Genomic DNA, 111358 nt, shown 5'->3' on the forward strand with positions numbered 1-111358 from the left:
TCTCGACATCGAAGAGGCCTGCTTTGGAGGACAGACCGCCCCAGTGCCCGACCGCGGCCGTTACGCCATCGCCACGCCTAGGCTTGCGGCCTGTTGCACTTCGCAGGCCAATCACTGGCTCGCCCTTGCTGGCCGACGCGAACATGGTGTGGACGTTCAGCGCGTCTCCGGCATATCCCATCCGCGAGACGGCATCGAACTCGCTGTCACCCTCGCGCACTCCCGAAACAATCCTCCACATTGCCAATGAGCTGCGTGTCGCAGCCCATTCGAACGCGGCGATCTGATCGGCATCGATGGTGACGGCAACGCCATTTTCAGGATGCATCAGGACCTGGGTCACGTCCCGCAGCCTGCCGGAAGCGCCGACTGCTCGCTGGAACGCCTGCACGTGGACCGCGGGAACGAAAAAGGCCGTTTCGGGAGCTTCGTCCTCGAGCGGTTCGAGATACTTCCAGCCTACCAGCCCCACGGTGTCGCCCGCCTTTATTCCAGCGTCGCCAAGACGATCGGAAAAGCGGGGAAAACGGGAACGGTCCTGCGATGAGGCTCAATGTCTGGGCCAGAAGCACGCTGATCCCGGGCAGGCGCGCGAGCGGAGCGTAGCTCTCGCACTCGTTACCCGTCATGAGCACGCGCTTGCCGTTCGGACCAAGCAGGAGGAAGGCTTCCTCGAAGCGCGGCTCGAAACCCGTCAGGAAGACGATGTTGCCGAAATGCTCCCGGTCCGCATAAACCGCCAGCCAGCCGCATCCCGCCTTATCGTAGGCGGTGCGGGCGCGAGCATATACGTCTCAAGGGGATGTCCGGCTTGTCGCCGAGGGAACCGAAGTCCGGCAGCCGAACGGATGTGAGAGAAATGGTCATTTGGCGTCCCTCTGTTTGCGCCGGTGCAAGGGTGCGAAGCTTCCTGAACTCGGTTGCGATCACGGTGTCGTCCGTGATCCTCCCGCTTCCGGCGGGCGCGATTTCTGGCTAACCGCTCGCCTATATGCGCGGGGCCGGCGGACGGATAGTCTACTTCTTCCTGCTGACGGCCGTGCTCGTTCCAGATCGTGCAAATACCCTTTTTCTTTCCTGATCAGGGCCGTCGGTCTTGACTGAAACCACGCAACCCAACTGAGGAGAAGAAACATGCGGCAAGCGCTGATCGTGTGGGGCGGCTGGGATGGACACGAGCCGGAAGAAGGTGCGCGCGTCGTCAAGGCGATGCTCGAAGAGGAAGGCTTCGGCGTGCGCGTCGAAACCACGACTGCCGTATTCGCCGACCCCGCGATCGCCCATTTGAGCCTGATCGTCCCGATCTACACGATGGCCAAGCTTGCGAAGGACGAGGAGCTCAACCTGACAAAGGCGGTCGAGGGCGGCGTCGGTCTTGGCGGCTATCACGGCGGCATGTGCGACGCGTTTCGCGAAGCCACGGAGTATCAGTTCATGTGCGGCGGTCAGTGGGTGGCTCATCCGGGCAACATCATCGACTACCAGGTCGACATCGCCAGGCGCGACGATCCCATCATGAACGGCATCGACGATTTCTCGTACCGCTCCGAGCAGTATTACATGCATGTGGATCCCTCGAACGAGGTGCTGGCGACCACCACCTTCTCCGGCGAGCACGCGTCCTGGATCGAAGGCGTGGTCATGCCGGTGGTCTGGAAGCGCCGGCACGGCAAGGGAAGGGTGTTCTATTCGGCGCTCGGACATGTCGCCAAGGAATTCGCGGTGCCGCAGATGAGAATGATATTTCGTCGCGGCCTGCTGTGGGCGGCGCGCTGAGAGCCCCGACGATCGGCTTTGTTGCGTGTCCGACCATCTCAATAGCGGATGGCGACTGATGCCCCATTTTGGGCGGACTCATACGCCGCGACAACGATGGCGAGCGCGGCTTTCCCATCCAATGCCGAGCTTGGGGCGTCGCTTACATCAAGCAAATAGTCCACGAATGCCGACGCCACGGCGTGATGGAAACCTCCGGCTACGAACCGTGGGACGACGTCGAGGGTTTCCCAGCCGACCGCGTCGTTTCGCGCAAGCCTGAGATAGTTTGGGCCGGACAGGTTGCGAGACGCGAGATCGACTCCGGCGAGGAGGACGGTCGCCTTCGTTCCGTAGACTTCCACCGAGTCGTAGCCAGCGGCGAACGACCAGCTCGTTGCCACTTCGGCCAACAGCCCGTTTTCCCATCGCAACATGGCAATCGCGGCATCCTCGACGGCAAGATCCCTAGGAAATGAGATGTTCGCCTGGACCGTCTGTGGGTTGCCGAACAGCCAGCGCAGAAAATCGACCGCATGCACGCCCTCGTCGATCAGGGTGCCGCCGCCGCTGAGTTCCGGCCTGGTCCACCAGCCATTCGTGAACGCAGCGTCTCGCCCGTGGTTGTGGCCGTGTCTGATGCGCACGAGCCGGATTTCGCCGAGTTCGCCCGATTGGATGAGGTCTCGGATCCTGATGCTTGCCGGGTCGAGACGTTTTGGGAAGCTTTGCATGAACTTGATGCCGCGATCGCGAACGGCAGCCTCGATCGCAACAGCGTCGTCCATGCTTGCCGCCAGCGGCTTCTCGCATAGAACCGCGTGTCCGCGCCGCGCCGCCGCCTCGATGAGGGGCCGGTGCCGGGCCGTCTCGGAGCAGATGGCGACGGCATCGACCGACGCCAGAAGCCGGTCGATGTCGTCGAACTGCTGCATCGCAAAGCAGGTCGCAGCGGTCTGCCGACGCGATGCTTCGTCGTCCCAGACGCCGGCCAGCGAAACGCGCGGGTCCGCCGCAAAGGCTTCGGACCAGAAGTTGGCGTGATAATGCGCGAAGCTCAGGATGCCGATGCGCAGGGACATCGCTCAATCGGTGTCCGGTTGGGACGGGCGCTGCCGCGCCAGCGTCCGCGGGCTTGGCCCGCGCATGTAATGCAGCTCCGGCCGGTACGACCCGCGCGAGCCGAAGTATTTGCGGACCAGCCCCGTCAGCGAGGTTCGCGAAAGCGCCGCATTCCCGCCGCGGGCTGAAGCGGCGGCCGCAGCAGCGTCTCGAACCGGACGCGCGGGCCTGCTCCGTTGGCGGGTCGGACCGCGGTCGTCGATACGCGTCCGGGACTGCGCGTCGAACACGTGCGCCGTATCGGCGATGGGAGCGATGCGGATGGTCTCGCCCGGGCGGGCATGGACGCGTTCCTTGAGCACGCAGGTGACCTGCTGCGTCCCAAAGCACAGCACGATCAGGCTCTCGGCGCCTGTCGGCTCCACCGTGACCACCACCGCTTCCAGCCCGGACTCGCTGCGCTCGATATGCTCGGGCCGGATGCCGTAGATCACGCGCCGCCCCTTGGGCAGGTCTTTGCAATTGCCCACGGGAAGGGCCACGCCGTCATCGGTGACGAGCCCGTCCTTGCCGATGGTCCCTTCGATCATGTTCATGGCCGGCGACCCGATGAAGCCGGCGACGAACACGTTTGCCGGGAAATCGTAGAGATCGAGCGGTTGGCCGATTTGTTCGAGCACGCCGTCGCGCATCACGACGATCGTGTCGGCCATCGTCATCGCCTCCACCTGATCGTGCGTGACGTAGACGGTCGTGGTTCCCAGACGCTGATGCAGGGCCTTGATCTCGGAACGCATCTGGACCCGCAGCTTGGCGTCGAGATTGGACAGCGGTTCGTCGAAGAGGAAGACCTGCGGGTCGCGCACGATCGCGCGGCCCATCGCGACACGTTGCCGCTGGCCGCCCGACAGCTGTTTGGGGAGCCGCTTCAGGAGCGGCTTGAGGTCGAGAATGTCGGCTGCGCGCGCCACCCGGCCTTCGATCTCGGCCTTGTCCCTGCCGGCGAGTTTCAGCGCAAAGCCCATATTGTCGGCGACGCTCATATGCGGATAGAGCGCATAGCTCTGGAAGACCATGGCAACGTCGCGGTCCTTGGGCGCGACCGTGTTGACCAGCCGGCCGCCAATGCGGATCTCGCCGTCGCTGATGCTCTCGAGCCCGGCGATCATCCGCAGCAGCGTCGATTTTCCGCACCCGGACGGGCCGACGAGAACGACGAACTGGCCGTCATCGATCTCGAAGTCCACGCCATGGATGACCGCGACCGGGCCGAATGTTTTCTTGACGTCGCGAATAGTCACAGGGGCCATCTCAGTTCTCCGGATGCTGTTGGGGCAGCGTTGCCGCCGCATTGCCTTCAATGGAAACAAGGACGCGGTAGGACCGCCGTTCGCCCGGCTTGAGAACCGCTTCTGCGGGCGATGAGCCGTCGGTGGGGCGCCCGCTTGTACAGGGTTCGATCGACAGGACGCCGACGCCAGGCCTGAGATCATGCCAGAGCTGGAGATGGCCCAGCGCGTCCGTATCGAACTCGAAGCGCACCGCAAGCCCGCCGGGCGCGCGAACGACACACATGGCCGTGGGGCCGGAGGCCGGCCAGCTCCGAGCCGTGACCAGGCCCTTCTCCGCATCGGGGAGCTCGATCGGACCGATGAGCCGCCGCCCGTCCAGTTCGACCGTGCTTCCCGTCATTATCGCGGGGTAGCCGAGATTGAAGTGGTAGAGCATCGGTTGCTTCGTATCGGTTGCGCCGACATTCTCGACGGTATCGCGAATGAGGATGGCCGCGCCGCCGATCGGCGCTTCGATCCGCCGGTGGAGCCGCAACGCCTCGCCGCCATAGCGCGCCTGCGTGATCTCGCCTTCGCAATGGAGAAACGGCGCGGCCGCCTGCCAGGACTCGCCGTAGGCCTTGATGGCTGCCGGCGAGAAAGGCAGCCGCCCGTGCTGCGGCTCGCCATTGCGGGCGAGGCGAATGTGATTGAGCCCACAGGTGACGAGGAACCCGCTGAAACCACGGTTGAAGCCCCGGCCGTCTTCACTGTCGGGGTCGAGCAATGTCGGAGCCACGAAGCCGGCCGGGCTTTGCCAGCTCATGGGAACACCTTGCCAGGACAGCAGGCCGATATCCATCGAGCGATCGGCCAGCACCGAAAAATCGAGGCCGGCGCCCGTCGAGAACGCGAGCGCCCGCACGCCGCGTTCGGCGCCGTCGTCGAAGACGATGCGCCGGACGCTTGCCACCTGCCGCAAGTCGCCGACCAGCGGCCGCAACGCCGCGGCGCTCCACTCGGTCATTGGGCCGGTTCCGCCGCCCGCTCGCCCGCTGACGACAAGTCGAGCCGCGCGAAGGCCTCCGGCGGCGCGTCATTGGCTTTCATGAGATCGACCATCATGCCGATCAGCCGCGCTTCCTGCGCCGCGTCCGTTACCGGCCTGGTCTGGCCGGGATCGGTCTCGAGATCGTAGAGCCGCGTGTCGGATTCCAGCAAGGCGCCCGGTCCGTAGTTCAGATACATCGGCGAGCGCTCGAGCACCGGCACCTTGAGCAGCTTGGCGCCCTTGGTGAACGGAAATGGTTCCGCAAGCCGCGCATCCGACAGTTCCTCCGGCGAGAACGGCGCGAAGATATGCGTCGGCATCAGCGTGTACTGGTAGATCTCCTGACGGGCCAAATCGGCCGGGAAGCGATGGTAGGTGTAGCGTCCATCGGCGACGTTCACCGCTCCGCCGAAATAGCCGAACAGGGCGCCGTCCCGGCGGCGTTCGTTGTTCTTCATCGACAGCAGCGAATAGCCCTCGCTCTCGGGCGGCGCTTCGGCGCCGAACAGATCGAGGAAGGTTGGCGCAAGGTCGATCGATTGCGTCAGCGAAGTGGTCCGCAGCCCGGCTCTCGATGTGTTTCGTGGATCGTGGATGAAGAGCGGGATGTGCGCGACCTCCTCGTAGAGGTTCATGCGGTTCTTCGCCCAGAAATCGTGCTCGCCAAGCAGGAACCCGTGGTCGCTTGTCACGACGAGCGCCGTGTCCTTCCACAGGTCATGCCTGTCGAAGCAGTCAAGCAATTGCCCAAGCAGGTGGTCGCACATCGCCACGACCGCGTAGTAGTTGGCGCGCAATTCCTCGCACTCTTCCGGCAGTTCGTCGACGCGCCCATAGCGGGGCCAATCGCGGATCGAGCCCTTCCATCCCGTGTCGAAGGGCTCCTTGAAGCGGGATGGCGCATGGAACGGCTCGTGCGGGTCGAAGGTCTCGATCTGCAGGAGCCAGTTGTCGGCGTCGCGATTGCGGTCGAGGAAGTCGAACCCGTGCGCGAAGCACTGGACGGAGGGGAAATCCTTTTCCTCCCGGATGAACTCGCGGTTGACGATGTTCTGCGAAAAGTATTTGCGGCGTTCGGTGGTGAACTGCCTGGCGTGATACATCTCGCGCAGGCGCTCCCAATGAGGCTGCACCATCGCCTTCCACGGATCGCCCTCCTGTCCGCGGACGAACTCGTAGGAATCGTAGCGGTTGTGGTAAGTCGCGCCACCATCTTCCCAATAGTGGAAGTGGTCGGTGACCAGATGGCTGTAGATGCCCTTCCGGTGCAGAAGCTCGGGAAACGCGTTGTCGAAAGGCTCCAGCGGTCCCCAACTGCGATGCAGGAAGGTGAGGCGCCCGGTCAGCATATCGCGTCGCGCCGGCATGCAGGGAAGGCTGCCGACATAGTGGTTGTCATAAGTCACCGTCCGTGCGGCCAGCCGGTCGAAGTTCGGAGTCGGGACCCGCTTTCCCTGGTAGGGCGCCAGGACATGGCGATTGAGCGAGTCGAACAGGACGAACACGGCTTTCATGGCAAACTCACTTTCATGGCAGACTCTGGGAATGCAGGCTGGACTGTCTGGTGCTCACTTGACCGCGCCCTGTGTCAGCCCCTTCACGATGTAGCGCTGGGCGATGAGCAGGAGGAGGAGGGCAGGCAGGATCGACAGCGCGGCGCTCGCGGCCATCTGAGTGTAGAGGATCTCGAAATCCTGCGCGAACTTGGCGATGGCGACCGGCACGGTTGCCGTCTGTTTCATGGTGAGCGTCAAGGCTACGGCGAACTCGTTCCAGGAAAAGACGAATGTCAGGACCGCCGTCGCGGCGAGGCCCGGTGCGATGATCGGCAGCACGACGTGGCGCAACAGGACCGGCGTCGACGCGCCGTCGAGCAATGCCGCCTCTTCCAGCTCTTTGGGAACGTCCCTCACAAAAACGCTCATCAGCCAGATCGCCATCGGCAGATTGAGGGTCGTGTGCGCCAGGATCAGCCCGGTGAAAGTATTGTCGAGGCCGACCGTGCGCGCCATCGTGTACCAGGCGCTGGCAAGTGCGACCGGCGGGATCATGTGGAAGATCAGCGTCCATGCCAGGAAGATGTTTGGTATCCAGCGCGGCCAGCGCATCCGATGCAGCGACCAGGCAGCGAGTGTCGCGACAACCAGGCACAGGACCGTGCTGGTGACGCCGACGATCAGCGAGTTCCGATAGTTTACCAGGAAGTCAGAGGTCTTCGAGAACAGGACCTCTGTGAAATTGAAGAACACGGGTTTGAAGAAGACATCGCCCATCAGCAGTGAGATCTGCGTCCGGAACCCGGCCGCAACCGTCCAGATCACGGGCAGCACGATGAGCAGCGCAAAGCCGATCAGCACGGCGTGCACCAGGGCGGAACGGAATCTCTGGACAGCAACGGAACTCATGCGGCGGCATCCGAGCGCTTGCGGGCCGAGAGCGCCACGACCAGCAGAAGGGAAACGATGAAGATCACCGCGACCGACATGGCGGAGCCGTAACCGATGCGGTCTTCGGTGAAGAAGCGCTGGTAGAGCGTGAAGCTGACGACCTCGGTCGACGTCCCCGGGCCACCGCTGGTCAGCAGGTAGACTTCGTCGAAGACCTTGAAGGCGAGCACCAGCCGAAAGGCGAAGGTCACGATGAGCGTCGGGACCAGAAGCGGCAGCGTGACGAAGCGGAATTCCTGCCAGGACGTCGCCCCGTCGATGCGTGCCGCTTCGAACACGTCTTGCGGAAGCGATTCGATGCCGGCCAGAAACAACAGGAAGCAGAACGGCGTCCAGTGCCAGATGTCGACCAGCACCACCGACAGCAGCGCCGTCTCGCTGGCTCCCAGCCAATCGTGCGGAGCGATGCCGATCAGTCCCAGCGTCTGGTTGACCAGGCCGAAATCGAAGTTGAGCATGAGCTTCCAGATGGCGCCGATGACGATGCCGGGAATCAGGATGGGCAGGATGAAGATCGCGCGATAGAGGACGCGTCCGCGCGTGACCTTGCTGCACAGGAGCGCCAGCAGCAGGCCGAGCACCATCTGGCCGGAGACGGCCGAGAGCGCGAAGACGAAGGTGTTTGACAGGCCGGCGCGGAACAAGGCGTCGGAGGGAAGCGCCGCGTAGTGCGTGAGGCCGGCACTGCTTCGGACCGCTTGTCCGCCCGACCACAGGATGTCCTGAAAGCTGCTCATAAAGAGATTGACTAGCGGCAGGGCGGTCAGCAGCACCATGAGCCCCAGCGCGGGCGAGAAGGTCAGCCATCGCCAGAGCCGGTCGTCTCCAAGCGCCACGGCGCTGGCACGCGATGCCGGCCCGGAGGCTGCCTGGGAGGGAAGCGATGTTATGCTCATGACAAGGGACCTGCGAACCCTAATGCATTTCGCCCAAAAATGCGTAGCGGATTTGGGACAGCAACATGCATAAAAACAAAGACTTAAAGCGCGTCGGCTGAACCTGTTTCGACGCGACGCGCTCTAGCGCAACGACTCCAGTTCGCCGGTCTTGTATTTGTATTTCTCCATCACCGCGTGGATGTCGTCGGCCATGCCGTTCAAGGCATCCACCGGCGTAATTTCACCGGCGACAGCGCGGTTGAGCCCAAGCTCCAGGACCGCGATGACTTCACTGGCTTCCGGGAACTGGTAGATGTTCACCGCATGCGGCAGCGATTCCGCCAGCGGCCTCATCCAGCGGTAGCGGCGCTCCTCGGCAATCGGCTCCTTGTAGACCGCGGCATGGGTCGGAATGCCCCCGGCTTCCGCGGTGGCCAGCTGTGCCTCCTTCGTCTGGAACCAGCGGAGGAATTCCAATGCGGCGCGCTTGCGATCGTCGGGCACATTGTGCGCGACGCCAGCCAGCCAGTGTCCCAGTCCTGGCGCGGTCGGAAGGCCCGGCAATGACGGGGTGGGCGCGAACTCGACCTTGTCGACGACGGCGGACTTGTTCGGGTCGTCCATCTGCGACCAGGCCGCGATGACCATCATGATGTGCGCGGCGCTGCCGGTGACCATGGCCTGGATCACCTCCGCCTGGTCGCTTGCCGCCGTCTTCGGATGGCCGGCTTCCTTGGCCAGGCGAACATAGTACTCCAGCGCCTCGCGGCCTTCGGCACTGTTCAGCGTGACGGAGTAGTCGCCGGAGGACTGGTCCTTGAAGATGCCGCCGCCGTGACCGTAGAGATAGGGATAGAAGTCGTAGGCGACCGTGTGCGGCCCGCGTGCGCCACGCTGCACGATGCCGTAGCGCTCCGGCGGATTGTGGAGCGTACGTGCATTGGCCTCGAGCTCGGCGAACGTCTTCGGCGCCGACAGCCCCGCTTCCTGATAGAGATCGCCGCGATAGTAGAGCAGCGGAATGAGTGGCGACACCGGAACCGACATCAGCTTCCCGTCCGACGTGACCGTTTTCTTGTCCGCGTTGTAGAAAACGGTGTCGCCGAGTGTGTACACGTCCGGATCGAGCTTAAAGCCTGGATCGATGTCGGTCAGGGGCGAGACGAATCCGCCGGCATACATCTCGGTGAACCATCCCGAGTTCATGATCAGGATGTCGTACTGACCCTGTGCCGCCCGGACAGAGTTGCGTTGCTTCTCGAGCGAACCGGCAAACGGGTTCACGTCGAGTTCGACGGTGTTGCCGGTTTCGGATTCATAGAGTTCGACCGTCTTGCGGAAACTCTCGAACCAGGGCGACTGGTTGATTACGATCGTGATCGGCGCGACGGTCTGCGCCCAGAGCGGCCGGATCATGCTTGCCGTCGCGGCTGCGCCGATCCCCACAAGCGCCGTGCGTCGGTTGATTGCGAACTTCGTCATCGGTTCCTCCCTTGGACGGCCTCCACCGTCGGCAGCAAGATGGTCACAAAAGAAGCATTCCGACAAATGAATAGATCGACCAGAATCATGCCATTTTGGCATGGCTCGATTTGCTTTCTGTTTGAGCATCGGATCTTCCCAAACCGGTTTCCATTTTTGGGTCCGATGCTCTAGTTGGTCGGCTCGCGCGCACAAATCTCGATCAGCTCGTCGATGATTGCTTCCGCCGCGGGGGACAGCCATGAGTCCTTGCGCGTGATGATGCCGGCACTGCGCATGGCCGCCACCTCGGGAACATCGAGGATGACGACACCGGTCGCTTCGGGGGTCTTCAGCGTGGTCGTCACCGTGAAGGTCAGCGCATCGGAAAAGCGCACCATCTGCAGAAGGAAAGCCATCGATTTGGTCTCGACGACGGCATTTGGCGGCGCGAGATCCTTGGAAATGAAGACAGACCGGAATCTCTGGTGCGCGCGTGTCGCTTCCGGCGGCATGGCCCATGGGAATCGGAGCAGGTCGGGCAGCGAGAGCTTGGTCCGGCCTTGCAGTTCGTGACCGGCCCGGCAACAGACACATAGGCGATCGGATGTAAGCGGGCGCAGCTTGAGGTCGCGCACTTCGTCCTTGGGAGGAAGCTCGGCGATCACCATGTCCAGCTCGCCGCGACGCAAGGCGCGCAGCAGCGCATCGTCATAGCCACCCTCGATGTTGACCTTGATCGAAGGGTTCTTGCCGGTGGCGATGGCCACGGCGCGCGGCAGGTGGCGACGCAGCCAGGCGGGGCCGGCGCCGATCAGCACGGTGCCGTATTTGCCGCCGCGCAGGCTCTCGATCTCGTTTTTCGCGTCACCGAATTGGACGCGGATCGCTTCGGCATGACGCAGCAGGCTTTGGCCGTAAGGGGTGAGGTCGACGCCGCGCGGCATTCGTTCAAACAACGAAACGCCGAGTTCCAGCTCCAATGAGCGGATCGTCTTTGTCAGCGTCGGTTGTGATACGCCGAGTTTTGCGGCGGCGACGGTTACGCTCTTGTGGGCCGCAACCGTCAGAAAATACTCCAGTTGTCGGATGTTCAACGAACTCACCTACGAGCCAGGGGACCGGTTCATCATCCCTGATCGATGCATGTCGCTCAAGCAGGTCATTCGATGCGCGGAAACCTGGAAACAAAAAACCCGCCTCGGCGGGCGGGTCCCCACGGGCGGATCATTGGCGCAAATCAGCACCGTGAATAAATTCCTAGCATAGCTGCCGTCACCTGTCAAGTTGAAACCACCCACAGTTGCAGGGCAATCGCTTCGCTGAGGCGACTGCCTTGCCGGAGCGAACGCGCCGTCGCATCACCGAGCCATGCGGCGCAGGGCCAGGGCAACGACACTGGTGCCCACTGCCAGAAGCGGCAGCCAGGCCTGCGGATCGCCCATGGCATGGAGCGTCAGGCCGCTGAGCAGCAGCCACAGCAGCGGGATCGGAAACAGCAGCGGCGTAAGGCCGCCGCTCGCTGCAAGCAGCACGCCGAGTGCTGCGATCGCCGTTGGGTCCGGTGCGATGCCAAAGACCTCGGCGCTGGCCCATGGCCGCCCGAAGAGCGGCGGGAGGAGGGGGTAGACGACGAGACCGGCGGCCATGATCAACAGCCCGAGCCGTCCCGCCATGTCTTGCCGGTCGAAGGCGAGGCCGCCGCGTGCGGCACAGCCTATCGCCAGCAGCAGCGCCTGCAGGCCGAAGGCCGGCGCGACATAGGCGATCGCCCAGTTGATCGCGGCATAGCGGCTCCACAGGAACGACCAGCCGACGAAGGCAAAGAGCGCGGCGAGGATGAGCGCAACCCAGAGGCCATGGCGACGCGGCCGCCGCAGCGCGAGCAGGACAATAGTAAGGCCGGCGGCGAGCGCCAGGAGATGCAGCGGCCAGAAGTTGGCATTGTGCAACTCGAACATGCGCCAGTAGACGCGCGGCGAGAAGAGCAGGAAATCCTCCAGCCGGTAAGTCCACCATTCCGACATCTAAACAGGTTCCGCAAAAGTGTCCCACGGTTTTGCGACAAGAACCTGCGACAAACAACAGAGCAGGTTCCGCAAAAGTGTCCCACGGTTTTGCGACAAGAACCTGCGACAAACAACAGGATCTAAGCAGGCATTCGTGGGCCAGCCCATGAATGCCTGCTTAGAGGTCCCGGACGTAAGCCGCCATCCGCTCGCGCAGGGTCGCGTCGGGGAGGGGACCGGTCGCGGCCGTCACGTTCTCGCGCACATGGTCGACGCGGGTGGTGGCGGGGATGGCGACGGTGACGGCAGGGTGCGAAAGGATGAACTTCAAAATGAACTGCGCCCAGGTTCCGGCACCGATCTCGGCCGCCCAGTCCGGAAGCGTCTCGCCTTCGAGCCGCTGCGTCAGCGCGCCTTGCCGAAACGGCCGGTTGGCGATGACGGCCATGCCGCGCTCTGCCGCGAGCGGCAGCAGCCGCTGCTCCGCTTCGCGGTCGACGACGTTGTAGGTGAGCTGCACGAAATCGAGCGGATGCGCGCGCATAATTTGTTCGAACAGGTCGTGCCGCCGTCCTTCGGACGTCGTGATGCCGACATAGCGGATGCGCCCGTCCGCCTTCATGGCGAACAGGGTTTCGAGATGCGTCTCCCAGGCGACGAGGTTATGGACCTGCACGAGGTCGAAGCGCGGTACGCCCCAGAAGCGGCGCGACCGCTCGATCTGCTCGGGTCCGTCGGAGGAGGTCCAGACCTTCTCGGCGGAAAACAGCGCTTCAGGCCTGCCGAGTTTCTCGAGGCCATAGCCGATCACCGGCTGCGAGGAGCCGTACATGGGCGAGGAATCGATCATGCGGCCGCCTGCCTCGAAGAAGGCGGCGATCACGTCGGCGCATTCGTCGCGCAGCACCGGGTCGTCGCCGACATTGAAGGTGATCCAGGTGCCCAGCCCCACGGCGGGGAGCATCTCTCCCGAGGAGGGCACTGCCCGCATCGCCGGCGCAGGCGGCGCACCGGGCGCGGCTTCCGGCAACACGAAAGCCGCTGCGGAAGCAGCGGCGGCCTTCACGAACGTCCTGCGGGTGATGATCATCGTGCGCCATCCCTGTATTCCCGACGCCTTGTACCCGGTCACAAGAATGGTTCCGGGCGATCGGCCTTAGGCCGATCAGGGCCGATGCTCTAGCGACTGTTCGGAATATAGAACGTCTGCCTGAAATAGGAACGAAACGCCTCCATGGCAGAGGTGAACTGGGCATTGCGCCGCCAGGCCAGGCCGACGTCCATTGCCGGGATCGGATCGCTGGGGACCAGCGTTTCGATCCGCTTGCCTTCCAGCGACCATGGCCGCAGGACCATGTCCGAGAGAATTGCGACGCCTTGCCCGTTGGCAACCATCGAACGCACCGCTTCGACGGACGATGTGCGCAGCGTGACGGATGGCTGATAGGGCGTCTTGCTCCAATATTTGAGCGAGGTGTGCGCCGCCTCGTCGACGGTCAGCATGATGTAGGGCTCTTGCGAGATATCCTTCAGGCCGACGGATTCCTTTTGCAGGAGATGATGCTTGGCAGCGACCCAGAGCCGGCGCCGCGAGCCCAGCAGCGTTTCGGTCGAGAGGTCCGGATTGAGCACGTTCGAGGTGAGCAGGACGGCGATGTCATACCGGTTGGACAGAAGACCCTCCTCGATCGCCTCGCGGTTGAGCTCGAACAGCTGGATGTCGAGCTTCGGAAAATTGCGCCTCAGCTTCTCCAGGTGGTTGGGCAGGAAATAGCCGATCACCGTATAGGTCGCGGCGACGGTGAGGCTGCCCTCCAGATCATTGGCCGGCACGTTCAAGCTGGTCGCTTCCTGCACCTTGTTCAGGATGTCGTAGGCGTGGAACAGGAACTGGCGCCCCGCCGCGGTCAGTTCCATGCCTTGGGGAGAGCGGACGAACAGGTCGGCGCCGATCACGCGTTCCAGCTCCTTGATCGCCGTCGTGATCGCCGACTGCGAAATGGCGAGGTCGACCGCCGCTTGCGAAATCTGGCCCTGCTCGGCGGTGGAGACGAAGTAGCGGATTTGGCGCAGGCTGATCGACATCGGGCGAAGCCTTCTGTTTCTCTGATGTTAACAGCCCTTATTTTCTGAAAATACGATACACGCAACTTGTTTGTGCAGCCGCTGCTTTTTTTGATCGCACAGCACGCCCGCGCCTCTGGCGGTATTCGGCGCTTTCCCTTCCAGCGGGCATCCGAAATAGGTATCTGAAAATCAGAATGTCAAATTCTGAGAATAGAATTTTTCAATGCTGCGTTTCCGCGTTAACGTTCGGAAAACAAGAAGACGGGAACCGCGCTGTCGTTCAGCGCCTGGATTGCAAAGGGAGCAACGTGCCGGTCACGATTGTCGACATCAATTGCGATATGGGTGAGGCGTTCGGCCAATGGCGGCTGAGCGAGACCGACGACGCCAGGCTGATGGAGCTGATCAGCTCCGCCAACATCGCGGCCGGTTTCCACGCCGGCGATCCCAATCTGATGGATGCCACGGTACGGCTTGCGACCCAGCACGGCGTCGGCATCGGGGTGCATCCGGGCTACCGGGATCTGCAAGGCTTCGGCCGCCGCAAGATCAACGGCAATGACGACGAGATCATCAACGACATCGTCTACCAGATCGGCGCGCTGCGCGAATTCGCGCGCCGACACGGCGCCAATCTGCAGCACGTCAAGCCGCACGGCGCGCTCTACATGGAACTCGCCGCCAACGAGGCGCTGTCGCGATCCTTCGTCAAGCTGATGCGCACCGTGGCGCCCAACGCCTTCGTCTTCTGCATGGGGATGTCGGAGACCTATCGGATCGCCACCGAGGCCGGTCAGCCGGTCATCAGGGAGTTCTATGCCGACCGGGACTACGACCGCTCCGGCTCGATCGTGTTCACGCGCCATGTCGGCAAGCTCGACCCGGCCGCAACCGCCGACAAGGTTGTGCGCGCCTGTCTCGAGGGCAAGGTCCGCACCGTCGACGGCGCCGATATCGACATCGACTTCGAGTCGATCTGCTTCCATTCCGATACGCCGGGCTGCCTGGAAATCGCCGGCGCCATGCGTTCCGCCCTGGTCGCGAACGGGATCAGGATCGCGCCGGTGTCGGAAGTGCCCACACAACAGGCCCAAGCCGCGAGGGGATCAAGATGAGCAAAGCCGAAATCAGGTCGCCGCTGCCTGGCATGTTCTACCGCAGGCCGTCGCCCGACAGCGCGCCGTTCAAGAACGATGGCGACGCCGTGTCCGCGGCCGACGTGATCGGCATCGTCGAGGTGATGAAGTCGTTCCATGAAGTGACGGCCGGCGTCGACGGCAAGGCAATCCGCTTTCTCGTCGACGACGCCGACGCGGTGATGGCCGGCCAGGCGCTTGCCGAGGTCGAGGCATGACCATCCATTCCGTCCTGATAGCCAATCGGGGCGAGATCGCGGTGCGGATCATCCGCGCCGCGAAGGCCCTGGGGCTGCGGACCGTGCAGGTGCACAGCCAGGCCGATGCCGGCTCGCTGGCGGTGAAGCTCGCCGACGAGGCGATCGACATAGGGCCGGCCGCGGCGAAGAAATCCTACCTCGACATCCAGGCGGTGCTTGCGGCGGCAAAGGCGGCGAAGGTCGATGCCATCCATCCCGGCTACGGCTTCCTGTCGGAGAATGCCGACTTCGCCGAAGCGGTGGTTGCAGCGGGAATGAAGTTTGTCGGGCCCGATGCTGCGGCGATCCGGCTGCTCGGCGACAAGGTCGCGGCGCGCCAGGTCGCGGCCAGGGCCGGCGTGCCGACGGTGCCCGGTAGCAACGGGCGCGTGTCTGACCTCACTGAGGCGGCGGTGATCGTCTCGCGGATCGGCTTTCCGGTGATGATCAAGGCGGCGGCCGGCGGCGGCGGCAGGGGCATCCGCATCGCCCACAGCCTCGAGGAATTCGAGCGTCATTTCCCGCAGGCCTCGGCGGAGGCAGCGGCGGCTTTCGGCGATGGCGGCCTCTACATCGAGAAGGTGATCGAGAAGGCACGTCATATCGAGGTGCAGATCCTCGGCGACGGCACGAATTTCGTTCATTGCTACGAGCGCGAATGCTCGCTGCAACGGCGCCGGCAGAAGGTCTGGGAGGAAGCCCCGGCCGTCGGATTGCCGGCCGACGTCCGCAAGCGCCTGTGTGACAGCGCCGTCGCCCTGGCGCGCTCGGTCGGCTATAGCGGCGCCGGTACGGTGGAGTATCTCTACGACGACGCCAGCCGCGATTTCTATTTCATCGAGGTCAACACCCGCATCCAGGTCGAGCATCCGGTGACGGAGATGATCACCGGGCTCGATCTCGTGCAGGAGATGCTGCGCATCGCCGGCGGTCAGCCCTTGTCGGTCAGGCAGGAAGATGTCGCAATTGCAGGCCACGCCATCGAGTGCCGGATCAATGCCGAAGATCCGCACAGGGGTTTCATGCCCGGTCCGGGCACGGTGGAGACGCTTGCCGTGCCGGAAGGCGAGGGCATCCGCTTCGACACCATGCTCTTTGCCGGCTACACGGTGCCGCCGTTCTACGATTCGCTGCTGGGAAAGCTGATCGTGCATGGCGCCGATCGCGCGGCCTGCCTGGCAAAGCTGCGCACGGCACTGGCCGGCCTCGGCATATCAGGCATTCCGACGACCGTGCCGCTGCATCAGGCGCTCGCCGCCGATGCCGACGTGGCGGCCGGGCGCTTCCACACGCGTTTTCTCGAGAACTGGCTGGAAACGAAATTCGCCGCCCCGCCAAGCGGCACGAGAGAGGTGGCCTGATGCAAAACCGCTATTCATTCGGAGGCGACGAGCATCTCTTCGTTGAGTGCGACGAGAGCATGTCGCTGGAGGCGTTTTTCAAGAGCCTGTCGATGACCAACGCCGTGCGCGACAGCCAGATCAAGGGGGTGACCGAGATCTGCCCGGCAAACGCCTCGTTCCAGATCAAGTTCAATCCCGACATCATCCGGCCCGACGACATGCTGCGCGAAGTGCAGGCGATTGAAAGCGCGGCCAGCAGAACCGATCCGGTGATCGCCACGAGGATCATCGAAATCCCGGTGTTCTACCAGGATCCCTGGACGCACGAGACGCTGATGCGGTTTCGCGAGCGGCACCAGGATCCGAAGGCCACCGATCTCGAATACGCCGCCCGGATCAACAACTATTCGACGGTCGACGACTTCATCGCCGCCCATGCCGGGTCGCCATGGTTCGTGTCGATGGTCGGCTTCGTCGCCGGTCTGCCTTTCATGTACCAGATGGTCGACCGGCCGCGGCAGATCCAGGTGCCGAAATACCTCCGGCCGCGCACCGATACGCCCAAGCTCACCATCGGTTATGGCGGCTGCTTTTCCTGCATCTATTCGGTGCGCGGAGCCGGCGGCTACCAGATGTTCGGCATCACGCCGATGCCGATCTTCGATCCGGAGCAGAAGACCAGCTACCTCCGCGACTTCATGGTGTTCTTCCGTCCGGGCGACATCGTCAAGTTCAAGCCGATCGGGCGCGAAGAATACGACCATACGGTCGAGGACGTCGCCGCCGGCCGGTTCGCCCCGGCAATCAGCGACGTCACGTTCGACCTGCGCGAATTCCAGAAGGACATCGACGGCTACAACGCCAGGCTGGAGGGCATGATCAATGGCCGTTAAGGTACTCAATCCGGGGCTTTCGACCACGGTTCAGGATCTCGGCCGTCCGGGCTACTTTCATCTCGGCATCCCGATCGGCGGCGCCATGGACCGGCTGGCGCTGCGCGCCGCCAATCTGCTCGTCGGCAATGACGAGGGCGCGGCCGGCCTCGAGGCGGTGTTTATCGGACCACATCTCGACTTCACCCGCGACGCGCTGGTCGCGGTGACCGGGGCCGACATGCCGATCAAGCTCGACGGCGAGGAAAAGCCGTCCTGGACCGCGCTGAAGGTCAGGGCAGGCCAGGTGCTGAGCTTCGGTTTCCTCAAGACCGGCGCGCGCATCTACATCGCGATCTCCGGCGGCATCGACGTGCCGCTCGCACTTGGCAGCCGCTCGACCTATCCGATCGGCGCGCTGGGCGGCTTCAAGGGCCGCGCCATCGCCAAGGGCGACGAGTTGCCGGTCGGCAGCGCCGCTGCCGGCAAGGAAGGGCGCAGCGTCCCGGAAGCACTGCGGCGGCGACCAGGCATGCCTGCCGAACTGCGCGTCTTGCCGGGACTCTACTGGCACCGCGCCACCGAGGAGTCGCACCGGAACTTCTTCGACGACCAGTGGAAGGTGGCGCCAGAGGCCGACCGCATGGGCTACCGCTTCCGCGGCGGCCGTCCGTTGCAATTCGTCGAGCGCGACCAGCCCTTCGGCGCCGGGTCAGACCCATCGAACATCGTCGACAGCTGCTATCCCTACGGCTCGATCCAGGTGCCGGGCGGCACCGAGCCGATCATCCTGCACCGCGACGCGGTCTCTGGCGGCGGCTACTTCATGGTCGGCACGGTCGTTTCGGCCGACATGGACCTGATCGGCCAGCTGCAGCCGAACACGCCGACATCTTTCGTCAAGGTCGACATGGACGGCGCGCAGAAAGCCCGTGCCGACCGGGCAGCATTGCTCGACAGGATCAGGAGCGTTTTCGCCTGACGCCTGGGGCGACTGACATTTTTGGGTAAGTGCGGCCAAACCGTCCGGAAGACGGCGGCCGATAACAAGAAAGGGGAATGGCATGAGAAATCTCAGAAAAATGATGCTTGCGACGGCGGCAACCCTAGTTGCCGGGGCTGCCTACGCCGCCGACTGGTATCCCTACGACGCCGCCAAGATCGAGCCGGCGTTTGCCGCCGACGGCAAATCGGTCGATGTCACCTACGAGCCGCTCGACAAGGCGACGAAGCCCTGGAACATCTGCGTCTCGTTCCCGCACATGAAGGACGCCTATTGGCTCGGCGTCGACTACGGCGTTGCGGAGGAGGCCAAGCGGCTCGGGGTCAAGATGAACCTGTCGGAGGCCGGCGGCTACACCGAGCTCGACAAGCAGATTTCGCAGATCGAGGATTGCGTTGCCAGCGGCGCCAATGCGGTCGTCATCGGCGCGATTTCCGCCGACGGCCTCAACAACCTCGTCTCGGAAGTCCGCAAGAAGGACATTCCGGTGATCGACGTCATCAACGGCATCTCGTCGCCGGATGTTTCGGCGAAGTCACTGGTCTCGTTCTACACGATGGGTTCGGAGGCCGGCGCCTATCTCGCCAAGAAGCATCCGGCTGGCAGCGAAGAGGTGGTGGTGGGCTGGTTCCCCGGGCCGGCGGGCGCCGGTTGGGTGAGCGCGGCGAACGAAGGCTTCCTCGCCGCCGTCAAGGGTTCGGCGGTCAAGGTGCTGGAGCCCAAGTTCGGCGACACCGGCAAGGAGGTTCAGCTTAAGCTTGTCGAGGACGCGCTGCAGGCGAATCCAAACATCCGCTACATCGCCGGCACCGCGGTGACGGCGGAGGCCGCGCAGGGCATCATTCGCGAACGCGGCCTGCAAGGTCAGGTCGACCTGCTCTCGTTCTACATGACGCCCGGCGTCTATGAGGGCATCAAGCGCGGCTTCATCCTCGCTGCGCCGGCCGACTCGATGGTCATCCAGGGCCGCATTGCCGTGGACCAGGCCGTGCGCATCCTGGAAGGCAAGGATTACGTCAAGCATGTCGGCCCGAAGATATTCGTTGTGGATCCGTCCAACATCAACGACGTTTCGCCGACGAACATCCTGCCGCCGGATGGCTACAAGCCGGTCTTCAACGTGAACTGATCGCGACGTCTCGGCCCGGTCCCGCCAGGCAAGGCGGGACAGGACCGACCTTTTTGTTTGAGCATCGGATTTTCCCAAAACCGGTTCCACCCCGGGTCAGGCCCGAGGGCAGGCTTTGGGTCCGATGCTCAGGACCCAGGCCGGCAAATAATGGACGACACAAACCCACCGCTCGTGGAGATGACCCGGATCTCGAAGGAGTTTCCCGGCGTCAAGGCGCTCGACGGCGTCGATTTCACGCTTCAGCGCGGCGAGGTTCATGTGCTGTTCGGCGAGAACGGCGCGGGAAAGTCGACGCTGATCTCGATCCTCTCCGGCCTCTTCCGGCCGACCTCCGGTTCGCTGCGCATCGATGGCGCAGAGGTCGACCTCCGCTCCGTGCACGACGCCGCCAAACATGGCATCGGCACGGTTTTCCAGGAATTCTCGCTGATCCCGACATTGCGTGTTTTCGAGAACGTCTATCTCGGCCGCGAGATCAAGCGCGGTCCTTTGACCGACCGGCGCGCAATGGTCGAAGGCGCGCGCACGCTGTTTCGGGATCTCGGCTTCGAGATCGACATCCGCCGGCGCGTCTCCACCCTGTCGCGCGCCGAGCAACAGATGGTGGAGATCGCCAAGGTGTTCCTGGCCAAGGCGCAGGTCCTGATCCTCGACGAGCCGACCGCCTCGCTCACCGAAAAGGAAACGCGCAAGCTCTTCGCCTTCATCGCCAAGGCGAAGGCCGACGGCGTCGGCATCATCTACATTTCGCATCGCATCCAGGAATTCCGCGAGATCGCCGACAATATCAGCGTGCTTCGCGACGGCCGGCTGATCGGCACGGTGTCGGCGCGCGACACGTCGGAGAAGGCGCTGGTCGAACTGATGACCGGCCGGGCGATCGACCAGATCTATCCCGAGATCGGCCGCCAGGCGGACGGCCGGACGCTGATGACGCTGCGGCAGATGCATGGCGCCGGCTTCCACGGCGTCGATATCGACGTGCGTGCCGGCGAGGTCCTGGGCATTGCCGGCCTGGTCGGAAGCGGCAAGTCGCGGATCTGGCGCAGCGTGCTTGGACTGCAGCCGATCCGGTCAGGCACGGTCACGCTGAACGGGCGCGACGTGACCCATGCGGCGACAAGGCATATGCTGCGTGGCGGCGTCTATTACCTGCCGCCGGACCGCAAGAGCGAGGGCCTGCAACTGGCGGCAACGGCGCGCGAGAACATCAAGCTCAGCCTGCTCGGCCGGGCCGACATGGCGGGCGGCTTCGGCTTCGTTGCGCCGCGTCGCATCAAGGCGCTGGCCGACAAGATCGGCGAACGCGTCGGCATCGCCTCAGGCCATATTGGCCGGATCGTCTCGAAGCTTTCGGGCGGCAACCAGCAGAAGGTGCTGTTCGGCAAGGGATTTGGTGAGGAGCGGGACATCTACATCTTCGATGAGCCGACGGTCGGCGTCGACATGGGCACGCGCGCCGCGCTCTACCGGCTGATCAAGGAGATCGCCGAAGCCGGCAAGGCGGTGGTGGTGATCTCCTCCGACCTGCCGGAGGTGATGAACCTTGCGCACCGGCTGCTGGTCTTCTCGAAGGGCAGGGTGTCGGCCGAACTCACCGGCGCCGAGATCGCGGAGGAGAATGTCCTGAAACATTTCTTTGCGGAGACGGGGATCCAATCATGACCATCCAGAGCAGCCGAACCGGGGATAGAGAGGCGCCGCGGGGCCCCGCCATCCTGTTGGCAGCGATAAAGTCGGTGTTCCTCCGCGTCGGGGTGCTGCCGTTCTTCCTCGTCGTTTCGCTGATCGTCTTCTCGCTGATCTCGAACCAGTTCCTGTCGATCCAGAACCTGACCAACGTCGCCAGGCAATCGGTCTATCTGGTCCTCGTCTCGCTGGGCCAGATGCTGGTTCTCATCACGGGAGGCTTCGACCTGTCGGTCGGCACGGCAATCGCCATGACTTCGGTCGTGTCGGCGCTGGCGATGGTGGCGCTGGCGCCGCTGATGCCTGATATGATCTGGCTGGCGATCCTGCTTGGCGCCGGCGCCGGTCTGGGCGCCGCGCTGCTGATCGGCTGCCTGAACGGGCTCGGCATCGCCCAGTTCGATGTCTCGCCGTTCATCATGACGCTTGGCGTGCAGTCAGTCGGCGCGGGGATCGCGCTGTTCCTGACCGGCGGCGTTCCCGTGGCCGGTTTGCCCTATGATTTCGGCAATTTCTTCGGCTTTGGGCGGGTGTTTGGCGTACCCGTGCCGGTGATGATCGCCTTGCTGGCAATCATTGCCATCTGGCTGGTGATGAACCGGACGAAACTCGGCTCCCACATCTACGCGGTTGGCGGCAATGTCAGGGCAGCCAACCTGTCAGGCGTCAACACCAAGCGGGTGCTGTTCCTGGCCTATGTGCTGTGCGCGCTGCTGGCCTCTCTCGCGGGCCTTCTGCTCACGGCGCGCGTCGAGTCCGGTGAAAGCAATCTCGGCGGCACGATCGCGCTGGAATCGATCGCCGCCTGCGTCATCGGCGGCGTTTCCCTGCGGGGCGGGCTCGGCCGCGTGGAGAATGTCGTTCTCGGCGCCTTCTTCATCGTGCTGCTGAAGAACGGCATGAACATCGCCCAGATCGGCTCGTACATGCAAATGGTGTTGCTTGGCTCGCTGCTGGTGCTCGCCGTCATTCTCGACCAGTTCCGCTACCGCATGCTGGTTGGCGAGAGCTGACCAGTCAAGCCCGACAATCGAAAGGAAAGACCATGTTTTCCTCGACTTATCCCGTGCTCGCAGATCAGGCTTTTTCCAGCCGGACGACGGCGCTCAGGAATGTTTTTCTGGCCATTGCCGGGTCGCTGGCGCTGTGGCTGTCGGCCAAGCTGCAGGTTCCGTTCTACCCGGTGCCGATGACCATGCAGACTTTCGTCGTCCTGGTCATCGGAACGGCTTTCGGATGGCGGCTGGGTGCAGCGACGATCGCGCTTTACCTCGCCGAAGGCGCGCTCGGGCTTCCGGTTTTCGCGGGAACGCCCGAAAAAGGCATCGGCCTTGCCTATATGGCCGGCCCGACCGGCGGCTATCTCCTCGGCTATCTGCCCGCCGTGGCCCTTTGCGGTTTCCTCGCCAAGCGCGGCTGGGATCGCAGGATCGTCACCATGGCGCTTTCCATGCTTTCGGGAACGGTCGTCATCTATGCCTTCGGGCTTTCCTGGCTCGGCACGGTCGTCGGATGGGACAAGCCGATCCTTGCCTGGGGCCTCATGCCGTTCATCCTCGGCGACCTGCTCAAGCTGGCGCTTGCCGCCGTGGTGCTGCCGCTGGCGTGGAAGTTTGTCGGCCATCCAGATCGCTGAAATCGGCCTGCTGCAGGAAGGACCTCTCGCGTGCCCAGTCAGAATGCAGAGCGGCTCTATGTGGCGACGTCGCTGGGCGACGCGCTTGCCGTCCTTGCCGAGCGCGGGCGGGCCGCAAGTGTGCTTGCCGGAGCGACCTGGATCATGCGGGCTCCCATCAGGCACGAGCCGCAGGATCTGTCCTATGTGGCGATTTCCAAGATCGACGAGTTGCGCCGTGTCGATGTTCTCGATCGCGAGATCAGCATCGGAGCCTGCGTCACCCATGCCGAGCTGGCGAATGCGCTTGCGTCCTTGCCCGAATGCAGCGCGCTGGCGCAGGCTGCCGGCAATTCCGCAAATCCGGCAATCCGCCACGTCGCCACGATTGGGGGAAACCTTTGCGCTTCGGCTTTCGCGGCAGCGGATCTCGTGCCCGCCTTGATATGCCTCGACGCCGAACTGGAAATCGCAGGACCGGACGGGTCCGAACGGGTGACGGTCGAGCGCTTTGTGGAGATCCGATCAGGCATCGCGCCCGGCCGTCTGGTCCGCCGCGTAATTGTTCCGCGCACGAAGCGACGCTCGGCGCATATAAGGCTGCCACTGCGCAAGGCGGGAGATTATCCCGTGGCAATCCTCAGCCTTGCCGTGACGCTGGGGCCGACCGGTGTCGTCCAAAGCGCGAGGCTGGCGGTCGGCTCGGTCGAACCCGTCGCGCGCCGCTGGACGCGGCTCGAAACCGGCCTTGTCGGCCGTGCTCTTGATCCGCGCCATGCCGCCGAGCAGGCCGAGCGCCGGTGCGGCGATTTTTCGGGCCGCGACGGCATCGAGGCGCCCGGCTGGTATCGCGTGAAAGTTCTGCCGAGCCTGGTGCGCCGCGCGGTTGCCGCCCTGCAAGAGCAGTCCTGAAGTCGGGAAGGATCAAGCCGATGTCCTTGCGCCTCAACGTCAATGGTGAAGACCGGTCTTCGGCCGCCGAGCCGCTGACGCCGCTTGTCGATGTGCTGAGGGACGAATTCCATCTGACCGGGGCGAAAATTGTCTGCCGCGAGGGCTTCTGCGGCGCCTGCACCGTATTGCTGGACGGGCGTCCGGTGATGTCCTGTCTTGTGCCTGTGGGGCTGGCGGCGGACTGCGAGGTGCGCACGGTCGAGTCGCTGGCGACGGACGGCATCCTGTCGCCATTGCAGCAGGCGATGGAAGAGCACGATGCGGTGCAATGCGGAATGTGTTTTCCCGGCATGCTGATGAGCCTGTCCAGCTTTCTCGAGCGCGTGCCGAATCCAAGCCGCGACGACATAAGGGCAGCCCTTGCCGGAAACATCTGCCGCTGCACCGGATATGAGCGCATCGTCGACGCGGCCTTGTCAGTGGTCCGGGCCGCATGAGTTGAGGGAGCAGGAAGCCGTGTCGGAAACCTCAACCGCGACCATGAACTTTCCGAGGCGCGATGCCCGTGACAAGCTGCAGGGCCGCACGCGCTATACCGTCGACCAGGGACGCCCCGGCATGCTTCACGCCGTGCAGCTGCGCGCCGAGGTGCCGTCGGCCCGGATCGTGCGCATCGACACGTCCGTGGCGCGCAAGATGCCCGGCGTGCGGGCGATCGTGACGGCCGAGGATTCGCCCGCCCGCCACGGCATAGGCATCGCCGACCATCCCTTGTTCGCGACCGGCCGCATCCGCTACGACGGCGAGCCGATCGCGGCTGTCGCCGCAGAGACCTTGGCGCAGGCCAAGGCCGCCGCGGCGGCGATCGTCGTCGAACTGGAAGCCTTGCCGGCGGTGATCACCGTGGCGGACGCGCTGGCGCCGGATGCGCCGCTGGTCCATCCCGACTGGCGCAACTACGAGGTGCTGCTGGAAGGCGGCGCGCATGCCGGCAATGTGGCCTGGGAGGCAACAGTCGTGCGCGGCGACACCGACGCGGCGTTTGCGCGCGACGATGTCGAGATCGTCGACTCCTGCTTCCGGATCGGCCGGCAGAACCATTTGTCCTTCGAGCCGCGCGCGGTGGTCGCGTCCTACGAAGACGGACGGTTCCATATCGAGACCTCGACCCAGGTCCCGTGGACCGTCCGCAACGTCACCGCGCGCCTCGTCGGTGTGCCGGCGTCGCATGTTCGCGTCACCGTGCCGGCGGTTGGCGGTGGATTCGGTCTCAAATTCGACTGCTCGCTCGAGCCCTTCGCAGCCCTTCTGGCGCGCGCCGCGGGACGGCCGGTCAAGCTCGTCAATTCGCGCGAGGAGGAGATGCTGACCTGCCTCTCCCGCGAAAATGCCGAGATCCGCATCCGCTCGGCCGTGACCAGACAAGGCGAGATCCTCGGGCGCGAGGCCGTGGTGCTGATGGATTGCGGCGCCTATGGCGGCGAACAGATTTTCCTCACGACCATGACCGCGCACACGCTGGGCGGCAACTACCGGCTCGGCTCGGTGAAGATCTCGACCCGCGCCATCTACACCAACACCGCCCCGAACGGTGCGTTCCGCGCCTGCAACGGCGTTTACAACACCTTCGCCCTGGAGCGGCATACGGATGAGATCTGCGCCGCCATCGGCATGGACCCCCTGGAGTTTCGCCGGCGCAATGTGCTGGGCGACAGGGACCTTGGCGCGACCGGGCAGGTGTTCGAAGGCGATGTTCTCAGGCCAATGCTCGATCGCATGGCCGAATTGCGCGAGGCCAAGCCGTCGAAAAAACATCTGGCGGGAGAGAGGCTGTATGGGCGGGCCACGACGGTCGGCACCTGGTTCATCTTCGTTGGTCCGTCGGCGGCAACCGTCAACCTCAACCCGGACGGCAGCGCGACACTGGTGACCTCCGGCGTCGAGATCGGCTCGGGCTCGATGATGCAGTCGCTGCCGCAGATCGTCGCCAGCACGCTTGGCCTGCGGCCGCAAGACGTCGTCGTGCGCACCGCCGACACGGATGCCGGCGGTTTCGATCTCGGTGTCGGCGGCGGCAGGACCACCGTCTCGCTTGGCGCCGCCAGCCTTGCCGCCGCCGTCGAGGTCCGCAAGAAGCTGCTGCACGTCGCCTCGGACATGCTGGAGGCCTCCGCCGAGGATCTCCTTCTCGAAAACGGGCGTGTCGAGATTCTTGGCGTCAAGGGATCCGGAACGACGATCGAAAGGGTCGCCGAGCGCGCGCAGCGAGCGACAGGTCCGATCTCGGGAAGCGGCGCCTTCACCGGGCCTGGCGTGGCGGCGATGCCGGGCTGCGCGGCCGGCCACTTTATCGACGCCATCGACATCCCGGTCTTTGCGGTGCATGACTGCGAAGTGGCCGTCGACCCCGAAACCGGACATGTCGAGGTGTTGAGTTACACGGTCGTCCAGGATGTCGGGCGAGCCCTCAATCCCCGCGCTATCTACGGACAGATACAGGGCGGCGTCGTGCAGGGCCTGGGCTACGCCTTGCACGAGGAGATCTCCATCGGCGCCAATGGCCGCATATGCCAGGCCGGCCTGGAGAGCTACCGGGTGCCGCTCGCGCAGGATGTGGTGCCGGTCGAGATCAGCCTGTACGAAGGGGCGCCCTCGATCGGGCCGCTGGGCACGAAGGGAGCCGGCGAGGTTCCCATCCTCAACGTCGCCGCGGCAATCGCCTGCGCCGTTTCGAACGCCACCGGTCGACGCGTCCAGGAGATACCGCTGACGCCGCCGCGCGTCCTGGAATTGCTACTCGGCAACAACCAGCCTCTGGATTTCCCGCACATTGCCGACACATGGCGCGACAATGTGATTGCGGCGGGGGATTGAACAGCCAGTCCGATTATCTGGAACCGGCCCCTGCCCTGACTGGATGGCGCTGGCGGGCATATGCCACGCAGGCGTCCACCGTGCTGACGCAGAGCCCATCGCGGTGATTCGGCAGATTGTTGTCGCCCGCATAGGCGACCTCGGCGACACGGCCGTCGACCATTCGAATTTGCGTGTTGCAGTAGCCGCCGGGGTTGACATTGAGGGATCCTCCAACCGTCGGGATCGCACCCACGGCCAAGGTTGGAATCACGACGTTGAGATTGCCGCGTTGAACGGTGCGCTGATAGGTCCAGATCTGGCTTGATCCGCCCGCATCGGCGGTGGCAGACGGAAAGCCGGCGCACATTCGAACGTCCGCCTCGCTGAGACCGACCATCTCCTTGCGGGCCGCCGCCGTTGTTGCGTCTTCCTTCGAGATGTTCGACGTGTCGTCTGGGGCGACGCAGGAGGACAGGATGGAACTGCCGGCCAAGAGGACAAGAAGGACAAGCTTTCGCATGCGGGAAAATATCATACCGACTGTTGTGATTTGCGCTGGCCCCGAGAACCCTAGTTAGGCAAGCAGACAATCGAGTCAACCTGCACAACTTCACGATGTCGTTGTCGTGCCGCTGAGCGCATCGGCTGTACTGACGAAATTTGCCGCCGGCGTCGGGTATGTCGTCTCGCGTGCGGCTCAGGCTGCCCCGATGCCCACGGACTTGAAGCGTTGCCGGTATCTTTGCGGCGCCACGCCTACCGTGCGCTTGAACAGGCGACGGAAAGAGTTCGGATCATCATAGCCGACCGCCTGCGCGATATCGTCGATTGCCTGATTTGAGGTTTCCAGCATCTGCTTGGCTTCCTCCACGCGAAGCGTCTGCACGTAGTCGATCGGGGTGTACCCGGTCGCCGACTGGAATCGCCTTTTGAAGGTGCGGTCGGCGAGGCCAGAGCGCTTCGTCATCTCCGCGACCGGATTGGCAATGGCATAATTTTCCGAGATCCAGCCCTGGCTATCGGCAATCGACGCGTCCTCATGCTGCTTCGGGCGAACCATCGCGGCAAAGGGAAGCTGGCCTTCGCTGCGGTCGCCAAACAGAAAAATCTTGGCGATGCGCCGTGCCTCGGCATCGCCGCAGAAACGGGCAATCAGATAAAGCGACAAATCGGTCCAGGACGCCGAGCCGCCGCTCGTCACCACATCGTGCCCGTCGCCGGAGGGCACGATGACACGTTGAGGCTGCAGCCGGACGCCCGGATAGCACTCCCGGAAATATCGGGTCGCGCTCCAGTGCGAGGTGGCTTCGCGGCGTTCGAGCAGACCGGCTTCGGCCAATATCAGCGATCCGGTGCAGACCGAGCAGATGATCGCGCCACGCGCGTGCTGGTCCAGCATCCAGTGGATGGCCTCATCCCATCTGCCACTCAGATCGGGTTCCGGTTCCAGACTGAGGTCGCCGATGATGACGACATCCGAACGCAGGCTCTCGCCGAAGCTATGCTCGGAAAAAATCGTGGCGCCCAGGGTGGTGCGCACCGGCCCGACGCGGCTGCCGACGATCCGCGGCGCCATGCGGCGGCTTTGGGTCCGTTCGCCGGTCAGCATCTCCCATGCCGCTCCGACGCAGGTGAAGACCTCGTGCAGCCCGTAGGTCACGGCCGCCGAAACCTCGGGCACGACCACGAGGCTTACCGTCAGCTTTCGCGCATCATGGGACAGCGGCATGTCCGAGGTATTGGCACATATGACCCGTTTCTGTCGAGTCTGCGTCTAACGCCGCCCTGACAGGAGATGGCATGGGTTCACCCGGCAAGCGCCGACCTTCACAACCGCGCTCGCCGGAAACGGAGAACCGATGTTTGAGACAACACGCAGAAAGGTGCTCGGCGCGTCTATGATCGGCGCGGGCGGCATCCTGAACACATTCGGCTGCCGCGCAACCGCGGCCGGCCTCGCGCAGAAAGGACATGTCATGCTGGACAGGTTTCAGAACTTGCCACAGGGCATGATCGAGGCAGCGCAGTTCCCACTGATCGAGGCGATCCACGGGCGGCGGTCGCGCCGCTTTGCCCGCGGCGCCTCGATCCCGGACGGGCCGCTCAGCTACACATCGAAGCAGGCTCCGGCGCCGCTCGGCGCGCTGGAGCAGATGCTCCTGCTCACCACCGTCGCCGGCAACACCGGCTGGTCGAACTTGATCCCGCACAACCGCTTCTACAGCCCGAACATCCCGAACTATGCGGGCGCAGCCGGCGGCCGGAGCTTTCCGTCATCCGCCGGGTTTCACACTTCGGAGATTTTCTTCACTGATGACAACGGGGTTTACTTCCTCCCGACCCGCGACATGGGGGCCGTCGCCGCGCCGGACGGGGAGACGGATATGAACGACTATCTCGATGCGCACCGCTCGCGCATCATCAAGCTTGCCGATGGCCGCCTCAAAATCCCGCGCGTGCCGCATCATATGGAGATGCACAACGAATGGTGTGCAAACGTGCCCGGCAGCACGCTGATCGTTCCGGTGGCCGACCTCGCCCAGCACATGCTGCTCGTTCTGTGCTACCTCGTGCAAAACGGCGCCTGCATCCATGACGATGTCAACGGCCGTCCGGTGCCGGGGATCGACCGGTTCAAGGCGCTGGTGGATACCGAAAACCCGTTTCCGCTGAGTTATGTCGAACAGCTTGGGCTGACCGAGGTGACGGTCGAGACGTCGACGGCCTGCTATGCCGGTGCGCTGATGCTGCAGGCTCTCGGTCTTGGCGGGTGGATGTATGATGGGATCAACCCGTTCAGCGTGCTGGGCGCGAGCGGCGATCCCGAGGTGCCGGGACTGGGGTTCCGTTTCGACATGCTGGAAGGTCGCCCGCTGCCGCACGTGACCGGGCTCGAGGGTGTGTTCGAGGGACATTGCCCGCCGCATTTCGAAACCATGCGCGCCGCCGTCGAGAGCGTCGTGGCACGGAAATTCGGACCGGGCGGCCCGTTCAACGCGGGCACCGGCGGGCCGTACAAGAAAACCGAAACCATCCGGTCAAGCGGCGCCCCGATCGGCGAGGAATTCGTGGATTGCGTCACGACAATGGCGCAGTACATATTCGACACGTTCGGGCGTTTTCCGGCGACCGTGCCCGCGATCTTCAGCCTGATGTACCTGCAGGCGCACCAGTTGGACACCGGGTTTTACGATACGCACTTCGGACCCGGCGCCTATCTGCGCAGCCATGCCGCACACCAGCAGAACTGGGGCTGATCGGCAGGACATCAGACCCAAGCCCCCCTCGGGCCTGACCGGGGCGGGTATGGCGAGAGGGAGGATGGTCGTCTGCGCGTGGTAGTTGGGAGTGACCACATCGTCGAGGGCCTGCCCGATCCCATCGTCAGGGACGGTATGATCGCGGTGATCGACCGGCCTGGAATGGGCGTGGGCATCATCCCGAACGGGAAGATGCAGACTTTTTCGGCTGATCTTGATCCCGCAGTATTCGGGGTCTTGTTTATTTCGGTGAAATACAGGAGCACTTGATGATCGAGGGGCGGACTGATTCGGAGCTCATTCATGCGCGGAGTGCAGGCAGCATTCGCTGCAATGATACTGATCGCTTCAGTCACTCCAGGCCTCGCTGAAAATAGTTCCCCTTTCATCTATTTTGCAACCGAAGATCCTTTCGCTGCCGGGCAGCCGACGAAGAACGACATCTATGTTTTTGGCGGCGTCTTCACGACCGGTTCCTTCGGAGACACGATCAACGTCTTCGGGACCGACTATACGGACAGCTACATGGTCGGTGCCGCATACGGCCGCGACTTCACCGACATTGGCGCCGGTTTCGTCCTTGGCGGCGTGACCGGGGCCGCCATAAGGTTTGGCGACGACGACGATACGTCCGGAGAATTTTGGGCCGGCGTGCGGCTTCGCCATCAGGGTCTTGTCATCGGGGATCTGGCGATTGCGCCCGCGCTGACGGCTGGATTGAGTGCCGTTACAGGCCCTACCGAGATCGAGCGCGCTCGCGAAATCCGTTACGACGGCGATGCGTCATTCCTCGGTTTCGTCGGAGCAGAGCTTTCTTTCAGGGTCAGGCAAGCTCCCAATGTCGAGCTTGTCTACCAACTCCATCACAGATCCGGCGCCGATGGTACATTTGGAAATATGAATGAGGGTTCCAATGCGAACGTTCTTGGAATCCGTTATCGCTTCTGAAGGCGCGGCGCGGTCGGATTATCCTATCCGGCCCTGACGATGCGAAATCCTTCGAGCTCCGCCACGATCGGCAGGCCCTTCCATCGCTCTATGTCGTGCAGGACGATCAGCTGTCCGAGATCGCCGCCGATCTCGGTGTTGATGCGGTCGATGGTCTTCAGCTGCTCCCAGACGCTTCCGACGGCATTGTTCAGCGGCGCGTAGACGCCGTCATGCTTGTGTCCGGTGATCTGCCGGCTCGAATAAACACAATCGCCGGAGATGACCAGTCTGCCCCGTGCGGACTGGACGATGACGAACTGCTGTCCGATCGTGTGGCCGCTTCCCAGCCGGACATGGACGCCCGGCAGCACATCATCCTTGTCGCCGTCGATCAGCGAGACACGGTGTTCGACCGATGCATCGAGGGCGGCGCGCAACGTGTCCGGATCGATGATGGCGGTGAGATAGCCGAAGCGGGGAGGCAATGCGATCGCCTCGTACCAGGAGAGCAACTCGCTTTTCTGGATGTGGAGATTGGCATTCGGGAACTCGGCGATCGATCCCATGTGATCGAAATGCGCATGGGTGACGAAAATGTCGGTGATCGCGCCGGGTCCAATGCCAAGCTCGGCCAGCATGCGAACTGGCGAGATCCAGTTGGGAATGTCGAATTTCAACGAGAAGGCAGTGCTCGATTCCTGGATGAACCCGGTGTCGACCAGCACGTTGCGGTCGCCACGCTTCAAAAAGACAAAGGAAAAGGGCAGATTGACCTTGCCATCGTCATACATGCCGGCGACGAGATCCACCCAGGGCTGCTGGTTCGACCGGGCGAATTCGACAACGTAAACCTCCCAATGCGTGTCTTCGCTTGTCATCGCTTCCTCCTTCAGCGTTCCGCCAGCGAGCGGCCCAGGCTCGCCATGCCCACGGCAATGATCAGGATGGCGCCCTGCAGCACATATTGCGAGAAGGTCGGGGCGCCGAAAATGTTTAGGCCGTTGAAGCCGAAAGCGATGATGAGGGCGCCGACCAGCGTGCCGAGCACATGGAATTCGCCGTCACGCAGCGTCGCCGAGCCAAGGAACACCGCCGCGAAGGCTGTGAGCAGGTAGGAGTCGGCGGCACTTGCCGTGCCGCTGCCGAGCCGCGAGGCAAGCAGTATCCCGGTGAGTGCGGCGCACATTCCCGAGATGACGAAGCCGAGGATCTTGATGCGGTCGACATTCACCCCGGCAAGGCGGGCGGCCACGGCATTGCCGCCCACGGCCTGAATCTCCTGGCCGAGCGGTGTCCGCTCGACCAGGACCCAGAGCCCGCCGAGAACGAGGATCATGGCGATGATGTTGTTGGGAATACCGAACAGCCAGCGGCCAAGGGAAAGCTGGAGGAATGCCTCCGGCACGCCCGCCACGATGGGAACGCCGGCGGAATAGGCGAAGGCCAAGCCGGTCAGGATAGTTCCGACGCCCAGCGTCGCGATGACGGAATTGACCTTGACCTTGGTGACGATGAAGCCGTTGACGAGACCGATCGCCGCGCCCAATGCGATGACGATGACCACCGCAATCGGGATCGGCAGCTTGTCGTGGACGACAAGGCCGGTGATCAGAATGCCGTGCAGGCTGGCGGCGAAGCCTATGGACAGGTCGAGTTCGCCAACGACCACGGCAAGCGTCAGCCCGCCCGCAATGATCATGGCCAGCGAGGCCTGGTTCAGCACATTGGTGAAATTGCCCAAGGTGGGAAAGGCTGCAGGCGACAGGATCGAAAATGTGACGATCATCGCCAGCAGTCCGATGATCGTGCCATAGCGGGCAAAAATACCGAGTGCCGCCTTGGCGCCGGGCGACAGACGCCGGGCGCTTATCGCAACGTCGCTCATGCGGGATGATCCTCCATCAGGGCTTCCGGTTCGACATAACTTGCTTCGACGATCGCCTTTCGCGACACGGCCTGACCGGTCAGTTCGCGAACAATGCGGCCTTCCGCCATCACCAGAACACGGTCGCACAGGTCAGGCAGCTCGTCCGGTTCCGACGAAATCACCAGAACCGCCACTCCGGAATCGGCTTGCTGGCGGATCAGCCGGTGGATCTCGGCGCGCGCCCCGATATCGACGCCTCGCGTCGGCTCGTCGAGGATCAGCACCTTCGGTGCGCGCTGGAGCCAGCGGCCGATCGCAACCTTCTGCTGATTGCCGCCGCTGAGACGGCCAACGGGCGTGCTTGCGCTTCGCGCCTTTATCGACAGGGAGCGGATCGTCTCGCCGGCCATCGACGTGCGGGCGCCGCGGTTCATCAGCGGCAGGTATCGGCCAAGAGCAATCTTGTCGAGATTGGCGATGCCTAGATTGAAGGCGATGCTCTTGGAGAGAAAAAGCGCTTCCGCCCTGCGCTCCTCCGGGACCAGTCCGAGCCCGGCCTGGACAGCCGCCGCGGGGGAGGCGGGGGCATAGGGCCGGCCCATCAGCGTCATCTCGCCGCTGTCCGGCCGCTCCGCTCCGAAGAGCAGCCGGGCGAGTTCCGTACGCCCGGCGCCGACAAGGCCGCCGATGCCCAGCACTTCGCCGGCGTGAAGCCGAAGGCTGACGCCGCGGACGTTCGGCGCCCGCGCCAGGGTTTTGGCTTCCATCACGACATCGCCGCGCTGCCGTGTCGTGGCTGTCCTTTGAGGATCTCGAATTGCGCCGCCGACGATTGCCTCGACCAGCGCAGGGCGGTTGAGCGCGTCTCCGGCGAGCTCGGCCACGGAGCGGCCGTCGCGAAAGACCGTCACGCGCGTGCACAGGCTCAGGATCTCGTCCAGCCGGTGCGAGATGTAGAGCACCGCCACCCCTGACGCGGAAAGATCGCGCACGATGGCAAAGAGCCGTTCCGCTTCACTGGCGGCAAGCGAGGCCGTCGGCTCATCCATGACGATCAGCCGCGCCTTGCGCACCAAAGCGCGGCAAATGTTGATCAGCCATATCTCGGCCGTCGAAAGGCCCTTCACGCTGGCGTTGAGCGGGGCCGATATGCCGACGCGCCTGGCGATGGGTGCTACGTCGCGCGCGATCGCACGCCAATCGGTCAGCCCGAAGCGCGTTTTCTTGGGAACGCCCAGCATGATGTTCTGAAGCACGGTCATGCCCGGCACAAAGGCAAGCTCCTGGTGAATGAAACTCATGCCGAGCTCGGTCGCCCGCTGCGGTGTGCCGATCTCCTGGCTGTGGCCGTCGAGCTCGAGACGACCGGCGTCGGGGTGGTTCAGTCCGGCAAGGATACGGATGAAGGTCGACTTGCCCGCGCCGTTGGCGCCGACAAGACCATGGATTTCACCTGGCGCGATGTCGAGCGATACGCCCTTCAGCGCCTGCGTGCCGCCGAAGGCCTTTGCGATATCGCGCGCGACCAGGAATGGGGTTGCCATTTCATCGGCGCCGCCTGGCTGTGGCGCACCCCTTGTCAACGTCGCCTCCAAACCAGATCCTACTTTATGGCTTCCGGATGATCCTTGAGAAAGGCATCCGCAGTGTCCTTGGTCACCAGAACCGCCGGAACCTCGGCCGCCTTGGCTTGCCAGGCGCCGCCCGCATCCTTGATGTCCTTCAACATCTTGACCATGTTGTAGCCTTCGGTGAAGCTGTCCTGCCAGGCCGTCGCGGTCATGAAGCCGTTCTTGATGTTCTCCAGCGCCTGCGCGTTGCCATTGATGCCGTAGACGAGGACGTCGTCGCGTCCCTGGGCGCGCAGCGAGCCGATGGCGCCGATCGCCGGGTCGTCCCAGCATCCCCAGATCGCCAGGTTCTCCTTGCCGGCAGGATGCGAAGCCAGCCAGGCATTGGCGTATTGGGCGCCGTCCTCGAAGTAGCCGGGAATGCGCACCTCGTTCTTGGTGACGGTGATCTCGGGGTGTTTGGCGACGATCTCGTCCATCACGACTTCGCGGTTGCGGCAGACTTCGCCGGTCCGGTAGGTGAGGGCCAGGATCGAACCCTTGCCACCCATCTTCTCGACCATGAGATCGACGACCGGTATCGCCATCGGGCCGCCCGAGCCGTTCGTGGCGGCAACGGTCGAGCCAAGCCCGCCGCCCCAGGTAACCACAGGTATTCCAGCGTCGCCCGCGGCGGCCAGACCGGCGCCGATCGACGAATAGGGAAATACCATGTCGATGATCGCATGCGCCTTGAGCTGCGCGAAATTCTGGATCGCCGCGTTCGCCTGGTCGGCACTGCCGGCGGCATCCACGACATTGGTCTTCCAGCCAAGCTCGTCGGCGGCCTTCGTGGCGCCCTGGATGTAGCGGACATTGTTGGCTTCCGTGGCGCTGATGGACACGATGCCAAGAAGCGGCTTGTCCTGCGCGGCAGCGCCAGCCGTCACGAGCGAGAGCGCTCCGGCGGCGATGATGCAAACTAGATTTCTCATGGTTTTCCTCCCTTCACCTGATTTGCCGCAAGAGCCTCTTGGCAGCAAACCGTTTCGCCAACGTCACGCAAAATGCGCCCCAATGCAAGCGTGAATCCGCTGGACACAGCCATAAAACTAAACCAGACTTCAGCGAAACGATTAGCTATCAGGGCAAAATGGCCACCATCAAAGACGTTGCCAGGAGGGCAGGAGTGTCGACCGCGACGGTCTCGGCCGTCATGAACGATAGTGCTTTCGTCAGCCCCGAGCTGAGGGCTCGCGTCGTCACCGCCATTCGCGAGCTGCGCTACGAACCGTCGCTGGCCGCCCGCAATCTGCGTCGCAGCCGCAGCCAGTTGATCGCCCTTGCGGTGGCCGATCTCTCGAACCCGTTCTACGCACGCATCGTCTGGTCGGCGGAGGCGGCCGTCGCGGCGTGGGGCTATTCGCTCGTTCTGTTCAACAGCGATGAAAAGCCCGATACGGAACGGCGCATCCTGTCGCGAATTCGCACTCTTGGTTGCGACGGAATGGTCCTGGTACCGGTGGGCGCGGCAAATCAATATCAGCAACACGAGTTCGATGGCATCGCGACCGTTCTTCTGGGGCGGTCGATCGAAGGCAACAATGCCGATACGGTGACCATCGACAATCGGGAAGCCGGCAGACAGGCGGCCGACTACCTGCTCGACCTAGGGCATCGCCGCATAGGCTCGATCACCGGCCCGATGCAGCTGTCAACCAGCAAGGGCAGGCTTGACGGCATGATCGATGCGATGGCCGCGCGCGGGCTTGCGCCGCAGCCCGGTCATATCAGGTCCGGCGAATTTCGCGAAGAAGCCGCCTATTCGGTCGCTCGCGACATGATGGGTTCGCCCGACCGCCCGACGGCGATCTATGTCGCGAACGGCGTTATGGCGATCGGCGTGATGCGCGCCGTTGCCGATCTTGGCCTGCGCTGTCCGCAGGACATCTCTATCGCCTCGACGGATACGGTGGCGGGCGCCGGCGGCTTGAAGCCGCGACTGACAAGAACGGAGCATCCCATCGCCGACATGACCAACGAAGCGCTGCGCCTGCTCGTCGATCGCATCGAGGACAGGGTATCGGAGCCGGTGCGCAGCATCGTTTTCCAGCCGGCTTTGATCGTCGGGGAAAGTTGCATGCCGCTGCGCGAGAATGCCGGTTGACGGTTTTCCCGTCGTGAGCCACGGGATGTCGGTCGCAGCTCGTTGGCGCTCCGCGCGAAGGCCCTAAAATCAAACGCTTTCGAGGTAAGTCTCGAGCTCGAAGTCGCTGACATTGAGCGCGAACGTATTCAACTCCTGGCGCTTACAGGCGATGAAGGAGTCGCGCAGGACGGCCGGAAATATCGCCGCCACATGCGCCCCGCCCTCGAAGCTGGCGATCGCGGAGGCCCAGTCAGGCGGCAGCTTGGCCGGCTGAAGTCCTTGCCCGTCTCTGCCGGCTGGATCGCCAGGCGACAATTGCCTTTCGATGCCGATGAGCGCGGCGCCGAGGATCGCCGCAAGCACGAGGTACGGATTGGCGTCGGCGCCGGCGACGCGATGCTCGATGCGGCGAGCGCCGGTCGGTCCGCCGGGGATGCGGATCGCCACCATGCGGTTCTCATAGCCCCAGGCAACCGCGGTCGGCGCATAGGACCTGGGGCGCAGCCTGCGGTAGGAATTGAAGTGCGGCGCGAACACCAGCGTGCTTTCGGCCATCGCGGCGAGCAGGCCGCCGACGGCATGGCGCATGATGTCCGAACCCTGGTCGCTGCCGTCGTCGAAGACATTGCGGCCTTCGGCGTCGGTCAGGCTGAAATGGACGTGAAAGCCGTTGCCGGCACGGTCGCCATAGGGCTTCGCCATGAAGCAGGCGGCAAAGCCGTGCTTGCGGGCGATGCCCTTGACGGTGCGCTTGAACAGGACGGCGTCGTCGGCGGCGCGCAAGGCGTCGGCGACATGGTCCAGATTGATCTCGAACTGGCCGACGCCGTTCTCGGCGATCGCGGTATCGACGGGAATGCCTTGCATGCGGCAGGCGTCGTAGACATCGTGGATGAAGGCTTCGAAGTCGTCGATCTCGTCGATCGACAGGGCAGCGTCGGAATCGAGACGACGCCCGGTTACCGGCGAGACAGGCCCGATCGGCCGCTGCGATTGCGGGTCGACCAGGTAGAACTCCAGTTCCGTAGCGGTGACAGGGGTGAGGCCCAGAGCCTTGTAGCGATCGAGGATCCGGGCCAGCGCCCGCCGCGGGTCACCCAGGAACGGCGCGCCGGTTTCATCGGCCAGCCAGAGCGGGACAAGTGCTGTCGGATGCGCCGTCCAGTTCACCGGCAGGATGCCGCGTCCGGTCCACTGGCACAGGCCGTCGGCGTCGCCGGTGCCGAAAACCAGCGTGTTGCCCTCGATATCCTCGCCCCAGATGTCGAGCCCGACCAGCGAATAGGGCATGCGCAGCTTGCCCTCCAGCGCTTTGCGTGCCTGCTCGACCGGGATGCGCTTGCCGCGCATGATGCCGTTGAGATCGCACACCGCTGCTCGCAGGCTTTGGATGTCGTCCCTGCTTTCAAGCCACTTCAACACGTCCGCGATTGCATCGCCCAATTTCAACCCTGGTTTTCCGAGGTGCCGTAGCCCTGGCCGGTTACGATATCTCTATAGCTTGTGAATTTCTGAAAACCGCTCTGGCTTGCCGCCAGAGGATTTTCTTTATTTTTTCAATTCACTAGCTGGGATATCGGGAGGCATTCAAGACCAATTGCGCGATTTGCGATCGCAGTATAGCGGCAGGGCTGGGTAAAGCCAAGCGGCATCTGAGCCACCGTCATTGCCGCGTCTCGGGGAAGTTGACGTGCTGCAAAAGATGCGTTGCGCCGTCGTCTATGTCGCGCACGATGGCGGCGCGGGCGCGCACCCCGTCCTGGGCTTCGATCGCGGCGACGGCTTCCTCGTGGTAATCGATGTCGAGAATGGCGGCGAGATTGTCCTCGAAACCCATGGCCAGGTTCCTGAGAAACGGGCCGACCTGCATCCACACCGTCTCGATCAGAAAGATCATCTGCTCATTGCCGCAGTGGCGATAGATCGAGAATTTGAAGTTGTAGTTCTTCCGCAGATAGTCGTCGATGTCGCCCTTGCGGGCTGCCAGGGTCAGCTCGGTGCAATGGCGGCGGATCGCGCGCAGATTGTTGCCATTGATCAGCGCCGCGGCAAGCTCCGTCGCGGAGCCTTCGAGGATCGTTCGCACGGCGGTCAACTGCGAGAATCTTTCGGCCGAGATGATCGGCACCTCCACGCTGCCGTTCGGCATCGGGCTCAGCGCGCGCAGCGCCTGCAGCCGCATGAAGGCGCTGCGCACCGGCATGTCGCTGGTGCCCAGTTCCTTGGCGAGCTTGCGCGAGGTCAGCTTCTGGCCGGGCGCGAACTGTCCCGACATCAATGCCCTGACGAGTTCCAGATAGACTTTCTCATGCAGGGGCACAGTGTCGACGGCGGTCAACCCGAAATGCGTTTTGTCGGCCATTGGCGGTGCGCTACTTCATTCGTTCTGAAATCTACGGAGCTGGCTACCTGGAAATGTTGGCTGGCCGAACAAGGCGTAAGCGCCGAAGTCAGCGATTTTTCAAGCACATGATAGACGCTTCGAGCGCAGCGCCGCAAGCCGCGTCGTCGTCGCTATTTCGGTGGCGCGCCGGGTTGGACGCTCTAGGGGCGATCTTCAGTGGCGCGTCGTTTTCATCCGGATTGGGGACAGGAGCCTCGTCGGGAAGTCTGTCCGGGTCCGGCTCACGCACCGGCTTCGGTTCGGGAAACGGCGGCGGCGTGGGCGCGGGAGTGGGCGTTGGTTCGGGAGTGGGAAGAATGGCCATGGTGTGATTTCCTTCCGCTGGCTGCACTGTGCCTTGGCGGGTCATCGACGTCGGGCGGGATTTTGGCGCCACCCCTTTTTCGACCGGTTTCGCTCTACGGGCCGATGCACGCAGAACGACCACGCGTGCCGATGGTTCCGATGGGGCCTTCAGCGATCCCGCCGACATCAGGCGAGCCAGGACGGCGCCATCAGAAAAGTGATCGAATAGTCCGCGCACAAAGGCCTTGTCGGCCTCGTGGGGCGCCATAATTTCCATTTCAGGTGGGGCGAACTCACCTGCTGAAAGGGTGGAGCGAACTCACCTGCTGAATAGGAGGCGGCCGTGAAACACCAAACACTTGACCAACTGCATGCCGTTGCCGACGTTCACGCTGAAGCAACAGACCTCGTGGCGACTCGAAGCCAGCGTCTCGAACGTTGGGCGAAACTGCTGGAACAAAATCCCGATCGGCGTCTCGAAGCGCTGACGGGCACCGAATACAAGTCTCCCGAGATACGCGAAAAAATGCGCGACAACGATTCACCTCTCACCGTTGCCTTCGAGGATCCGATTTTTCGCGCGCAAGGCTTGAAAGATGACACTTACGGCGAAGCCAGGCGCTTCTTCGAACTGACGGACTGGCAGCTGCACGAAATCGTTTGTCATTGCCATGTCGGCGCCACGATACGAGCGAGGTGGGCTGCCTCTCGCGTCCGTGCCGCAAAGTCCGAAAGGTTCGGCTTCTTCGCTTGGCTGCGTGGAACATTCATGCATTGACGTGGCGGGCATTAACGTAGCGGGTATAGGCGCTACGGGCCGGCAGTTCGGAAGATGGAGGCTGCGGGCGACACGATTTCCACGCCTCGCATCAATGGGCGTTGATGACGGATATGCCGTTTTGCGGCGATCCGCCATCGGCGAAAACTCGATACCATCGGCATGGGTGGATTCAGTCGGCGGGCGCGGTGTAGCGGCGACGGACCGCTTCGGCCATGGCGGTGCGACTTTTATGCGGATCAAGGCTATCGTCGTCCTCGATGACAGCCGCTTCCTCGGCAAGTCCCTTGTCCTTGACCTTGTTGCGGAACCAGGCCGGTGCTCCCAGGTGCGGTCGTCGATTCCCTCGGCGATTTGCAGGAACATCATGAGATTTTGCGCTTTCAGGTTGAGCGCGCCGTCAGTGCCGCGGAAATAGAAACTGTTGTCGCCAAGATCACCCTCGGCATATTTGCGCGAATGACGCTTGCGTTCCTGCCGGGGACGCTCGACCGAGATCGGCCTTGCGGGTTCGCCTGCCGACCGGTTCCAATACAGGACCTTGTTCTCCGGTGGCGGCACTACGCCCTCCGGCACATCCTCGGCCACCGCGGCACAGAAGCTTTCGACAACCTTGTCGGATTCCGGGCCGAGAGCCAGCACCGTGTCGACGCCCGCCAGCACGTCCCGCGAAACCAGATCGGGATGAACCGTGATCAGAATGGTCGCCGAAAGGCTTTTTGGCAGCGCAAAAGATGTGCCGTCGCGCGCGTGCGGCAGCAGGTGGTGCGCCTCGTCGATGATCAGCCAGTGCGGGCGTCCGGTGCGGGCGCGAAGCGCGGCAAGCTCCGGCAACAGCTTGGCGAAGGCGTTTGGCCGCTCCCCGGTCTTGATCCCGAGCATGTTGACGGCGACATTGTTGGACGGCTTGGACAAAAGATCGAAGATTTCGCGCGAGTTCGGCGGGCTCTTGGCGTCGCCGACCACCAGCACGTCCTCCAGCTCCTCGTAGTCGCCCTCCGGGTCGAGCACGCAAAACTGGAAGCCTTGCTCGACGAAGCGTTCGGTCAGAGCGGTGGCGAGGGTGGATTTTCCGATCCCCGACGTGCCGGTCAGCAGGATACTGCCGCCGCGCGGCGAAAGATGCATCACTGCGCCCGATCCGTCGTCCGCGCCAATTTCGATGCGTTGCCGCGCCGTGTCCAGCATGGCGGCGTCCTGCGAGATGAGGGCCTCGATCAACTCTCTGACGCCCGCGCCGCGCGCACCATTCGTCACGTGATCCGCCGTCTCCCTTACCGTCGGCAGTGCATTGGCAACCGCAACGCCGACGCCGACGGCGCGCAGAAAGGCATGATCGTTCTCCGCATCGCCGATGCCGACGACATTATGGGCGGACAATTGCAGATCCTCCAGGGCAGCGGCCAGACCGGTCGCCTTGTTGACCCCGCTTGGCAGCACCATGACGGCGCCCTTTATTGAAGATGATCTCCAGCTCCAGGCCAAGGTCCCTGATCACTTCCAGCATGATGGTCTCGTTAGGCTCCCTGGTGGCGACGACGGAACGTCCCATCGACAGGGGCGTGACCTTGCGCATCATCAGCCTGTCTACGAATTCCGCCGGAGGGGCAGGCGCCAGGATCCGCACCTTCTTCGAAGCCGGCGTGTAGACGAGCGCGCCGTTTTCGGCGACGACCTTGTCGAAAATGCCAAGCTCCGGGAAAACGCCTTCGAGGTCGGCCAGCTCGCGACCGGTCACCATTATCAACTTGCGGCCGGTTTCCTTCAACCGCTCGAGCGCGGCACGGGTCGCATCGGAAACGATCCCGTTTTCCGCGAGTGTGCCATCGTAGTCAGTGGCTAGGGCTAAAGCATACGTCGAACCGTTATCGGCCGTCCTAAGCCGACCTGAGATGCTTTCTCGCCGAGCTGAGCGAAAAGCCATCTGCTCCGGTGACTTCCATTGGCCGAACCCCATCATCGCTTGTCATGGCTGATTGGGCCCAACGGCGCTGGCTGCCGATTTGTTCCCGGCGGCGGAAGGCAAGAGCAGCGGAAGCGTGGCTTTTGGTTGAGCATCGGATTTTCCCAAAACCGGTGCCCGCTTTCTAGCCGATGATCCTGAATCCGTTCGGCTCCTGGCCGGGATCGACGTCTTGAGACGTCACAGCGGAGACCGACGCCCCGTTCGGCCCTTTCCAGAGCCGGTCCATCATCGTCGAAACCGCGCCTTCGGCGCCGACGATCAGTGCCGTTACGGATCCGTCATCCTCGTTGCGAACCCATCCGGACAGGCCGAGCTTCTCGGCCTCGATCCGCGTCCACACGCGAAAAGAGACGCCTTGCACCCTTCCACTGAGCCTGACGCGTATCGCCTTGCGCTCGTCCTCCATGGTCACCTCCGTGCCGATGGTTTTTCATACCTTCAACTCGCCGGCGGCGAAAAAGGCTCCACCATCGCATTTTTTGACGGTTTCGGCCGCCTCGCAGTCCGATGGAGAGGCCCGTTTGCATGACGCCGGCAACGGAACCATGCGGCGGCGGCCTTGTTTAAGAACGGACAGTTGCAGGTTGCGGGGTCTCGGAGCCACGGTTTCATGACCAATCATTCTACACCGGAAGGCGCCATCCCGGCATCCGTTCCGACGATCGATGCAAAAGCGGAGCCGACGCTTCAGCACGCCGAGGCCGAGGTGTTCTACACCGCGGCGATCCGCGAACTCGCCGCGACGGACATCCCCTTTCTTGTCGCCGGCACCTACGCGGTGAGCGCCTATACGGGCGTCACACGCCGGACGAAGGATCTAGACATTTTCTGCAAGGCCGGCGACTACGCCCGCATCCTCGCGCATTTCAAGCAGGCCGGTTATGCGGTCGAGATCTTGGATGACCGGTGGATCGGCAAGGTCTTCAAGGGCACGCATTTCTTTGACGTCATATTCGCATCGGCGAACGGCACCATGCCCGTCAGCGACCAGTGGCTGGAGCACGCACGGCAAATTGATTTGCTGGGCAGCCGGGTGCGGATCGTCGGTCCGACGGAACTTATCTGGTCCAAGTGTTTCATCCAGGACAGAGGCCGCCATGACGGCGCCGACGTCGCCCATACGATCCTCAAGGCGCAAGATCAAATCGACTGGCACCGGCTGCTTTCCTATCTGGAAGTCCACTGGGAGGTGCTGTTGATGCAGCTTTTGAATTTCCGATGGATCTATCCGAGCGAGCGCGATCATGTTCCCGCCTGGCTGCTCGACGAATTGCTCGACCGTCTCGCCAAGCAGAGGGAGTTGCCTACGCCCCGGATGAAGATCTGCCGCGGACGACTGCTTTCGCCGACCGACTATGAGATCGACGTGAAGGAATGGGGCTTTGCCGGCGTCGGCGGAACGGGGGAATTCCGCGATGGCTGAGAATGGCAAAGCCGCCATGGCGAGGACCGGAAGAGACCGCACAGTCAAGATTGCGGCCGTCGGCGACCTGCATGTGCAGGAGGACGCCCAGGGCTCCTGCCGCGATCTCTTCGGCGAGGTCTCGCGCGAAGCAGACATTCTCGTGCTCACCGGCGACCTCACCAATCTCGGCAAGCCTCGCGAGGCCGAAGTCCTTGCGGAGGATTTACGCGCCTGCGCAATCCCGGTCGTCGCCGTGCTCGGCAATCACGATTATGAATCCGGCGCGGTCGGCGAGGTAAGCGCCATTCTTCGGCAGGCGGGCGTCCATCTTCTCGACGGCCAGACGACCGAAATCAAGGAGGTCGGCTTTGTCGGCGTGAAGGGTTTCATCGGCGGTTTTGGATCGCGCATGCTCGGCTCCTTCGGCGAGCCGGCGATCAAGGCCATGGTTGCCGAAAGCGTCAGCGAATCGATGCGGCTCGAAAACGCAATGCGGCAGGTCCGCGCCAAACGTACGCTCGTCGTCCTGCACTACGCTCCGGTCGTCGAGACGGTCGCTGGCGAGCCGTTGGAGATTTTTCCATTCCTCGGCTCGTCGCGCCTGGCGGAGACGATCGATCGGTTCAAGGTCAGCGCCGTGGTGCATGGCCACGCGCATCGCGGCGTCTATGAAGGTCGCACGCCCGGCGGCGCGCCGGTGTTTAACGTCGCCATGCACGTGGCGAAGCCTACCGGCCGTCCCTACGCCTTGCTCGAAATCTGAAACACCCTGCGCGTCGTCAGAGCGGGACGCGTTTCAAGTTGAACTAAGAAACACCGCTCTATCTATTTGTTTTAGAAGCGTTTCTGCGACACCAAGTGATTCCACTTGGCTGTAAAATGCGCTAACGGTCGATCTCGCCGAACACGATATCGAGCGACCCGATGATCGCGGCGACATCGGCGATCATGTGCCCCCTCGACAGAAAATCCATCGCCTGCAGGTGGGCAAAGGACGGCGCGCGGATCTTGCATCGATACGGAGTATTGCCGCCGTTTGAAACCAGATAGACGCCGAATTCGCCCTTCGGCGCTTCCACGGCTGCGTAGACTTCTCCTTTGGGCACGCGATGCCCTTCGGTATAAAGTTTGAAATGGTGGATGGTCGCTTCCATCGAGCGTTTCATCGTCGCCCGCGGCGGCGGGGTGATCTTCTGGTTCGGGATGGCGACCGGCCCCCGGCCTTCCGGCGACCGCAATTTCTCCAGGCATTGCCTCATGATCCTGACCGACTGGCGCATCTCCTCCATGCGGACGAGATAGCGGTCATAGCAGTCGCCGTTCTTGCCGACGGGGATGTCGAAATCCATCTCGGGGTAGCATTCATATGGCTGCGCCTTGCGCAGGTCCCACGCCGCACCCGATCCGCGCACCATCACGCCGGAAAAGCCCCAGGCCCAGGCGTCGTCCTGCCCGATCACACCGATATCGACATTGCGCTGCTTGAAGATGCGGTTGCCGGTGAGCAATTCGTCGAGGTCGTCGCAGACCTTGAGGAACGGATCGCAGAAAGCCCAGATGTCGTCGAGGAGCTTCGCAGGCAGGTCCTGGTGCACGCCGCCGACCCTGAAATAATTCGCATGCATGCGGGCGCCGGACGCGCGCTCGTAGAAGACCATCAGCTTTTCGCGCTCGGCGAAACCCCAGAGCGGCGGAGTCAGCGCGCCGATGTCCATGGCCTGTGTCGTGACGTTGAGGAGATGCGACAAGAGCCGGCCGATTTCGCAAAAGAGAACGCGGATGAGCTGTCCGCGCCTGGGAACCGAGATTTCGAGCAGCTTCTCGGCGGCGAGGCAGAACGCATGCTCCTGGTTCATCGGTGCGACATAGTCGAGCCGGTCGAAATAGGGCAGGGCCTGCAGATAGTTCTTGTGCTCGATGAGTTTTTCGGTGCCGCGGTGGAGCAGGCCGATATGGGGATCGGCGCGATCGACGATCTCGCCGTCCAGTTCCAGCACCAGCCGCAGGACGCCGTGGGCAGACGGATGCTGCGGCCCGAAGTTGAGGGTGAAATTGCGAACTGCGGCTTCGCCCATGACGGTGCTCCGCTGTACTGGGTTTTTGCAGCCGAAGCCGGTGCTCCCGGACTGCCGATCAAGTCGTCGTCTGGATGATCAGCGTCAGCGTGCCGTCGCCGTCGACGTTGGCAGCGACAACCTGCGAGGAATCAAGCCCGTTCGCCGCCAGCGCCGACGCCGCCTGTGGCGACGCATCGATCGAGCTCTGCAGGGTAAGCAGATCTTCAACGCTGGTCTGAGTGATCACGGCCTCGGCTTGAGTCTTGAGTTCCGGGGGCAAGTCCTCGAGGGCGATGATCGCAATGCCGGTGAAGTTCTGGTCGGTGAAACCTTGATCGGGCATGGCCTGGTCAGGCTGCGGCAGGGTTGGATCGGGCAGGGCTTCCGGAGCCGGGGGCGCGATCTGGGGAAGCTGCGGGTCGCCGGGCTGCGCGTGAATCGGCTGCGCGAGGGCCAACCCCGAAAGGGCGGCAATTGTCGTCAACATGCGCATGATCTTTCCTTCCGTTTGCGCGAGGAGGACCACTCGGTGACCACTCAACCATTGTACCGGATTATGGTTCCCGGTCCGTCACATTGGTGATGGCTCTGTCCGGACCCGTCGCGCGCGGTGGAAAGATGGAACGATTCCGACAGGCGCTCATTCTTCCTCGATCACACCTTGATCGCAGGATCGGCGGGGCGCTGCACCTCGAGGAGAAAATCATGAGAATCAGCGAGTGCATGACACAGAATGTTCAGGTCGCCAGTCCGGACCAATCCTTGCAAGATGCCGCACGAGCCATGGCCGATCTTGACGCCGGTGTTCTGCCCGTCGGCGAGAATGACCGGCTGGTCGGGATGATCACGGACCGCGACATTGCCGTCCGCGGGATCGCGGAGGGCAAAGGCCCCGACGCCAAGATCAGGGACGTCATGAGCGCCGAGGTACGATGCTGCTTTGACGACCAGGAAGTCGACGATGTCCTTCAGCACATGGGCAATCTCAAACTGCGGCGACTGCCGGTGATCAGCCGCGACCGGCGGTTGGTTGGCATAGTCTCGCTCGGCGATCTCGCAGCGAATGGCGAGGCAGCCTGGGCCGGTGAAGCGCTGGGCGGCATTTCGCAGCCGGGCGGCGACCATTCGCAGACGACGCATTGATGCGTCCTATGCGAGCTTGGCGCGCCAGCCCCGCGTGTCTAAATTAGCTTGCCTTCGGCGCGAGCCGCTGCGCAACATGGTCGGCGATCGCCAGGCTTGACGTCAGGCCAGGGCTCTCGATGCCGAACAGGTTGACCAGGCCCTCCACGCCGTGCACCGCCGCATCCTGGATGACGAAGTCGGCATTGGCTTCGCCGGGACCGGAGAGTTTTGGCCGGATGCCGCTATAGTCCGGCTGCAGGCCGCCATCGGTCAGGTCCGGCCAGTATTTGCGGATTTCGTTGTAGAAGCGTTCGCCGCGAGCCGGATCGACGCGATAGTCGAGTTGATCCGTCCATTCGACATCCGGTCCGAAGCGGGCGACGCCATAGAGATCGAGCGTCAGATGCACGCCGAGCCCGCCGGGTTCGGGCACGGGATAGACCAACCGCGAGAAGGGTGCCCGGCCGGCGACGGAAAAATAATTGCCCTTGGCGTAGCGAAGCTTTGGCACGAATTGCTGGTCGAGCCCATCAAGCGAACCGGCAAGCGCCGTGGCGCCAAGCCCGGCGGCATTGACGAAGCGCGTCGTCGCGATTTCAAAGCGCTCGCTACTGGTGCTGTCGACCGTGTCGAGCACGATGCGGCTCCCCTCGACTCGCTCGATGCGGCCGGCGACGATGCGGGTGTTGAGACTTAGCGCCGCCCCGTGCTCCTCGGCATCGCCCAGCAGCGCAAGCATCAGGGCGTGGCTGTCGATGATGCCGGTGGCGGGAGACAGCAAGGCCGCCGTGCACCGCAGCCTGGGCTCCAGCCCGCGCGCCTCTGTTGCGGTCAAAGGCGTCAGGTCGCCCGCGCCGCAAGCGGACGCATTGGCTCGGATGGAAGCGAGCACCGGCTCCTGTTCGGCATCCGTGGCGACGATGAGCTTACCGCGGCGCGCATGCGGGACCGCCCGCTCCTCGCAATAACGGTAGAGCTTCTCCCGACCCGCCACGCAGAACCGGGCCTTCAGCGATCCGGCCGGATAGTAGATGCCGGCATGAATGACTTCGGAATTGCGCGAACTGGTCCCGGTACCGATGGCGTTTTCCGCCTCTAGGATCAGGGTGTCCATGCCGCGACGCGCCATGCCGCGCGCGATCGCCAGGCCAATGACGCCCGCGCCGGCGACGATGCAGTCGACATGGTCCATGATCAGGCCACCTCAGCCATGTTGTTGTGTCTGCTGGTGTGCCGTTCGACGGTCATGTCCCGGCGGCGCGCGGACAACTTGGCGCAGGTTCTCGCGCTCCACGGCATCGAAGCCGAAATTCTGCACACGTCTGCGTCCATCCGCCAGCCTTCCGAAATGCCTTGACACCGTTACAGGAAACAGATGCATCAAACAGCATCAATGCAAGAGGGAACCTGCCGATGCGCGCCGAACGGCGGCAGGACCCACGTCCCGGCATACACGACAGGAACCAGCATGGACGCCCGACCAAATTCTCCCGAAGCCCGCGACATCAGCTACCACATGCACGGCTACACCAATGCCCGCAAGCATCAGGAGGCAGGTCCGCTCGTCATCGAGAAGGGCGACGGCATCTATGTCGAGGATCTGGCCGGTAACCGCTACATCGAGGCGATGGCCGGGCTTTGGAGCGTCGCGGTCGGTTTTTCCGAGAAGCGGCTGGTCGATGCGGCTGTGCGCCAGATGTCGAAGCTGCCTTACTATCACGACTTCGGCTCCAAATCGCATTCACCGCTGATCGATCTTGCCGAAAGACTGGTGCAGATGGCGCCGGTGCCGATGAGCAAGGCGTATTTCACCAATTCCGGCTCCGAGGCCAACGATACGGCCATCAAGATGATCTGGTACCGGTCGAATGCGCTCGGCCAGCCGTCGCGCAAGAAGATGATCAGCCGCAATCGCGGCTACCACGGCGTCACCATCGCCGCGGCGAGCCTGACCGGACTGCCCAACAACCACCTTTCCTTCGACCTGCCGATCGCCAATGTGCTGCACACGTCGACGCCGCACCACTGGCGTGAGGCGCTGCCGGGCGAGAGTGAAGAGCAGTTTTCGAGCCGGCTTGCCGACGATCTGGAAAAGCTGATTCTGGCCGAGGGCCCGGAAACCATTGCCGCCTTTTTCGGCGAGCCGATCATGGGCGCCGGCGGCGTCATCGTGCCGCCGGCCGGCTACTGGGAGAAGATCCAGGCGGTCCTGTCGAAATACGATATCCTGCTCGTCGCCGACGAGGTCATCTGCGGCTTTGGCCGAACCGGTGAAATGTTCGGCTCGCAGACCTTCGGCATCAGGCCCGACATCATGGTGCTGTCGAAGCAGATTTCTTCGTCCTACCTGCCGATCTCGGCCCTGCTGATCAACGAAAGGGTTTTCGAGCCGATTGCCGACGAAAGCAACCGAATCGGCACGTTCGGTCACGGCTTCACCGGCGGCGGCCATCCCGTTGCGGCGGCGGTCGCGTTCGAGAACCTGAAGCTGATCGAGGAGCGCGACCTCGTCGGCAATGCGCGCACGGTCGGCGCGCATATGCAGAAGCGGCTGCGCGAACTCGCTTCGCACCCGCTTGTCGGCGAGGTCCGCGGCGTCGGCCTGATCGCGGCGGTCGAACTGGTCGGCGACAAAGCGAACAAGGCGCCGTGGGGCGACCTCGGCGCGCTGGGCGGGCTCGTCAACGGCTTCATGCAGCAGAACGGCGTCATCTCGCGCAACATGGGCGACGCGATGGCCTTCTGCCCGCCGCTGATCATCACCGAGCCGCAGGTCGACCAGATGATCGACGCGTTTGAAAGATCGCTCGAAGCCGCCTCCAAGCAGGTCGGATCACAGAGCTGATCGGATCCCGCGTTGGCGATTAGCGAAAGCCGAAGCGACATCCAATCTCCCCCTTGCGGGGGAGATGCCGGCAGGGGGGATGGATCGCCAACTTTGGTGTGACCCCATCCTAACCCGAAGCATTTATGGTAGTCGCGAGTGATAAATAGGCCGGAGGGACAGCACCCCCCTCTGCCCTACCGGGCATCTCCCCCGCAAGGGGGGAGATCGGCAGCTTCGCCGACGGCGCCTACGGAGAGATCCGAAACGGCATCCGGAACGACCACCAGCTTGCCGACGAAATCCTTGGCGATGAAATCCGCCTGGGCGCGGTGGAAATCGGACAGCTTGTAGACGCCGCCGATCAGCGGCCGGATCTTCTTCTCCTCGATGTAGCGGACGATGCGGCGGAAATCCTTCCGCGTGCCCTGGCTCGAGCCATGCAGTTGAAGTTGTTTGAGGTACATGGTCCTGAGGTCGAGCTGCACGACCGGGCCGGCAATCGCTCCCGCCGTCGTGTAGCGGCCTTCGGGCCGAAGAATGCGCAAGAGATCGTTGAAGATCGCGCCGCCGACAAGGTCGGCAACCACGTCGATCGGCTGGCCGCCGGTCGCCTCGTTCACGGCAGCCGGCAGGTCAGCCACGCCACGGGTGATCACCGCCTCGGCGCCGATGTCGAGCACCGCCTGCTCCTTGCCCTTGCCGACAACGGCATAGGGAATGGCGCCGCGCGCCCGCGCCAACTGTACGATGCCGGAGCCGACTCCGCCCGACGCGCCGGTGACCAGCACCCGCTCGCCGGCCTTCAATGCGGCACGTTCCAGCATCTGTTCGCCGGTGAGATAGGCGCAGCAGAAGGTGGCGAGTTCGATATCGGTCAAGTCGGTGTCGACGACATGAGCGTTCTCGGCCGGCACGGCCTGATACTCGGCATAGCCGCCGTCACGGCCATGGCCCATATAGTCGATGTCGGCGAGGGAATCGTCGTCGCGGTTGTAGATGGAGAAATCGACCATCACACGCTCGCCGATGCGGGCCGAAGCAACACCATCGCCGACGGCAACGATGTTGCCGACCGTGTCGGTGCCCTGGATGCGCGGGAAAGTCAGCGTGTTGCCTTGTCGGCGCCAGGTCGATACCGCGGCAGCATCTTCTTCCGTGCCATAGGCGCCCTGACGCACCCAGACATCGGTGTTGTTCATCCCGCAAGCGGTGACCTTGACCAGCACTTCACCTGGGGCGGGCGAGGGCACTTTCACGTCGGTGCGGTAGACGAGTTTTTCCGGTTCGCCGTGACCGATCAGCTGCACGGCGGCCATGGTGGCGGGGAGGGTTTTGGTCATGGCATTCATGTCGGTTTTCAGATGTTGGCAAACACGCTCTTGACCGCATCGGCCGTCTTCGACACGACGATGTCAGCCTCTTCGCGGGTGAGGCAGAGCGGCGGCGCGAAGCCGAGAATGTCGCCCTGCGGCATGGCGCGGCCGATGACGCCGCTTGTCGCCAGGGCAGCCGCGACCTGCGGCCCGATCTTCTGCGAGGCGTCGAAGAACATGCGGTCGTCCTTGTCGGCGACGAATTCGACCGCCGCCAGCATGCCGTCGCCGCGCACCTCGCCGACGTGTCTGTGGCCGCCGACGGCTTTCGCGAGTTCGGCGCGGAAGTAGGCGCCGGTCTCGCCGGCGTTGGTCACCAGGTCCATCTCGTCGATCAGTTCCAGGTTGGCCACCCCGGCTGCGACGCAGATCGGATGGGCCGAATAGGTCCAGCCATGGCCTATGCTGCCGAGCTTGTCGGAACCTTGCACCAGCACCTGCCAGACCTTGTCCGAGACAATGACGCCCGACAGTGGCGCATAGGCCGAGGTCAGGCCCTTGGCGATGGTGATCAGGTCGGGCTTGATGCCGTAATGGTCGGACCCGAACATGGTGCCAAGCCGGCCGAAGCCGGTCACCACTTCGTCGGCGACCAGCACCACATCGTATTTCTTCAGCACGCCTTGAATTTTTTCCCAATAGAGTGCGGGCGGTGGCACGATGCCGCCAGTGCCGAGGATCGGCTCTCCGATGAAGGCGGCGACCGTGTCCGGGCCTTCGGCGAGGATCATCTCTTCGAGCTTGTCGGCGCAGTATTGCGAGAACTGTTCCTCGCTCATCGAGCGGTCGGCGCGGCGGAAATAATAGGGCGCCTCGGTGTGCAGGATCGGCGCGCGCGGCAGGTCGAAGGCGTTGTGGAACAAATCGAGCCCGGTCAGCGATCCGGTCATGACGCCGGAGCCGTGATAGCCGCGCCAGCGCGAGATGATCTTTTTCTTCTCCGGACGGCCAAGCACATTGTTGTAGTACCAGATCAGCTTGATGTTGGTTTCGTTGGCGTCGGAACCGGAAAGGCCGAAATAGACCCTCGACATGCCTTGCGGCGCCCGATCGATGATCATCTTGGCAAGCGTGATCGACGCCTCGGTGCCGTGGCCGACATAGGCGTGGTAATAGGCGAGGTTCTTGGCTTGCGCGGCGATGGCGTCGGCGATCTTCTGCCGGCCATAGCCGACATTTACGCAATAGAGGCCGGCGAAGGCATCGATGCTCTTGCGCCCATTATTGTCCCAAATGGTGACGCCTTCACCACCGGCCATGACGCGGGTCGGCGATTCACCGCGCGCGTGCGTGCCCATATGGGTCGAGGGATGGAAGAAGTGGTCGCGGTCCCAGGCGGCAAGTTCATTGGACTGGTCGAGCATCTTTTTACTCCTAAGGAAAACGTGTCAGGCGCGGCCTACGCCACATCCAGGCAGAGATACTTCAGGTCGGTAAAGGCTTCGAGCCCATGGCGCGAGCCCTCGCGGCCGATTCCGGACTGTTTGACGCCGCCGAAGGGGATCGGCGCACCGGTGATCTTGACGCGGTTGATGGCGACCATACCGTAGTCGAGCGCGCGGCCCATGCGCAATTGGCGGCCGCCATTCTCGGTGACGACATAGGCGACGAGCCCATATTCGGTGGCGTTGGCGCGGGCGATGACCTCGTCTTCGCTGTCGAAGGGCGTCACGGCGGCGACCGGACCAAAGGTTTCCTCGCGCATGATCAGCGCGTCATCGGCAACATCGGCGAGCAAGGTCGGCTGATAGAATAGCGGCCCGGCCGGATGCCGCTTGCCGCCGGTGAGGCAGCGCGCGCCACCAGCCAGCGCATCGGCGACCTGCTCCTCGACCTTCTTGACGCCGCGCTCGTGCATCAAAGGCCCGATGTCAGTGTCATCAGCCAGGCCATTGCCGGTCCGCAACATCTCGATGCGTCTGGCGAAGGCAGCGCAAAAGCGATCGTAAAGCGGCCGCTGGACATAGATGCGGTTGGCGGCAAGGCAATCCTGGCCGGACGTGGCGAACTTCGCATCGATGGCGATGGTCACCGCCTTGTCGAGATCGGCATCGGCAAAAACGATCAGTGGTGCGTGGCCGCCAAGCTCCATCACCAGCCGCTTCATCGTCGGCGCGCTCTGCGCGGCGATCAGCCTGCCGATCTCGGTCGAGCCGGTGAAGCTCATGGCGCGGACGCGCGGGTCTTGGCACATCCGCCCGACGATGGTCGAAGCCTTGCCTGTGACGACGTTGAAGACGCCTGCCGGCAGGCCGGCGCGTTCGCCGAGTTCGGCCAGCGCCAGCGCCGACAGCGGCGTTTCCGAGGAGGGATGCGCGACGATGGTGCAGCCGGCGGCAAGGGCGGCTGCCGCCTTGCGGGTCAGCATGGCCGCGGGAAAATTCCACGGCGTGACGACGCCGACAACGCCGAGCGGTTCGCGTCGCACCATCATCTCGGCGTTTGGCAGATGGCTGGTGACGCTTTCGGCGTTGAGGCGTTTTGCCTCCTCGGCATACCACTCGACGAAGGAGGCGGCGTAGTCGATCTCGCCAAGCGATTCCTTGAGCGGCTTGCCCTGTTCGAGCGTCATCAAGAGCGCCAGGTCATCCTTGGCGGCGATGATCAGGTCGAACCATTTTCGCAGGATTCTTGCGCGTTCCTGCGGCAGAGCCGCGCGCCAGGCGGGAAAGGCGCGGGACGCCGCGTCGATCGCCTTGCTCGTCTGCTTGCTGTCGAGCGTGGCAACCCAGGCAACGGTGGCGCCTGTGGCTGGATCGGTCACCTCGAAGCTCTCGGCGGCTTCGCTCGCCATCCAGTGGCCGTCGACATAGGCGAGTTCGCGCAGCAGCCGGCGGTCGGCCAGCCGGTCAAGCGCTTCGTGGCGTAGTGGGCGGGCAAAATGCGCGGACATGTTCGAAACCTCCCGGTTCGGAGTGATACGAGAAGACTATTCGCGTGCAGCAGACAGAGAGGCTGTTTGGGCGCTCGCGCGTAGAGAGATTGTCTCTATTGCATCGCCCGGGCAGACCATCTCTCCAGTGTCACGACGCCGGCAGCAGATCGGCCACCGGCAAGGCGACCTCCTCCTTCACCGTCTTGGTGACGATGTAGGTGAAATAACGGTCGATGCCGATCTCGCGTTCGAGCAACGCGTCGACAAGCCGCTGATAGGCGTCGATGTCGCGCGCCATCACTTTCAGCAGATAGTCGACGCCGCCGCCCACCGACCAGCAGGCGACGATTTCGGGGACGTCGCGGATGACGCGCTCGAAACGGTCGAAATCGGCCTGGCGGTGGCTGGCCAGCGTCACCTCCATCAGCACGGTGGCGACCGGGGCCACGGCGCGCATCGCCACCTTGGCGTGATAGCCGGAGACGATGCCGGCCTTTTCCAGCTTTCTCAGCCGCATCCAGCACGGCGTCGGCGACAGGCCGACCTTGTCGGCGAGCGCCAGCTTGGTGATGCGCCCGTCGCGCTGGACCGCGTCGAGGATTTTCAGGTCGATCTGATCGAGTTTCGGTGCGGCCATGAGCGTCCACTTTTTCGTCCCCGACACCATGACGGCGCATTATTTCGATTGTCAATTGCACTGATTTCGATCTCTAATAAGTCATGACATTGTGGCGTCCAGATCCCGCGCTCATCCGGCGGCCGGCCTATCAATCACTCGCCGACCAGTTCGCGCGCGCCATCCATGACGGGCGGCTGGCCAACGGCGCGCGGCTGCCGACGCATCGCCGGCTGGCCGACGACCTGAAGCTTTCGGTGCAGACGGTCAGTCGCGCCTATGAAGAGCTGATCCGCCGGGGCCTGGTGTCCGGCGAGATCGGCCGCGGCAGCTTCGTGCAGACGCAGCGCTGCGAGCCGGAGCCACCCTACCTGCCGGAACGCCTGGGCGAGGTCATCGACCTCTCCATCCTGAAGCCGGTCTGCGAGCCGATGCATCTGGAGCGGCTGAAGCAGGCGCTGGGCTGGCTCGCCGGAAACCTGCCGTCGAGTTCGGCGCTGTCGTTCCGGCCGAACATGGTGTTCCCGCGTCACCGAGCCGTCGCGGTCGAGTGGCTGCGGCTGTGCGGTCTCGACGTGTCCGCGCAGAATGTCAGCCTGACCAACGGCGCCACGGCCGGCATGACGGTGGCGCTGATGAGCGTGGCGCCGCCCGGTTCGACCGTCGCCACCGAGGCGATTGGACACCACACGCTGATCCCGCTGGCGCGCTATCTCGGCTTCAACCTCGAGGGCCTGCCGATCGACGACAATGGATTGATCCCGGAGGCGCTCGACGAGGCATGCCGGTTGTCCGACATCCGGGCCGTGTTCGTGCAGCCCTCGGTGATCAACCCGACCGCGACGCTGATGGACGCCGCGCGGCGCGAGCAGATCGCCGCGGTGGCGCGCAAGCACGATATCGCCATCATCGAGAACGACGTGCTCGGCCCACTGGTCGAGGGCCGTCCGCCGCCGGTCGCTGTCTTCGCGCCCGAGCGCACGCTCTATGTCACCTCCTTCACCAAGATCGTGGTGCCGGGCCTGCGCATCGGTTATCTCGCGGCGCCCGACCGTTATGTCGCCGCCGTCGCCAACCGGCATCTCGTCTCGAACTGGATGGCGACGCCGCTGGTGGCGGAGATCGCCACCAAATGGGTGACCGACGGCACCGCGATGGAACTCGTCCGCTGGCAACGTTCGGCGCTGCGGCGGCGGCAGGAGATCGCGGCGCAAGTGCTCGCCGGCGTCGACTATCGTGTCCATCGCGACGGATTGCATCTGTGGCTGCAACTGCCAGGCGACCGCGCCGAGGAGAGTTTCGTCTCACAAGCCCGCCTGCAGGGCGTGGCGATCGCGCCAGGCACATCGTTCCGCATCTCTGCGGCGCCCTGGCAGCCGGCGGTTCGTATCTCGCTTGGCTCGACTACCGAGGGGGAACTGCGCGCGGGCCTCAGCGTTGTCACCAAGCTTCTGCTCGGCGATCCGGAGCATCTCCTGCTGGCGATCTAGGCAGATATTGCCGCGAAATTGTGCGGAGTCACAAACATTGTCATGAGTTTATTTTCCCGATTGACATGATTTGGCGCGTTCCGCATCGTTAGGGGCATAGCCTTCTCCAGAACGGGGAAATTCATTGTCCGCGCCCATCATCAAGATCGACGCCATTTCGAAGAGCTTCGGCACCTTCAAGGTTCTGGACGGCCTGTCGATGCAGGTCATGCCGCGCGAGAAGCTGGCGCTGATCGGCCCATCCGGCTCGGGCAAGACGACAATCCTGCGGATCTTGATGACACTGGAGCGGATCGACAGCGGCCACATCCAGATCGACGGCGAGCAGCTTTACCATATGGAGCGCAACGGCCAGTTGCTGGCCGCCGACGAGCGGCACCTGGCAAAAATGCGACAGAAGATCGGCATGGTCTTCCAGCTATTCAACCTGTTTCCGCACAAAAGCGTCATCGACAACGTCACCCTGGCGCCGATCCTGACCAAGGGCATGCCGCGCGCCGCCGCCGAAAAGCGGGCGATGGAACTGCTCGACATGGTCGGCATGGCCGACAAGGCCAAAGCCATGCCGGCGCAGCTTTCCGGCGGGCAGAAGCAGCGCGTGGCGATCGCCCGGGCGCTGGCATTGCAGCCCAGGATCATGCTGTTCGACGAGGTGACATCGGCGCTCGATCCGGAACTGGTCGAGGAGGTGCTGAACGTCTTGTGGCGGCTCTGCTCCGAGACCGACATGACCATGCTGCTGGTCACCCACGAGATGGGCTTTGCCCATGATTTCGCCGACCGGGTTCTGTTCTTCGATCGCGGCAAGATTGTCGAGGAAGGCAAGCCCGACGAGATTTTCCGCAATCCCAAGCAGGAGCGTACTCAGGGCTTCCTGAAGAAGATCATCGCGGCCGGACATCGCGTCTGACCGCCATGTCGGAGGTGGCAACGCCGTCCTCCAAGGGTGGCGAAGCCGTCCAGTAAAAGCAAACCAAGAAGAGAAGCAAGGAGTTGGGAACGATGAAGAAACTTGGCATTCTGGCCGGCATGGCCGGTGTTACGCTAACCGCAATTCTGGCCGTCGCGACAGCGGGTTCGGCCGACGAAGGCAAGCTCGAAGAGCTCAAGGCGCAGGGCTTCGCCCGCGTCGCCATCGCCAATGAGCCGCCCTATACGGCGGTCGCGGCCGACGGCAAGGTTTCGGGCGCCGCGCCCGATGTGGCGCGCGAAATCTTCAAGCGCCTCGGCGTCAACGACATCGTCGCCTCGATCTCGGAATATGGCGCCATGATTCCTGGCCTGCAGGCCGGCCGCTTCGACGTCGTCACCGCCGGCCTGTTCATGAAGCCGGAGCGCTGCGCGGCGGTCGTCTATTCGGAACCGGTGCTGTGCGACGCCGAGGCGATGCTGGTCAAGAAGGGCAACCCGAAGGGCTTCAAGAGCTACGAGGATGTCGCCAAGGATGCCACCGCGACGATCGGGGCGCCGGGCGGCGGCACCGAGGAGAAGCTGGCGCTCACTGCCGGAGTGCCGCGCGAGCGCGTCATCGTCGTGCCGGACGGCCAGAGCGGCCTGAAGATGCTGCAGGACGGCCGCATCGACGCCTATTCGCTGCCGGTGCTGTCGATCAACGACCTTGTCAAGAAGGCCAACGATCCGAACCTTGAAGTGGTCGCCCCGGTGGTCGGCGCGCCGGTCTATTGCGACGGCGCGGCCTTCAAGAAGGGCGACGAGGCGTTGCGCGACGCTTATGACGTCGAACTGGCCAAGCTGAAGGAATCCGGCGAATTCGCCAAGATCATCGAGCCTTACGGGTTCTCGGCGGCAGCGGCGATGTCGACGAGCCGCGACAAGCTCTGCTCGGCGAAGTAGGGACAGCCCCCTCATCCGGCCCTTCGGGCCACCTTCTCCCCAGCTGGGGAGCCGGCGTTGCAAGCCTCCTCTCCCCTCGGGGAGAGGTCGCCCGAGCGAAGCGGAGGGCGGGTGAAGGGGACTTCGACCCAACGTCCAAGTAGGACAATACATAAATGACCCAATGGTCCGGCTATCTCGGCCTGATATTGCAGGGAGCGTTGATCACCATCGAGCTGACGCTGATGGGGTCGGTGCTTGCCCTGATCATGGCCTTTCTCGCCGGGCTGGGGCGGCTGTCGCGTTTTTTCGTCTTTCGTGCGCTGGCCACCGCCTACATCGAATTCTTCCGCGGCACCTCGATCTTCGTGCAGCTGTTCTGGGCCTATTTCGTGCTGCCCTTCATCGGTATTTCGCTGACGCCGCTGCAGGCCGGCGTGCTGGCGCTCGGCCTCAATGTCGGCGCCTATGCGGCGGAGGTGGTGCGTGGCGCCATCCAGTCGATCGGCCGCGAACAGTACGAGGCCTGCACCGCGCTCAATCTCGGCCGCTGGCAAGCCATGCGCTACGTCATCCTGCCGCAGGCGCTGCTGGTCATGCTGCCGACCTTCGGCAACAACGCCATCGAATTGCTCAAGGCCACCGCCGTGGTTTCGCTGATCTCGCTCACCGACCTGACCTTCCAGGCACAAGTGGTGCGCTCGCAGACCGGCAACACGCTGGTGCCTTTCACCACCATTCTCATCATCTATTTCGTCCTCGCTCTGGTCATCTCGTGGGGCGTACGTTCGCTGGAACGCCGCATGGCGCGGGGCCTCGACGGGGTGCGCGTCTGATGGATTGGGCCTCATAATGGAATGGGATTGGAATTTCGTCCGGGAGATCATGCCGACGCTGATCCAGGGCGTGAAGATCACCATCCTGGCGACGCTGCTCGGCTCGGTTCTGGCCGCGATCGTGGGGCTGGCCATCGCGCTGGCGCGGCGCTCGCCGAACAGGGGCTTGTCGCGCAGCGTCGGCTTCCTCGCCGAGTTCATCCGCGGCACGCCGCTCTTGGTGCAGCTCTATTTCATCTTCTACGTGCTGCCGGACATCGGTATCCTGCTGCCGCCGCTGGTGGCGGGCGTCATCGGCCTCGGCCTGCATTACGGCACCTACACGGCCGAGGTCTATCGCGCCGGTATCGACAATGTGCCGCGCGGCCAGTGGGAAGCCGCCAAGGCCTGCAATCTCAACGCCAGGCAGACCTGGACCAACATCATCATGCCGCAGGCTATACCGCCGATGATCCCGGCGCTTGCCAACTACTTCATCGCAATGTTCAAGGAGACGCCACTGCTTTCGGCGATCACCGTGCTGGAACTGATGAACCAGGCCAAGAGCGTAGCCAACACTTATTACCGCTATGTCGAGCCGATGACCTTGGTCGGCGCCTTCTTCCTCGTCATCAGTCTTTTCTCTGTCGTGCTGTTGCGCTGGCTGGAACATCGCTACGGCAAGATCGAGAGGTAGTCTCTTCATGAAACACTTGCCCGAAATCAGACTGGCGCCGACACGGCCGGCGCTCGACGCGCGTCCGCTGGAAAAGCGTGTTGGGCTGATCATCCTTGCCACCGACCATACGACCGAACCGGATTTTCGCCGCATGGTGGCAAGCGACCTGACCGGCGTCTATGTCGCGCGCATCCCCTACGCCAATCCGACGACGCCGGAGAATTTGCGCAAGATGCAGCCGTCGCTGACGGCGGGCGCGGCGCTCATCCTGCCCGACGAGCCGCTCGATGCGATCTGCTATTCCTGCACTTCGGCCTCCGTGGTCATCGGCGATGCCGAGATCGAGGCGGCGGTGCAGGCGTCCAAGCCCGGCGTGCCCGTGGTCACGCCGCCGATGGCAGGAGTGCGCGGCTTGAAGGCGCTGGGCGCCAGGACGATCAGTATCCTCACCCCCTACACGGTCGAGACCAGCCGGCCGATGGCGGCCTATTTCGCGGCGCACGGTTTCGAGATCGCCAGCTTCACCTGTCTCGGCTTCGAGGACGACCGCGAGATGGCACGGATTGCGCCGGCGTCGCTCGTCGATCTGGCGCGCGAGGCGACCGATGCGCAAGCGGACGCGCTGTTCGTCTCCTGCACGGCGCTGCGGGCCGCGCTTGCGGTGGTCGGCATGGAAGAGGCGATCGGCCGTCCGGTCGTCACCAGCAACCAGGCGACGGCCTGGAACTGCCTGCGGCTTTGCGGCGACGACGAGCCGCGCGCCGAATTCGGCCGTCTGATGACGCTGCCTTGAATTGATCGCAGAGCAAAGATCATGACCACGAACGACATCACCATCGCCGATATCCGTGCAGCCCGCCAGCGCATTGCCGCAAGGATCGAGCGCACGCCGACCGTCCTTTCGCCGAGTCTTTCCGGGTACTTGGGTGCGCCCGTTTATCTCAAGCTCGAACATCGTCAGACCACCGGCAGCTTCAAGCTGCGTGGTGCCTCGAACGCCATCGCGTCGCTAAGCCCCGAGGAGAAGGCGCGTGGCGTGGTTGCCGCCTCGACCGGCAATCACGGCCGGGCGCTGGCACATGCGGCGAAGCTTGAAGGCATGCGCGCCACGATCTGCATGTCGCGGCTGGTGCCGCAAAATAAGCTCGACGAGATCCGCCGGCTCGGCGCCGAGATCCGCATCGTCGGCAACAGCCAGGACGATGCGCAGCAGGAGGTCGAACGGCTGTTCGCGGAAGACGGGCTGGTGATGCTGCCGCCCTTCGACCATCCTGATATCATCGTCGGGCAAGGGACGCTCGGGCTGGAGATCATCGAGCAGGTCGCGGATGCCGCCCTGGTGCTGTTGCCGCTGTCAGGCGGCGGACTGGCGTCGGGTGTGGCTGCTGCCGTAAAGGGCGCCAGCCCCGGCACCAAGGTCATCGGCGTTTCGATGGAGCGGGGTGCTGCGATGAAGGCGAGTCTCGATGCCGGCCGGCCGGTGCAAATCGAGGAACTGCCGACATTGGCGGATTCGCTCGGCGGCGGCATCGGCCTCGACAACCGGCTGACCTTCTCGATGTGCCGCGACCTGCTCGACGACGTGATCCTGCTCAGCGAGGACGAGATCGCCGCCGGCATCCGCCATGCCTACGAACAGGAGCGCGAGATCGTCGAAGGCGCCGGCGCGGTCGGCATTGCCGCCGTGCTTGCCGGCAAGGCCAGGGCATGCGGTCCCACGGTACTCATCCTGTCGGGCCGCAACATCGACATGACGCTGCACAGGAAAGTCGTTTGCGGCGAAGCAATTGAGGAGAGCGCCGCATGAACCGAATGACGATACTCACCGAAGCCGAATTGCGTACGATCGTAAAGCTCGATCTCGACGCCATCGCCTGCATCGAGAATGCGTTCCGCGCGCTTGCCACCTTGCCGGTGGCGATGCCGCCGATCCTGCGGCTCGACATTCCCGAGCAGCGCGGCGAGGTTGACGTCAAGACCGCCTATGTGCCTGGGATCGACTGCTTCGCGATCAAGATCAGCCCTGGCTTCTTCGACAATCCGAAGCTCGGCCTGCCCAGCGTCAACGGCATGATGGTGCTGCTGTCGTCAAAAACCGGGCTGGTCGAGGCGCTGCTGCTCGACAATGGCTATTTGACCGACATCCGCACCGCGGCCGCCGGCGCGGTCGCGGCGAAACACCTTTCGCGGCCGGACTCCTCGATCGCAGCGATCTTCGGCGCCGGCGTCCAGGCCGGGCTGCAGCTCGAGGCGCTCATGCTGGTGCGGTCGATCAGCGAGGCCCGCATCTGGGCCAGGGACGCCGCCAAGGCCGAAGCCGCGGCAGCCGCATTGCGCGAAAGACTGGGCATCGTCGTGCGCGCCGAGCCCGATGCGGCAAAGGCGGCGGCCGGCGCCGACATCATCGTCACCACGACGCCGTCGACCGAACCGCTGATCAAGGCCGGCTTCATCTCTGCCGGCCAGCACATCACCGCGATGGGCTCCGACGCCGAGCATAAGAACGAGATCGCGCCGGCGATCCTGCGCATGGCCGATCTCTACGTCGCAGACAGCGCGAAACAGACGCGGTTGCTGGGCGAACTGCATCATGCCATCGCGGCGGGCGTGATGGCGGCCGATGCCGAAGTAACCGAGCTCGGCCAGATCATCGCCGGCGAAAAGCACGGCCGGCGCTCAGCCAGCGACATCACCATCGCCGACCTCACCGGCACCGGCGTGCAGGACACGGCGATCGCCACGCTCGCCCGCGACCGTGCCCGGGCGGCCAACACCGGAACGATTTTCGAAAGCTGATGCTGGCCGCAAGGCCCAACAAACGAGGACCAACAACAATGCAGCCCAATTTGAAATTTTCGCGCGGTGAATATGCGGATCGCCTCGCCAAGACACGGAGGGCCATGGAGGCCAAGGGCGTCGATCTGCTTGTTGTCAGCGACCCGTCCAACATGGCCTGGCTGACCGGCTATGACGGCTGGTCATTCTATGTGCATCAGGCCGTCATCGTGCCGCCGTCGGGCGAGCCGGTGTGGTACGGGCGCGGCCAGGACGCCAACGGCGCCAAGCGCACTGCCTATCTCGCGCACGACAACATCGTTGGCTACGCCGACCACTATGTGCAGTCGACCGAACGCCACCCGATGGACTACCTCGCCAGCGTGCTCAGCGATCGCGGCTGGGGCAAGCTCAGCATCGGTGTCGAGATGGACAATTACTGGTTCTCGGCCGCCGCCTTTGCATCGCTGCAGAAACATTTGCCGAACGCCCGCTTCGTCGATGCCACGGCACTCGTCAACTGGCAGCGCGCGGTGAAGAGCCCGACGGAAATCGACTATATGCGCAAGGCCGCCCGCATCGTGGAAGCGATGCACCAGCGCATCGTCGACAGAATAGAAGTCGGCATGCGCAAATGCGATCTGGTCGCCGAGATCTATGATGCCGGCACGCGCGGCGTCGACGGCATCGGCGGCGACTATCCGGCGATCGTGCCGCTGCTGCCGTCGGGCACTGACGCGTCGGCGCCGCATCTCACCTGGGACGACAGGCCGATGAAGTCGGGCGAGGGCACCTTCTTCGAGATCGCCGGCTGTTACAACCGCTACCATTGTCCTCTTTCCCGAACTGTGTTCCTTGGTAAGCCCACGCAGGAATTCCTCGATGCAGAGAAGGCGACCTTGGAGGGCATGGAGGCCGGGCTTGCCGCGGCAAAGCCGGGCAACAGCTGCGAAGACATCGCCAACGCCTTCTTCGCGGTGCTGAAGAGATACGGCATCGTCAAGGACAACCGCACCGGCTATCCGATCGGGCTTTCCTATCCACCTGACTGGGGCGAACGCACCATGAGCCTGCGCCCCGGCGATCGCACAGAGCTGAAGCCCGGCATGACCTTCCATTTCATGACCGGCCTGTGGCTGGAAACGATGGGGCTCGAAATCACCGAGTCCATCCTGATCACCGAGACAGGGGTCGAGTGCCTGGCCAATGTGCCGCGCAAGCTGGTGGTGAAGAATTGAGCCCGGTGTCCCACCTTCGCCCATCGCCGATCACGCCGACCGTCGACTTCGACCGCGACGGCGTGCAGCACGGTTTCCTGCGATTGCCTTATAGCCGTGACGATTCGGCCTGGGGATCGGTGATGATCCCGATTTGCGTGATCCGCAACGGCAACGGGCCGAGCGCATTGCTCACCGGCGGCAATCATGGCGACGAGTATGAGGGGCCGCTGGCGCTCTATGATCTCGCGCGCACGCTTGACCCGAGGCAAGTCAGCGGCACGGTGATCATCGTGCCGGCGATGAACTATCCGGCGTTCCGTGCCGGCACCCGCACCTCGCCGATCGACAAGGGCAATCTGAACCGCAGTTTTCCGGGCCGGCCCGATGGCACGGTGACCGAGAAGATCGCCGATTATTTCCAGCGCGAACTTCTGCCGCGCACGGACATCGCGCTCGACTTCCATTCCGGCGGCAAGACGCTCGACTTCGTGCCGTTCTGCGCCGCCCATATCCGGCCCGACAAGGTGCTGGAAGCGAAAGGCTTTGCGGCGGTCGAAGCGTTCTCGGCGCCCTGGTCGATGAAGATGCTGGAGATCGATGCCGTCGGCATGTTCGATACTGCCGCCGAGGAGATGGGCAAGCTGTTCATCACCACCGAGCTTGGCGGCGGTGGCACCTCCCGCGCGGAAACGGTGCGGATCGCCCGCCGCGGCGTGCTCAATGTGCTGCGCCATGCCGGCGTCGTCGTCGGTGCGGTCGAGATGCAGCCGACCCGCTGGCTGGACATGCCATCGGGCGATTGCTTCTCGTTCGCCGAGGACGACGGGATGATCGAAACGATGGTCGATCTCGGCGAGCCGGTGGAGGACGGCCAGGTTGTGGCGCGCATCCACTCCACCGGCCGCACCGGTGCCGCACCGCAGGAAATCAGGGCGAGAATGTCGGGTCTATTGGCCGCGCGGCATTTCCCCGGACTGGTCAAGGCGGGCGACTGCACCGCCGTGGTCGCCGTGCTCGTCGACTGAAGGCGGAGCCAGCCAACTCACCTTTGGTCGTTCTGCCGCGCTGTATCGCCCTCGAAGCCGGAACGCCAATAGGCGACGACGAGGTGCGTGTCGCGCTCCAGCTTCCGGTCCTGCCTGAGATAGGACCGGATGGCGCGGAAGCTCCTGTGCTCGCAGCCGACCCAGGCGAAGAGGCTGCGCCCGTCTTCGGGCCAAGGCACGTCCCGGACCGCGTTCTGGAGCAAAGCGGATTTGCTTGGCGCCACGCCATTCCTGTGCAGCCATTTTATGTCCAGCGTGGCCTGCGAAACCAGCTTCTGCTCCTCGTCGGCATCGGCGACTTCGATGCGGACGACCGCGTGCACGCCTGCCGGCAGCGCCTCCACTATGCGGCCGATTGCGGGCAGGGCGGTCTCGTCGCCGGCGAGCAGGCACCAGCCGGACGAGGGGACGTCGCCGCCGCCCGGCCCGGTCATCCCGACGATGTCGCCGATCCGGGCGTTGGCCGCGAAGCGTGCGCCGGGCATGCCGTCGCCGTCATGCAAGACGAAGTCGATATCGACCTCGCCCTTTTCGACGTCGATGCGGCGGATCGTATAGACGCGCACGTCCGGCCGCCGTTCCGCTTCGGGCCATGCCGGGCGGCCATCCTCGCCGGTGACCGGCCAGGCAAGCACGGCGTCATCCCTTGGCAGCAGCAGGCGGATATGAAGCCCGCCCGTCGCGAAGCGCCCAAGGTCGTTTCCGGCAAGCGTCAGCCGCCGCATATGCGGCGTCACGCTGGCGTTCCGCACAACGCGCATCTCGCGGAAATAAGGCAAGGGCTGGCCGGCCGCGCCATCGCCTTGCCAGACGATTGCGGGGTTCTCCGCCGAAGCGAAATGCAAAAGATGTTCGGCGATGGAGAGCTTGACGTAAGCCAGGGATGTCTCGTCATTGCCCTCTGCGAAAACCCTTAGGCAGCGTTGACAGGCTTGCATGCTGGCCGAACCGAAAGCCGTGTCGATGCGGCTGCAGGCGCCGTCGACGGCGACATCGCCATGATCGGCAAAATGCGCGCACAGCCGCGCCATGACGTCTTGCGGACAAGAAAGCGCGATCTCGGCGGATGCTTTGAGATTCCTCGGCATGTCAACCATGGCGCGGCACTCCTTTTGCAAGCAGATGAACGAGGTAAGGTCCGCCAAGCAGCGAGGCGAACAGGCCGACCGGCAATTCGTATGGAAAGGCCACCATGCGCGACAGCCAGTCCGACACGATCATCAGCAGCGCGCCGGTCAGCACCGCGCCGGCGAGGTGAAGGCGGGCGCGGGTGAAGCCGATCAGCCGCGCAAGGTGCGGCGCGATGAGACCGACGAAGCTCAGCGGCCCGACGAACATCGCGGCCAGCGCGGTCAGGATTGCGGCGAGAACGATCAGCGTCAGCCGACCGCCCGCGACCGGCAGGCCGAGCCCGCGTGCGGTATTCTCGCCGAGCTGCAGGATATCGAGCCAGCGGGCGGCGAGAAACAGCGGCAACGTCAGCAGTATCAGACACGCCAAGGTGAGCCATGCATCGAAGCCGGTCGCCTGGCTGGTCGAGCCGCTGAGCCAGCGCAGCAGGACATAGGACTGCGTATTCCCCATCGCGATTGTCGCGGTGATCACGGCGCTGCACAGCGCGCTCATGGCGATGCCGGCAAGCAGCAATCGCTCGGAGCCGAATTTCGCCCGTGCGGCGATTATCAGCACGGCGATCAGAACCGCCAGCGAGCCGAAAACGGAGCCGACGAGTTGCAAGCCGGGCCCCGCCGTCGCGCTGAGCACCAACACCGCGGTCAGGCCGGCGCCTGCACCGGTGCCGACGCCCAGCACCTCGGGGCTTGCCAGTGGGTTGCCGGTGATGCGCTGGATCACCACGCCCGCCGCCGCAAGCATGGCGCCGGCGGCTGCCGCCACGCCGATGTGCGGCGCGCGCCAGGCGACAAGATCGGCCAGAATGTCGCCGCCGGCGATCGACCAGCCTGCCGGACCGCGCCCGACAACAAGCGCAACCACCGCCGCGAGAAGCGTCATCAGGAACAACAGCAGGACGACAAACCGGCTAGACTTGCGCGGGGACGTGCCTGAAGTGCTCATGTTCGGCCATTCGAGCAGGCGCAGCCTCGGCAGCAGCCAGAGTAGAACCGGGCCGCCCAGGAGTGCGGTACCCGCGCCGGTCGGAATGCGTTCGCCACCAGTGCCAGCCGCCAGTTGAACCAGCCCGTCCGTCAGCCACAGCAGGATGGCGCCGATCAGCGGCGCGGCGAGCAGCTTTTGCCGCAGCGTTCGCGCGCCCGAAAGCGTGGCGAGCGCGGGCGCCGCAAGGCCGACGAAGCCGATGACGCCGACTTCGGCGACCACGCTGGTCGCCATCCACACGGCAAGCGCGATGACCAGAAAGCGGCTTGTGTGGCGTGCGATGCCGAGACTGCGTGCAGAGGCGTCGTCAAGACCAAGGATCGTCAGCGGCCTGAGCAGCAAAAGGGCGGCGCCGGCGCCGACCGCCAGCCTGGTCGACAGGGCGATGGCCGGTCCCCAGTCCTGCTGAACCAGCGATCCGCCGCCCCAGATGAACAGCGAGAACAGATAGTCGCCATTGGCGAGGATCAGGGCGGCGCTGATGGAGCTGGCGGTCAGCGCCACCATCATTCCGGCAAGCACGACGGAGACGGGCTCTAGCCCACGCCGCCAGGTCAGCGACAGCACCAGCAGCACGGCAGCAATGCCGCCGGCAAAGGCGACCGGCCCTTGCGACCGTTCCATCAGAAACGGCGCATAGACGGAGGCGGCTGTCATCGCCAATTGCGCGCCCGCCGAAATGCCGAGCGTCGACGGTTCGGCCAGCGGGTTGCGCAGCACGCGCTGCAGCAAAAGGCCGGAAAGGCCGAGAACCGCGCCGGCCAGCACCGCCACCGCCGCGCGCGGCAGCGTGCTATAGAGCAGGATGACGCGATCGAGATCGACGCCGTCGCTCGTCGGTGCGGTCGGCGACCGCGTGCTGACGCGCCATGCAAACAGGAGTGCTGCCATCGCCGCGAGGAGGCCCCACAGTGCGATGGGTGACATGGCATGGCCGGTGGTGGCGCGCTGAGTCATGGCGCGGTCAGCCATGGGTCTGACCGGCAAGTGCCGCCGTGACCCGGCGTGCGAAGCGGCGTGCCGAGGGCAGGCAGCCGAAATGATTGACCGGCTCCAGCAGCGCGACACGGCACTCGCGGACGGCCGGCAGTGCGTTCCACAGCGCATTTTCGGGCAGCGAACGGCCGACATCGGCTGGAAGCGGCGAAACGACAAGGATCGAGGCGTCGGGTACGCGCGCCAGCGCCTCCAGCCCGACCGGTGCGGCGGCACTGTAGCGCGTCTCGTCGGCCCAAGCGTTCTCCAAGCCGAGACGCAGCAGTACGTCGCCAAACATGGAATCCCGGCCAAAGGCGCGGAAATGGCGTGAATCGCCAAGGCTGATGACGAAGACCGGCCGCCCGGCGGCCGCTTGCAGCATGGCGCGCAACCGCGTGGTTTCGACGGCTGTCTCATCGACGTAGCGCTTCGCCTCGGCCTGTCGCCCGAGCTTTTCGCCAAGCGCCAACGCCGCCGCTTCGGCGAGCAGGTATGGCGGCGTGCCAGGTTCGTAGACCGTTTGCGCAAAGACCGGCGCGATGCGCTCGAGCATCGGGCGTTGGTATTCGTAGAAGCTGGAGATGGCGATAAGGTCCGGCGCGACGATGCGCAGCAGCTCGTAATTGGGCGTGCCGCGCAGTCCGAGATCGCTCACCGATCGAGGCACCTCAGGCTCCACCGCCAGCTTCCGGAACTGGATCAGTTCTGTCGCCGCGACCGGCTCGATGCCGAGCGCCAGCAAGGTTTCCAGCATACCCCAGTCGATCGCGGCGACGCGCAGCGAAGCTGCCCTGGCGGCGATCGGCGGCAGCAGGGCCGTGGCCGCCAGCGCAAGCACCTGCCTTCTGTTGGGCGGATGGTTCGTCGCCCGGGGCAGATTGTTCATCGCCGACGTCTTTGGCACAAAACTACCAAGTCATATGAGCCTTCAACTTGAACGACCGGCCCTCCCCGTAAGAGCAGGTCGCGAGCGTCTGGCAGCTTGCCACATAGGTCTTGTCGAAGAGATTTGTGATGTTCAGGTCGACGCCCCATTTCTCCTTTTCGTAGCCGAGCTTCAGGTCGGCCAGCGTAACGGCCGGCACCTTTGCCGTGTTCTCGTTGTCGGCCCATGAGGAGCCGATATAGCGCAGGCCGGCGCCAACCGAGATGCCGTCATACCAGCTGCCACGCAAGGTGTAGTCGAAGGACGCCGAGGCCATGATTTCAGGCACGATGTAAGGCGTCTTGCCGATGAGGGCAGGGTCGTCGTTCTTGGTGAAGTCGATATCGTAGGCGGTCAGCGCCGCGGTCAGCCTGAGATCCTCGGTGACGTTCACCTTGCCTTCCAGCTCCACGCCGCGCGAGCGAATCTCGTCGGCCTGGATCTGGGCATTAGGATCGGTATCGCTTGCCATGGCCACGTTCTGGCGTGTGAGATCGAAGAGCGACAGGGTGAACAGGCCGTTGATGAAAGTTGGCTCATATTTGATGCCAACCTCGTACTGCACGCCCTCTTCCGGCTTGAACAGGTCGCCGTTCGCGTCGGTTCCGATGATCGGGTTGAAGAAGGTGGCGACGCTGGCATAGGGAGTGATGCCGTTGCCGAACTCATAGGCGAGGCCAGCGCGGCCTGAGAAATCGCCGCCGGTCCTGCTCTCGGTGCTGGAGGTCGGGCTGTAGTAGGTCGGGCGGTTGTCGGCTTCGAGCCATGCGCGGTCATAGCGGCCGTTCAGCGTCACCAGCCAGCCATCTCCGAAGCGAAGCTGATCCTGCGCATAAAAGCCGAGCTGCTTTTGCGTCAGGTCCTGGTTGAGATAGCTGACGCGAGGCGTCAACGTCGAGCCATAGATGGGGTCGAAGGCATCGATGGGATTGTCATTGAGGGGATCGTAGAGGCCCGACGACTGCACATGGTCGATGTTGTAATATTTGAAGTCCACGCCGACGAGGATCGTATGTTCGATCGGACCGGTCTCGACCTTGCCCTCGATCTGATTGTCCAGGAGGAAGGTCTTCGCCTGTGTGTCATGGTCGAAATTAATGCGGGCCAGATCGGTGGGCCCTCCGGTGGACGACCAGCCGTTCGGGTAGACCAGGACCTCTTTAACATCGGCGGCTGCGAAGCGGGCGTTGGAACGAACGGTCCAGTCATTGTCGAACGTGTGCTCGAACTCGTAGCCGATCGAACCCTGTTCGCGCTTGTAGAGATCGATATCCGGTTCCGTGAAATTGGCGTCGCGGTCGATGCGGCCGTAGTTCACGCCGCCGACAATCCTGTCGACGACGGTACCTTCGTAGGGCAGGAAACTGCCGCCATTGTGGTTCTCGTCGATGTGGCTGTAGTTGGCCAGCACGGTCAGCCTGGTCTGCTCGTCGGGCTGCCAGGTGATGCTTGGCGAGATGAAGCCGCGCCAGCCATCCTGGAGGTCGCTATAGGTATCGCCACCGGCGACGCGGCCGTTGACGCGATAGCTGACGACGCCGTCGCTGGCCACGTCGCCAATGTCGAAGCCGAGATAGACGTTGCCGGCGTCGTTGACGCCGGTCTCGACATAACGCTGCCTGCCGTCGGGGCGCTTGCTGACATAGTTGACGATGCCGCCCGGATTGCTGCCGCCATAGAGAACCGAAGCCGGGCCCTTCAGCACTTCGATGCGCTCGAGCCCGAAGGAATCGACATAGAAGCCGCCGTAGCCGTAGCTGAAGAGTTGCAGTCCATCCATGTAGACGCCGGTGGCGGTCGCCTGGAAGCCGCGGATGAACATCCAGTTGGTGTCGCTGTCGGGGCCGAAGGGCTGAGTGAAGACGCCAGCCGTGTATCGCAGCGACTCGTCGATCTTCTGGGCGCCCTGATCGTCGATTTCCTGCCGGCCGATAACCGAGACGGATTGCGGGATTTCGGTCAGTTTGGTGGCGGTTTTGGAGCCGGTCTTTGTCTCCTTGGCGACGACGCCGTCGACCGGTACGGTCGCGCTGTCGCCGGCCTCGCCCTCGACCACCACAGGTTCGAGCTGGGTGCTGTTTTGCACATCTTGTGCGAAGGCGGTGGTGGGCGGGACCATGGCAATGGCGGCGCCTGCCAAAAGCAGCTTCATCCGGCAGATTCTGTTCATAAGGCAAACCCCAGGTTCTCGAAACGCATATACCTGACTGTTTACCTCAGCTTATATGTGGGTCATTGGATGGATTTGCGCGGTTTGTCGGTTTTTGTCCCAAAAGGCGGACATTGCGACCTGATGTTGCGGAAATAAGCGCGTCGCGCCATTGCCCGCGCTCTTCATCCATGCGCCGGGCGTCAATCCGACGATGGACTTGAACACTCGCGTCAGATGAGCCTGATCGAAAAAGCCGGTCGCTTCGGCGATATCGCCGAGCGAGACGGGTTCATGCACCATCATGGTCTGGATTTTCCGGACCCGTGCCTGCATCTGCCAGCGGTGCGGCGGTATACCGGTAGCCGCCTTGAACGCGTGGCTTGTGGCGGTTTCCGACAGGCCGGTCAGCGCGGCCAAGTCGGCGAGACGAATCTTGCCCAGGCAATGCGCGTCGATGTAGTCGGTGACCAGGCGCAGCTTCCGACGAGACAGCGGCGTGCGGCGCCGCTGCCCGCCCGGTTGGCCGATTTCGAAAAGTCCGGCGAACAATGCGTTCAGCAGGCCTTCGCCATAGAGATCGTGCATTGGCTGGCCGCTGTCGCATTCGGCCGCGATCAGGCCGGCAAGCGTGGCGATCCGGTCGTCCCGAAACTGGAACCGCGACACGTGCAAGGCGTCGCGGTCCAGGCTGCCGCCGAAGCGGCGCGTCAGCGCTGCCTCGTCAAAATGCAGATCGAGATGTCTGATGCGGCGCAGGCCCTCGACCCTGCCCCTGACCGGCACTCCAGCCGGTATATAGGCCATGGAAAATGCCCGGTCGTGACGGCGCAATTCCCCCCGCGCTCCTTCGACGAAAAAGGCGCCCTCGCCGTCCACATCCAGTGCGACGAAGAGCCGGGGATCGGGAGAAACATAATATCCTTCCGCTTTCTCCCCACACGCAACATCCCAGAGGTCGGCGACAACACCGTCCCAGGCGTGCCATTTCAGGCCGCCAATGACGGAAAAACCCTGAATGCGACTTTCCATGCGTGGGGCGAAGGCCACTTCCCGTTTCCCTGTGATGGCATGATCCATTCGCCTTGATATATTTCATGATATAAATTATCAAGTTTTCGTGGAATCAACAGGATGCAGTGCCCGAGCCGAGCGCAACGCGCTCGTCGCCGCTCTCGCAAACAGCTTGCGAGCATTACTCGATCAGCAGCAAGCCGCGCTTTTTGTCGCCATCGCTGTCGATTGTGTCGATGGCTGAGAACAGGCGCTCACGCTCGATCAGCCAGGGCTTGTAGTCTTCGTTTACATCGAGGACGAAGACCATGTCCTCGGCCTCCAAATATCCTCCGATCGGGGAAAAATGGCCGACGCCGGCTCCGAAAATCTTCTCACGGGTAAAGTTGACGATGTAACGGCGACCGGGGTCATTGGCGCGCTTCATGTGCTCGTGAAACGCGTCGGCGCTGAGATTGCGAAGCACCGAGATTTTCCGCTTGGTATTTGCTCGAGCGACCTCGGCCACTTCGTCCAGCGTAAGCCCTACGATGCAAAAGCCTGTCCAACACTTCCCGGTTCCATCGAGGACTTCGGCTTCGGTTGTCTCCTCCTCTCCGATTGAGCGGAATGCGTTCGCAATGCTTGCCGGACCGCAGCGCGACCCGTTCGATTGCCAAGTAAGCTCGGCATTGAACGTGGCTGCCACAGGCAGCTTCCAGGCGCTGTCAATCAATTCAGGGGTGCGGGTAACCGACGACTGGATTGCATCTTGCGAAACGCTGGATTGGCCAGCAATCAAAAGCGCGGCGCCGCCCAGGAGGCCGACGACGGCAATCACACTGCTGACAATCACACCGAAAGCGAGACTGCGCCTCATTGCTGGACCTCGGGGCAGGCAGCAACAGGACAATGAAGAAAAGGCGCCGCAACGTCAATCAGAGCGCGCCCCGCCAGTCAGCCATCCGGTGCGACAGATATCGTGGATCGGTCGGCCTTCACGGGGCCTTCTGCCGGAACTTCGAATGACAATCCGAGCAATCCTGCAGGATAAGATGCAGGAGGTGCTCGGCGGGAAGTCTGGCGGGATCGGCTTCCGCCGCCGCCGGCCGCTTGCCAAGCAGGCTGCCGCCGCCCATCGCCAGGCCGGGACCCATCCTCATGTCTTCGGTAATGCCGGGCGGCGCCCGCTCGGCCTTGGCGGCCAGCGTGGTGGCCAGCGTCGCCATGTGACGGGCCAGCGCCTCGAATTCCGGACGAGCCTGGTCGATCTCCAACTTGGCGCCCGAAGGCGCACCCAATGTCGCGCTGGGAAATTCCGCAATCAGGGCAGGGCCGGCACGGGCGCGAATGGTCTCGACCGCCGCCTCGAAGGCAGCGGCGTCATAGGCCTGCTTGCCGTCGAACATCCCGGCGATTGTCTTGGCCGCCACAGCCATCTCCTTCATCGACGCCTGGCGCGCCTTGACGGTTGCATCGCGGCCGCCGTGCGTTACGGCGACCGCGACAGAAACGCAGGCAAGCGAGAGCATCGCTGCGGCGGCCCACTTCACTGGACCATGCCTTCTCCCGCAAGTTCGTCGATGATCGGGCAGTCCGGCCGCTCGTCGCCATGGCAGTGCTCGACCAAATGATGCAGCAGATGGCGCAGTCCGGCCAGTTCGGCGATCTTCCTGTCGATCTCCACCAGTTTGGTTTCGGCAATGGCCTTGACGTCGGCGCTCTCGCGGTTCCTGTCGTGGTAAAGCGACAGCAACTGGCGGCACTCGTCGACTGAAAATCCCAGGCTGCGCGAGCGCTGCAGAAACCGCAAGCGGTGGATGTCGGCTACCGAGTAGTCGCGATAGCCATTGTCCGTCCGGGCCGGGCGGACAAGGCCGATGTCCTCGTAGTAGCGTATCGTCTTGGACGGCAGGCCGGATTTTTCGGAAGCGACGCCGATGTTCATGATGGAAACCTCCTGCTCAGCCGGAAAGTAAACCTTCCTGTTGCTGGAGGTCAACCCGGCGCGGCAATTTGGATGCCCCGCCGCGGCCGTCCGGGACAGCGCTTTGCCCTCTACTCCGTTGCATAGACGGTGGGCGCCTTGCCGTCCTTGGTGAAGGCGTAGATCGTCCAGGTCTCGTCCTTCTCTCCACCCATGCCTGGTGCCCCGGTCGGCATGCCGGCCAGCGTGATGCCTGTTATGGCGGGTTGTTCGGTCAGCAGCTTCCTGACGATATCGACCGGCACATGGCCGTCGACGACGTAGCCGTCGACCATCAGCGTGTGACAGCCTTCGAGGTCGGCAGGCACGCCGGCATCGCTGCTAATCTGGGATAGATTGTCGACCGCCTTGATGTCGACCTCGAAGCCATTCTGTTCGAGATAGGCTGCGTAAGCCTCGCAACAGCTGCATTCCGGGTTCTTGTACATGACGGCGTTGATCGTCGCAGCGAGTGCAGGCATCGGCGTTGCGATTGCTAGGGCGAAAGCGGCGAAAGCGTAGGTCGGTTTCATTGCAGTTCTCCTTGGTTGAATGAAAAAAGCTCTACGGAACACGGTGATGGGGCCATCGCCGCAACGAGAAACCTGCGGCGTGAATCAAATGGCTGAAATCGGAATTCCCCTTATGTCCTTTGCGATCTCGATCGACGGCGAGAAGCTCGACATCGATTGAAGTGCTGCCCGCGCCCGCCACGCCGCAGCGAACGCAGTGGGCGGTCGAGCGCCGGCGATCAGCCGCAGGACGGCTGAAACGGCGTCAGATCAAATCGCTGGGTCTCGGAGGGGATGGGTCGGGCCGGGAGCTTTGCCCGTGAAGGAGCGGGGTCGCTAGTGCCGACGGCTGCTCCACCCGCGGCGCTGTCGTCACGGCAAGGTCTTGCAGCACCGCGAGCACCGGCGCGATACAGGTCGTCGAACATTGCATCGCGCTGTCGTCGTCGTCCGTGCTCTCGGGGCATGTCTTGCAGCCACCGGCCATGTCGGAGGACATGGTCATGTCCGCGTCGGGGTGCATGGCCATGGCGTCGTCCGAGATCGTCGTCATCATCTCGGCCGACATGACACTCGCCTGTGCGCCGGCAACGCTGAACCCCGCGGTCAGGAAGACCGCGAGCAGCGCTACAAGGAATTGCTTTGGCGACCAGCGTGCCATCATCGGCACAGGCTGGCTTGAAAGTGCGGCATTTGCAAGTCCCAATGCCGCGACATCAAGGCGGGGAGAAGCTTCGGCTTCATGACGTCCGTGCGATCTTTCGGCTTGAGCTTCGGCCCCACCGGAACAGCGTCCTTGATCATGGAGCAGCCCGCCGCAGGCCCGGCGCTATGGCGCCCTCGGCCTGGCAGCGTTCGCATCACCACGCCCGCCGAAAATACGAACGAGCGGCTCTCAGGAGCTTCGGCTCCGTCACTTGGGACAATCCTCCATGTCCGAAGTTGCAGTGCCACTGGTGGTGTTGGTATTCATGTCGGTACCCGCCGTGTCCTTGCACCGGTCACCCGTGCCGTCAGAGCCCGTGGTTGAATTCGTTGCGTTTGGATCGACAGGAGTTGGGCTATCGGTACCAGGCGCCATGGTGCCGGTGCTGGTCCCTGTTCCAGGGGTCGCGGCCGGATCGCTGGTGCCTGAGCCAGTACCGCTTGACTGCGCCATCGCCGAAGCGGCAAGAGCGATGCTGAGTACCGTTGCGGAGAGAATTTTCTTCATCATAGAGGGGGTCTCCATTAAAGTTATATCGCCGATTGCGATAACTCCCCAACGAGCGTTTTTCGGAGTTGTTCCGCAAAACAAAAATCGTGATCGATGGCGGATCCAAGCCGCAATGCTGGCGAGAACCGCAGGCGGGCACGGTCTTTTTTCGGTTTCGCGGGAACAACATCCGCCGGCCGCAGTTGGAAGCACAGTCGTTCTAGTCCGGCGACTATGAAGGCCGTTCGCACGGCATTCGGACAAAGGCCCCGCGCTTCCTCCCCGCGGGTCCTTTTTCTGTCGCTGCAGGAATTTTCACGGAATCCGGGCATCCGAACGAGCCAGGTGGCCGCACTATCGAAGGCTGCCGGTCATGGCTCGTCGATATCCTGCTTTGAGGGGTTACGCGCGATAGCACGCTCCTCATCGTCGTCCGGCAGCGCCTCGTCGCTGTTCTGGTACGGATTGTCGTCGTCTTCCTCGGGCAGTTCGGCCTCCTTATCGAGGTCGTAGCGAATGTCGCCGTTTCCCGGCACGCTGTCCGGTAGAATCTTGCTGCCTTTGATCGCGTCCCAATCCTGCTGTTCGATAGTCGGGCCTTCGGGCGGATCGTCAGGTTTTCCGCGTGGTGCCATTGGAGCTCTCCTATGCATCGGTGCGTCGTATGTCTAACTCTTCGAACCGCCGCGTAGTTCCTCGATCAAACCTGCGAGATCATTCTACGTTGATCCAGCAACCATCTCGGTTTGGCTCGCCGGTGGGACTTTTTACCCGGGCCTTTAGTCCCGGGAGAACCAACCGTTAGACGGGGATTACAAAAGTTGAACGTGATCGGGGAACACTCCTTCCGTCTTTGCTGTTGGGTTGCCAGCGCATTCCCGCGCATTCGCAAGAGGAGAAAACGATGAAACGCATCCTTTTGGCGTCGGTCATGCTGGCGGCATCGGCTGGGCTTTCACTGGCCCAGACGACGAGCGGAACCTCGACGACCATGCCCAGCACCACCGATCAGGGGACCAACTCCACCGCCGATCAGGAAACTGACTCGACCACCACCAGCGGCACCAATCCGAACTCGGCCAAGGATTGCGCACCTGGCCAGCAGACCGGCACCGCGCAAGAGGCCGCTCCTGGTCAGCAGGACACGGACGCCCAGACTGCAGCTCCCGGTCAGATGAAGAAGACCACCGAAGGTTGTTGATCGGCAAATCGCTACGGGCCGGAATTGCCGGCCTGTAGCTCGCCATTCTCGTCAACACAGAAGCGATGGGGTGAGTCCGTCAGCGCGGCTTGAGGGTCGGGTCCGTGCGCCCTTGACATGAGCGCGATATCCGTGCCGGTGACGGCCACGGCAGGCCGGCGAGCAAGCCGCCGACGCTATCCTGCTGCATTTCTCGCGAACCACGCAGCCAACCGGCCGCCGACGCGTGCCGCAATCCGGCAGCGACGATGAACTTGCGCGATATCTAATATAAGAGCACACTTCGAAACAGGTGGAGGAACAACGGCTCAAGAAAGCAATCGGGAGGAAAGCCATGAACAGCATGAGCCTCACCACGCTTGAACGCGGCAAGATGACGGTCGATGCCGCGGCCCTGGAGGCGCTTTCGGCACAATTGCGCGGTACCATGCTGACGGACGGCGACGCCGGCTATGACGACGCACGCAGCATCTGGAACGCCATGATCGACCGACGGCCCGGGTTGATCGTGCGCTGCGCCGGCGCTGCCGACGTTATCGCTGCCGTCAATTTTGCCAGGGAAAACAGGATTCTCGTCGCGGTTCGCGGCGGCGGCCACAACATCGCCGGCAGTGCCGTCTGCGACGGGGGCCTGATGATCGACCTGTCGCCGATGAAGTCGGTGCGGGTCGATCCGGCGACGCGGCGGGCATGGGTTGAACCTGGCGCGACGCTTGCCGATGTGGACGCGGAAACCCAGGCCTTCGAACTGGCGGTGCCGATCGGCATCAACTCGACCACAGGTATATCGGGCCTGACGCTGGGCGGCGGCTTCGGCTGGATCACGCGGAAGTTCGGCCTGACCATCGACAATCTTCTTTGCATGGATGTGGTTACCGCCGACGGAAAGCTGCTGCGCGCCAGCCAGACGGAAAATCCGGACCTGTTCTGGGCACTGCGCGGCGGCGGCGGCAATTTCGGCATCGTCACGGCTTTCGAGTTCAAACTCCACCATGTCGGCCCGCAAGTGCTGTCGGGGCTTGTCGTTCATCCTTTCGCCGACGCCGAAAACGTGTTGCGGGAATATCGGGCAGCGCTCGAGGTGGCCTCCGACGAGCTGACCTGCTGGGTGGTCATGCGGCAGGCACCGCCGCTGCCATTCCTGCCGGCCGAATGGCACGGCAAGGAGGTGCTGGTTCTGGCCATGTGCTATTGCGGCGATCTCCAGGAGGGAGAAAAGGCGACGCAAAGGCTTCGAACCATCGGAACGCCGATCGCCGACGTCGTCGGTCCCAACCCGTTCACCGGCTGGCAGCAGGCATTCGATCCATTGCTTGCGCCCGGCGCCCGCAACTACTGGAAAAGCCATGACTTCACAGCGCTTTCCGACAGCGCGATCGAGGTCGTCACCGCGGCGATATCCAGGCTTCCCGGCCCCGAATGCGAAGTATTCTTCGGCCATGTCGGCGGTGCCGCGGGCCGCGTGGCCGCCGATGCGACGGCGTTTCCGCAGCGCAGCGCGCATTACGTCATGAATGTTCACGCCCGCTGGCGTGAACCGGAAATGGACCGCGCCTGCATCGACTGGGCGCGAGGTATTTACGAGGCGGCCAAGCCCTATGCCGCCGGTACGGCCTATGTGAACTTCATGCCCGACGACGAGGTCGACCGGGTCGAGGCCGCCTATGGGGGCAACTATCTGCGGCTTTTGGAAATCAAGCAGCGTTACGACCCGCTGAACCTGTTCCGCATGAACCAGAACCTGCGGCCAGCGGAAAACCTGCGCGCCGCATAAGGCCTGCAATGACAAGGCCCGCGCCTCAGACGGAGGACGCGGGCCGGTCAGGCGTTGCTTCTCGCCCGACCCTTGCCGACCGACCGGAGCCTTCCAGCATCGTCAGACTTTTCGACTTTTCTTGACTCGGCTGGCAAAAACGGGCAGCAAAGTTCAGCACTGAAGGCAATTTCCGCGACTTTGATAGTTATGGGGAACTGTTTTCGTATTGGCCTTCGCCAATCGGCGATCGGTAGAGGGATTGGTTAACCAAGTTTGTCCATCTTTTGAATCAATCGGCAACAGACGCGAAGCGTGCAGGGGGCACTAGGCGACTGTGATCGTGATGGCTGCGAGCCCCGCATGCCGCAAGGCCGATTGAGGTTGGTTGTATGGCGTTTGTGCGTTTGAAAAACCGGGGTGACGATCCTCAACCTGGATTGACATCGATGAGGCCCGGCCTGCGCTGGGCCGCGGTTCCCGTTGTTGGCGTTGCGGTCGCTTTGTGGTCGGTGGCGACCATGGCCGGCCTTTATTCGGTAGGGACCTCGCTCACTGCCGCGTCCAACAGTCTTCCGCAAAACCTGCTCGCGCCGCGCACCGTCGCGCTCGCCGATCCCCGGCGCACCTCTGCCGATTCATGGGCCAGTTCACAGGCGCCATCCCCGGTAAACCGGCGCTCCGTGCATGAAGATAAGACGGCGCGCCTCAAGCCGTTAGCGCAGCCGAACATTATTGCGCCTTTCACCTCGCATGACGCCCGCTTCGACGACGTGGTGGCGAAAGCCGCGCTGTCGCCCGAAGAACTTGCTGCTGCCTTTGCCCATGCCACCGCGACGCCCCTTACGCTTGCCAGCCCGCCGGCGGCCGCGCGCTTTGCGGAGCCGGTGCGCCTGCCCGACCAGAACGGCCCGGCCTCGGTGCGCTTCGGGCCGGAGGTCGCGGAGATCGAACGATCCTCCCGTCTGGCGCTGGCGCTTGCGAACGTGTCGCCGGAAGAGATGATCGACGTGCTGCCGGAGGTGGCTACAGCCGACCCTGCTGTACCGCAAGAGGGCGAGGTGCAGATGGCCTCGCTGCCGCCGCAGGACGAGATGCCCGACAGCGTTCCCTTGCCGACCTTCCGCCCGCAGGCGGACACCGCTCAGTCAGACGAGGCGCCCGAGGTCGAGGCACCCAAGGCCAAAGCGCCCAAAGTTCAGGCGTCGAAGCCCGCCAAGTCCCAGTCTCAGCCATCCAAAGCCAACAAGGTGCAGACCGCCGACGCTCCGCGGGTCGACCCGCCCCGGGCGCCAGCCTTGTCACCGAGGAGTTCGTCACCGGCGGCCATGCCAAGTATGCAAGCCAACCAGGGCAGCCTGGGCATGCAAGGCAAACCGGCCAAGCGGTCCAAGGCCAAGGCCGCGGACATGCTGGCCTATGCCAAACCCGATAGCCCGGCGGGCGGCGGGGCCTTCCGCAACCTGTTCACCAAGCCCGGCATGGGCAGCGGCGTCGCCGTCTACGACATCTCGGCAAAAACCGTCTATATGCCGGACGGCTCGCGGCTCGAGGCGCATTCGGGACTGGGCTCAATGGTAGACCAGCCGCGCTACGCCAACCGGAAGAATGGTGGCCCGACGCCGCCCCACACCTACGATCTGAGGCTGCGCGAATCGCGCTTCCATGGGGTGGAGGCGCTGCGCCTCACTCCCATCGACGGCAAGAACAAATATGGCCGCGACGGCTTTCTCGCCCACACCTATCTGCTGCGCGGCGGCCGCGCGGAGTCGAATGGCTGCGTCGTCTTCAAGGACTATGCCCGCTTCCTCGCCGCCTTCAAGAAGGGCAAGATCAAGCGTCTCGTCGTGCGCGGCTAACCAGGCCGCTGATGCAGATCGCGTCGGACGGACGCGGCGCGTAGGCGCCGCTGCATCCTTTGGCTGCTGTCACGTTTTCCAGCAGAATTGTCAGCAGCCCGCCTCGGAAAGCGTTTTCAATCCTGTCCGACGACACTATGACTGACCGGTGCCAGGGCGGCGGCTTCAACCAATCGAGAGGATGTCATGACTATACGCGCTGTCGTTTGGGGCGAGAATATCCATGAGCGGACCAATAAAGTGGTCGCGGGGATCTACCCCGAGGGCATGCACGCGACCATCGCCAACGCGCTGAAGCTCGACCCCGAAATTTCCGTGTCGTGGGCGACGCTGGAGCAGCCGGAGCATGGCCTGCCGGCCGATCGTCTGGCGCAAACCGATGTGCTGCTGTGGTGGGGACACAAGGACCACGGCGCCGTCGCCGACGAAGTCGTCGAGCACGTGGCGCGCCGCGTTTGGGAAGGCATGGGGCTGATCGTCCTTCACTCCGGTCATTTCTCGAAGATATTCAAGACGCTGATGGGCACGCCCTGCACGCTGAAATGGCGTGAGGCGGGCGAGCGCGAGCGGCTTTGGGTGACGAGCCCCAACCATCCGATCGCCGCCGGGATCGGCGAGTATTTCGAGCTCGAAAACGAGGAGATGTATGGCGAGCAGTTCGCCGTGCCGGAGCCGCTGGAAACGGTTTTCATCTCCTGGTTCCAGGGCGGCGAAGTGTTCCGGTCGGGGCTGACTTATCGCCGGGGTGCGGGCAACGTCTTCTATTTCAGGCCTGGCCACGAAACCTATCCGACCTATCACGACAGCAACGTGCAGAAGGTGCTGCGCAATGCGGTGAAATGGGCGCACAACCCGCTCGGGTCAAATCCAGCCATCCTCGACGCGCCGAATGTGCCGGTGGAGAAGGCGCTCGAGCCGATCGTCGAGCGCGGCGGAAAACTTCATGCCGAGGGCGAAGCCGGCTATCGCTGACCATGATCCCGAACCTTGGTTCGGAAAATCCGCGGTCAAACAAGAAGATAAAGCCACATCCTAAGGATAAAAATCATGCGTCTCCTGATACTCGGCACCGGCTGGATGGCGGAGGAGCACGCCAGGCAGTTCAGCAAGATCGAGGGCGTCGAGCTGATCGGCGCCGTCGATGTCGACCGCGCGCGTGTCGACAGGTTTTCGGACAGCTACGGTATTCCCAACCGGTTCACGTCGCTGCAAGACGCGCTCGCATGGGACAAATTCGACGCGGTCGCGAACGTGACGCCGGATCGCATCCACCATCCGACCACCATGATGCTGATCGCAGCGGGCAAGCCGGTGCTGTGCGAAAAACCGCTGGCCGAAAATTACCAGAGGGCCAGCGAGATGGCTGATGCCGCCGAGCGGGCCGGCATCATCAACATGGTCAACCTGACCTACCGCAATGTGGCGGCGCTGCAGAAGGCGCGCGCCATGGTGCTTGCCGGCGAGATCGGCCAGATCCGGCATGTCGAGGCGTCCTATCTGCAGAGCTGGCTGGTCTCCAAATTCTGGGGCGACTGGCGCACCGACCCGAAATGGCTCTGGCGCCTGTCGCGTGGCCACGGCTCCAATGGCGTGTTGGGCGATGTCGGAATCCACATCCTCGATTTCGCCAGCTATGGCGCGGCGCTCGACATCGACCATGTGTTCTGCCGCCTCAGATCCTTCGACAAGGCGCCCGGCAACCGGATCGGCGAGTACGAGCTCGATGCCAATGACAGTTTCACCATGGCGCTGGATTTCAGCAACGGCGCCTTCGGCGTCGTTCATGCCAGCCGCTGGGCGACCGGCCACCTCAACGAATTGCGGCTGCGCATCTATGGCGACAAGGGCGGCATCGAAGTCGTGCACAATCTGAATGGCTCGGAGCTGAAAGCGTGCATGGGCGAGAACATCGAAAACGCCAAATGGCAGGCCCTCGATGCCGGGACAGTGCCAACCAACTACCAGCGCTTTGTCGATGCCGTGCGCAGCGGCGTGCAGTCCGAACCGTCATTCCACCATGCCGCCGAACTGCAGAAGGTGCTCGACCTCGCCGTCGTTTCCGACGAGAAGAGGGCGGAACTGAGGGCCCACGCGGATACACAGTGAAATCGTTCGCTGAAGGAGCCAGCCATGGTCACGCGCCGCGCCGAATGTTCCTGCGGTCAGCTTTCAGCCACGTGTTCGGGCGAGCCGGTACGCGTCTCCGTCTGCCATTGCCTGGCCTGCAAGCGGCGCACGGGCAGCGCGTTCAGCTTCAACGCGCGGTTTCCCGAGGACAAAGTATCGATCGAGGGGCGTTCGGCGGAGTTCACGCGCATTGGCGACGAGGGCGGCCGCGTCACCTACAGTTTCTGCCCGGAATGCGGCACCACAGTCCATTACCGGATCGACACGCAGCCCGGTCTGGTTGCCATCCCGGTGGGCGCCTTCGCCGATCCTTCATTCCCGCAGCCCTTCCAGTCATTCTATCACGAGAGCCGGCGCTGTCAGTGGGTCGAGGTCTGTGCCGAGCCTCTGACGACGCTCGGCTGAAGACGCCGGCCACCGCAGGCTGACGTTTTAGAGTCAATATCCAACTACTCTGAGTCGGCTCGCCCTCGGCCGAACCACACCCATGACCCTATTGCAGACATCATCCTTGCATTTGCAGACGACAGCTAATCGTCACCCGATGGATCGGACCAAGTGGGCCGCGCCGCCGCTAAGCCTCGAGGAAGTCCAAGGCCTTTTTTACGAAGGCGTCGTGATACTGGAAAATGGCCGTATGCCCGCCGTCCTCGTACAGGCCCAGCTCGGCATTGGGAAAGCGCCGTGCCATGTCGACGGAATTGCTGGTTGGCACCATTCTGTCGTGATCGCCGTTCACCACGAGGACCGGGTGCCGGATACGCGATGGGTCGGCAGGGCGCTCCTGGCCAAAGGCACGGACCGCCTTGAGCTGCTGGTTGAAGGCGCCGAGCGTCATGGGCTTGTCGCGATCATCGGTCCGTTCCCTCAATCGCTGCAGAAATTCGCGCGCCGCCTTTTTGCCGTTGGGGCTCTGGGTGAAGAAGAGGTAGTTCTTTGGGTCCTTGGTGGTCAGCGCGGCACGGATTATGTCGAAGATGGTGACGAACGTCACCTGTCGATGCCGGTACCCCCGGCTGGACCGGTTCCCGCGAGGATGATCTTGCGAACCAGACCAGGCTCCAGCTGAACAATCGCCTGGGCGATGAAGCCGCCAAGAGACAGGCCAAGCAGATCGACCTGCTCGAAACCGAGAGCCTGGATGAAGGCGATCGCGTCGCGGGCCATCGCCTCCACCGTGTTGGGAGTGAAGCCGCCCGATGCACCAACACCACGGTTGTCGAATGTAATAACGCGCCGTTTTGCGGCAATGCCATCGACGACCCGGGGATCCCAATTATCGAGAACCGCACTCAGATGGGTAGAAAGATCACCGGTACCCCGGCTGTGGGCCCGAGCTCCCGGTAGGCGAATTTCGTACCGCCGACGTCGACCGTTTTCGTCGGCACGTCCCTGTGTTTGAGGATCGCGGCAGGTCGCGATAGCTGATGCACGTTCATGATGGTTTCCTTTCTGCGGGCTTGTCGTTCTGGCGGGGCTGGAGCTGCGCCTTCGCCGCCACCGCCCCAGCTTCGAGAACGTGATCGGATAGTTTGGTACCCTTCACAGCGCGGGACAGCTCAAGCGTGCCGATCAGGGTCGCAAAGACGCCGAACGCGACAGCCTCGGGGTCGCGGACATCGGGCGTAAGTTCGGCCGCCACCTGGCGTACGAGCTTTAGCAGGTGTTCGGCGTAGACCTGGCGCGTCTCGGCCGGCTCACGAGCAATTTCAGGCAACAGCGCGGCTGAAGCACAACCTTTGCCTGGATTGTCGCGGTGTTCCGCCGACAGATACGCGTCGATGGCCATCGACGGGCCACCGGCAGCCAACAGCTCCTGAATTTGGTCCGCCTGAATTTCCAGGGCGGCCGCCACGCTCTCGCGCACAAGCGCCGCCTTGGACGGAAAGTGGGGATAGAAAGCTCCGTTGGTCAGTCCCGCCTCGCCCATGATGCCGGCGAGACCAGATGCAGCGATGCCGTCGGAGCGAAACCGTTCGGCCGCCACATCCATGATCCGCTGCCGCGATGCGTCCTTCCTGCCTTTCTCATAGCGCATGGTTTCTCCTTCGATCATCTATTGCATTACGATCATATTATAATTAAGTGGTCGTAATGCAATAGGGCGACGTATCGGAGATGGCGCTCTGGGTCTCCTCAATTTGAAAAGCTGCAATGAAGGCCTTTATCGTCGATCGATACGCAAAGAACGCTCCCCTCCGGCTTGGAGAGGTTCCGGAGCCGCAAGTACTGGAAAATGACGTGCTGGTGCAGATCCATGCCGCCAGCCTCAATCTACTGGACTCCAAGATCAGGGACGGAGAATTCAAGCTCATCCTGCCCTACCGCCCGCCCTTCGTTGCAGGCCATGACGTGGCCGGAACGGTCATTCGCGTCGGCTCGAAAGTCCGACAGTTCAAGACGGGCGACGAGGTCTACGCGCGACCGAGCGACGGTCGGGTCGGAACTTTCGCTGAATACATCGCCATTAATGATGCGAACGTGGCCCTGAAACCGAAGAACCTCAGCATGGAAGAGGCTGCGTCCATTCCCCTGGTCGGACTGACCGCTTGGCAGGCGTTGGTCGAAAGGGCGAACCTGAAGAAAGGACAGAAGGTCTTCATTCAGGCCGGCTCAGGCGGAGTGGGGACATTCGCCATTCAGTTGGCAAAGCACCTTGGCGCGACGGTCGCCACGACAACAAGCGCGTCGAACGTGGATATGGTCAGGAATCTGGGCGCCGATGTCATCATCGACTACAAGAAGGATGACTTCGAGAAAGTCCTTTCGGGCTACGATGTCGTCCTGAACAGCCAGGACAACAAGACGCTCGAAAAGTCTTTGCGTGTGTTGAAGCGAGGTGGCGTCGCCGTTTCGATCTCCGGTCCGCCCGATCCCAGGTTTGCCAGGGAGAGGGGTCTGGGCATGGTGCTGAACTTGGTCATGCGCATTTTGAGTGCCGGCATCAGGAGGCGGGCCAAACGTGCAGATGTCCGATATTCGTTCCTGTTCATGGCGGCCAATGGGGAGCAGTTGACGAAGATCACGTCGCTCATCGAGTCGGGCGTTGTGCGCCCGGTCATAGATCGCGTCTTTCCGCTTGAGCTGACCAATGAGGCCTTGGCCTACATTGAGCAGGGCCGCGCCAAGGGCAAGGTTGTCGTCAAGGTCAAATAGCTTTGCAATGCGGCTGTGGTCGGTCTGGGATGCTCGAAGAACGCCTCCGGGCTAACGCGGCCCCTCGATCCCGGGAATGTCGCCGATCCGCTCGGCGAGAAAGTCGACCAGCAGCCGGACCCGCGCAATGCCCGCGCGCTCCGGGACGATCAGCATGCTCAGCGGTACGGGAGGCGGGGCGTAATTTGGCAGGATCACTTCCAGCCGGCCGGCTGCGAGGAGATCGTCGACAAGCCAGTGATGGGCAGGTGCGATCCCGCGCCCGGCGACAAGGGCTTCGCGCGCGGCAAGCCCATGGTCGACCCGAAATCGGCCGCCAAAAGCCACCGCATGGCGTTCGCCGCCCGGCCCCTGCAGGGCGAGCGTGTCGCTTCCCGCGATGTTCGACATCCGGATGCCTTCATGGCCGGGCAGATCCTGCGGGACAGCCGGTCTGCCCCGCGCCGCCAGATAGGCCGGCGCCGCCACCAGCAGACGCCGCGACTTGCCGAGCGACCGCAGCTTCATCGAGCTGTCGGTGAGCGGACCGAGGCGAAGCGCGACGTCGACGCCCTCCCGCACAAGGTCGATGCGCTCGTCGGTGAGACTGAGATCGATCCCTATGTCGGGATAGCGGTCCTGAAAGGCGAAGATCAGCCGGCTGGCGTGCAAGACTCCGAGCGCCGCCGTGCAGGATATCCGGATCGTGCCGGCCGCCGCGCCGCGCGTGCACCGCGCCTCGTCGCCCGCCTGCTCGACGAGGCGCAGGATCTGAATGCAGTCGGCATAATAACGGCTGCCTTCATCGGTCATCGTGACACGCCGGGTTGTCCGGCTGAGCAAGGGCACGCCGACGGCGTCCTCGAGATCCCGCAGATGCCGTGTGACCGTCGATTGCCCAACTCCGAGTTCGCGCGCCACCGCCGACAGGCTGCCGCGCTCGGCGACGCGAACGAAGGTGCGCATGCGCTCGAGTGTCACGTCCGATCTATCCATTATTCGGCATAATCTTATGCATTGTCTACATGTAGCGGATCAGCCTGGGGCTGGCTACCTTCAAGGTCCCATCCTTATTCGGAGCTGACCCATGAAAGTTCTGCTTGTCTTTGCTCATCCCGAATCGCGGTCGCTCAACGGCGCGCTGCGTGACGTCGCCATCAGGGAACTCGAGGCCCAGGGCCACGAGGTGCGGGTGTCGGACCTCTACGCCGACGGCTGGAAATCCGAGGTGGACCGTGCCGACTTTCCGTCCTGGCCGCCCGAAGCGCGCTTCCTGCCGGCTGGAGCCTCCAAAAAGGCTTTCGCGAGCAACACACTGACCGATGACGTCAAAGCGGAGATCGACAAGCTGCTATGGGCCGACACGCTGATCCTTCAGTTTCCACTCTGGTGGTACGCCATGCCGGCGATCCTCAAGGGCTGGGTCGACCGGGTGTATGCCTACGGCTTCGCCTATGGCGTCGGCGAGCACAGCGACAAGCGATGGGGTGACCGCTTCGGCGAAGGGACGCTCGCCGGCAAGCGCGCGATGCTGATCGTGACCACCGGCGGCTGGGAAGAGCATTATTCCGCCCGCGGCGTCAACGGCCCGATCGACGACCTGCTGTTCCCGATCAATCACGGGATCCTTTATTATCCGGGCTACGACGTGCTTCCGCCGTTCGTGGTTTACAGAGTGGACCGCTTCGGCGAGGCCGATTTCGAGCCTGTTGCCGAGCGGCTGCGCGAAAGAATGGGGACGCTCGAGACAATCCGGCCCATACCCTACCGGCAGCAGAATGGCGGGGACTACCACATTCCGAGCATGCAACTCCGCCCCGAACTGGGCGATCCGGGCGCCATGGGTTTCGCGCTTCACGAGGATCGCGCCGGCGCAACCGCCAAGCCGGTGACGTCGCGTTCGACCCTGCGGGACGTGGCCTGACGCAGAGCGAGGTAAGGAGCCCGGCCTACGGGATGAATTAGCGGCCGGCCCGGAAGACTGCCACGGCCGCGGCCGTCAGTGCGGCATTGCCGGATGCAATCGTTCCGTCCGGAAGCTCCTTGCCGTCCTCCAGCCCGACACGCGTCGACCAGTTGCGTTCCGCCGCCCTATGCACGAACGGCCAGACAGTCGCGTTTTCGCCGTGCAGCAGGATAGCGCGGCGCATTCCGGCGCGGACGAGCGCCGCCGCGATACCGTCGCTGACTTCCCACGCTGTGCTGAGCTCCTGTTCCGAGATCTCGATCAGGATGCGCAGCACTTGGCTGGCATGGTCGAGGCTCACCAGGCGCTCGGCGTCGGCAACGGAGGCGAGCCCGGCTTCGATGCCGATGCCGCGCTGGCGCAGCCTCTGCATGACCTCGGGCGCGGCTTTCTCGCTCAGATTGACCGAGGCGTAGTCGGGCAGTTCGCCCCAACCCTCGATCGCCCCCAGCGTGCGCTCGTCGACGTTCTCGATCCAGGCGCCGGTCGAGACGCCGATCAGCGTTCCCGGGCAGGCGCGGCGCAACGCCAGCATGGTCCGGTCCATGGCCGCCGGCGCCAAGCTTTCACGGCCATCGAGCCCGCGCGCATGGACATGCAGCTCGGCCGCACCGGCGGCCACGCAGGCCGCGCCGTCGCGCGCCATGGCTTCGGGATCCAGCGGCAGCTGCGGGTGGAAGTCGGCGCTGCGCGCGCCATTGATGCAGGCTTGAACGATCATGAAACAGTGGTCCGGTTGAAGACCAAGTGTAGCGCAGGATGGCGGAGATCGGAATCGGGTTGGTGTCAGGAGAGTTGCTGCGGAGGAGGGACATTAATCCCACTACCTGGAAAACTCGCTGCGCACGATGCCGTGGCGCTGGAGCTTGTCGTAGAAGGTCTTGCGCGGGATGCCCAGCGCTTCGATCGTGCGCCTGACGTCGCCGTCATGGCGGCCAAGCGTCTTGCGGATGATCTCGGCCTCGTAGCGCTCCAGCCGCTCCGGCAGCTTCATGGCGGCATCCGGCTCAGCTGGGGCAGGGGATTGCCCCTCAGCGCCTTCCTCCAGTCCAAGGACAAAACGCTCGGCGAAATGAGCCAGTTCGCGCACATTGCCCGGCCAGTCATGCTCCCTGAGATGGCGGTGCACCGAGGCCGGGACAGTCGGCATCGGGCGCCGGAAGCGGGCAGCGGCGCGCTCGGCGAAATAGAAGAACAGCAGGGCGACGTCGTCGCGGCGCTCGCGCAGCGGTGGAATGGAGATCGTCACAACGTTGAGCCGGTAATAGAGATCCTCGCGGAAAGCGCCGCGCTGGCGTGGATCGCCAAGGTCGACCTTGGCGGCCGCAACCACGCGCAGGTCGACGGGCCGCATTTCGTTGGTGCCGAGCGGGGTGACCTCGCGCATCTCTAGCACACGCAGCATCTGCACCTGTGTCGATGGCGGCATGCTTTCGATCTCGTCGAGGAACAGCGTGCCGCCGCTGGCGTGCTCGATGCGGCCGATGCGCTTCTTCTGCGCGCCGGTGAAGGCGCCCGCCTCATGGCCGAACAATTCGCTTTCGATGACCGTCTCCGGCAGCGTGCCGCAATTCAGCGCGACGAAATTGCCCCTGGCGCGGCGGCTCCAGCGATGCAAGAGGCTCGCAACCACCTCCTTGCCGGAACCGGTTTCGCCGGTCACCAGGACGTCGACATCGGTGTCTGCGATCTGGCGCAGCGTGCGGCGCAGCCTTTCCATCGCCGGCGTCTGGCCGATTAGCGGCAGGCCGTCCTGCGCCTCGCCGGCCGCCTCGCGCAAGGCGCGGTTCTCCATCACCAGGCGGCGCTTTTCCGCCGCCCGTCGCACACTCTGCACCAGCCGGTCGGCGGCGAACGGTTTGGTGATGAAGTCGTAGGCTCCGTCCTTGATCGCCTTGACGGCAACCGCGATGTCGCCATGGCCGGTGACGAGGATGACGGGAATGTCCGCGTCCAGGCGCAGGACGCGGTCGAAAAGCTGCAGGCCATCGATCTCAGGCATCCTGATATCGGATACCACCACCCCGGCAAAACCGGCGTCGAGCCTGGCCAGCGCCTCGGCCGCCACCGAAAAGGCCGAGACCGAAAACCCGGCAAGCTCCAGCGTCTGGGCGGTCGCCTTCAGGAGATCGCCGTCGTCATCGATCAGGATGACCGGCGCTGCGTCGTCGTTGGTCATGCTGCCTTGGCCATTACGCTGCTTTTGGAAGATAAAGGGTGAAGCGGGTGCCGCCGGGGTCGCTCGAAACCTCGACGCGCCCGCCATAATCGGCAACGATGTCCTTCGAGATGACGAGGCCAAGACCGAGGCCTTTTTCCTTGGATGTGTTGAACGGCGTAAACAGCGACTTGAGGATCCCTGGCGGGATGCCGGGTCCATTGTCGGAGACGCCGACCGTGACACCGTCAGCCGTTTCTTCGACCGAGACCCGCACCCTGGCATCGTCGCGGCCTTCCAGCGCCTCCAGCGCGTTCTGGAACAGGTTGATCATCACCTGTTCGAGCCGCACCCGGTTGCCCATGACCTTGAGGCTCGGCGGCGGCAGCTCGATAGCCAGCGCGTCGAGCCGGCCGGCAAAGCGGCTTCTCAACAGCATCACGGCGCCCTCGATAACGCCACGCAGTTCGACCGGCTCGGCAGCGGTGCGGCCCTTGCGGGCAAAGGCCTTCAATTCCTCGGTGATGGCGCCGATGCGTTCGGTAAGTGCTGCGATGGCGCCGAGGTTTTCCTCGGCAGGCCTGGTCTGCTTGCGATCGAGGAAGGTGCGGGCATTGTCGGCATAGGCGCGGATGGTAGCGACCGGCTGGTTGATCTCATGGGCGACGCCGGCGGCGACCTGGCCGAGGATGGCGAGGCGGTTGGCCTGGACCAGATCCTGCTGCACGATCTGGAGCTTTGCTTCCGTGCTGCGGTGGCCTGATATCTCGGCCTGCAGCCGGTCGCGGGCTTGGCTCAGATCCTCGGTCCGTTCGACGACGCGACGTTCGAGCTCGGTGCGCGCCGCCTGTTCGGCGGCGATGCGCATTTGCGCCGATTGCCGGCGCCACAAAAGATACGCGGCAAGGCTGAGCAGCGGGATGACGACGCCCAGCGCCAGAAGCCGCATTTCACGGACCGCGGCAGCGATCGGCGCTTCGGTCGGGAGGAGATAATCGAGCCGCCAGGGGGTCGAAGGGACCGGCGCTGAAAGCCTGAGATATTCCGCATCGCTGCCGCCGGGCGTCACCGCGTGGACGATCGATACGTCTGGGCTCAGCGCCTGCGGGCGCGCGATCGGCAACGGCACCAGCGGCGCGTCGCCGAACTGCTTGATATCATGGATGGCGGCAAGCTCCGGGCCGGCGAGCGGCGCGACCGTCATGAAGCGCCAGGACGGCACGCTGGTGATCAGGACGACGCCATGCTCATCACTGACATAGGCCGGGCGGCTCGCCTCGCGCCAGTCGGCCTCGAGCTGGTCGAACTCTGCCTTGACGACGACGACGCCGAGCGGAGCGGAGGCATCGACGCGCCGCGAGATGTAGAGACCAGGGCGTTTGCTGACGTTGCCGAGCGCGAAATATTCAGCGGTTCCGTTTTGCATCGCCCCGGAGAAATAATCGCGGAAGCGGTAGTCGTTGCCGACGAAGCTGATCGGTTCGCGCCAGTTGCTTGAGGCAATCGCCAGCCCGTCGGTGCCGATGACATAGAGCACTGAAGCCTTGGTGCCGGAGACCAGCCCTTCGAGCTTGCGGTTCAGCACGTCGATTGCTGCGGCGTTCTTCTGCGACAACGCGTCCTGCACCTGTTGATCCTCCGACAGCAGCAGGGGCAGGGCGCGCGGGCTTTCCAGCACGGCGCGCAGCAGCGCGATCTTGAGATTGGTATCGGTGCGGCCTTGCGCCACCAGTGTCGCGATCTCGGTGGTGCGGCCATAGAGACCGGCGCCGTAAAGTGCGGCCGTGGTGATCGCGAGGGCGATGGCCGCAAACAGCAGCCAAGCACGGCGCGCTCGCCTGCCGAGTTGCTCGGGCGTCGACAAAGCAGCGGCGGGGCGTTGCAGCATCACCCATTTGTGCATGATTTCGCACAAAGCACAATTCGACTATGCGAGTATCCGCACTTTCTGTGTACGAAACGAAATCGTGGATTCGAGAATATTCAATAAAATCAAACTGATGGTTTCTTCCAAGCAATGTGGCACGGCAGTTGCAAACACGAATTCAGCGGTCGCGAGGCTGCTGGGGGTTCAATGCAATTGCTCCGGGAGGTCGAGCTTTTCGATCGGAGCACAATGGAGGACGTCATGCAGACAGCAATCGCTGCCGCCGAGCCGCGCGGCAAACTTCCCTTCTACCGGCATCTCTATGTGCAGGTGCTGGCGGCGATCGCCGCCGGCGTGCTTCTCGGCCACTTCTATCCCGAAACCGGTGAGGCGATGAAGCCGTTCGGCGACGCCTTCATCAAGCTGGTGAAGATGGTGATAGCGCCGGTGATCTTCCTGACGGTGGCGACCGGCATTGCCGGCGTTTCCGACCTGCAGAAGGTCGGCCGCGTCGCCGGCAAGGCGATGATCTACTTCCTGGCATTCTCGACGCTGGCGCTGGTCGTCGGCCTCGTCGTGTCGAACGTCGTGCAGCCGGGCACCGGCATGCACATCAACCCGGCCACGCTCGATCCCACCAAAGTGGCGACCTTCGCCGAGAAGGCGCACGACACAACCATTGTCGGCTTCCTGATGAACATCATCCCCGACACCATCACCGGCGCTTTCGCGAAGGGCGATATCCTGCAGGTGCTGTTCTTCTCAGTGCTGTTCGGCGTTGCCTTGGCCATGGTCGGTGATCGCGGCCGCCCGGTCGTCGATTTCCTGCAGGCGCTGACGACGCCGATCTTCCGCCTCGTCGCCATCCTGATGAAGGCCGCACCGATCGGCGCTTTCGGCGCCATGGCCTTCACCATCGGCAAATACGGCATCGGCTCGATTGCCAATCTCGCCATGCTGATCGGCACTTTCTATCTGACTGCGCTTTTGTTCGTGCTGGTGGTGCTTGGCGCGGTCGCCCGCTACAATGGCTTCTCGATCCTGGCGCTGATCCGCTACATCAAGGAAGAGCTGCTTCTGGTGCTCGGCACCTCGTCCTCGGAGGCGGCATTGCCGGGGCTGATGGCCAAAATGGAGCGCGCCGGCTGCAACCGCTCGGTGGTCGGGCTGGTGATCCCGACCGGCTACTCCTTCAACCTCGACGGCACCAACATCTATATGACGCTGGCCGCCCTGTTCATCGCGCAGGCGACCGACACGCCGCTCACCTTCGGCGACCAGATCCTGCTGCTCGCCGTCGCCATGCTGAGCTCCAAGGGTGCCGCCGGCATCACCGGCGCCGGCTTCATCACGCTCGCCGCGACGCTCTCGGTGGTTCCCACCGTGCCGGTCGCCGGCATGGCGCTGATCCTCGGCGTCGACCGCTTCATGTCGGAATGCCGGGCGCTGACCAACTTCGTCGGCAATGCGGTGGCGACCGTGGTTGTCGCGCGCTGGGAAGGGGAACTCGACCAGACGAAGTTTGCCGCCGCGATGGCCGGCGACCTGCAGGAGGAGGCGGACCTGTCGCTGCCCGGGTTGCAGGCCGCCTGACCGTTCAGGTTGCATGGTCATATCCCCGGAGCCGGCTTGCCGCCGGCTTCGGGATAGAGCGGCCTTCTGAGCCGATGGTGACAGGTTCGTATCCTGGCCGACCGATAGCGGTGATAGCCGACTATTCCGTAAATCATTTGCTTACACTCAGTTGACTTGCGTAAGCAATATGCTTACATATTGCATGATCAGATCGTTCAAGCACAAGACGCTGGCCGATCTCTTTCAAACCGGAAAGTCCGGGAAGATCGACGCCAAGGTGCATAGGCGCATCCTTGTCCGGCTTGACCGCCTGGCAGTCTCGGAAAGGCCGGAAGATATGGACCTGCCCGGCTTCGACTTCCACCCTTTGAAGGGCTTCAACCCGACCCGCTACACGGTGCATGTCAACGGGCCGTGGTGCATCACATTCGATTTCGACGCCAATGACGCCGCCCGCGTCGATTTCGAACAGTACCATTGAGGCGGCCAGATTGGAGAAGTCGATTTATGAGCGTGTATGAGCCGATGCGTCCGATGGAGCGCTGCCCATCCCACCCTGGAGCGCTGCTTGACGACATTATCCCGGCAACCGGAAAGACCAAGGTGGAAATCGCCAACCTGCTCGGAATCTCGCGCCAGCAGCTTTACGACATCATCCGCGAGAAGAAGCCGGTTTCGCCAGCCGTCGCCGCCCGCCTTGGGAAGATGTTCGGCGACGGCGCCGCGATCTGGCTCAGGATGCAGGCCGCTTACGACGCCTGGCATGCGGAGCGCGAAGTGGATGTCAGCGCCATCCCGACGCTGCATGCTGCCTGAGATGTAACAGGCTTGTGAGTCTTGTTTTGGGGCGGGGCTTGTTCCTGCCGTATTTAAAGATCACTATCCGCCATGCCTCAAGGCGCCCGTCCGCTTCGATCGCGACCTGATCGTGACCGCGGGCGGCATTAATCCGTCGGGCTCGGTTGCGGTATCGTCCTGGCCGAACCGTCGGAGCGCTTGCCGCCGCCGACCATACTCTTGACCCGGCTGGCCAGCGTCGAAGGCAATGGCGGCCTCATTGCGAAGTCGCACGCAAGACGCGACCCGTTTCCTGATGGAAAGCCGTTCCTCGGGAAACTCGTCGGACACTTGAAGAGGGGGCAGACCCATGAGCGGATTTGCCGAAACCAAAGCAAGATGCGAGGTCAGATGCGATGCAACCCGTGACGAGAATTCCGGTATCCATCATCATCCCGAACTACAATTACGCGCGTTTCCTCAAACGCAGCATCGATAGCGCCCTGGAGCAGGACTACGCGGATGTCGAAGTCATCGTCGTTGACGATGCATCGCAGGACAATTCCACGACAATCATAGAATCATATCGCGACGAGATCCTCGCATGCCCGCGAGCGCAAAATGGCGGGCATGCTGCAGCGTTCAACACTGGCTTTGTGGCAAGCTCCGGCAAGATCGTTCTTTTTCTCGACGCCGACGACTACCTTTATCCGACCGCCGTTTCCACAATCGTCGACATCTGGGACGCGGCAACCGCCCAAGTGCAGTCGAGGCTGCACATCGTCGACGAACGGCAACGCATCAGGGACGTCTTTCCGCCGCCCGAACTCCCCTTCGACAGCGGTGACGTCATGCCGAAACTGCTGCACAAGGGCCGTTACCAGACAACCGTGACCAGCGGGCTGGCCTTTGACCGAGGAACCCTGGAAGCGATCATGCCGATTCCCGAGCCGGAGTTCCGCCAGGGCGCCGATGGCTATCTTGCAACGCTGGCGCCGCTTTACGGGCACGTTCAATCCATCGACGAATGCGTCGGCGCCTATCGGATCCACGGCGCCAATCATTCGGTGTTCGGCGAAAAGCTCGCCGAACGGGCTCGCTGGCGGGTCAGGCACGATTTCCAGCGCATGCAGGCGCTGTCGGAGCAGGCCGCCGGGATCGGCCTGACCATCGTACCGTCCGATACTGTCCGCCACGACCCGGTCCACCTGGAAGAGCGGCTGGCGTCGCTATGCGCGGACAAGGGCCGGCATCCCGTGACCGACGATTCCCGGCTGGCGCTGGGGACGGCCGGCGCCGTCGCCAGCCTCGAAATGACCGCGTCCCTGCGGCGGCGCGCCATCCTTGCCGCCTGGTTCCTGTCGGTCGGCATGCTGCCGCGGAAAATGGCCATGTCGGTGCTGTCGTGGAAGCTAGACGCATCGTCGAGACCGGCATTCCTTGCGCGGATGTCCAAGACCATCCGCCACGCCATGGGATAGCTTTGACGGGACGTGGTTTGTGAAGCCCTTCGATGATGCGCAGCGGCGGCGGCAGCCAGGGACGGAATCTCATCCGCTTTCGGGAGGGGCTGAGCCCCGGTGGCAATCACCAGGGCTCAGATGATAGCAAGGGATCATGCGGCCTCTGCAAGAGCGCGTTCATTCACGCCGGATTCGCCCAGCTTGGTGAGAGCCTCGTCTGTCGCCACCTCTTCCTGCAGCGTGGTCCTGAGAAGCTGCAGGGCATCCTTCATGCCGAGCTGTTCGGCCCACGCGATGAGCGTGCCGTAGCGGGCTATTTCATAGTGCTCCACAGCCTGTGCCGCGGCAACGAGGCCTGCATCCAACGCCGGAATTCCCTTATACTCTTCGAGTATTTCCGAGCCTTCTTCGAGAATGCCGTCGATGGCGGGGCAGGTCTTGCCGCGAGCCGGCTTTCCGAGAAGGTCGAACACCTGCTCGAGGCGATCGACCTGGCCCTCGGTTTCCATCTGGTGCTTTTCGAACGCGGCCATAACCTCGTTCGCTTCGGCGCCCCTGGCCATTTTGGGCAGAGCCTTCAGTATCTTTTTTTCCGCGTAGTAGAGGTCTTTCAGGCCGTCGAGGAACAGATCCTCAAGGCTTTTGGTCTTCGATGTCGAGGCCTTTTTTGTTGTCGCCATTTTCCGATCTCCCGTTGATGAGCCATCCGCTACCGGAGGCACGGATCAACGCAACTTGTTCCGACGAATTTCGACTTGCGATCCGGCTTGCCTCAGTGCGCGACGCGCAGCCTGACCACCAAGCTGCGTAGCGCCAACACCAAAACCGTGATTATGATCAGGATCACCGAGAGGGCCGCGATCGCCGGGTCGATGTTGTCGCGCAAGCCCATCCACATCAGCCTGGGCAGCGTGATGGCGTTGACCGAGGTGATGAACAGGGTGACGCCGATTTCCTCCCAGGACAGCACGAAGGACAGTAACGCCGCGGTGACAATGCCGAACTTTATGTTGGGCATGATGATGCGGGTGGCGCGCTCCCACACGGTGGCGCCGAGGCCGCGCGCCGCCAGGTCGATGCGCCGGTCGAGCTGGCTGAGCGATACCAGGATCAGCACAGTGGCGAAGGGCACGGTCATCACAGCATGCGCCATGGCGACACCGAGCCAGGTGTCGTAGCCGAAGAACGAACTGACGCCCGAGATCGAGGTCAGCAGGAAATAGAGCGTAATGGCAGAGACCACCGGCGGCACCACCATCGGCAGCAGCACGAAGCCGACCAGTGCGGCGGTGAAGCGTGGCTGGAACATCCACACACCGAGGCTGAAGCAGAGCGCCAGCACGGTGGAGAAGGCGCTGCTGACGACGCCGATCCGGATCGAGAGCAGGATCGACTGGATCCAGCGCGGATCCTCAATCAGCGCCCGGTAGTGGCGCAGCGACAATTCGCCCGAAGGCATCGCCAGCATGCGGCTCGGCGTCAGCGACACCGGGATGACGGCAAGCAGCGGCAGCAGCAGGAACAGCGCCACCAAGGCGGCGAGGATCAGCGAAACGGGACCGGGGCGATAGGTCGGCATCAGATCATCTGCCTCGGCCTGACATAGCGGAACAGCAGCGCCATCAGCGCGCCGACGAACAGCACCAGCACGACGCTGATCGCGGCGCCCAGTCCCCAGTCCGGGCTCTGGAAGATGCGGAGATAAATCAGCTCGGCGATCATCACGCTGCGGCCGCCGCCGAGGATCGCCGGCGTAACGAAGAAGCCGAGCGAAAAGACGAAGACGATGAGCGCCGAACCGATGATGCCGGAGCGGGTCATCGGCACGAACACCGACCAGAAAGTGCGCATCCGGCTGGAGCCGAGCCCGCGCGCCGCCAAAAGCACGCGGTCATCGAGGCTACGCATGGACGACGCCAACGGAAATACGGCGAAGGGAATGAGAAAATGCGTCATGCCGACGATGACGCCGAATTCGTTGCGCACCAACGTCAGCGGTTCCGAGATGAAGCCGATCGCCTGCAGCCAGGTGTTGATCAGGCCGCGATTGGATAAGAGCGCCACCCAGCCGAAGGCGCGCGTCAGCACCGAGATCCAGAACGGCACCAGGATGCAGAACTCGGTGATCACGCGCTGCACCGGCGTGCCGCGCACCCAGACCACAGTGATGGCATAGGCAGCGGTGACCGAAACAATCGTAACGATTGCCGCTATGCGCAGCGTGCGGACAAACACCGACTGCACCAGCGGATCGGTGGCCAGCGCGCCATACTGCCCTAGTCCCGGCTCGGGCAGGGTGAAGCTCCAATTGACGACGCCGAGGAACGGCCAGGCATAGGCGGCGCCAAGGAACAGGAGCAGCGGCGCCATCAGCAGCGCCGCGCCCATCCTGTCGGAGAGATATGCTCTCATCTCGCCCTGATCAGGCGGAGATGATCTTCGTGTATTCGTCGAGTGCGGCGCCGTAGTTCTTGGCGTACCACTCCATGTCGAGCGCGATCTGCTTCTTCATGTTTTCGGGGTCGACCGGGTTGATGCGCTTCTTGTCGGCGGGGATCAGCGCATCGGCGGCCGGATTGGCCGGGCCCTGGCCGAGCTTGTCGAACATGACCAGCTGCTTTTCCGGATCCTGGGCGCTGGCGATGAACTTCATCGCCGCCTCCTTGCCGCCGGGATTGCCCTTGAGCACGGCGAGCGCGCCGGGCGAGATCAGGCCCTGGTCCCAGATGAACTTGATCTGGCCGCCGGAATCCTGCTCGATCAGCGAGGCGCGGGTCGACCAGACGATCGCCATCGAGGCCTCGCCATTGAGCAGAACGCTCTGGCTTTCGGCGCCGCCGCCCCAATAGGCGACGACGTTCTCCTTGAAGGCGGCGATCTTGTCATGCGCGCGCTTGAGGTCGAGCGGATAGAGCTCGGCCGGCGCGATACCGTCGGCAAGCAATGCTGCTTCCCAGCTCGACACGCCCCATTTGTAGAGCGAACGTTTGCCGGGGAATTTTGCCACGTCGAAGAAATCGGCCATGCCGGTCGGCGCTTGGCTGCCGTATTTCTCGGAATCATAGGCGATGACATAGGAGAAGAAATAGGTCGAGGCGGCGTGTTCCCAGCCAAAACCCTCGCGCATCTTCTTCTTGTCGACGACCGCGTAGTCGATCGGCTCGAGCATGCCTTGCGCGCCGAGCGTGATGGCCGAGAACGGGTCGACGTCGACGAGGTCCCAGGTAGGGGCGCCGCTCTTGAACTGTGCGGCGATCGCGCCTTCGGTCGGGCCGGAGCCGTCCATCTTGACGGTGATGCCGGTCTCCTTGGTGAAGGCCTGGCCATAGGCCGCGTCATAGGCGGTGATGGCGTCGCCGCCCCAGTTGACCAGCACCAGTTCCTTGGCTTGCGCGAAGGCGCCGGTCGAGCGCAGCAGCATCGGCGTGCCGGCCAGCACGAGTGCGGCCAACTGCGTGAACTGCCGGCGAGAGATCTCGCCACGCGCGGCCCTGGCGGACAGGGTCTCGATGGCGTGTTTCCTGGTTTCATTTGTCATGTCAGTTCCCCTTTTTTGTCGTTGATATTTTCCGAAAGTCGGCCTGGCGAATTTCAGCTTCGCCACGCCGGTCGTCATTGTCCTCCATCCGGAAGGAGGAAACCCTTTTCCGCCGGCCATGTCAGCCAAACGGAATTGCCCTTGCTGAGTGCCGAGGCGGCGACCTCGTTCGGTACCGAGACCGTCACCTTGGCGCCTTGGCGCGTCGTCAGATCCAGCCGCGTCGCAGCGCCGAGATAGGTCGAGGCGGTCGCCGTCGCCGCGATGCCGTTCTCGCCCGCCGCCGCTTCGCGCGCGATCGACATGTATTCTGGCCGGATCGCCAGGATGGCGTTGCTGCCGACGGCGCCGGCATTGCCGCGCAGGGTCACGGTGCGATCTTCGCACAGGCCGGTGGCGCCATTGTCGGCATTGCGCACGCCCTTCAGCGGCAGCATGTTGATCTCGCCGAGGAACTCGGCGACGAAGCGGTTGGCCGGCCGGTCGTAGACCTCGTCCGGCTTACCAACCTGCAGCAGTTTTCCATGGTTGAAGATGGCGACGCGCGACGACAGCGCCAGCGCCTCGCTCTGGTCATGGGTAACGAAGACGAAGGTGGTGCCGGTCTCCTGGTGCAGCCGCTTCATCTCGGCCTGCATCTGGCCGCGCAGGCCCTTGTCGAGCGCTGAGAACGGCTCGTCGAGCAAAAGCACGCCCGGCTCGAACACCAGCGCGCGCGCCAGCGCCACGCGCTGCTGCTGGCCGCCGGACAATTGCGACGGCAGCTTCTTCTCGTGGCCCTTCAGCCCGACGCGCTCGATCATCTCGCCGACCCGCCGCTTGATCTCGGCCGACGATTTCTTGCGCACCTTGAGCGGGAAGGCGATGTTGGCCTCGACGCTCATATGCGGGAACAGCGCGTAGCCCTGGAACACCATGCCGGCGGCGCGTTGCTCGGCCGGCCGCTCGGTGATGTCGACGCCGTCGCTGTAAAGGCGGCCGTCGCTGGGTTGGATGAAGCCGGCAAGGATCATCAGGAAGGTGGTCTTGCCCGAACCCGACGGCCCGAGCAGGGTCAGGAACTCGCCGCGGCCGATATCGAGCGTCAGATCGTCCAGCGCACGGAACGAGCCGAAGCTCTTGCCGATCCCGATTGCCTTGATCTCTGCGGCCCGGCCGGGTTGCTGCATCCTGCCATTGTCCTCACTGTTGATCGAAATCGTAGGGCAGGGCGGCCGCTCACCGCAACCGAATAGTTTTCGCCTGATCGGCAAATTTGATTCATCTATGCGCCAATCTCCCCCCATGTGGGGGAGATGTCGCCGAAGGCGACAGAGGGGTCGTCTCGCGTGGAGCGCGACTTCCTCCTTCTTCGAGGAAAAACCAGACTTTGAGGAAAAGCCAGACTTGGCCGAGTCCAGTCGAACCGACCCCCCTCTGGCCGCTTCGCGGCCATCTCCCCCCTTGAGGGGGGAGATTAGCGCTGGTTCTCCGACAGCTTCGACCGCAACCATCCACTGAAAACATTCAGCACCGGATGCGCGGCCTTCGCGTGCTCGGAAACCAGAAAATAAGACCGCGGCGAGGGGATCGCAATGTCGAACGGCTTTACCAGCCGGCCTTCGCTCAGCGCCCGGCGGCTGGTCAACTCGTCGCCCATGGCGATGCCCTGGCCGGCGATCGCCGCCGAGAAAACCAGGTTCATGTCGGAAAAGAAGATGCCGCCCTCGACGTCGGGATTCTCGACCTTCGACAGCGCCAGCCAGCGCGCCCAGTCCTCGGTATCGCCGAGATGCAGCAGATTGGCGCGCAGCACGTCTGCGGGCTTGGAAAACCCGCCGATCTTGTTGAGCAGCGTCGGGCTGCACAGCGGCGTAAACGAGATTTCGCATAACAGCTCGACCGCCCGGTTCGGCCAGTTGCCGACGCCGAAGGCGATGAACGCGTCGGCCTCGGCATTGCTGACATCGTCCAGCCGCCGCGGCGTCAGGATGCGCAGCGCGACATCGGGGTACATCTGCCGGAATTCGCCAATGTGAGTACACAGGAACAGCGAGGCGAAGCCCGGCGTGCAGCTGACGCTGAACGAGCCGCCGACGCCGGTGCCGGCATGGCGGCTTACCGCGTCTCCCAGCACGGTCAGCGCCTTGCGCACGTCGCTGGCGTAGTGCTGGCCGCGCGGGGTGAGCGCCACGCCCTTGCCGATGCGTTCGAGCAGGTCGAAGCCGAGATCGCGTTCGAGCAGGCGAAGCTGATGGCTGACGGCGCTGCGGGTCAGATGCAGTTCGTCGGCGGCGCGCCATACGCTGCCGTGTCGGGCAAAACTGTCGAGGGCGCGAAGCGCCTGAGTGGAAGGAATTCGCAAGGGGCCTCAGGTGAACCGAATTTGCATATGCCGGGAAAACATATCACTTTTTGACGAGGCGCTTCACTGCTTTCTTCTCATCCCATGGAGGAACCGGTGACGAACTCGGCCCAAGCAACCGCGCTTGCCTGTGTGGACGACATCCAGCCGTCGCTGTCGGCGTGGACGCGGACGATCTTCGAGTTCGGCGAGACCGCCTGGCGCGAATACCAGTCGGCCGCCTGGTATGTGGAACGTTTGAAGTACGAAGGCTTTTCCGTCGAGGAAGGCTCCGGCGGCATGCCGACCGCCTTTTGCGCCCACTGGACCAATGGCGCCGGCCCAACGATCGGCATGTACGCCGAATACGACGCGGTGCCCGGCAATTGCCAGGACGCGGCGACCATCAAGCGTCCGCGTCCGGGTCTCGGCGAACAGGCTGGCGGCCACACCGATCCGCATTCGGGGCTCGGCATCGCCAGCCTCGGCGGGCTGCTGGCGACCAAGGCGGCGATGCAACGCCACGGCATACCGGGTACGTTGCGCTTCACCGGCGAGCCGGCGGAGAAGGTGCGGGGATCGAAGCCGATCCATGCGGCCAAGGGCTATTATGACGGGCTTGCCGGCATGATCTCCTTCCATCCCTTCTACATGCTGCCGCTCTGCAACACGGCGCGCTGGGACACGCATTGCGGCGCGGCCCACGCGATGATCTACCGCTTCATCTGCGACGAACCAGAAAATTGGGCTCGCGCAAGCGATGGCGCGCCAATCCCTCAGGCGCATTCGGCGGTGCGGGCGCCTGGCGCCAATGATGCGCTTTTCACGATGTACATGATGTCGAAGTCGTTGCGCGATTCCATGCTGCCGCATCAGGGCGGCTGGTCGATCAGCGAGGCGATCCTGACGGCGGGGCAGGCGACCGCGGACAATCTGCCGGCGGGGCTGGCCGAGATCCAGTACATGATCCGCGTCCCGACGCTTGATATGGCCGAGCAGGTGACGGCCGTGCTCGATCGCAATGCCGAAGCCGCTGCCATTATGAGCGGCTGCCGGTATGAGCGGCACTGGGTGTCGAAGTCGCGCCCGGGGCTCGCCAACCACGCCATGGCTGATATTGCCTATGAGGCGCTGTCGATGGTCGGGCCGCCGCGCTGGGACGAGACGGCCAAGGCCGTGGCGCGCGAGATCCAGGTCAATGCCGGCGGCATGGCGACCGAAGAGCCCTTCATCGCCGAGCTGGAGCGGTTGATCGCGCCGCAGGACGCAGAGGTGATCCTGCGCCGCGACCTGCCGCCGTCGCAGCTCAATTCGACCTCAGACGACTACACCGACATGTCATGGCACGCGCCGACGGCGCGGTTCTACGTTGCCCGCCCGGCGCTGCGGTCGGAGAATGGCCATGCTTATCCATCCTGGGCGATGAACGCGCTGGGCGGCATTTCCGCCACGATCGATCCGATGGTCATCTGCGCGTCGAAGACGATTGCGCTCGCGGCATTGCGCCTGCTGGAAGACAAGGGCGCCCGCGATGCGGCGATGGAGGAATTCGTCGCCCGCACCGGCGGCGGCATTGGCGGCTCGAATTGGCTGGCGCCGCTTTGCGACTATGACCCGCCGATCCATTTCCGCTGGCCGGAATATGTCACCACCCCGCGCGGACGGGACTGGTGGATACCTGTAAGCCCCCATGCCGCGTGATCACCCAAGCCAGGAGAACCCCATGACCGTTCATGACCGCATCGTAGCAGAACCGTTTTCACTGCAGCGCCGCAACCCGGCCGGCGGCACCAAGCCGCTGACCGCCTGGGGCTTCGCCAATGAGACGGACGTGCTGACCGACGTGCTGCTCGGCTCGCCGAATTTCCTGCGTCATCTTTCGACCAGCTCGCTGTCGCGCAAGCATCTGCGCGAGGCGCCTTGCAACGTCCAGATCGCGCAGGCGCAGCACAAGGACCTGGTCGCCGCCTATGAGCATTTCGGCGTCAACATCCATTGGCACGAGCCGACGCCGGAACTGCCGATGCAGGTCTATTCGCGCGATTCCAGCGTCATGACGCCTTACGGCGCCGTCATCACCGCGATGGCCAACTGGTGGCGGCGCGGCGAGAACTACGCCGCGATCCGCACCTACGAAAAACTCGGCATCCCGATCTACGACATGGTCACCGCTGGCACCTTCGAGGGCGGCGACTTCAACGTCATCGAGGACGGCGTGGTGCTGATCGGCTGCGGCGGCGCCCGCACGCAAGAAGAAGGCGCGCGCCAGGTCCAGGCCTGGTTCGACAAGGAGGGCTGGGAAACCCGCATCGCCTTCATCGACGAGTATTACGTCCATATCGACCTGATGGTGGTGCCGATCGCCGAGAAGCTGACGGCGGTCTGCCTCGCCTGCACGGAGCCGGGCATCGTCGACTGGCTGAAGGGCAAAGGCCACGAAATCATCGACGTGCCGTTCCAGGACACGATGGCGCTCGGCTGCAACTTCATGTCGCTTGGCAGGGACAGGGTGATCGCGCCGACTTCGAGCCAGACGCTGATCGACCAACTCAAGGCGCGAGGCTTCGAGGTGGCGGCGGTCGAGATGAGCGAGATCTCGAAGACCGGCGGTGGCATCCACTGCATGGCGCAGGCGCTGAAGCGCGAGCCGGCGTAGAGGGCTGCTTGCCAGCCCGCGATTGCGGTCCGACGCGTTGTTCCATTTTTCACAAGATGGACAACGCGTTTGATCGGTCTTACGGTTTGAGCCGAACCAGCGGAGATGTTCGCGGCCCCAATGAACAAGGTCGATATCAGGAACAAGGGTAGCGACGAGCGTTCGACTGCCACCAGCCTTTTGCGGCTCGGCACACGATTGAAGCTCTCCCGGCAGACGCGTGGCCTGACCTTGAAGGCGCTCGCCGCCGCTGCCAATTGCTCGGAAAGCCTGCTTTCCAAGATCGAGAACGGCAAGGTCTCGCCCTCGCTTCCCATGCTCCATAGGCTGGTCGAGGTGCTCGGCACGAATATTGGCTGGATGTTCGAGGAGTCCGACGGCGAGGAAGGCATCGTGTTTAGGACCGGAACGCGGCCGTTGATCGCTCTCGATCCGCTGCGGCGCGGCGAGGGCATTTCGCTTGAGCGTGTCATTCCCTATTCGCCAGGCCATCTCCTCCAGTGCAACATCCACCATATCGAGGCCGGCGGTGAAAGTGCCGGCCCCATCCAGCATGCCGGCGAGGAAGTCGGCTATGTGCTCGAAGGCTCAATCGAACTGATGGTCGGTGAAAAGACATTTCGCCTGTCTCCCGGCGATTCCTTCGTATTCGATTCCGAAGTGCCGCACTGGTACCGCAATGTCGGCAATGAACGCGCCAGCATTTTCTGGGTGAACACACCGGCGACCTTCTGATCTTGCAAGCTCTGTTTCTCTTCGCCAATGCCAATTCAAGTCACTTGACAGGAAATCAAGTATCTTGAATTATGCCGATGCGCTCAGGCGCCAGGTGAGCCCGATCAAGGGCCTTTTCCGCAAAACCAAGGGGAACCGGAATGCGTCTTACCAAGATCCTTTCAGGCTGCGCCGCAGCCATCGCAATGACCCTCGCCCTCGGCTCCGCCTCCGCCATGGCCGAGACCTATGCGCTCGTCACCATCAACCAGCAGGCCCTGTTCTTCAACCAGATCAACGACGGTGCAACGGCTGCTGCAAAGGCTGCCGGCGTCGACCTCGTCATCTTCAACGCCAACAATGTGCCGAGCTCGCAGAACGACGCGATCGAAAACTACATTACCCAGAAGGTCGACGGCATCATTCTCGTCGCCATAGATGTCAACGGTGTAAAGCCGGCGATCACCGCGGCCAAGGCCGCCGGCATTCCGGTGATTGCCATCGACGCTCAAATTCCTGATGGCGACAACGTTGCCTTCGTCGGCGTCGACAACACCAAGGCTGGCGAGGATATCGGCAAGTTCTACGCCGACTACGTTAAGGCCAATATGAGCGGCACCGCCAAGATCGGCGTCGTCGGCGCGCTCAATTCGTTCATCCAGAACCAGCGCCTCGACGGCTTCAAGAAGGCCGTCGCCGACAGCGGCCAGAAGGTCACCTTCCTCGACACAGTCGACGGCCAGAACGTGCAGGACGTCGCGCTGTCGGCCTCCGAAAACCTGATGACTGCCAATCCCGACATGACGACGCTTTATGCCACCGGCGAGCCGGCTCTGCTCGGCGCGGTATCCGCCGTCACCAGCCAGGGCCGTACCGGCGATGTCAAGGTGTTCGGCTGGGACCTGACCAAGTCTGCAGTGCAGGGCCTCGAGGCGGGCTGGGTGGTCGCCGTCGTCCAGCAGGACCCGGCAGGTGAGGGCAAGGCAGCCATCGAAGCCTTCGTCAAGCTCAAGAAGGGCGAGAAGATCGATCCGATCATCAATGTTCCGATCACCATCGTGACCAAGGAAAATGTCGGCCAGTTCAAGGACATGTTCAAGTAATATCCTCCCCGGACCGCCGGGCCGCGCATCGACCTGAAGGTTGCCGCGCGGCCCGGAAACCGATTGAACCCGTCGACCAGAGAACTGGAACCATGATGAGCGATGGCGAGACCTACCGCGTCAGGATGACCGGTATTTCCAAACGGTACGGCCCTATCCAGACGCTGGACGATGTTTCGCTGAACCTGAAGCCTGGCGAGGTGCTCGGCCTTGTCGGCGACAATGGCGCCGGCAAATCGACCTTGAGCAAGGTTCTGTCCGGAGCGGTCATCCCGGATTCCGGCACCATCGAGATCGACGGCAGAGCTGTGTCCTTTTCGTCTCCGGCCGACGCCCGGGCCGCTCGGGTCGAGATGGTCTACCAGGATCTGTCGCTCTGCGACACGGTGGATGTCGCAGGCAACCTCTTCCTTGGCCGCGAGCCGCGCAGCCGCGTCCTCGGCATCCCCTTTCTCGACAACAAGCGCATGCACGACGAGACGCGCGAGATGCTCGACCGGCTCGGCATCGTCATTGCCGACACGAGGCTCAAGGTCGAAAACCTCTCCGGCGGGCAGCGCCAGTCGATCGCCATCGGTCGCGCCGCCTCCTTCGATCCGTCGGTGCTGATCATGGACGAACCGACGGCCGCCCTCGCAGTGGCGGAAGTCGAGGCGGTTCTGGATCTCATTCGCGCCGTCAGCGCCCGTGGCGTCAGCGTCATCCTTATCACCCATCGGCTGCAGGATCTGTTCCTGGTCTGCGATCGTATCCAGGTCATGTATGAGGGCCGCAATGTCGCCGAGCGCAAGATCGGCGACACCAGTATCGAGGAGGTCGTCAACCTGATCGTCGGCCGCAAGTTTGTCGCGCGTTCGGCGCGCGCCAGCCGTGATGAGGCAGCACAGCCATGAACGTCACCTCATCGCCTGGGAATATCGGCGCCTCGCCGCCTAAACGCGCCCACAACAGCACCTGGAAGGATGTGGCGATAGCCAACGGCAGCGTTGTCTCCATCGCGCTGTTCTTCATTGTCGTCTGCGTCGTCTTCTCACTGATCACCAACTCCTTCCTTACGACGCCCAATCTGCTGAACATCGTGCGCCAGTCGGCGCCGCTGCTGATCGTTGCGGCCGCCATGACCTTCGTCATCACCACCGGCGGCATCGATCTGTCGGTCGGTTCCGTGCTGGCATTGACGGCGACGCTGTCGGCCGTCTTGCTGCAGGCTGGCCTGCCATGGCCTCTGGTCGTCGTCGCCATGCTGGCGCTCGGCGCGGCGATCGGCGCCTTGCAAGGTTTCTTCATCGCTTATGAGCGGATACCGGCCTTCATAGTCACCCTTGCCGGGCTTTCCGTTATCCGCGGCGTGGCGCTGCTGATAACCGGCGGCTATTCGATCCCGGTCGAGCCGAGCAGCTTCTTCGTCAACATCGGCAGGGCCTGGTTCCTCGGTGTCCCGGTACCGGCACTCCTCGCCGTCGCTGTCCTGATCATCGCCTATCTCGCCTTCAACCAGACGCCGTTCGGCCGTTATGTCACCGGCATCGGCGCCAATGCCGAGGCGGTGCGTCGCGCCGGTGTCGATACGCGCTTCATGATGCTCTTCGTCTATATACTGTCCGGCATGGCGGCGGCGGTGGCCGGCATCATTCTTGCCGCACGGCTCGGTTCCGGCTCGTCCAATGCCGGCCAGGGATTCGAGCTCGATGTCATCGCCGCCGTGGTACTTGGCGGCACCAGCCTGTTCGGCGGGCGCGGCACGATCATCGGCACAATGCTCGGCGCGTTGACCGTCGCGGTCATCGGCAACGGCTTGATCCTCGCGCATATGTCGCCCTTCCTGACGCCGATCGTCACCGGCACAATCATCCTCGTTGCCATCTGGCTGAATTTCCGCCTGTTCAAGGGCGCGACGACGCGGAGCCGCTGACATGGATCATCTGTTCGACGGCAAGCCAATCAAAGACAAGCCAGGTGAACGGGCGCCGATCGGTGTTCGCTCCGGTACCGTGATGACCGTTGCCGGCCCGGTTGCGATCGCCGATTTGGGCGTGACGCTTATGCATGAGCACATCCTGCTCGACGGCGCGACATCGTGGAAATGTCCCTGCCATCCCGACGAGAAGAAGATCGCCGAGCAACCGGTCAGCATGGAAATCATCGGCGAACTGCGGATGAACCCCTATATGAACCGCGACAACGTCTCGCTCGACGACAGCGACCTGGCGCTTTCGGAACTCGCGAAGTACCGGGCGCTCGGCGGCCATACCGTGGTCGATGCGACCAATATCGGCATTGGCCGCGATCCGGCGAAGCTGGCGCGTATCGCCCGCGCCTCGGGGCTGAGGATCGTCATGGGGACAGGTTTCTACCTGCAGCACACCCATCCCGACTGGCTGAAGGCGATGGATGTCGACGAGGTCACCGAATTCCTGGTCAACGATGTCGGCGGCGGGACGACGCAGCCCGACATCATGGCCGGCATTATCGGCGAGGTCGGCGTCAGCAAGGATTTCACCGACGAGGAGCGCAAATCGCTACGCGCTTCGGCTCGTGCCGCGAAAATCACCGGTGTGCCGCTGACCATCCATCTGCCCGGCTGGGAACGGCTGGCGCATGACGTGCTCGACGTAGTCGAGGCGGAAGGCGCCGATCTCAGGCATACGGTGCTGTGCCATATGAATCCGAGCCACAACGATCTCACCTATCAGAAAAGCCTCGCCGCGCGCGGCGCCTTCCTGGAATACGACATGATCGGCATGGATTTCTATTACGCCGACCAGGACGCGCAATCGCCATCCGACGAGCAGAATGCGCAGGCGATCCGTGCGCTGATCGACATGGGCCTGGTCGACCGGATCCTTCTGTCGCAGGACGTCTTTCTGAAGATCATGCTGACTCGCTTCGGCGGCTTCGGCTACGGCTTCATCCTCAAGCATTTCGTGCCGCGGCTGAAACGCCATGGCGTCGAGCAGTCGGCAATCGACCGCATGCTCGTCGACAATCCAAAGACCGTGTTCGCTGCGAGCCTGTAGGCCGCGGATCAATTCGACATAGGGAGCAAACATGTCCAGGAAGAAGATTCTTCTCGCGGGCGAGTCCTGGGTCTCCACCGCGACCCACATCAAGGGCTTCGACCAGTTTCCGACCGTGACCTATCACACCGGCGCCGACGAACTGCTGGACGCGCTGAAGGATGGTCCGTTCGACGTAACCTTCATGCCGGCGCATGAGGCGCAGCGGAATTTTCCCCAGACCATGGAAGCGCTTTCGGCCTATGACGCGGTCGTGCTTTCCGATCTTGGCGCCAACACGCTGCTGCTTCACCCCGACACATGGATCCACTCCAAGCCGACGCCGAACCGGCTGCGCCTGTTGCGCGACTATGTCGGCAATGGCGGCGGCCTGTTGATGTTCGGCGGCTATTACAGCTTCCAGGGCATCAATGGCGGCGCGCGCTATCACAAGACGCCGGTCGAGGATGTTCTGCCGGTCACTTGCCTGTCCGTGGATGACCGCGTCGAGGTTCCGGAGGGCTATGCGCCGGTTGTTGTCGGCCCGCAGAGCCATCCGATTCTCAAGGGCCTCGGCAAGGATTGGCCGATCCTGCTCGGCTTCAACGAGGTCATGGTCAAGGACGGCGCGGAAGTTCTCGCCACCGTGTCTTCTGACTACCGTTCCCTGCCGCTGCTGGTAACCGGCAAACATGGCAAGGGCCGCACCGTCGCCTGGACCTCGGATGTCGGCCCGCACTGGCTGCCGCCGGGCTTCATCGCCTGGAGCGGCTACAAGACATTGTTCGAACAGATGCTGGGCTGGGCAACAGCCAGGGACTAGCCATGCGCGTCCATGTCATCGGCAATGTCTGCGTCGATACGACGTTTCGGCTAGACCGCTTTCCGGCGGCGGGAGAGACGCTGAACGCGTCGGAACATTCCGACGGACTTGGCGGCAAAGGTTTGAACCAGGCGGTGGCCGCGGCGCGCACCGGAGCTGATGTTCGTTTCCGTGCGGCGATCGGCGACGATGCGGCCGGTGCATGGATAAGGGAGCTGTTGAGCCGCGATCTCGACACCCGTCACCTGACGACGCTGCCGCTGCCCAGCGACCGTTCGACAATCATGGTCGATGCGCGCGGCGAGAACCTCATCGTCACCGGCGCCAATTGCGCTGCCGCCTTCGATCCGCTGGCCGACAGCAGCCTCGTGCGCTCGATCGAGCGCTCGGACATCATGGTGATGCAAGGCAACCTTCACCCAGATGCGACGACGGCCTGTTTGCGCGCGGCGCGCGCGGCGGGAGCCTTGACGATCTTCAATCCGAGCCCGCTCGCGGCCGGCTATGCACCGGCTCTGAGTGCCGTCAGCCACGTTGTCGCCAATGCGGGCGAGGCGGCGCAGATGACCGGCGCCAGCGATCCTGCCGCGGCGGCCTATGAGTTGATCCGCCAAGGGGCCGGTATCGCGATCGTTACGCTTGGTGCGCGCGGCTGCCTGATCGCCGACAGCAAGGGACCGATCGAACATATCGCGGCGCCCAAGGTGGCTGTGGTCGACACCAGTGGTGCGGGTGATGTCTTTTGCGGCTGTCTTGCCGGCTGCCTTGCGACCGGAATGGACCTCGCCGCGGCAGCGCGGGTCGCGGTCCGCGCCGCGGCCGTCTCGGTCGGACGCGCCGGCACGCTCGGTTCCTGCCCCGACAGGCGGGTGATGAAAATGCTCATGGAAACGACGGAAGCGGAAAGCGCATGACAAAATTCCCCAAAACCATCGGCTCCAAACAAGTCGCGGATGACGCGTTGCAGTCGATCTTCGGCAGGAACAAGGTGGTGATCGGCGTCGTTCATCTCGCACCCCTGCCGGGCGCGCCGCGTTACAATGGCGAGGCGGTCGAGGCCATCTATCAACGCGGCCTCGACGATGCGAAAGCCTATCTGCATGGTGGTTGCAATGGCGTTATCGTCGAGAACCATGGCGACGTGCCGTTTGCCAAACCGGATGATATCGGGCCGGAAACCTCCGCCTATATGTCCGTCGTTTCCGACCGCATCCGCCGAGAACTCGGGAGACCGATTGGCATCAATGTGCTCGCCAATGCCTCCATCCCCGCACTGTCGATCGCCAGCGCCTCGGGTGCTTCCTTCGTCCGCGTCAATCAATGGGCCAACGCCTATGTCGCCAATGAGGGCTTTATCGAAGGCGAAGCGGCGCGCGCCATGCGGTTCCGTGCCCGGCTTCGCGCCAATGGCATCCGCATCTTCGCCGATGCCCATGTCAAGCATGGCGCACATGCGATCGTCGGCGACCGGCCAGTCGAGGAACAGGTCAAGGATCTGGTGTTCTTCGACGCCGATGCGGTAATCGCCACCGGCCAGCGCACCGGCCACGCCGCTGACCTCGACTACATCAGGATGATCAAGGAAGCAGCTGGATTGTCGACGCTTGTCGGCAGCGGTGTGACGGCCGACAATGCCAACGATATTCTCGATATCGTCGACGGTGTGATCGTCGCCAGCTCGCTGAAATATGACGGGGTCTGGTGGAACCAGGTTGAAGCACAGCGGGTGAACGCCTTCATCCGCGGCCTCAAACGATGACTTTGCAGCCGGAAATTGACGGCGAGAGGCTGCTCAGGCGGCTCGATGCGTTCGCCGGGATCGGCGCGACGCCGGCCGGGGGGCGTCAATCGGCAGGCGTTGAGCGTCGAGGATCGCAGCGCCCGGCGTCTGCTGGCGGAATTGGCGCTTGAGCGCGGCTTCACGGTTTTTCAGGACGGCTTGGCGAACCTCTTTATCCGCCGAGAGGGCTCCGATACCGCCCTGCCACCGCTTCTGATCGGCAGCCACCTTGACAGACAGCCGGCCGGAGGGCGCTTCGACGGAGCGCTCGGCACGCTTTCCGCCTTCGAAGCACTCGAAGCCCTGGAGGACGCGAAGGCGCAGACCCGAATGCCGGTCGAGGTCGTCGCCTGGACCAATGAAGAGGGCAGCCGCTTCGCGCCGGGCGTCATGGGTTCGATGGCATTCGCGGGTGATAGTCGGCAGCGACGGCGCGTCCCTGGCAACAGAACTCGATGCGACGATCGCTGCATTGCCGGAGGCGGCGGCGCGGCCGATCGGCATGCCGATATCAGGCTACATCGAGCTCCATATCGAACAGGGACCGTCGTTGGAAAAGGAGCGGATGCCGATCGGCGTCGTCACGGCCGTCCAGGGTACGCG

General features: G+C 63.5%; 111 protein-coding genes and 3 pseudogenes (2 of these 114 only partly in view). 57 read left to right on the forward strand and 57 right to left on the reverse strand.

The annotated features are described in order from the left end of the window. A protein-coding gene (locus AC0NID_RS15880) for a hypothetical protein (RefSeq protein WP_473453806.1) crosses the window boundary here: on the reverse strand, positions 1-472 show its start. The gene continues 479 nt to the left of window position 1, outside the view; only the first 472 of its 951 coding nucleotides appear in the window; the start codon lies at positions 470-472; its stop codon lies beyond the left edge, outside the window. A gap of 662 nt (positions 473-1134) precedes the next feature. Here AC0NID_RS15880 and AC0NID_RS15885 point away from each other — a divergent pair. Beyond that, positions 1135-1776: a ThuA domain-containing protein gene (locus AC0NID_RS15885; RefSeq protein WP_473453805.1), complete on the forward strand. Its 642-nt coding sequence runs from the start codon at positions 1135-1137 to the stop codon at positions 1774-1776. A gap of 38 nt (positions 1777-1814) precedes the next feature. Here the strand turns inward: AC0NID_RS15885 and AC0NID_RS15890 are convergent, their stop codons facing one another. From AC0NID_RS15890 to AC0NID_RS15940, 11 genes and pseudogenes are all read right to left on the reverse strand, one after another. Continuing rightward, a complete protein-coding gene (locus AC0NID_RS15890; protein WP_473453804.1) occupies positions 1815-2837 on the reverse strand; it encodes a Gfo/Idh/MocA family protein in 1023 nt (340 codons plus the stop codon). A 240-nt stretch (positions 2838-3077) separates the two neighbouring features. Further along, a pseudogene (locus AC0NID_RS15895) lies at positions 3078-4127 on the reverse strand (ABC transporter ATP-binding protein); the annotation flags it as partial. A gap of 1 nt (position 4128) precedes the next feature. Next, positions 4129-5115 (reverse strand): DUF4432 family protein, encoded by a 987-nt coding sequence (locus AC0NID_RS15900; RefSeq protein ID WP_473453803.1) that lies wholly within the window; start codon positions 5113-5115, stop codon positions 4129-4131. After that, the gene (locus AC0NID_RS15905; RefSeq protein ID WP_473453802.1) at positions 5112-6653 is read right to left on the reverse strand and encodes a sulfatase; all 1542 of its coding nucleotides are present in this window, start codon (positions 6651-6653) and stop codon (positions 5112-5114) included. The genes AC0NID_RS15900 and AC0NID_RS15905 overlap by 4 nt, the downstream gene beginning before the upstream one ends. Before the next feature lie 54 nt (positions 6654-6707). Next, a complete protein-coding gene (locus AC0NID_RS15910; protein ID WP_473453801.1) occupies positions 6708-7544 on the reverse strand; it encodes a carbohydrate ABC transporter permease in 837 nt (278 codons plus the stop codon). After that, positions 7541-8482 carry a carbohydrate ABC transporter permease gene (locus AC0NID_RS15915; protein WP_473453800.1) on the reverse strand — a complete coding sequence of 314 codons (942 nt, stop codon included), beginning with the start codon at positions 8480-8482 and terminating at the stop codon, positions 7541-7543. The genes AC0NID_RS15910 and AC0NID_RS15915 overlap by 4 nt, the downstream gene beginning before the upstream one ends. Positions 8483-8605: 123 nt before the next feature. Next, positions 8606-9946, reverse strand: a complete 1341-nt coding sequence (locus tag AC0NID_RS15920; protein WP_473453799.1) for an extracellular solute-binding protein — start codon at positions 9944-9946, stop codon at positions 8606-8608. Positions 9947-10116: 170 nt separating this feature from the next. Then, entirely contained in the window at positions 10117-11022 is a 906-nt protein-coding gene (locus AC0NID_RS15925) for a LysR family transcriptional regulator (RefSeq protein ID WP_473453798.1), read from the reverse strand. A gap of 264 nt (positions 11023-11286) precedes the next feature. Then, a complete protein-coding gene (locus tag AC0NID_RS15930) occupies positions 11287-11952 on the reverse strand; it encodes a DUF6064 family protein (protein WP_473453797.1) in 666 nt (221 codons plus the stop codon). 160 nt (positions 11953-12112) lie between these two features. Next, complete coding sequence (locus tag AC0NID_RS15935) at positions 12113-12925, reverse strand: aldo/keto reductase (RefSeq protein ID WP_473454040.1); 813 nt, start codon at positions 12923-12925, stop codon at positions 12113-12115. Positions 12926-13113: 188 nt separating this feature from the next. Beyond that, entirely contained in the window at positions 13114-14019 is a 906-nt protein-coding gene (locus AC0NID_RS15940; RefSeq protein ID WP_473453796.1) for a LysR family transcriptional regulator, read from the reverse strand. 323 nt (positions 14020-14342) lie between these two features. Here AC0NID_RS15940 and AC0NID_RS15945 point away from each other — a divergent pair, with 323 nt between their 5' ends. The 12 genes from AC0NID_RS15945 to AC0NID_RS16000 all read left to right on the forward strand — a co-directional run bounded on the left by AC0NID_RS15945 (position 14343) and on the right by AC0NID_RS16000 (position 26798). Further along, positions 14343-15116, forward strand: a complete 774-nt coding sequence (locus AC0NID_RS15945) for a 5-oxoprolinase subunit PxpA (RefSeq protein WP_474033475.1) — start codon at positions 14343-14345, stop codon at positions 15114-15116. Continuing rightward, positions 15113-15355 (forward strand): acetyl-CoA carboxylase, encoded by a 243-nt coding sequence (locus tag AC0NID_RS15950; RefSeq protein ID WP_473453794.1) that lies wholly within the window; start codon positions 15113-15115, stop codon positions 15353-15355. Before AC0NID_RS15945 ends, AC0NID_RS15950 begins: the two co-directional genes overlap by 4 nt. After that, a complete protein-coding gene (locus tag AC0NID_RS15955; protein ID WP_473453793.1) occupies positions 15352-16737 on the forward strand; it encodes an acetyl-CoA carboxylase biotin carboxylase subunit in 1386 nt (461 codons plus the stop codon). Before AC0NID_RS15950 ends, AC0NID_RS15955 begins: the two co-directional genes overlap by 4 nt. Continuing rightward, positions 16737-17612: a 5-oxoprolinase subunit B family protein gene (locus tag AC0NID_RS15960; protein ID WP_473453792.1), complete on the forward strand. Its 876-nt coding sequence runs from the start codon at positions 16737-16739 to the stop codon at positions 17610-17612. Before AC0NID_RS15955 ends, AC0NID_RS15960 begins: the two co-directional genes overlap by 1 nt. After that, complete coding sequence (locus AC0NID_RS15965; protein ID WP_473453790.1) at positions 17602-18573, forward strand: 5-oxoprolinase subunit C family protein; 972 nt, start codon at positions 17602-17604, stop codon at positions 18571-18573. The genes AC0NID_RS15960 and AC0NID_RS15965 overlap by 11 nt, the downstream gene beginning before the upstream one ends. An 82-nt stretch (positions 18574-18655) precedes the next feature. After that, positions 18656-19723 carry a TMAO reductase system periplasmic protein TorT gene (gene torT, locus AC0NID_RS15970; RefSeq protein ID WP_473453789.1) on the forward strand — a complete coding sequence of 356 codons (1068 nt, stop codon included), beginning with the start codon at positions 18656-18658 and terminating at the stop codon, positions 19721-19723. Between the two features lie 150 nt (positions 19724-19873). Then, the gene (locus AC0NID_RS15975; RefSeq protein WP_473453788.1) at positions 19874-21391 is read left to right on the forward strand and encodes a sugar ABC transporter ATP-binding protein; all 1518 of its coding nucleotides are present in this window, start codon (positions 19874-19876) and stop codon (positions 21389-21391) included. Next, a complete protein-coding gene (locus tag AC0NID_RS15980) occupies positions 21388-22428 on the forward strand; it encodes an ABC transporter permease (RefSeq protein ID WP_473453787.1) in 1041 nt (346 codons plus the stop codon). The genes AC0NID_RS15975 and AC0NID_RS15980 overlap by 4 nt, the downstream gene beginning before the upstream one ends. Positions 22429-22460: 32 nt before the next feature. Then, entirely contained in the window at positions 22461-23051 is a 591-nt protein-coding gene (locus AC0NID_RS15985; RefSeq protein WP_473453786.1) for a biotin transporter BioY, read from the forward strand. Positions 23052-23081: 30 nt separating this feature from the next. Next, positions 23082-23942: an FAD binding domain-containing protein gene (locus AC0NID_RS15990; RefSeq protein WP_473453785.1), complete on the forward strand. Its 861-nt coding sequence runs from the start codon at positions 23082-23084 to the stop codon at positions 23940-23942. A 20-nt stretch (positions 23943-23962) separates the two neighbouring features. Beyond that, positions 23963-24421, forward strand: coding sequence for a (2Fe-2S)-binding protein (locus AC0NID_RS15995; RefSeq protein WP_473453784.1), 459 nt, complete (start codon positions 23963-23965; stop codon positions 24419-24421). 19 nt (positions 24422-24440) lie between these two features. Beyond that, positions 24441-26798, forward strand: coding sequence for a xanthine dehydrogenase family protein molybdopterin-binding subunit (locus AC0NID_RS16000; protein WP_473453783.1), 2358 nt, complete (start codon positions 24441-24443; stop codon positions 26796-26798). 13 nt (positions 26799-26811) lie between these two features. On the opposite strand, the gene AC0NID_RS16005 is transcribed toward AC0NID_RS16000, so the two are convergent. Beyond that, a complete protein-coding gene (locus AC0NID_RS16005; protein WP_473453782.1) occupies positions 26812-27300 on the reverse strand; it encodes a hypothetical protein in 489 nt (162 codons plus the stop codon). A 177-nt stretch (positions 27301-27477) separates the two neighbouring features. After that, positions 27478-28509 (reverse strand): GlxA family transcriptional regulator, encoded by a 1032-nt coding sequence (locus AC0NID_RS16010; protein WP_473453781.1) that lies wholly within the window; start codon positions 28507-28509, stop codon positions 27478-27480. A 130-nt stretch (positions 28510-28639) separates the two neighbouring features. Between AC0NID_RS16010 and AC0NID_RS16015 the strand changes: the two genes are divergently transcribed. The 3 genes from AC0NID_RS16015 (at position 28640) to AC0NID_RS16025 (ending at position 30988) form a co-directional block, all read left to right on the forward strand. After that, positions 28640-30037, forward strand: a complete 1398-nt coding sequence (locus AC0NID_RS16015; RefSeq protein ID WP_473453780.1) for a hypothetical protein — start codon at positions 28640-28642, stop codon at positions 30035-30037. A 78-nt stretch (positions 30038-30115) separates the two neighbouring features. Then, positions 30116-30310, forward strand: a complete 195-nt coding sequence (locus AC0NID_RS16020; RefSeq protein WP_473453779.1) for a hypothetical protein — start codon at positions 30116-30118, stop codon at positions 30308-30310. A gap of 33 nt (positions 30311-30343) precedes the next feature. Beyond that, positions 30344-30988, forward strand: coding sequence for a hypothetical protein (locus AC0NID_RS16025; protein ID WP_473453778.1), 645 nt, complete (start codon positions 30344-30346; stop codon positions 30986-30988). 23 nt (positions 30989-31011) lie between these two features. Here the strand turns inward: AC0NID_RS16025 and AC0NID_RS16030 are convergent, their stop codons facing one another. Genes AC0NID_RS16030 through AC0NID_RS16045 form a run of 4 tightly spaced genes read right to left on the reverse strand, consistent with a single transcriptional unit; the run spans position 31012 to position 35382 of the window. Beyond that, positions 31012-31848, reverse strand: a complete 837-nt coding sequence (locus AC0NID_RS16030) for an MBL fold metallo-hydrolase (protein WP_473453777.1) — start codon at positions 31846-31848, stop codon at positions 31012-31014. 11 nt (positions 31849-31859) lie between these two features. Beyond that, on the reverse strand, positions 31860-32855 hold the full coding sequence (locus AC0NID_RS16035) for an ABC transporter permease (protein WP_473453776.1): 996 nt from the start codon (positions 32853-32855) through the stop codon (positions 31860-31862). Beyond that, a complete protein-coding gene (locus AC0NID_RS16040) occupies positions 32852-34381 on the reverse strand; it encodes a sugar ABC transporter ATP-binding protein (RefSeq protein ID WP_473453775.1) in 1530 nt (509 codons plus the stop codon). Before AC0NID_RS16040 ends, AC0NID_RS16035 begins: the two co-directional genes overlap by 4 nt. 59 nt (positions 34382-34440) lie before the next feature. Beyond that, positions 34441-35382 carry a sugar ABC transporter substrate-binding protein gene (locus AC0NID_RS16045; RefSeq protein WP_473453774.1) on the reverse strand — a complete coding sequence of 314 codons (942 nt, stop codon included), beginning with the start codon at positions 35380-35382 and terminating at the stop codon, positions 34441-34443. A 194-nt stretch (positions 35383-35576) separates the two neighbouring features. On the opposite strand from AC0NID_RS16045, the gene AC0NID_RS16050 reads away from it, so the two are divergent. Then, positions 35577-36554, forward strand: coding sequence for a LacI family DNA-binding transcriptional regulator (locus AC0NID_RS16050; protein ID WP_474033452.1), 978 nt, complete (start codon positions 35577-35579; stop codon positions 36552-36554). A 69-nt stretch (positions 36555-36623) separates the two neighbouring features. Here the strand turns inward: AC0NID_RS16050 and AC0NID_RS16055 are convergent, their stop codons facing one another. The 3 genes from AC0NID_RS16055 to AC0NID_RS16065 form a co-directional block, all read right to left on the reverse strand. Further along, on the reverse strand, positions 36624-37979 hold the full coding sequence (locus AC0NID_RS16055) for a glutamine synthetase family protein (RefSeq protein WP_473454039.1): 1356 nt from the start codon (positions 37977-37979) through the stop codon (positions 36624-36626). A gap of 220 nt (positions 37980-38199) precedes the next feature. Further along, on the reverse strand, positions 38200-38898 hold the full coding sequence (locus AC0NID_RS16060; RefSeq protein ID WP_473453772.1) for a GntR family transcriptional regulator: 699 nt from the start codon (positions 38896-38898) through the stop codon (positions 38200-38202). 88 nt (positions 38899-38986) lie between these two features. After that, positions 38987-39502, reverse strand: a complete 516-nt coding sequence (locus tag AC0NID_RS16065) for a hypothetical protein (RefSeq protein WP_473454056.1) — start codon at positions 39500-39502, stop codon at positions 38987-38989. A 66-nt stretch (positions 39503-39568) separates the two neighbouring features. Between AC0NID_RS16065 and AC0NID_RS16070 the strand changes: the two genes are divergently transcribed. Then, a complete protein-coding gene (locus AC0NID_RS16070) occupies positions 39569-40003 on the forward strand; it encodes a hypothetical protein (protein ID WP_145716894.1) in 435 nt (144 codons plus the stop codon). Between the two features lie 172 nt (positions 40004-40175). On the opposite strand, the pseudogene AC0NID_RS16075 reads toward AC0NID_RS16070, so the two are convergent. Together AC0NID_RS16075 and AC0NID_RS16080 are read right to left on the reverse strand one after the other, a co-directional pair. Next, positions 40176-41897, reverse strand: a pseudogene (locus tag AC0NID_RS16075) (HAD-IIB family hydrolase). A 193-nt stretch (positions 41898-42090) separates the two neighbouring features. Then, positions 42091-42375 carry an acylphosphatase gene (locus AC0NID_RS16080; RefSeq protein ID WP_473453771.1) on the reverse strand — a complete coding sequence of 95 codons (285 nt, stop codon included), beginning with the start codon at positions 42373-42375 and terminating at the stop codon, positions 42091-42093. 204 nt (positions 42376-42579) lie between these two features. Here AC0NID_RS16080 and AC0NID_RS16085 point away from each other — a divergent pair, with 204 nt between their 5' ends. Beyond that, complete coding sequence (locus AC0NID_RS16085) at positions 42580-43392, forward strand: hypothetical protein (RefSeq protein WP_473453770.1); 813 nt, start codon at positions 42580-42582, stop codon at positions 43390-43392. Next, positions 43385-44137 carry a metallophosphoesterase family protein gene (locus AC0NID_RS16090; protein WP_473453769.1) on the forward strand — a complete coding sequence of 251 codons (753 nt, stop codon included), beginning with the start codon at positions 43385-43387 and terminating at the stop codon, positions 44135-44137. Before AC0NID_RS16085 ends, AC0NID_RS16090 begins: the two co-directional genes overlap by 8 nt. Before the next feature lie 121 nt (positions 44138-44258). Here AC0NID_RS16090 and AC0NID_RS16095 read toward each other — a convergent pair whose 3' ends face one another. Both AC0NID_RS16095 and AC0NID_RS16100 read right to left on the reverse strand, forming a co-directional pair. Further along, the gene (locus AC0NID_RS16095) at positions 44259-45449 is read right to left on the reverse strand and encodes an NADH-quinone oxidoreductase subunit D (protein WP_473453768.1); all 1191 of its coding nucleotides are present in this window, start codon (positions 45447-45449) and stop codon (positions 44259-44261) included. A 58-nt stretch (positions 45450-45507) separates the two neighbouring features. Further along, the gene (locus AC0NID_RS16100; protein ID WP_473453767.1) at positions 45508-45924 is read right to left on the reverse strand and encodes a hypothetical protein; all 417 of its coding nucleotides are present in this window, start codon (positions 45922-45924) and stop codon (positions 45508-45510) included. Positions 45925-46136: 212 nt separating this feature from the next. Between AC0NID_RS16100 and AC0NID_RS16105 the strand changes: the two genes are divergently transcribed. Then, positions 46137-46574, forward strand: a complete 438-nt coding sequence (locus AC0NID_RS16105) for a CBS domain-containing protein (protein ID WP_473453766.1) — start codon at positions 46137-46139, stop codon at positions 46572-46574. A 43-nt stretch (positions 46575-46617) separates the two neighbouring features. Here AC0NID_RS16105 and AC0NID_RS16110 read toward each other — a convergent pair whose 3' ends face one another. Continuing rightward, positions 46618-47748, reverse strand: coding sequence for an NAD(P)/FAD-dependent oxidoreductase (locus tag AC0NID_RS16110; protein ID WP_473453765.1), 1131 nt, complete (start codon positions 47746-47748; stop codon positions 46618-46620). A gap of 276 nt (positions 47749-48024) precedes the next feature. On the opposite strand from AC0NID_RS16110, the gene AC0NID_RS16115 reads away from it, so the two are divergent. Beyond that, a complete protein-coding gene (locus tag AC0NID_RS16115; RefSeq protein WP_473453764.1) occupies positions 48025-49401 on the forward strand; it encodes an aspartate aminotransferase family protein in 1377 nt (458 codons plus the stop codon). Between the two features lie 176 nt (positions 49402-49577). Here AC0NID_RS16115 and AC0NID_RS16120 read toward each other — a convergent pair whose 3' ends face one another. From AC0NID_RS16120 to AC0NID_RS16135, 4 genes are all read right to left on the reverse strand, one after another. Further along, on the reverse strand, positions 49578-50732 hold the full coding sequence (locus AC0NID_RS16120; RefSeq protein ID WP_473453763.1) for an alcohol dehydrogenase family protein: 1155 nt from the start codon (positions 50730-50732) through the stop codon (positions 49578-49580). Between the two features lie 8 nt (positions 50733-50740). Then, complete coding sequence (locus AC0NID_RS16125; RefSeq protein WP_473453762.1) at positions 50741-52120, reverse strand: aminotransferase; 1380 nt, start codon at positions 52118-52120, stop codon at positions 50741-50743. 35 nt (positions 52121-52155) lie between these two features. After that, positions 52156-53649 carry an NAD-dependent succinate-semialdehyde dehydrogenase gene (locus tag AC0NID_RS16130; RefSeq protein ID WP_473453761.1) on the reverse strand — a complete coding sequence of 498 codons (1494 nt, stop codon included), beginning with the start codon at positions 53647-53649 and terminating at the stop codon, positions 52156-52158. Between the two features lie 130 nt (positions 53650-53779). Continuing rightward, positions 53780-54268 (reverse strand): Lrp/AsnC family transcriptional regulator, encoded by a 489-nt coding sequence (locus AC0NID_RS16135; protein WP_473453760.1) that lies wholly within the window; start codon positions 54266-54268, stop codon positions 53780-53782. 83 nt (positions 54269-54351) lie between these two features. Between AC0NID_RS16135 and ehuR the strand changes: the two genes are divergently transcribed. The 10 genes from ehuR to doeB all read left to right on the forward strand — a co-directional run bounded on the left by ehuR (position 54352) and on the right by doeB (position 64084). Further along, a complete protein-coding gene (gene ehuR / locus AC0NID_RS16140) occupies positions 54352-55737 on the forward strand; it encodes a MocR-like ectoine utilization transcription factor EhuR (RefSeq protein WP_473453759.1) in 1386 nt (461 codons plus the stop codon). 124 nt (positions 55738-55861) lie between these two features. After that, complete coding sequence (gene ehuA, locus AC0NID_RS16145) at positions 55862-56647, forward strand: ectoine/hydroxyectoine ABC transporter ATP-binding protein EhuA (protein WP_473453758.1); 786 nt, start codon at positions 55862-55864, stop codon at positions 56645-56647. Positions 56648-56739: 92 nt separating this feature from the next. Next, entirely contained in the window at positions 56740-57591 is an 852-nt protein-coding gene (ehuB, locus tag AC0NID_RS16150; RefSeq protein WP_473453757.1) for an ectoine/hydroxyectoine ABC transporter substrate-binding protein EhuB, read from the forward strand. Positions 57592-57746: 155 nt separating this feature from the next. Continuing rightward, positions 57747-58406 carry an ectoine/hydroxyectoine ABC transporter permease subunit EhuC gene (gene ehuC, locus AC0NID_RS16155; RefSeq protein WP_473453756.1) on the forward strand — a complete coding sequence of 220 codons (660 nt, stop codon included), beginning with the start codon at positions 57747-57749 and terminating at the stop codon, positions 58404-58406. A 16-nt stretch (positions 58407-58422) separates the two neighbouring features. Next, on the forward strand, positions 58423-59082 hold the full coding sequence (ehuD, locus tag AC0NID_RS16160) for an ectoine/hydroxyectoine ABC transporter permease subunit EhuD (protein ID WP_473453755.1): 660 nt from the start codon (positions 58423-58425) through the stop codon (positions 59080-59082). Between the two features lie 7 nt (positions 59083-59089). Next, positions 59090-59857, forward strand: coding sequence for an ectoine utilization protein EutA (gene eutA, locus AC0NID_RS16165; protein WP_473453754.1), 768 nt, complete (start codon positions 59090-59092; stop codon positions 59855-59857). A 21-nt stretch (positions 59858-59878) separates the two neighbouring features. Then, positions 59879-60871 (forward strand): hydroxyectoine utilization dehydratase EutB, encoded by a 993-nt coding sequence (gene eutB, locus AC0NID_RS16170; protein WP_473453753.1) that lies wholly within the window; start codon positions 59879-59881, stop codon positions 60869-60871. Further along, positions 60868-61860, forward strand: a complete 993-nt coding sequence (locus tag AC0NID_RS16175; protein WP_473453752.1) for a cyclodeaminase — start codon at positions 60868-60870, stop codon at positions 61858-61860. The genes eutB and AC0NID_RS16175 overlap by 4 nt, the downstream gene beginning before the upstream one ends. A 38-nt stretch (positions 61861-61898) precedes the next feature. Then, positions 61899-63077 carry an ectoine hydrolase DoeA gene (gene doeA / locus AC0NID_RS16180; protein ID WP_473453751.1) on the forward strand — a complete coding sequence of 393 codons (1179 nt, stop codon included), beginning with the start codon at positions 61899-61901 and terminating at the stop codon, positions 63075-63077. Positions 63078-63082: 5 nt separating this feature from the next. Further along, positions 63083-64084 (forward strand): N(2)-acetyl-L-2,4-diaminobutanoate deacetylase DoeB, encoded by a 1002-nt coding sequence (gene doeB / locus AC0NID_RS16185; RefSeq protein WP_473453750.1) that lies wholly within the window; start codon positions 63083-63085, stop codon positions 64082-64084. Positions 64085-64101: 17 nt separating this feature from the next. On the opposite strand, the gene AC0NID_RS16190 is transcribed toward doeB, so the two are convergent. The 5 genes from AC0NID_RS16190 to AC0NID_RS16210 are packed head-to-tail and all read right to left on the reverse strand — an operon-like array spanning position 64102 to position 70944. Beyond that, a complete protein-coding gene (locus AC0NID_RS16190; protein ID WP_473453749.1) occupies positions 64102-65202 on the reverse strand; it encodes a DUF2218 domain-containing protein in 1101 nt (366 codons plus the stop codon). After that, entirely contained in the window at positions 65195-67195 is a 2001-nt protein-coding gene (gene fhuB, locus AC0NID_RS16195; protein ID WP_473453748.1) for a Fe(3+)-hydroxamate ABC transporter permease FhuB, read from the reverse strand. The genes AC0NID_RS16190 and fhuB overlap by 8 nt, the downstream gene beginning before the upstream one ends. Then, the gene (locus tag AC0NID_RS16200) at positions 67188-68087 is read right to left on the reverse strand and encodes an iron-siderophore ABC transporter substrate-binding protein (RefSeq protein WP_473453747.1); all 900 of its coding nucleotides are present in this window, start codon (positions 68085-68087) and stop codon (positions 67188-67190) included. Before AC0NID_RS16200 ends, fhuB begins: the two co-directional genes overlap by 8 nt. A gap of 22 nt (positions 68088-68109) precedes the next feature. Next, on the reverse strand, positions 68110-70296 hold the full coding sequence (locus AC0NID_RS16205; RefSeq protein ID WP_473453746.1) for a TonB-dependent siderophore receptor: 2187 nt from the start codon (positions 70294-70296) through the stop codon (positions 68110-68112). A 51-nt stretch (positions 70297-70347) separates the two neighbouring features. Further along, positions 70348-70944, reverse strand: a complete 597-nt coding sequence (locus tag AC0NID_RS16210) for a helix-turn-helix transcriptional regulator (protein WP_473454037.1) — start codon at positions 70942-70944, stop codon at positions 70348-70350. On the opposite strand from AC0NID_RS16210, the gene AC0NID_RS16215 reads away from it, so the two are divergent. Further along, the gene (locus tag AC0NID_RS16215; RefSeq protein WP_473453745.1) at positions 70945-71364 is read left to right on the forward strand and encodes a hypothetical protein; all 420 of its coding nucleotides are present in this window, start codon (positions 70945-70947) and stop codon (positions 71362-71364) included. A gap of 106 nt (positions 71365-71470) precedes the next feature. On the opposite strand, the gene AC0NID_RS16220 is transcribed toward AC0NID_RS16215, so the two are convergent. From AC0NID_RS16220 to AC0NID_RS16235, 4 genes are all read right to left on the reverse strand, one after another. Then, positions 71471-72148, reverse strand: coding sequence for a phytochelatin synthase family protein (locus AC0NID_RS16220; RefSeq protein ID WP_473453744.1), 678 nt, complete (start codon positions 72146-72148; stop codon positions 71471-71473). Between the two features lie 118 nt (positions 72149-72266). Beyond that, a complete protein-coding gene (locus AC0NID_RS16225) occupies positions 72267-72821 on the reverse strand; it encodes a cytochrome c (RefSeq protein WP_473453743.1) in 555 nt (184 codons plus the stop codon). Beyond that, entirely contained in the window at positions 72818-73216 is a 399-nt protein-coding gene (gene cueR / locus AC0NID_RS16230; protein WP_473453742.1) for a Cu(I)-responsive transcriptional regulator, read from the reverse strand. Before cueR ends, AC0NID_RS16225 begins: the two co-directional genes overlap by 4 nt. A gap of 110 nt (positions 73217-73326) precedes the next feature. Continuing rightward, positions 73327-73767 carry a DUF411 domain-containing protein gene (locus tag AC0NID_RS16235; RefSeq protein ID WP_473453741.1) on the reverse strand — a complete coding sequence of 147 codons (441 nt, stop codon included), beginning with the start codon at positions 73765-73767 and terminating at the stop codon, positions 73327-73329. A gap of 19 nt (positions 73768-73786) precedes the next feature. Here AC0NID_RS16235 and AC0NID_RS16240 point away from each other — a divergent pair, with 19 nt between their 5' ends. Then, complete coding sequence (locus tag AC0NID_RS16240; RefSeq protein WP_473522259.1) at positions 73787-73927, forward strand: hypothetical protein; 141 nt, start codon at positions 73787-73789, stop codon at positions 73925-73927. Between the two features lie 84 nt (positions 73928-74011). Here AC0NID_RS16240 and AC0NID_RS16245 read toward each other — a convergent pair whose 3' ends face one another. From AC0NID_RS16245 to AC0NID_RS16260, 4 genes are all read right to left on the reverse strand, one after another. Next, entirely contained in the window at positions 74012-74407 is a 396-nt protein-coding gene (locus AC0NID_RS16245) for a hypothetical protein (RefSeq protein ID WP_473522260.1), read from the reverse strand. Next, entirely contained in the window at positions 74407-74550 is a 144-nt protein-coding gene (locus tag AC0NID_RS16250) for a hypothetical protein (RefSeq protein WP_473453738.1), read from the reverse strand. Before AC0NID_RS16250 ends, AC0NID_RS16245 begins: the two co-directional genes overlap by 1 nt. A 109-nt stretch (positions 74551-74659) precedes the next feature. Continuing rightward, positions 74660-74962, reverse strand: coding sequence for a hypothetical protein (locus AC0NID_RS16255; RefSeq protein ID WP_473453736.1), 303 nt, complete (start codon positions 74960-74962; stop codon positions 74660-74662). 350 nt (positions 74963-75312) lie between these two features. Further along, a complete protein-coding gene (locus AC0NID_RS16260; protein ID WP_473453734.1) occupies positions 75313-75576 on the reverse strand; it encodes a hypothetical protein in 264 nt (87 codons plus the stop codon). A 269-nt stretch (positions 75577-75845) separates the two neighbouring features. Between AC0NID_RS16260 and AC0NID_RS16265 the strand changes: the two genes are divergently transcribed. From AC0NID_RS16265 to AC0NID_RS16290, 6 genes are all read left to right on the forward strand, one after another. Beyond that, positions 75846-76142 (forward strand): hypothetical protein, encoded by a 297-nt coding sequence (locus AC0NID_RS16265; RefSeq protein WP_473453732.1) that lies wholly within the window; start codon positions 75846-75848, stop codon positions 76140-76142. Positions 76143-76476: 334 nt separating this feature from the next. Continuing rightward, the gene (locus AC0NID_RS16270) at positions 76477-77916 is read left to right on the forward strand and encodes an FAD-binding oxidoreductase (RefSeq protein WP_473453730.1); all 1440 of its coding nucleotides are present in this window, start codon (positions 76477-76479) and stop codon (positions 77914-77916) included. A 371-nt stretch (positions 77917-78287) separates the two neighbouring features. Next, the gene (locus AC0NID_RS16275; RefSeq protein ID WP_473453728.1) at positions 78288-79754 is read left to right on the forward strand and encodes a DUF2778 domain-containing protein; all 1467 of its coding nucleotides are present in this window, start codon (positions 78288-78290) and stop codon (positions 79752-79754) included. A 186-nt stretch (positions 79755-79940) separates the two neighbouring features. Beyond that, positions 79941-80726: a ThuA domain-containing protein gene (locus AC0NID_RS16280; protein WP_473453726.1), complete on the forward strand. Its 786-nt coding sequence runs from the start codon at positions 79941-79943 to the stop codon at positions 80724-80726. A 75-nt stretch (positions 80727-80801) separates the two neighbouring features. Then, on the forward strand, positions 80802-81860 hold the full coding sequence (locus AC0NID_RS16285; RefSeq protein ID WP_473453724.1) for a Gfo/Idh/MocA family protein: 1059 nt from the start codon (positions 80802-80804) through the stop codon (positions 81858-81860). 24 nt (positions 81861-81884) lie between these two features. Continuing rightward, entirely contained in the window at positions 81885-82286 is a 402-nt protein-coding gene (locus AC0NID_RS16290) for a GFA family protein (protein WP_473453722.1), read from the forward strand. A 169-nt stretch (positions 82287-82455) separates the two neighbouring features. Here the strand turns inward: AC0NID_RS16290 and AC0NID_RS16295 are convergent, their stop codons facing one another. From AC0NID_RS16295 to AC0NID_RS16310, 4 genes are read right to left on the reverse strand one after another with little or no spacing between them, the layout of a single operon-like run. Next, entirely contained in the window at positions 82456-82875 is a 420-nt protein-coding gene (locus AC0NID_RS16295; RefSeq protein WP_473453720.1) for an alpha/beta fold hydrolase, read from the reverse strand. Then, on the reverse strand, positions 82872-83234 hold the full coding sequence (locus tag AC0NID_RS16300) for an alpha/beta fold hydrolase (RefSeq protein ID WP_473522264.1): 363 nt from the start codon (positions 83232-83234) through the stop codon (positions 82872-82874). The genes AC0NID_RS16295 and AC0NID_RS16300 overlap by 4 nt, the downstream gene beginning before the upstream one ends. Beyond that, complete coding sequence (locus AC0NID_RS16305; protein ID WP_473453718.1) at positions 83174-83320, reverse strand: hypothetical protein; 147 nt, start codon at positions 83318-83320, stop codon at positions 83174-83176. The genes AC0NID_RS16300 and AC0NID_RS16305 overlap by 61 nt, the downstream gene beginning before the upstream one ends. Next, complete coding sequence (locus AC0NID_RS16310) at positions 83317-83919, reverse strand: TetR/AcrR family transcriptional regulator (RefSeq protein WP_473453716.1); 603 nt, start codon at positions 83917-83919, stop codon at positions 83317-83319. The genes AC0NID_RS16305 and AC0NID_RS16310 overlap by 4 nt, the downstream gene beginning before the upstream one ends. 116 nt (positions 83920-84035) lie before the next feature. Between AC0NID_RS16310 and AC0NID_RS16315 the strand changes: the two genes are divergently transcribed. Beyond that, the gene (locus AC0NID_RS16315) at positions 84036-85037 is read left to right on the forward strand and encodes an NADP-dependent oxidoreductase (protein WP_473453714.1); all 1002 of its coding nucleotides are present in this window, start codon (positions 84036-84038) and stop codon (positions 85035-85037) included. Between the two features lie 51 nt (positions 85038-85088). Here AC0NID_RS16315 and AC0NID_RS16320 read toward each other — a convergent pair whose 3' ends face one another. Next, positions 85089-86012 carry a LysR family transcriptional regulator gene (locus tag AC0NID_RS16320; protein ID WP_473453712.1) on the reverse strand — a complete coding sequence of 308 codons (924 nt, stop codon included), beginning with the start codon at positions 86010-86012 and terminating at the stop codon, positions 85089-85091. Between the two features lie 91 nt (positions 86013-86103). On the opposite strand from AC0NID_RS16320, the gene AC0NID_RS16325 reads away from it, so the two are divergent. Further along, positions 86104-86940, forward strand: coding sequence for an NAD(P)H-dependent oxidoreductase (locus AC0NID_RS16325; RefSeq protein ID WP_473453710.1), 837 nt, complete (start codon positions 86104-86106; stop codon positions 86938-86940). A 37-nt stretch (positions 86941-86977) separates the two neighbouring features. Here the strand turns inward: AC0NID_RS16325 and AC0NID_RS16330 are convergent, their stop codons facing one another. From AC0NID_RS16330 to AC0NID_RS16340, 3 genes are all read right to left on the reverse strand, one after another. Further along, a complete protein-coding gene (locus AC0NID_RS16330) occupies positions 86978-87703 on the reverse strand; it encodes a 3-keto-5-aminohexanoate cleavage protein (RefSeq protein WP_473453708.1) in 726 nt (241 codons plus the stop codon). 102 nt (positions 87704-87805) lie between these two features. Next, complete coding sequence (locus AC0NID_RS16335; protein WP_473453706.1) at positions 87806-89161, reverse strand: sigma-54-dependent transcriptional regulator; 1356 nt, start codon at positions 89159-89161, stop codon at positions 87806-87808. 13 nt (positions 89162-89174) lie between these two features. Next, positions 89175-91028: a sensor histidine kinase gene (locus AC0NID_RS16340; RefSeq protein WP_473453704.1), complete on the reverse strand. Its 1854-nt coding sequence runs from the start codon at positions 91026-91028 to the stop codon at positions 89175-89177. Between the two features lie 240 nt (positions 91029-91268). On the opposite strand from AC0NID_RS16340, the gene AC0NID_RS16345 reads away from it, so the two are divergent. From AC0NID_RS16345 to AC0NID_RS16360, 4 genes are all read left to right on the forward strand, one after another. Beyond that, a complete protein-coding gene (locus AC0NID_RS16345) occupies positions 91269-92600 on the forward strand; it encodes a dicarboxylate/amino acid:cation symporter (RefSeq protein ID WP_473453702.1) in 1332 nt (443 codons plus the stop codon). A 184-nt stretch (positions 92601-92784) separates the two neighbouring features. After that, positions 92785-93063, forward strand: a complete 279-nt coding sequence (locus AC0NID_RS16350; protein WP_473453700.1) for a type II toxin-antitoxin system RelE/ParE family toxin — start codon at positions 92785-92787, stop codon at positions 93061-93063. A 26-nt stretch (positions 93064-93089) separates the two neighbouring features. Next, positions 93090-93398 (forward strand): HigA family addiction module antitoxin, encoded by a 309-nt coding sequence (locus AC0NID_RS16355; protein ID WP_473453698.1) that lies wholly within the window; start codon positions 93090-93092, stop codon positions 93396-93398. Positions 93399-93775: 377 nt separating this feature from the next. Continuing rightward, the gene (locus tag AC0NID_RS16360; RefSeq protein WP_473453696.1) at positions 93776-94840 is read left to right on the forward strand and encodes a glycosyltransferase family 2 protein; all 1065 of its coding nucleotides are present in this window, start codon (positions 93776-93778) and stop codon (positions 94838-94840) included. A 134-nt stretch (positions 94841-94974) separates the two neighbouring features. Here the strand turns inward: AC0NID_RS16360 and AC0NID_RS16365 are convergent, their stop codons facing one another. The 6 genes from AC0NID_RS16365 to AC0NID_RS16390 form a co-directional block, all read right to left on the reverse strand. Then, entirely contained in the window at positions 94975-95502 is a 528-nt protein-coding gene (locus tag AC0NID_RS16365; RefSeq protein WP_473453694.1) for a YciE/YciF ferroxidase family protein, read from the reverse strand. Positions 95503-95594: 92 nt separating this feature from the next. Then, positions 95595-96401 (reverse strand): ABC transporter permease, encoded by an 807-nt coding sequence (locus tag AC0NID_RS16370; protein ID WP_473453692.1) that lies wholly within the window; start codon positions 96399-96401, stop codon positions 95595-95597. Beyond that, a complete protein-coding gene (locus AC0NID_RS16375) occupies positions 96401-97234 on the reverse strand; it encodes an ABC transporter permease (protein ID WP_473453690.1) in 834 nt (277 codons plus the stop codon). Before AC0NID_RS16375 ends, AC0NID_RS16370 begins: the two co-directional genes overlap by 1 nt. Positions 97235-97244: 10 nt before the next feature. After that, on the reverse strand, positions 97245-98360 hold the full coding sequence (locus AC0NID_RS16380) for an ABC transporter substrate-binding protein (RefSeq protein WP_473453688.1): 1116 nt from the start codon (positions 98358-98360) through the stop codon (positions 97245-97247). Positions 98361-98434: 74 nt separating this feature from the next. Continuing rightward, the gene (locus AC0NID_RS16385; protein WP_473453686.1) at positions 98435-99529 is read right to left on the reverse strand and encodes an ABC transporter ATP-binding protein; all 1095 of its coding nucleotides are present in this window, start codon (positions 99527-99529) and stop codon (positions 98435-98437) included. 287 nt (positions 99530-99816) lie between these two features. Then, the gene (locus tag AC0NID_RS16390; RefSeq protein ID WP_473453684.1) at positions 99817-100704 is read right to left on the reverse strand and encodes a LysR substrate-binding domain-containing protein; all 888 of its coding nucleotides are present in this window, start codon (positions 100702-100704) and stop codon (positions 99817-99819) included. Positions 100705-100788: 84 nt separating this feature from the next. Here AC0NID_RS16390 and AC0NID_RS16395 point away from each other — a divergent pair, with 84 nt between their 5' ends. From AC0NID_RS16395 to AC0NID_RS16445, 11 genes and pseudogenes are all read left to right on the forward strand, one after another. Next, positions 100789-102384: a zinc-binding metallopeptidase family protein gene (locus AC0NID_RS16395; RefSeq protein ID WP_473453682.1), complete on the forward strand. Its 1596-nt coding sequence runs from the start codon at positions 100789-100791 to the stop codon at positions 102382-102384. 22 nt (positions 102385-102406) lie between these two features. Then, entirely contained in the window at positions 102407-103339 is a 933-nt protein-coding gene (locus AC0NID_RS16400) for a dimethylarginine dimethylaminohydrolase family protein (protein WP_473453680.1), read from the forward strand. A gap of 120 nt (positions 103340-103459) precedes the next feature. Beyond that, positions 103460-104074 (forward strand): cupin domain-containing protein, encoded by a 615-nt coding sequence (locus AC0NID_RS16405; protein WP_473453678.1) that lies wholly within the window; start codon positions 103460-103462, stop codon positions 104072-104074. Between the two features lie 140 nt (positions 104075-104214). Next, positions 104215-105156, forward strand: a complete 942-nt coding sequence (locus tag AC0NID_RS16410; RefSeq protein ID WP_473453676.1) for an ABC transporter substrate-binding protein — start codon at positions 104215-104217, stop codon at positions 105154-105156. Positions 105157-105248: 92 nt separating this feature from the next. Continuing rightward, positions 105249-106049 carry an ATP-binding cassette domain-containing protein gene (locus AC0NID_RS16415; RefSeq protein ID WP_473453674.1) on the forward strand — a complete coding sequence of 267 codons (801 nt, stop codon included), beginning with the start codon at positions 105249-105251 and terminating at the stop codon, positions 106047-106049. Further along, positions 106046-107068, forward strand: coding sequence for an ABC transporter permease (locus tag AC0NID_RS16420; RefSeq protein ID WP_473453672.1), 1023 nt, complete (start codon positions 106046-106048; stop codon positions 107066-107068). The genes AC0NID_RS16415 and AC0NID_RS16420 overlap by 4 nt, the downstream gene beginning before the upstream one ends. A 1-nt stretch (position 107069) precedes the next feature. Continuing rightward, positions 107070-108173 (forward strand): phosphotriesterase family protein, encoded by a 1104-nt coding sequence (locus AC0NID_RS16425; RefSeq protein ID WP_473453670.1) that lies wholly within the window; start codon positions 107070-107072, stop codon positions 108171-108173. Between the two features lie 31 nt (positions 108174-108204). Next, entirely contained in the window at positions 108205-108975 is a 771-nt protein-coding gene (locus AC0NID_RS16430) for a glutamine amidotransferase (RefSeq protein ID WP_473453668.1), read from the forward strand. A 2-nt stretch (positions 108976-108977) separates the two neighbouring features. After that, entirely contained in the window at positions 108978-109889 is a 912-nt protein-coding gene (locus AC0NID_RS16435; protein ID WP_473453666.1) for a ribokinase, read from the forward strand. Further along, a complete protein-coding gene (locus tag AC0NID_RS16440; protein WP_473453664.1) occupies positions 109886-110734 on the forward strand; it encodes a BtpA/SgcQ family protein in 849 nt (282 codons plus the stop codon). Before AC0NID_RS16435 ends, AC0NID_RS16440 begins: the two co-directional genes overlap by 4 nt. Next, positions 110731-111358, forward strand: a pseudogene (locus AC0NID_RS16445) (Zn-dependent hydrolase); it runs 595 nt beyond the window's last position. Before AC0NID_RS16440 ends, AC0NID_RS16445 begins: the two are co-directional and overlap by 4 nt.

Source organism: Mesorhizobium sp. WSM4821, assembly GCF_055901555.1.

What these genes read in the sequence shown, in the direction of transcription:
- AC0NID_RS15885 (WP_473453805.1), top strand. Translation starts at nt 1,135, where the DNA reads ATGCGGCAAGCGCTGATCGTGTGGGGCGGCTGGGATGGACACGAGCCG.
- AC0NID_RS15890 (WP_473453804.1), bottom strand. Translation starts at nt 2,837, where the DNA reads ATGTCCCTGCGCATCGGCATCCTGAGCTTCGCGCATTATCACGCCAAC.
- AC0NID_RS15900 (WP_473453803.1), bottom strand. Translation starts at nt 5,115, where the DNA reads ATGACCGAGTGGAGCGCCGCGGCGTTGCGGCCGCTGGTCGGCGACTTG.
- AC0NID_RS15905 (WP_473453802.1), bottom strand. Translation starts at nt 6,653, where the DNA reads ATGAAAGCCGTGTTCGTCCTGTTCGACTCGCTCAATCGCCATGTCCTG.
- AC0NID_RS15910 (WP_473453801.1), bottom strand. Translation starts at nt 7,544, where the DNA reads ATGAGTTCCGTTGCTGTCCAGAGATTCCGTTCCGCCCTGGTGCACGCC.
- AC0NID_RS15915 (WP_473453800.1), bottom strand. Translation starts at nt 8,482, where the DNA reads ATGAGCATAACATCGCTTCCCTCCCAGGCAGCCTCCGGGCCGGCATCG.
- AC0NID_RS15920 (WP_473453799.1), bottom strand. Translation starts at nt 9,946, where the DNA reads ATGACGAAGTTCGCAATCAACCGACGCACGGCGCTTGTGGGGATCGGC.
- AC0NID_RS15930 (WP_473453797.1), bottom strand. Translation starts at nt 11,952, where the DNA reads ATGTCGGAATGGTGGACTTACCGGCTGGAGGATTTCCTGCTCTTCTCG.
- AC0NID_RS15935 (WP_473454040.1), bottom strand. Translation starts at nt 12,925, where the DNA reads ATGCGGGCAGTGCCCTCCTCGGGAGAGATGCTCCCCGCCGTGGGGCTG.
- AC0NID_RS15940 (WP_473453796.1), bottom strand. Translation starts at nt 14,019, where the DNA reads ATGTCGATCAGCCTGCGCCAAATCCGCTACTTCGTCTCCACCGCCGAG.
- AC0NID_RS15945 (WP_474033475.1), top strand. Translation starts at nt 14,343, where the DNA reads ATGGGTGAGGCGTTCGGCCAATGGCGGCTGAGCGAGACCGACGACGCC.
- AC0NID_RS15950 (WP_473453794.1), top strand. Translation starts at nt 15,113, where the DNA reads ATGAGCAAAGCCGAAATCAGGTCGCCGCTGCCTGGCATGTTCTACCGC.
- AC0NID_RS15955 (WP_473453793.1), top strand. Translation starts at nt 15,352, where the DNA reads ATGACCATCCATTCCGTCCTGATAGCCAATCGGGGCGAGATCGCGGTG.
- AC0NID_RS15960 (WP_473453792.1), top strand. Translation starts at nt 16,737, where the DNA reads ATGCAAAACCGCTATTCATTCGGAGGCGACGAGCATCTCTTCGTTGAG.
- AC0NID_RS15965 (WP_473453790.1), top strand. Translation starts at nt 17,602, where the DNA reads ATGGCCGTTAAGGTACTCAATCCGGGGCTTTCGACCACGGTTCAGGAT.
- torT (WP_473453789.1), top strand. Translation starts at nt 18,656, where the DNA reads ATGAGAAATCTCAGAAAAATGATGCTTGCGACGGCGGCAACCCTAGTT.
- AC0NID_RS15975 (WP_473453788.1), top strand. Translation starts at nt 19,874, where the DNA reads ATGGACGACACAAACCCACCGCTCGTGGAGATGACCCGGATCTCGAAG.
- AC0NID_RS15980 (WP_473453787.1), top strand. Translation starts at nt 21,388, where the DNA reads ATGACCATCCAGAGCAGCCGAACCGGGGATAGAGAGGCGCCGCGGGGC.
- AC0NID_RS15985 (WP_473453786.1), top strand. Translation starts at nt 22,461, where the DNA reads ATGTTTTCCTCGACTTATCCCGTGCTCGCAGATCAGGCTTTTTCCAGC.
- AC0NID_RS15995 (WP_473453784.1), top strand. Translation starts at nt 23,963, where the DNA reads ATGTCCTTGCGCCTCAACGTCAATGGTGAAGACCGGTCTTCGGCCGCC.
- AC0NID_RS16005 (WP_473453782.1), bottom strand. Translation starts at nt 27,300, where the DNA reads ATGCGAAAGCTTGTCCTTCTTGTCCTCTTGGCCGGCAGTTCCATCCTG.
- AC0NID_RS16010 (WP_473453781.1), bottom strand. Translation starts at nt 28,509, where the DNA reads ATGCCGCTGTCCCATGATGCGCGAAAGCTGACGGTAAGCCTCGTGGTC.
- AC0NID_RS16015 (WP_473453780.1), top strand. Translation starts at nt 28,640, where the DNA reads ATGTTTGAGACAACACGCAGAAAGGTGCTCGGCGCGTCTATGATCGGC.
- AC0NID_RS16025 (WP_473453778.1), top strand. Translation starts at nt 30,344, where the DNA reads ATGCGCGGAGTGCAGGCAGCATTCGCTGCAATGATACTGATCGCTTCA.
- AC0NID_RS16030 (WP_473453777.1), bottom strand. Translation starts at nt 31,848, where the DNA reads ATGACAAGCGAAGACACGCATTGGGAGGTTTACGTTGTCGAATTCGCC.
- AC0NID_RS16035 (WP_473453776.1), bottom strand. Translation starts at nt 32,855, where the DNA reads ATGAGCGACGTTGCGATAAGCGCCCGGCGTCTGTCGCCCGGCGCCAAG.
- AC0NID_RS16040 (WP_473453775.1), bottom strand. Translation starts at nt 34,381, where the DNA reads ATGGCAACCCCATTCCTGGTCGCGCGCGATATCGCAAAGGCCTTCGGC.
- AC0NID_RS16045 (WP_473453774.1), bottom strand. Translation starts at nt 35,382, where the DNA reads ATGAGAAATCTAGTTTGCATCATCGCCGCCGGAGCGCTCTCGCTCGTG.
- AC0NID_RS16060 (WP_473453772.1), bottom strand. Translation starts at nt 38,898, where the DNA reads ATGGCCGACAAAACGCATTTCGGGTTGACCGCCGTCGACACTGTGCCC.
- AC0NID_RS16065 (WP_473454056.1), bottom strand. Translation starts at nt 39,502, where the DNA reads ATGGAAATTATGGCGCCCCACGAGGCCGACAAGGCCTTTGTGCGCGGA.
- AC0NID_RS16080 (WP_473453771.1), bottom strand. Translation starts at nt 42,375, where the DNA reads ATGGAGGACGAGCGCAAGGCGATACGCGTCAGGCTCAGTGGAAGGGTG.
- AC0NID_RS16085 (WP_473453770.1), top strand. Translation starts at nt 42,580, where the DNA reads ATGACCAATCATTCTACACCGGAAGGCGCCATCCCGGCATCCGTTCCG.
- AC0NID_RS16090 (WP_473453769.1), top strand. Translation starts at nt 43,385, where the DNA reads ATGGCTGAGAATGGCAAAGCCGCCATGGCGAGGACCGGAAGAGACCGC.
- AC0NID_RS16095 (WP_473453768.1), bottom strand. Translation starts at nt 45,449, where the DNA reads ATGGGCGAAGCCGCAGTTCGCAATTTCACCCTCAACTTCGGGCCGCAG.
- AC0NID_RS16100 (WP_473453767.1), bottom strand. Translation starts at nt 45,924, where the DNA reads ATGCGCATGTTGACGACAATTGCCGCCCTTTCGGGGTTGGCCCTCGCG.
- AC0NID_RS16105 (WP_473453766.1), top strand. Translation starts at nt 46,137, where the DNA reads ATGAGAATCAGCGAGTGCATGACACAGAATGTTCAGGTCGCCAGTCCG.
- AC0NID_RS16110 (WP_473453765.1), bottom strand. Translation starts at nt 47,748, where the DNA reads ATGGACCATGTCGACTGCATCGTCGCCGGCGCGGGCGTCATTGGCCTG.
- AC0NID_RS16115 (WP_473453764.1), top strand. Translation starts at nt 48,025, where the DNA reads ATGGACGCCCGACCAAATTCTCCCGAAGCCCGCGACATCAGCTACCAC.
- AC0NID_RS16120 (WP_473453763.1), bottom strand. Translation starts at nt 50,732, where the DNA reads ATGAATGCCATGACCAAAACCCTCCCCGCCACCATGGCCGCCGTGCAG.
- AC0NID_RS16125 (WP_473453762.1), bottom strand. Translation starts at nt 52,120, where the DNA reads ATGCTCGACCAGTCCAATGAACTTGCCGCCTGGGACCGCGACCACTTC.
- AC0NID_RS16130 (WP_473453761.1), bottom strand. Translation starts at nt 53,649, where the DNA reads ATGTCCGCGCATTTTGCCCGCCCACTACGCCACGAAGCGCTTGACCGG.
- AC0NID_RS16135 (WP_473453760.1), bottom strand. Translation starts at nt 54,268, where the DNA reads ATGGCCGCACCGAAACTCGATCAGATCGACCTGAAAATCCTCGACGCG.
- ehuR (WP_473453759.1), top strand. Translation starts at nt 54,352, where the DNA reads ATGACATTGTGGCGTCCAGATCCCGCGCTCATCCGGCGGCCGGCCTAT.
- ehuB (WP_473453757.1), top strand. Translation starts at nt 56,740, where the DNA reads ATGAAGAAACTTGGCATTCTGGCCGGCATGGCCGGTGTTACGCTAACC.
- ehuC (WP_473453756.1), top strand. Translation starts at nt 57,747, where the DNA reads ATGACCCAATGGTCCGGCTATCTCGGCCTGATATTGCAGGGAGCGTTG.
- ehuD (WP_473453755.1), top strand. Translation starts at nt 58,423, where the DNA reads ATGGAATGGGATTGGAATTTCGTCCGGGAGATCATGCCGACGCTGATC.
- eutA (WP_473453754.1), top strand. Translation starts at nt 59,090, where the DNA reads ATGAAACACTTGCCCGAAATCAGACTGGCGCCGACACGGCCGGCGCTC.
- eutB (WP_473453753.1), top strand. Translation starts at nt 59,879, where the DNA reads ATGACCACGAACGACATCACCATCGCCGATATCCGTGCAGCCCGCCAG.
- AC0NID_RS16175 (WP_473453752.1), top strand. Translation starts at nt 60,868, where the DNA reads ATGAACCGAATGACGATACTCACCGAAGCCGAATTGCGTACGATCGTA.
- doeA (WP_473453751.1), top strand. Translation starts at nt 61,899, where the DNA reads ATGCAGCCCAATTTGAAATTTTCGCGCGGTGAATATGCGGATCGCCTC.
- AC0NID_RS16190 (WP_473453749.1), bottom strand. Translation starts at nt 65,202, where the DNA reads ATGGTTGACATGCCGAGGAATCTCAAAGCATCCGCCGAGATCGCGCTT.
- fhuB (WP_473453748.1), bottom strand. Translation starts at nt 67,195, where the DNA reads ATGGCTGACCGCGCCATGACTCAGCGCGCCACCACCGGCCATGCCATG.
- AC0NID_RS16200 (WP_473453747.1), bottom strand. Translation starts at nt 68,087, where the DNA reads ATGAACAATCTGCCCCGGGCGACGAACCATCCGCCCAACAGAAGGCAG.
- AC0NID_RS16205 (WP_473453746.1), bottom strand. Translation starts at nt 70,296, where the DNA reads ATGAACAGAATCTGCCGGATGAAGCTGCTTTTGGCAGGCGCCGCCATT.
- AC0NID_RS16220 (WP_473453744.1), bottom strand. Translation starts at nt 72,148, where the DNA reads ATGAGGCGCAGTCTCGCTTTCGGTGTGATTGTCAGCAGTGTGATTGCC.
- cueR (WP_473453742.1), bottom strand. Translation starts at nt 73,216, where the DNA reads ATGAACATCGGCGTCGCTTCCGAAAAATCCGGCCTGCCGTCCAAGACG.
- AC0NID_RS16235 (WP_473453741.1), bottom strand. Translation starts at nt 73,767, where the DNA reads ATGAAACCGACCTACGCTTTCGCCGCTTTCGCCCTAGCAATCGCAACG.
- AC0NID_RS16240 (WP_473522259.1), top strand. Translation starts at nt 73,787, where the DNA reads ATGAAAAAAGCTCTACGGAACACGGTGATGGGGCCATCGCCGCAACGA.
- AC0NID_RS16245 (WP_473522260.1), bottom strand. Translation starts at nt 74,407, where the DNA reads ATGGCACGCTGGTCGCCAAAGCAATTCCTTGTAGCGCTGCTCGCGGTC.
- AC0NID_RS16250 (WP_473453738.1), bottom strand. Translation starts at nt 74,550, where the DNA reads ATGATCAAGGACGCTGTTCCGGTGGGGCCGAAGCTCAAGCCGAAAGAT.
- AC0NID_RS16255 (WP_473453736.1), bottom strand. Translation starts at nt 74,962, where the DNA reads ATGATGAAGAAAATTCTCTCCGCAACGGTACTCAGCATCGCTCTTGCC.
- AC0NID_RS16260 (WP_473453734.1), bottom strand. Translation starts at nt 75,576, where the DNA reads ATGGCACCACGCGGAAAACCTGACGATCCGCCCGAAGGCCCGACTATC.
- AC0NID_RS16265 (WP_473453732.1), top strand. Translation starts at nt 75,846, where the DNA reads ATGAAACGCATCCTTTTGGCGTCGGTCATGCTGGCGGCATCGGCTGGG.
- AC0NID_RS16270 (WP_473453730.1), top strand. Translation starts at nt 76,477, where the DNA reads ATGAACAGCATGAGCCTCACCACGCTTGAACGCGGCAAGATGACGGTC.
- AC0NID_RS16275 (WP_473453728.1), top strand. Translation starts at nt 78,288, where the DNA reads ATGGCGTTTGTGCGTTTGAAAAACCGGGGTGACGATCCTCAACCTGGA.
- AC0NID_RS16280 (WP_473453726.1), top strand. Translation starts at nt 79,941, where the DNA reads ATGACTATACGCGCTGTCGTTTGGGGCGAGAATATCCATGAGCGGACC.
- AC0NID_RS16285 (WP_473453724.1), top strand. Translation starts at nt 80,802, where the DNA reads ATGCGTCTCCTGATACTCGGCACCGGCTGGATGGCGGAGGAGCACGCC.
- AC0NID_RS16290 (WP_473453722.1), top strand. Translation starts at nt 81,885, where the DNA reads ATGGTCACGCGCCGCGCCGAATGTTCCTGCGGTCAGCTTTCAGCCACG.
- AC0NID_RS16305 (WP_473453718.1), bottom strand. Translation starts at nt 83,320, where the DNA reads ATGAACGTGCATCAGCTATCGCGACCTGCCGCGATCCTCAAACACAGG.
- AC0NID_RS16310 (WP_473453716.1), bottom strand. Translation starts at nt 83,919, where the DNA reads ATGCGCTATGAGAAAGGCAGGAAGGACGCATCGCGGCAGCGGATCATG.
- AC0NID_RS16315 (WP_473453714.1), top strand. Translation starts at nt 84,036, where the DNA reads ATGAAGGCCTTTATCGTCGATCGATACGCAAAGAACGCTCCCCTCCGG.
- AC0NID_RS16320 (WP_473453712.1), bottom strand. Translation starts at nt 86,012, where the DNA reads ATGGATAGATCGGACGTGACACTCGAGCGCATGCGCACCTTCGTTCGC.
- AC0NID_RS16325 (WP_473453710.1), top strand. Translation starts at nt 86,104, where the DNA reads ATGAAAGTTCTGCTTGTCTTTGCTCATCCCGAATCGCGGTCGCTCAAC.
- AC0NID_RS16330 (WP_473453708.1), bottom strand. Translation starts at nt 87,703, where the DNA reads ATGATCGTTCAAGCCTGCATCAATGGCGCGCGCAGCGCCGACTTCCAC.
- AC0NID_RS16335 (WP_473453706.1), bottom strand. Translation starts at nt 89,161, where the DNA reads ATGACCAACGACGACGCAGCGCCGGTCATCCTGATCGATGACGACGGC.
- AC0NID_RS16340 (WP_473453704.1), bottom strand. Translation starts at nt 91,028, where the DNA reads ATGCTGCAACGCCCCGCCGCTGCTTTGTCGACGCCCGAGCAACTCGGC.
- AC0NID_RS16345 (WP_473453702.1), top strand. Translation starts at nt 91,269, where the DNA reads ATGCAGACAGCAATCGCTGCCGCCGAGCCGCGCGGCAAACTTCCCTTC.
- AC0NID_RS16350 (WP_473453700.1), top strand. Translation starts at nt 92,785, where the DNA reads ATGATCAGATCGTTCAAGCACAAGACGCTGGCCGATCTCTTTCAAACC.
- AC0NID_RS16355 (WP_473453698.1), top strand. Translation starts at nt 93,090, where the DNA reads ATGAGCGTGTATGAGCCGATGCGTCCGATGGAGCGCTGCCCATCCCAC.
- AC0NID_RS16360 (WP_473453696.1), top strand. Translation starts at nt 93,776, where the DNA reads ATGCAACCCGTGACGAGAATTCCGGTATCCATCATCATCCCGAACTAC.
- AC0NID_RS16365 (WP_473453694.1), bottom strand. Translation starts at nt 95,502, where the DNA reads ATGGCGACAACAAAAAAGGCCTCGACATCGAAGACCAAAAGCCTTGAG.
- AC0NID_RS16370 (WP_473453692.1), bottom strand. Translation starts at nt 96,401, where the DNA reads ATGCCGACCTATCGCCCCGGTCCCGTTTCGCTGATCCTCGCCGCCTTG.
- AC0NID_RS16375 (WP_473453690.1), bottom strand. Translation starts at nt 97,234, where the DNA reads ATGAGAGCATATCTCTCCGACAGGATGGGCGCGGCGCTGCTGATGGCG.
- AC0NID_RS16380 (WP_473453688.1), bottom strand. Translation starts at nt 98,360, where the DNA reads ATGACAAATGAAACCAGGAAACACGCCATCGAGACCCTGTCCGCCAGG.
- AC0NID_RS16385 (WP_473453686.1), bottom strand. Translation starts at nt 99,529, where the DNA reads ATGCAGCAACCCGGCCGGGCCGCAGAGATCAAGGCAATCGGGATCGGC.
- AC0NID_RS16395 (WP_473453682.1), top strand. Translation starts at nt 100,789, where the DNA reads ATGGAGGAACCGGTGACGAACTCGGCCCAAGCAACCGCGCTTGCCTGT.
- AC0NID_RS16400 (WP_473453680.1), top strand. Translation starts at nt 102,407, where the DNA reads ATGACCGTTCATGACCGCATCGTAGCAGAACCGTTTTCACTGCAGCGC.
- AC0NID_RS16405 (WP_473453678.1), top strand. Translation starts at nt 103,460, where the DNA reads ATGAACAAGGTCGATATCAGGAACAAGGGTAGCGACGAGCGTTCGACT.
- AC0NID_RS16410 (WP_473453676.1), top strand. Translation starts at nt 104,215, where the DNA reads ATGCGTCTTACCAAGATCCTTTCAGGCTGCGCCGCAGCCATCGCAATG.
- AC0NID_RS16415 (WP_473453674.1), top strand. Translation starts at nt 105,249, where the DNA reads ATGATGAGCGATGGCGAGACCTACCGCGTCAGGATGACCGGTATTTCC.
- AC0NID_RS16420 (WP_473453672.1), top strand. Translation starts at nt 106,046, where the DNA reads ATGAACGTCACCTCATCGCCTGGGAATATCGGCGCCTCGCCGCCTAAA.
- AC0NID_RS16425 (WP_473453670.1), top strand. Translation starts at nt 107,070, where the DNA reads ATGGATCATCTGTTCGACGGCAAGCCAATCAAAGACAAGCCAGGTGAA.
- AC0NID_RS16430 (WP_473453668.1), top strand. Translation starts at nt 108,205, where the DNA reads ATGTCCAGGAAGAAGATTCTTCTCGCGGGCGAGTCCTGGGTCTCCACC.
- AC0NID_RS16435 (WP_473453666.1), top strand. Translation starts at nt 108,978, where the DNA reads ATGCGCGTCCATGTCATCGGCAATGTCTGCGTCGATACGACGTTTCGG.
- AC0NID_RS16440 (WP_473453664.1), top strand. Translation starts at nt 109,886, where the DNA reads ATGACAAAATTCCCCAAAACCATCGGCTCCAAACAAGTCGCGGATGAC.